The organism is Chelativorans intermedius, from assembly GCF_025398255.1.
In the GTDB taxonomy this organism is placed as follows: Bacteria; Pseudomonadota; Alphaproteobacteria; order Rhizobiales; family Rhizobiaceae; genus Chelativorans; species Chelativorans intermedius.
Window position 1 is genome coordinate 1 of record NZ_JAODNW010000002.1, and the last position, 115,343, is coordinate 115,343.

General features: G+C 65.7%; 86 protein-coding genes and 2 pseudogenes (1 of these 88 running past the window's edge). 50 read left to right on the forward strand and 38 right to left on the reverse strand.

The window, feature by feature from the left end:
* Positions 1-60: 60 nt before the first annotated feature.
* From cas9 to NYR58_RS02335, 4 genes are all read right to left on the reverse strand, one after another.
* Positions 61-1,437 (reverse strand): type II CRISPR RNA-guided endonuclease Cas9, encoded by a 1,377-nt coding sequence (cas9, locus tag NYR58_RS02320; protein WP_261518852.1) that lies wholly within the window; start codon positions 1,435-1,437, stop codon positions 61-63.
* Between the two features lie 590 nt (positions 1,438-2,027).
* Positions 2,028-2,237, reverse strand: coding sequence for a hypothetical protein (locus NYR58_RS02325; protein WP_261518854.1), 210 nt, complete (start codon positions 2,235-2,237; stop codon positions 2,028-2,030).
* Positions 2,234-11,599 carry a Tc toxin subunit A-related protein gene (locus tag NYR58_RS02330; RefSeq protein ID WP_261518859.1) on the reverse strand — a complete coding sequence of 3,122 codons (9,366 nt, stop codon included), beginning with the start codon at positions 11,597-11,599 and terminating at the stop codon, positions 2,234-2,236. Before NYR58_RS02330 ends, NYR58_RS02325 begins: the two co-directional genes overlap by 4 nt.
* A gap of 69 nt (positions 11,600-11,668) precedes the next feature.
* Positions 11,669-19,525 carry a SpvB/TcaC N-terminal domain-containing protein gene (locus NYR58_RS02335; protein WP_261518860.1) on the reverse strand — a complete coding sequence of 2,619 codons (7,857 nt, stop codon included), beginning with the start codon at positions 19,523-19,525 and terminating at the stop codon, positions 11,669-11,671.
* A gap of 337 nt (positions 19,526-19,862) precedes the next feature.
* Here NYR58_RS02335 and trxC point away from each other — a divergent pair, with 337 nt between their 5' ends.
* Both trxC and NYR58_RS02345 read left to right on the forward strand, forming a co-directional pair.
* Positions 19,863-20,306, forward strand: coding sequence for a thioredoxin TrxC (gene trxC, locus NYR58_RS02340; protein WP_261518861.1), 444 nt, complete (start codon positions 19,863-19,865; stop codon positions 20,304-20,306).
* A 7-nt stretch (positions 20,307-20,313) separates the two neighbouring features.
* A complete protein-coding gene (locus tag NYR58_RS02345; protein ID WP_261518862.1) occupies positions 20,314-21,573 on the forward strand; it encodes an MgtC/SapB family protein in 1,260 nt (419 codons plus the stop codon).
* 4 nt (positions 21,574-21,577) lie between these two features.
* On the opposite strand, the pseudogene NYR58_RS02350 reads toward NYR58_RS02345, so the two are convergent.
* From NYR58_RS02350 to NYR58_RS02365, 4 genes and pseudogenes are all read right to left on the reverse strand, one after another.
* Positions 21,578-21,889, reverse strand: a pseudogene (locus NYR58_RS02350) (IS481 family transposase); the annotation flags it as partial.
* 162 nt (positions 21,890-22,051) lie between these two features.
* A complete protein-coding gene (locus tag NYR58_RS02355; protein ID WP_261518864.1) occupies positions 22,052-23,137 on the reverse strand; it encodes a siderophore-interacting protein in 1,086 nt (361 codons plus the stop codon).
* Complete coding sequence (locus tag NYR58_RS02360; protein WP_261518866.1) at positions 23,134-24,414, reverse strand: MFS transporter; 1,281 nt, start codon at positions 24,412-24,414, stop codon at positions 23,134-23,136. Before NYR58_RS02360 ends, NYR58_RS02355 begins: the two co-directional genes overlap by 4 nt.
* 2 nt (positions 24,415-24,416) lie before the next feature.
* Positions 24,417-26,519 (reverse strand): TonB-dependent siderophore receptor, encoded by a 2,103-nt coding sequence (locus NYR58_RS02365; protein ID WP_261518867.1) that lies wholly within the window; start codon positions 26,517-26,519, stop codon positions 24,417-24,419.
* A gap of 328 nt (positions 26,520-26,847) precedes the next feature.
* Here NYR58_RS02365 and chrA point away from each other — a divergent pair, with 328 nt between their 5' ends.
* Positions 26,848-28,071: a chromate efflux transporter gene (chrA, locus tag NYR58_RS02370; RefSeq protein ID WP_261518870.1), complete on the forward strand. Its 1,224-nt coding sequence runs from the start codon at positions 26,848-26,850 to the stop codon at positions 28,069-28,071.
* 17 nt (positions 28,072-28,088) lie between these two features.
* On the opposite strand, the gene NYR58_RS02375 is transcribed toward chrA, so the two are convergent.
* Entirely contained in the window at positions 28,089-28,643 is a 555-nt protein-coding gene (locus NYR58_RS02375) for a Spy/CpxP family protein refolding chaperone (protein ID WP_261518871.1), read from the reverse strand.
* 238 nt (positions 28,644-28,881) lie between these two features.
* On the opposite strand from NYR58_RS02375, the gene bcp reads away from it, so the two are divergent.
* Both bcp and NYR58_RS02385 read left to right on the forward strand, forming a co-directional pair.
* Entirely contained in the window at positions 28,882-29,355 is a 474-nt protein-coding gene (gene bcp / locus NYR58_RS02380; protein ID WP_261518872.1) for a thioredoxin-dependent thiol peroxidase, read from the forward strand.
* 120 nt (positions 29,356-29,475) lie between these two features.
* On the forward strand, positions 29,476-29,892 hold the full coding sequence (locus tag NYR58_RS02385; RefSeq protein ID WP_261518873.1) for a DUF2177 family protein: 417 nt from the start codon (positions 29,476-29,478) through the stop codon (positions 29,890-29,892).
* A gap of 23 nt (positions 29,893-29,915) precedes the next feature.
* Here NYR58_RS02385 and NYR58_RS02390 read toward each other — a convergent pair whose 3' ends face one another.
* From NYR58_RS02390 to NYR58_RS02405, 4 genes are all read right to left on the reverse strand, one after another.
* On the reverse strand, positions 29,916-30,959 hold the full coding sequence (locus NYR58_RS02390) for an SAM-dependent methyltransferase (protein WP_261518874.1): 1,044 nt from the start codon (positions 30,957-30,959) through the stop codon (positions 29,916-29,918).
* Positions 30,956-31,777 carry a DUF1295 domain-containing protein gene (locus tag NYR58_RS02395; protein WP_261518875.1) on the reverse strand — a complete coding sequence of 274 codons (822 nt, stop codon included), beginning with the start codon at positions 31,775-31,777 and terminating at the stop codon, positions 30,956-30,958. Before NYR58_RS02395 ends, NYR58_RS02390 begins: the two co-directional genes overlap by 4 nt.
* A 73-nt stretch (positions 31,778-31,850) precedes the next feature.
* On the reverse strand, positions 31,851-32,516 hold the full coding sequence (locus NYR58_RS02400; RefSeq protein WP_261518876.1) for a ChrR family anti-sigma-E factor: 666 nt from the start codon (positions 32,514-32,516) through the stop codon (positions 31,851-31,853).
* On the reverse strand, positions 32,513-33,079 hold the full coding sequence (locus NYR58_RS02405) for a sigma-70 family RNA polymerase sigma factor (RefSeq protein WP_261518877.1): 567 nt from the start codon (positions 33,077-33,079) through the stop codon (positions 32,513-32,515). The genes NYR58_RS02400 and NYR58_RS02405 overlap by 4 nt, the downstream gene beginning before the upstream one ends.
* Positions 33,080-33,300: 221 nt before the next feature.
* Between NYR58_RS02405 and NYR58_RS02410 the strand changes: the two genes are divergently transcribed.
* The 8 genes from NYR58_RS02410 (at position 33,301) to NYR58_RS02445 (ending at position 41,792) form a co-directional block, all read left to right on the forward strand.
* Positions 33,301-34,638, forward strand: a complete 1,338-nt coding sequence (locus tag NYR58_RS02410; protein ID WP_261518878.1) for an NAD(P)/FAD-dependent oxidoreductase — start codon at positions 33,301-33,303, stop codon at positions 34,636-34,638.
* Positions 34,638-35,426 carry a DUF1365 domain-containing protein gene (locus NYR58_RS02415; protein WP_261518879.1) on the forward strand — a complete coding sequence of 263 codons (789 nt, stop codon included), beginning with the start codon at positions 34,638-34,640 and terminating at the stop codon, positions 35,424-35,426. The genes NYR58_RS02410 and NYR58_RS02415 overlap by 1 nt, the downstream gene beginning before the upstream one ends.
* A 74-nt stretch (positions 35,427-35,500) precedes the next feature.
* A complete protein-coding gene (locus NYR58_RS02420; RefSeq protein WP_261518880.1) occupies positions 35,501-36,646 on the forward strand; it encodes an SAM-dependent methyltransferase in 1,146 nt (381 codons plus the stop codon).
* Positions 36,647-36,768: 122 nt separating this feature from the next.
* Positions 36,769-37,350 (forward strand): fasciclin domain-containing protein, encoded by a 582-nt coding sequence (locus NYR58_RS02425; RefSeq protein WP_261518881.1) that lies wholly within the window; start codon positions 36,769-36,771, stop codon positions 37,348-37,350.
* A gap of 138 nt (positions 37,351-37,488) precedes the next feature.
* On the forward strand, positions 37,489-37,950 hold the full coding sequence (locus NYR58_RS02430; protein ID WP_261518882.1) for a TspO/MBR family protein: 462 nt from the start codon (positions 37,489-37,491) through the stop codon (positions 37,948-37,950).
* 47 nt (positions 37,951-37,997) lie between these two features.
* The gene (locus NYR58_RS02435; RefSeq protein WP_261518883.1) at positions 37,998-39,455 is read left to right on the forward strand and encodes a cryptochrome/photolyase family protein; all 1,458 of its coding nucleotides are present in this window, start codon (positions 37,998-38,000) and stop codon (positions 39,453-39,455) included.
* A gap of 152 nt (positions 39,456-39,607) precedes the next feature.
* The gene (locus tag NYR58_RS02440) at positions 39,608-40,645 is read left to right on the forward strand and encodes a LacI family DNA-binding transcriptional regulator (RefSeq protein WP_261518884.1); all 1,038 of its coding nucleotides are present in this window, start codon (positions 39,608-39,610) and stop codon (positions 40,643-40,645) included.
* 34 nt (positions 40,646-40,679) lie between these two features.
* The gene (locus tag NYR58_RS02445; RefSeq protein ID WP_261518885.1) at positions 40,680-41,792 is read left to right on the forward strand and encodes a Gfo/Idh/MocA family protein; all 1,113 of its coding nucleotides are present in this window, start codon (positions 40,680-40,682) and stop codon (positions 41,790-41,792) included.
* On the opposite strand, the gene NYR58_RS02450 is transcribed toward NYR58_RS02445, so the two are convergent.
* Both NYR58_RS02450 and NYR58_RS02455 read right to left on the reverse strand, forming a co-directional pair.
* Complete coding sequence (locus tag NYR58_RS02450; protein ID WP_261518886.1) at positions 41,789-42,145, reverse strand: thiamine pyrophosphate-binding protein; 357 nt, start codon at positions 42,143-42,145, stop codon at positions 41,789-41,791. The genes NYR58_RS02445 and NYR58_RS02450 overlap by 4 nt on opposite strands.
* Positions 42,146-42,215: 70 nt before the next feature.
* Positions 42,216-42,710, reverse strand: a complete 495-nt coding sequence (locus NYR58_RS02455; RefSeq protein ID WP_261518887.1) for a MarR family winged helix-turn-helix transcriptional regulator — start codon at positions 42,708-42,710, stop codon at positions 42,216-42,218.
* A 161-nt stretch (positions 42,711-42,871) separates the two neighbouring features.
* On the opposite strand from NYR58_RS02455, the gene NYR58_RS02460 reads away from it, so the two are divergent.
* The 8 genes from NYR58_RS02460 to NYR58_RS02495 all read left to right on the forward strand — a co-directional run bounded on the left by NYR58_RS02460 (position 42,872) and on the right by NYR58_RS02495 (position 50,598).
* Positions 42,872-42,997: a hypothetical protein gene (locus NYR58_RS02460; RefSeq protein WP_261518888.1), complete on the forward strand. Its 126-nt coding sequence runs from the start codon at positions 42,872-42,874 to the stop codon at positions 42,995-42,997.
* Positions 42,998-43,163: 166 nt separating this feature from the next.
* The gene (locus NYR58_RS02465) at positions 43,164-43,499 is read left to right on the forward strand and encodes a hypothetical protein (RefSeq protein ID WP_261518889.1); all 336 of its coding nucleotides are present in this window, start codon (positions 43,164-43,166) and stop codon (positions 43,497-43,499) included.
* Positions 43,500-43,660: 161 nt separating this feature from the next.
* Entirely contained in the window at positions 43,661-43,882 is a 222-nt protein-coding gene (locus NYR58_RS02470) for a hypothetical protein (RefSeq protein WP_261518890.1), read from the forward strand.
* A 276-nt stretch (positions 43,883-44,158) separates the two neighbouring features.
* Positions 44,159-44,578 carry a hypothetical protein gene (locus NYR58_RS02475; RefSeq protein WP_261518891.1) on the forward strand — a complete coding sequence of 140 codons (420 nt, stop codon included), beginning with the start codon at positions 44,159-44,161 and terminating at the stop codon, positions 44,576-44,578.
* 743 nt (positions 44,579-45,321) lie between these two features.
* On the forward strand, positions 45,322-46,581 hold the full coding sequence (gene repA / locus NYR58_RS02480; protein ID WP_261518892.1) for a plasmid partitioning protein RepA: 1,260 nt from the start codon (positions 45,322-45,324) through the stop codon (positions 46,579-46,581).
* On the forward strand, positions 46,578-47,639 hold the full coding sequence (gene repB / locus NYR58_RS02485) for a plasmid partitioning protein RepB (RefSeq protein ID WP_261518893.1): 1,062 nt from the start codon (positions 46,578-46,580) through the stop codon (positions 47,637-47,639). Before repA ends, repB begins: the two co-directional genes overlap by 4 nt.
* A 337-nt stretch (positions 47,640-47,976) precedes the next feature.
* Positions 47,977-49,305 (forward strand): plasmid replication protein RepC, encoded by a 1,329-nt coding sequence (gene repC / locus NYR58_RS02490; RefSeq protein ID WP_261518894.1) that lies wholly within the window; start codon positions 47,977-47,979, stop codon positions 49,303-49,305.
* Between the two features lie 117 nt (positions 49,306-49,422).
* Positions 49,423-50,598: an RHE_PE00001 family protein gene (locus NYR58_RS02495; RefSeq protein WP_261518895.1), complete on the forward strand. Its 1,176-nt coding sequence runs from the start codon at positions 49,423-49,425 to the stop codon at positions 50,596-50,598.
* A 12-nt stretch (positions 50,599-50,610) separates the two neighbouring features.
* On the opposite strand, the gene NYR58_RS02500 is transcribed toward NYR58_RS02495, so the two are convergent.
* Positions 50,611-52,407: a gamma-glutamyltransferase family protein gene (locus tag NYR58_RS02500; RefSeq protein ID WP_261518896.1), complete on the reverse strand. Its 1,797-nt coding sequence runs from the start codon at positions 52,405-52,407 to the stop codon at positions 50,611-50,613.
* Between the two features lie 424 nt (positions 52,408-52,831).
* Between NYR58_RS02500 and NYR58_RS02505 the strand changes: the two genes are divergently transcribed.
* Together NYR58_RS02505 and NYR58_RS02510 are read left to right on the forward strand one after the other, a co-directional pair.
* The gene (locus tag NYR58_RS02505) at positions 52,832-53,950 is read left to right on the forward strand and encodes an anhydro-N-acetylmuramic acid kinase (protein ID WP_261518897.1); all 1,119 of its coding nucleotides are present in this window, start codon (positions 52,832-52,834) and stop codon (positions 53,948-53,950) included.
* Between the two features lie 93 nt (positions 53,951-54,043).
* Positions 54,044-54,406, forward strand: a pseudogene (locus NYR58_RS02510) (IS1 family transposase); the annotation flags it as partial.
* 279 nt (positions 54,407-54,685) lie between these two features.
* On the opposite strand, the gene NYR58_RS02515 reads toward NYR58_RS02510, so the two are convergent.
* The 6 genes from NYR58_RS02515 to NYR58_RS02540 are packed head-to-tail and all read right to left on the reverse strand — an operon-like array spanning position 54,686 to position 61,292.
* On the reverse strand, positions 54,686-55,633 hold the full coding sequence (locus tag NYR58_RS02515; RefSeq protein ID WP_261518898.1) for a carbohydrate kinase family protein: 948 nt from the start codon (positions 55,631-55,633) through the stop codon (positions 54,686-54,688).
* Positions 55,630-56,700 (reverse strand): ABC transporter ATP-binding protein, encoded by a 1,071-nt coding sequence (locus NYR58_RS02520; RefSeq protein ID WP_261518899.1) that lies wholly within the window; start codon positions 56,698-56,700, stop codon positions 55,630-55,632. Before NYR58_RS02520 ends, NYR58_RS02515 begins: the two co-directional genes overlap by 4 nt.
* A complete protein-coding gene (gene argH, locus NYR58_RS02525; protein ID WP_261518900.1) occupies positions 56,700-58,226 on the reverse strand; it encodes an argininosuccinate lyase in 1,527 nt (508 codons plus the stop codon). Before argH ends, NYR58_RS02520 begins: the two co-directional genes overlap by 1 nt.
* 2 nt (positions 58,227-58,228) lie before the next feature.
* On the reverse strand, positions 58,229-59,089 hold the full coding sequence (locus tag NYR58_RS02530) for a carbohydrate ABC transporter permease (RefSeq protein ID WP_261518901.1): 861 nt from the start codon (positions 59,087-59,089) through the stop codon (positions 58,229-58,231).
* Positions 59,086-60,021: a carbohydrate ABC transporter permease gene (locus NYR58_RS02535; RefSeq protein ID WP_261518902.1), complete on the reverse strand. Its 936-nt coding sequence runs from the start codon at positions 60,019-60,021 to the stop codon at positions 59,086-59,088. Before NYR58_RS02535 ends, NYR58_RS02530 begins: the two co-directional genes overlap by 4 nt.
* Positions 60,022-60,038: 17 nt before the next feature.
* Positions 60,039-61,292, reverse strand: coding sequence for an extracellular solute-binding protein (locus NYR58_RS02540; RefSeq protein ID WP_378074532.1), 1,254 nt, complete (start codon positions 61,290-61,292; stop codon positions 60,039-60,041).
* 212 nt (positions 61,293-61,504) lie between these two features.
* Between NYR58_RS02540 and NYR58_RS02545 the strand changes: the two genes are divergently transcribed.
* From NYR58_RS02545 to NYR58_RS02560, 4 genes are all read left to right on the forward strand, one after another.
* Complete coding sequence (locus tag NYR58_RS02545) at positions 61,505-62,791, forward strand: ROK family protein (protein ID WP_261518903.1); 1,287 nt, start codon at positions 61,505-61,507, stop codon at positions 62,789-62,791.
* Positions 62,775-65,168 carry a PIG-L family deacetylase gene (locus NYR58_RS02550; RefSeq protein WP_261518904.1) on the forward strand — a complete coding sequence of 798 codons (2,394 nt, stop codon included), beginning with the start codon at positions 62,775-62,777 and terminating at the stop codon, positions 65,166-65,168. The genes NYR58_RS02545 and NYR58_RS02550 overlap by 17 nt, the downstream gene beginning before the upstream one ends.
* A 4-nt stretch (positions 65,169-65,172) precedes the next feature.
* Positions 65,173-66,039, forward strand: coding sequence for a DMT family transporter (locus tag NYR58_RS02555; RefSeq protein WP_261518905.1), 867 nt, complete (start codon positions 65,173-65,175; stop codon positions 66,037-66,039).
* A gap of 184 nt (positions 66,040-66,223) precedes the next feature.
* A complete protein-coding gene (locus NYR58_RS02560) occupies positions 66,224-68,569 on the forward strand; it encodes a mechanosensitive ion channel domain-containing protein (protein WP_261518906.1) in 2,346 nt (781 codons plus the stop codon).
* 404 nt (positions 68,570-68,973) lie between these two features.
* Here the strand turns inward: NYR58_RS02560 and NYR58_RS02565 are convergent, their stop codons facing one another.
* On the reverse strand, positions 68,974-69,993 hold the full coding sequence (locus NYR58_RS02565; RefSeq protein WP_261518907.1) for a substrate-binding domain-containing protein: 1,020 nt from the start codon (positions 69,991-69,993) through the stop codon (positions 68,974-68,976).
* 388 nt (positions 69,994-70,381) lie between these two features.
* On the opposite strand from NYR58_RS02565, the gene NYR58_RS02570 reads away from it, so the two are divergent.
* From NYR58_RS02570 to NYR58_RS02595, 6 genes are all read left to right on the forward strand, one after another.
* Positions 70,382-71,647, forward strand: a complete 1,266-nt coding sequence (locus NYR58_RS02570) for an ABC transporter substrate-binding protein (protein WP_261518908.1) — start codon at positions 70,382-70,384, stop codon at positions 71,645-71,647.
* A gap of 97 nt (positions 71,648-71,744) precedes the next feature.
* Complete coding sequence (locus tag NYR58_RS02575) at positions 71,745-72,719, forward strand: carbohydrate ABC transporter permease (RefSeq protein WP_261518909.1); 975 nt, start codon at positions 71,745-71,747, stop codon at positions 72,717-72,719.
* Positions 72,716-73,540: a carbohydrate ABC transporter permease gene (locus NYR58_RS02580; protein ID WP_261518910.1), complete on the forward strand. Its 825-nt coding sequence runs from the start codon at positions 72,716-72,718 to the stop codon at positions 73,538-73,540. The genes NYR58_RS02575 and NYR58_RS02580 overlap by 4 nt, the downstream gene beginning before the upstream one ends.
* A gap of 4 nt (positions 73,541-73,544) precedes the next feature.
* Positions 73,545-74,552 (forward strand): ABC transporter ATP-binding protein, encoded by a 1,008-nt coding sequence (locus NYR58_RS02585; protein ID WP_261518911.1) that lies wholly within the window; start codon positions 73,545-73,547, stop codon positions 74,550-74,552.
* A 62-nt stretch (positions 74,553-74,614) separates the two neighbouring features.
* Positions 74,615-75,397, forward strand: a complete 783-nt coding sequence (locus NYR58_RS02590; RefSeq protein ID WP_261518912.1) for a ThuA domain-containing protein — start codon at positions 74,615-74,617, stop codon at positions 75,395-75,397.
* Positions 75,398-75,408: 11 nt separating this feature from the next.
* Positions 75,409-76,482, forward strand: coding sequence for a Gfo/Idh/MocA family protein (locus NYR58_RS02595; RefSeq protein WP_261519161.1), 1,074 nt, complete (start codon positions 75,409-75,411; stop codon positions 76,480-76,482).
* A 213-nt stretch (positions 76,483-76,695) separates the two neighbouring features.
* Here the strand turns inward: NYR58_RS02595 and NYR58_RS02600 are convergent, their stop codons facing one another.
* The gene (locus NYR58_RS02600; RefSeq protein ID WP_261518913.1) at positions 76,696-78,252 is read right to left on the reverse strand and encodes a VOC family protein; all 1,557 of its coding nucleotides are present in this window, start codon (positions 78,250-78,252) and stop codon (positions 76,696-76,698) included.
* Between the two features lie 132 nt (positions 78,253-78,384).
* Between NYR58_RS02600 and NYR58_RS02605 the strand changes: the two genes are divergently transcribed.
* Positions 78,385-79,320, forward strand: coding sequence for a pirin family protein (locus tag NYR58_RS02605; protein WP_261518914.1), 936 nt, complete (start codon positions 78,385-78,387; stop codon positions 79,318-79,320).
* Between the two features lie 80 nt (positions 79,321-79,400).
* Here NYR58_RS02605 and NYR58_RS02610 read toward each other — a convergent pair whose 3' ends face one another.
* Positions 79,401-80,423, reverse strand: a complete 1,023-nt coding sequence (locus NYR58_RS02610) for a LacI family DNA-binding transcriptional regulator (protein ID WP_261518915.1) — start codon at positions 80,421-80,423, stop codon at positions 79,401-79,403.
* A 291-nt stretch (positions 80,424-80,714) separates the two neighbouring features.
* Here NYR58_RS02610 and NYR58_RS02615 point away from each other — a divergent pair, with 291 nt between their 5' ends.
* The 8 genes from NYR58_RS02615 to NYR58_RS02650 all read left to right on the forward strand — a co-directional run bounded on the left by NYR58_RS02615 (position 80,715) and on the right by NYR58_RS02650 (position 90,841).
* Positions 80,715-82,046, forward strand: coding sequence for an ABC transporter substrate-binding protein (locus tag NYR58_RS02615; protein ID WP_261518916.1), 1,332 nt, complete (start codon positions 80,715-80,717; stop codon positions 82,044-82,046).
* Between the two features lie 87 nt (positions 82,047-82,133).
* Positions 82,134-83,081: a carbohydrate ABC transporter permease gene (locus tag NYR58_RS02620; protein WP_261518917.1), complete on the forward strand. Its 948-nt coding sequence runs from the start codon at positions 82,134-82,136 to the stop codon at positions 83,079-83,081.
* A complete protein-coding gene (locus tag NYR58_RS02625; RefSeq protein ID WP_261518918.1) occupies positions 83,078-84,016 on the forward strand; it encodes a carbohydrate ABC transporter permease in 939 nt (312 codons plus the stop codon). Before NYR58_RS02620 ends, NYR58_RS02625 begins: the two co-directional genes overlap by 4 nt.
* Entirely contained in the window at positions 84,013-84,243 is a 231-nt protein-coding gene (locus tag NYR58_RS02630; RefSeq protein ID WP_261518919.1) for a hypothetical protein, read from the forward strand. The genes NYR58_RS02625 and NYR58_RS02630 overlap by 4 nt, the downstream gene beginning before the upstream one ends.
* Before the next feature lie 3 nt (positions 84,244-84,246).
* Positions 84,247-85,344 (forward strand): ABC transporter ATP-binding protein, encoded by a 1,098-nt coding sequence (locus NYR58_RS02635; protein ID WP_261518920.1) that lies wholly within the window; start codon positions 84,247-84,249, stop codon positions 85,342-85,344.
* A complete protein-coding gene (locus NYR58_RS02640) occupies positions 85,337-86,347 on the forward strand; it encodes an ABC transporter ATP-binding protein (RefSeq protein ID WP_261518921.1) in 1,011 nt (336 codons plus the stop codon). Before NYR58_RS02635 ends, NYR58_RS02640 begins: the two co-directional genes overlap by 8 nt.
* Positions 86,344-87,975 carry a dihydroxyacetone kinase subunit DhaK gene (locus NYR58_RS02645; RefSeq protein ID WP_261518922.1) on the forward strand — a complete coding sequence of 544 codons (1,632 nt, stop codon included), beginning with the start codon at positions 86,344-86,346 and terminating at the stop codon, positions 87,973-87,975. Before NYR58_RS02640 ends, NYR58_RS02645 begins: the two co-directional genes overlap by 4 nt.
* Positions 87,976-88,297: 322 nt before the next feature.
* Positions 88,298-90,841, forward strand: coding sequence for an EAL domain-containing protein (locus NYR58_RS02650; RefSeq protein ID WP_261518923.1), 2,544 nt, complete (start codon positions 88,298-88,300; stop codon positions 90,839-90,841).
* Positions 90,842-90,916: 75 nt separating this feature from the next.
* Here NYR58_RS02650 and NYR58_RS02660 read toward each other — a convergent pair whose 3' ends face one another.
* The 5 genes from NYR58_RS02660 to NYR58_RS02680 form a co-directional block, all read right to left on the reverse strand.
* Positions 90,917-92,386: a pyridoxal-phosphate dependent enzyme gene (locus NYR58_RS02660; RefSeq protein ID WP_315903316.1), complete on the reverse strand. Its 1,470-nt coding sequence runs from the start codon at positions 92,384-92,386 to the stop codon at positions 90,917-90,919.
* Positions 92,387-92,489: 103 nt separating this feature from the next.
* The gene (locus tag NYR58_RS02665; RefSeq protein WP_261518924.1) at positions 92,490-93,239 is read right to left on the reverse strand and encodes a response regulator; all 750 of its coding nucleotides are present in this window, start codon (positions 93,237-93,239) and stop codon (positions 92,490-92,492) included.
* Positions 93,226-95,148 (reverse strand): hybrid sensor histidine kinase/response regulator, encoded by a 1,923-nt coding sequence (locus NYR58_RS02670; RefSeq protein ID WP_261518925.1) that lies wholly within the window; start codon positions 95,146-95,148, stop codon positions 93,226-93,228. The genes NYR58_RS02665 and NYR58_RS02670 overlap by 14 nt, the downstream gene beginning before the upstream one ends.
* Positions 95,145-96,200 (reverse strand): adenylate/guanylate cyclase domain-containing protein, encoded by a 1,056-nt coding sequence (locus NYR58_RS02675; protein WP_261518926.1) that lies wholly within the window; start codon positions 96,198-96,200, stop codon positions 95,145-95,147. The genes NYR58_RS02670 and NYR58_RS02675 overlap by 4 nt, the downstream gene beginning before the upstream one ends.
* Positions 96,197-96,562, reverse strand: coding sequence for a group I truncated hemoglobin (locus NYR58_RS02680; protein ID WP_261518927.1), 366 nt, complete (start codon positions 96,560-96,562; stop codon positions 96,197-96,199). The genes NYR58_RS02675 and NYR58_RS02680 overlap by 4 nt, the downstream gene beginning before the upstream one ends.
* Positions 96,563-96,800: 238 nt before the next feature.
* Between NYR58_RS02680 and NYR58_RS02685 the strand changes: the two genes are divergently transcribed.
* Positions 96,801-96,977, forward strand: a complete 177-nt coding sequence (locus tag NYR58_RS02685) for a DUF1127 domain-containing protein (protein ID WP_261518928.1) — start codon at positions 96,801-96,803, stop codon at positions 96,975-96,977.
* Positions 96,978-97,115: 138 nt separating this feature from the next.
* Here the strand turns inward: NYR58_RS02685 and NYR58_RS02690 are convergent, their stop codons facing one another.
* Both NYR58_RS02690 and NYR58_RS02695 read right to left on the reverse strand, forming a co-directional pair.
* Entirely contained in the window at positions 97,116-98,357 is a 1,242-nt protein-coding gene (locus tag NYR58_RS02690) for a flavin-containing monooxygenase (protein WP_261518929.1), read from the reverse strand.
* 329 nt (positions 98,358-98,686) lie between these two features.
* The gene (locus NYR58_RS02695; protein WP_261518930.1) at positions 98,687-99,268 is read right to left on the reverse strand and encodes an OsmC family protein; all 582 of its coding nucleotides are present in this window, start codon (positions 99,266-99,268) and stop codon (positions 98,687-98,689) included.
* Between the two features lie 464 nt (positions 99,269-99,732).
* Here NYR58_RS02695 and NYR58_RS02700 point away from each other — a divergent pair, with 464 nt between their 5' ends.
* Entirely contained in the window at positions 99,733-101,013 is a 1,281-nt protein-coding gene (locus NYR58_RS02700; protein ID WP_261518931.1) for an MFS transporter, read from the forward strand.
* A 144-nt stretch (positions 101,014-101,157) separates the two neighbouring features.
* Here the strand turns inward: NYR58_RS02700 and NYR58_RS02705 are convergent, their stop codons facing one another.
* The 3 genes from NYR58_RS02705 to NYR58_RS02715 form a co-directional block, all read right to left on the reverse strand.
* Complete coding sequence (locus NYR58_RS02705) at positions 101,158-101,637, reverse strand: hypothetical protein (RefSeq protein ID WP_261518932.1); 480 nt, start codon at positions 101,635-101,637, stop codon at positions 101,158-101,160.
* A gap of 169 nt (positions 101,638-101,806) precedes the next feature.
* Positions 101,807-104,224 carry a YbcC family protein gene (locus NYR58_RS02710; protein WP_261518933.1) on the reverse strand — a complete coding sequence of 806 codons (2,418 nt, stop codon included), beginning with the start codon at positions 104,222-104,224 and terminating at the stop codon, positions 101,807-101,809.
* A 22-nt stretch (positions 104,225-104,246) separates the two neighbouring features.
* Positions 104,247-105,803: a proton-conducting transporter transmembrane domain-containing protein gene (locus NYR58_RS02715; protein ID WP_261518934.1), complete on the reverse strand. Its 1,557-nt coding sequence runs from the start codon at positions 105,801-105,803 to the stop codon at positions 104,247-104,249.
* A gap of 106 nt (positions 105,804-105,909) precedes the next feature.
* Here NYR58_RS02715 and NYR58_RS02720 point away from each other — a divergent pair, with 106 nt between their 5' ends.
* The 4 genes from NYR58_RS02720 to NYR58_RS02735 all read left to right on the forward strand — a co-directional run bounded on the left by NYR58_RS02720 (position 105,910) and on the right by NYR58_RS02735 (position 110,421).
* Positions 105,910-106,815: a LysR family transcriptional regulator gene (locus tag NYR58_RS02720; RefSeq protein WP_261518935.1), complete on the forward strand. Its 906-nt coding sequence runs from the start codon at positions 105,910-105,912 to the stop codon at positions 106,813-106,815.
* A 583-nt stretch (positions 106,816-107,398) separates the two neighbouring features.
* Positions 107,399-108,775, forward strand: coding sequence for an MATE family efflux transporter (locus NYR58_RS02725; protein ID WP_261518936.1), 1,377 nt, complete (start codon positions 107,399-107,401; stop codon positions 108,773-108,775).
* A 12-nt stretch (positions 108,776-108,787) separates the two neighbouring features.
* Positions 108,788-109,543, forward strand: a complete 756-nt coding sequence (locus NYR58_RS02730) for a methyltransferase family protein (RefSeq protein ID WP_261518937.1) — start codon at positions 108,788-108,790, stop codon at positions 109,541-109,543.
* Positions 109,543-110,421 carry an alpha/beta fold hydrolase gene (locus NYR58_RS02735; RefSeq protein ID WP_261518938.1) on the forward strand — a complete coding sequence of 293 codons (879 nt, stop codon included), beginning with the start codon at positions 109,543-109,545 and terminating at the stop codon, positions 110,419-110,421. The genes NYR58_RS02730 and NYR58_RS02735 overlap by 1 nt, the downstream gene beginning before the upstream one ends.
* A 340-nt stretch (positions 110,422-110,761) precedes the next feature.
* Here the strand turns inward: NYR58_RS02735 and NYR58_RS02740 are convergent, their stop codons facing one another.
* From NYR58_RS02740 to NYR58_RS02750, 3 genes are all read right to left on the reverse strand, one after another.
* Positions 110,762-111,748: a DUF3137 domain-containing protein gene (locus NYR58_RS02740; protein ID WP_261518939.1), complete on the reverse strand. Its 987-nt coding sequence runs from the start codon at positions 111,746-111,748 to the stop codon at positions 110,762-110,764.
* A 1-nt stretch (position 111,749) separates the two neighbouring features.
* Positions 111,750-112,370 (reverse strand): LemA family protein, encoded by a 621-nt coding sequence (locus NYR58_RS02745; protein WP_261518940.1) that lies wholly within the window; start codon positions 112,368-112,370, stop codon positions 111,750-111,752.
* A gap of 205 nt (positions 112,371-112,575) precedes the next feature.
* Positions 112,576-113,628 (reverse strand): MurR/RpiR family transcriptional regulator, encoded by a 1,053-nt coding sequence (locus tag NYR58_RS02750; RefSeq protein WP_261518941.1) that lies wholly within the window; start codon positions 113,626-113,628, stop codon positions 112,576-112,578.
* On the opposite strand from NYR58_RS02750, the gene NYR58_RS02755 reads away from it, so the two are divergent.
* Both NYR58_RS02755 and NYR58_RS02760 read left to right on the forward strand, forming a co-directional pair.
* Positions 113,627-114,631 carry a polyamine ABC transporter substrate-binding protein gene (locus NYR58_RS02755; protein ID WP_261518942.1) on the forward strand — a complete coding sequence of 335 codons (1,005 nt, stop codon included), beginning with the start codon at positions 113,627-113,629 and terminating at the stop codon, positions 114,629-114,631. The genes NYR58_RS02750 and NYR58_RS02755 overlap by 2 nt on opposite strands.
* 10 nt (positions 114,632-114,641) lie before the next feature.
* Positions 114,642-115,343 carry the 5' portion of an ABC transporter ATP-binding protein gene (locus NYR58_RS02760; protein ID WP_378074529.1) on the forward strand. It continues 477 nt past the right edge of the window, so the window shows 702 of its 1,179 coding nt (coding positions 1-702); the start codon lies at positions 114,642-114,644; its stop codon lies off the right edge, out of view.

Genomic DNA, 115,343 nt, shown 5'->3' on the forward strand with positions numbered 1-115,343 from the left:
GCCTATCCGCCTCTCCCAACACCTTAACCGCATCAGGATCATTGGCCGCTCACAGCCCATTCATGCCATCTCCTTGTGCTCGTTCTCCATCACGTCGAGCAAATCGGCAAGCATCGAGCGACCGATATGGCCGTGCCCCTGCGGCAGATGGGCGCTGCTGGCGGCCATAGCGGCTTCCTCCGGGAGACCACATTCCTCGACCAGCCATTCGACCAGCGCCTCCTCATCGGGCTCGGTGAGCAGCTTTTCGACAATCTCGTTCTGGCGTTCGCGCGAGAGGCCGCGCCACGCCTTGCCGAAGCTTTCGCCCTTTCCTGTCTTGGCCAGAACAGCCGCCGTCCTGTCGGGGTCCAGTCCCTTGCGCCCGCCACGCTCCAGATTGAAATGCGCGTCGTCGGTAAGCTTCAGCGCCCTGTGCACCTTCTCGAACGTGACGGTCGACGTCTGTTGAGACAGAAGGTTTGCCAGCGCGTCGCGTTCCTGCAGGCTGAGCTTGCGTGACGGCCGACCCGGGCGCTCCACCTCCAGCGCCGCGATCTCGGAGAGGATGCGAAACCGCTGAAAGAGCGGCAGCGCACGTGGCGCGCGATCTTCCTCGGGGCGGAAGGTGCAGCGCCCAACCAGCGGTTTCTTCAGCGGCCGTTGCGCGATGATGATGCGCTTCAGCCGCTTGAGCAGATCATCCGTCAGTTCCGGGTGGTGCTGCTTCTGCTGTTTCCAGATTTCCTCCAGCTCCTGTTCGATCATGCCCCGCGTCGGATAGAAATCGTAGAGAATCCTGTTGCCCTGCGCGTGCGGGCGGAAGCGGACGCCCTCCGGCCGCGAAGCCGGCGAGCCGTTGCCGTTCTTCCTGCCCAGCCGGCGCCCGAGTCCATCCAAGCGGTGGCCGGCTCGGTCGCAACCATGCCGGCGGGCCAGAAACTCGCCCAGCGTGCGTGCCTTCGCCTCATTGAGTGCAACCTCAAGGGCGCGCATGCCTGCCTTCATGGCGCTCTTCTCACTCTCATCGGCATCGGCGATACGGTTTGAAAAAAAGCCACGGCGCTGGTTGAGATGAAAGATCGCCCGGCCGATCTCGTAGAGGTCAAGGCGTTCGTCGAGGGCGGCGGCCCGTAACCAGTAAGGATCGAGCTTTTCCAGCGCCTTGCGCTCGGATTCATCGGCCGGCATCAGCCCGGCCCCGATCAGTGTTTCCATCAGCCGCTTCTGACGACGCAGGAAGCGATCGCGCCGCCTGCGCATGGCCCGCGCGGCACGCCGGTCGGCAGAAAGCGACTGCTTCGATTGCGGGTCCCTGCCGGCTGCCTCGTTCGGCGTCAGAATGCGCACGCCTCCGTCGAGAACGCCGCAGGGCGCGCCGTCCCCGTCCAACAGAACAGCACACCAGCCGATCGAATTGGTGCCGAGATCAAGACCGAGGCGATATCCCTGAGACATGGCTCCCCCAAGCTTTAATCCGCCTAAGGGAACAATAACACAACAATCACTTGCAATGACAAGATGAATGCGTATTATTTGAGGTAGGGTGACCAAAGCTTAGCCGCTTAGAGATCGAGCGCCACCCGTTAACAAGCACTTCAAGTGCACAAAATTCTCGTAGTCGAGAAGCACGGCGGGCTGCAGCCCGCCGTTCGCTTTTGATCTGTGCTGTTCACCGTCGGCAGGGAGACTTTCCTCACGGCCGTGGATGGCCTCACTGTTGTTGAGACGGCAGGATGCGATCTCGGCCGGACTTGGCAATATAACCCCACAATAACCCGAAGAACCGTTGCCAGGACCCCGCCCGCCTCACCCCAGCCATTCCAATTGAAAACGACGTGATGAAAACTGGAACCCGTTAATTCGGCACAACGTCGCGCATGACGCCAGCCCGCCACTCAACCCTTGCGACGCCTAAAGTATTTTGCAGCCAGATGGAATCATCTGGCGTCGCACAAATGCGGCAAAAACAAAGATTTGGACCGGATCAGCGTTTCAATGAAACGATGAACCGGTCCAGGGCCGGAGCGTGTTCTCCGTCGCCCCCCTCATTCGCCGCGGCGCTGTCCGTGCGTCTCCTCATCCTCCGTTTCGATCACGTGGACGCCGCCGGCCAGGTCGTAGCCCAGTCTTGCGCCGCAGCGCTGGCAGCGCTCGCCATAGCGGCGGACGAGCCCCAGCCATCGCTTCGTCGCGGGCAGCGGCGCGCCGCACCTGGGGCATGTCGGACCGGGGGTCTGGCTGCCTCGCCGGATCATGGGAAATCGACCTTCAGGACAAAGCTCAACTCCTCAAGGCTGGAGACCTGCGCCGGCGGTACGGTGAGGGCCACCGGCGTATCGAGCGCAAGCCCCGCGTGATCGGCAAGGTTGAGGCCCCATTCGGAGGAGAGATTGAGGTTCACGTTGCTGCCGTCGAGACCCACGGTGAAGCTGGCCGGCTTGCCCGCCACGCCCGCCAGCAGGGTGACAGTGCCCAGAACCGGGCCCAACGGCTGGGTGAAGTACGGCAGCCTGTCGCCGGAGATGGTCAGATTGGTCGCGCCGGTGGACTTCAGCTCATGCCAGGCATTGAAGTGGTCGCGCTTGAGATCGACGACGACATGCAGCCCCGTCTTGCCGAGGCCCTGACGCATTTCCTGCAGCTTCTCCTTGAGCGTGGTGCTGGCCAGTTGCCTGAGGGTGCTGCCGCCCTCCCGTGCCGTATAGCGCACATGGATGATGACGTCTGAAATCGTCGAATAGTCGAACTGGCGAATGACGTCGGGCAACTCCAGCCGCCAGGCGCTGATGGCGCCCGTTCCCTCGAAGGGCAGATAGCGATCGTCCCGGAAATCGAGCTGGAAGAGGCCGGCATCGTTCTGGCCCGAGGAGGTGGCCACCGACTGGCTGGTGCCGACATTGTAGACAAAGCGCGCGTCGTTGCCGACCGCCTCCTCATACTCCTCCTTCGGCGTGCCGGCGCCGGCCGCGCGCGCCGTCGAGGCGCGGTAGCGATTGGCGACCTGCGTCAGCCGCGCGCTGACCGAGGAATAGGGCCCGGCCACGCACGGAATCGACACCGCGACCGTGCGGATACGCCGGAAATAATGCCCCGGATGATCCATGTCGTAGAGCGCCTCGGGAATCTCGAAGTCGCACACGCCCGTCGACTTGAAACGGGCGAGCGCCAGCGGGTCGAGCTGGCGCAGCGACACGTGCTTGGTAACCTCGTACTCGCGGCGGTTGATCTCCAGATAGCGCCCTTCCATGCGCCTTATGTCGTGCAGCAGCTTGTTGGCGGTCTGCAGCCCCTTCTTGCGGCTGTCCCAATAGCCAAAGGCCAGGAATGTCTCCGAGGTGCCGAGCTCATGCTGGAAGCAGCGCTCGGCCTTCTTGGCCGTGTCGTAGGCAAGCTGATAGGCACGGTAGTAGACCGACGTCGTCTCGTTGATCATCCACTGGTAGAGTTCCGCGTTCGTATAGCGCTCGCTCAAGGTCTTGGAGATCTTCTCGGCGTTTTCAATCTGCACGTCGTGGACGGCAAGGTCCTTTTCGGCGATGTCGCGGCGCAGCTCGGCAACGACGATCTGCTGGTCGATCTGCCCCATCTCGAGGGCGCTGGTCCTTGCCTGCAGGCCGGCATCGTCGGCGCGCCGGTCGAACCCGCCGAGCGTGGCGGCGCGTGTTGCCTCGTAGGAGGCAATGCCGCTCAATATGTTGAGAACGGTCGCCGCAGCCTCGGCCACCGTGGCGAGCGTCGAGCCGCCGAAGGTGGCATGGATTGCCGGCGAGCCGCCCGCGCCATGTCCGCCGAAGGAGAAGTCGGGAATGATGCCCAGCACGGCCCCCGTGGCGCGCACGACGCCGGCCCCGACCTGATAGGCCTGCGCCTCCCCGAGCTTGTCGAGATTGAGCTGCTCCTTGGCATTGATCCGCTCGAAGGCGGAATAGAAGTCGTGCCGTTCCTTCGTGACCTCACGGCTGCGCCTGATCGCCTCGATCTGCTCCTGTGCCGCGTCGATCTCCATGCGCTTGAGGTCGCGCTGCGCCTTCAGGAGCTTGACCTCGAGGTCGTTGCGCAGAAGGGCAAGCGCCTCGGCATCCTTCTTCTCGAGCGCGCCCAGCAGCGCATTGCCAAGCTGGCGCACCTCCTCGGCAAGCTCGGTGGCCTTGCGGGCCAGAACATGAAACCGATAGGCCGGCAGGGGCGCGTTCATGCCTGCAAGGATGGCGGACAGGTCAAGACCGGCCGCCGCCGCGCGCACCAGCATGCCAGGGTCGATGGGCGGCGCAAAAAGCGTCAGAACCCGCTCCACGCCGTCGATGTTCTGGCTGTTGCGGATCTTGAACAGGCGGTCCTCCACCGTGTCCCAATAGGAAAGCATCTTCTCGTTGGGCGGTACGCAGAAATAGAGGCTGGACAGCGTCACCGGCGGCGGCGGCAGCTCCGCCCCTTCCTCGGGAAGCACGCCGAGATCCGGCAGGTAATTTTCGAGTTCGACGAGCGCATTGCCGAAGGCATCGAGGTCGGCAACCAGCTGGGCATAGGTCTGGGCGCCCGTCTCGACGGGCGAAGCGACCGTTCGGGGCCTTTCGCCCAGGAGTTTCTCCGCCAGAACGTACATCTGTGTCGCCTGTGTGATCGACTCCATCGTGTCCTGGCGGAAAAGATAGTCGCCCCAGTCGATCAGCGTGCCGATATAGCCCATCACCACGGCGCGCTGATAGGCAACGGTGCGGAAGCGCGCCACCACATGCGGGCGGAAGGGCCGTGTCCGCCATTCCTCGATCGCAAATTCGAGATCGGCCCGCTCGGGGCTTGCCGGATCGGCGACATTGGTCAGCAGATTGTCGATGCGCTGCGCGACATACTGGGCGTCCGTCGTCTGGTAGAACGGTTTGGTAACCCAGTATTTCTGGGGAGGCGCCCCCTCCAGCGTTCCCGTCGGGTTGAAGATGCGATGATACCACACCATCGCCTCCTCGAACCGCTGCTCGGAGGCAAGCCGCTTGGCGATCATCAGCGGGGCATGGAAGAACAGTTCCCAATTGTAGAGGCTGTAGCTGCCGTCGGAGGTGAAATCCACATCCTCCACCGGATAGGATTCGACGATGACCGCCGTATTGGGCGCAAAGGTCGTCTCGAACTTGAAGTCCGTCTGCTGAAGCTGGTTGCCGCGCTTCATCATCTCGCCCACGCCATGTTTGTAGAGCGTGGCACGCAGCGGGCAGATCAGCGGGTGATAGAGATTCTTCACCTGCTCGCCGAAATCGAGCTCGCGATAGAGCGCGATTTCGTCGCGAATGTGCAGGAATGCGGGATCGGCCGCCAGTTCGTCCATCACATCGGCAGGATCGGGCGCCGGGCTTGCGCTGAGCTTCGCCACATACTTCGCGACGAGCGCGATGATGTCCTGGATGAGCTGCAGAAAATCCGAGAAGGTTCGCCGCGCCTGGGGCTGGCCACGCCGCGCGTAGAGCCCTGGGACGATCACATAGGCACGCGCCGAATCCTCGAAGAAATAGGGAAGCCAGGTGCCGAGTGGCAGCTTCAGCGAACGCTCGTAGACCGCCACGGATGTCTTGTAGGCATTGGCAAACCAGATCTGGATCAGCACGTAGATGAGGTCGATCAGCGTGAACTGATGGGGGTGCGTGACACGGAACCAGCCAGGCGTCTTGTCGAAGCGCACCACATGCCCCCAGAAGGTGATCATGTTGCGGATGGCGAGCGTGTCGGCCTGATCCTGGCCGACCTCGAAATAGCGCTGCCTCTGCAGGAGGCTGTCCTTGTAGTCGGGATAGAAGTCCGGCAGATAGGTCTTGCCCGTGGATCGAACCTCGGGATAGCCCTTGCAGCCCGTGACATCGAAGATGCCGTCGAGCGTGTGATGCTCCCAGTCGTTGTCGAGAGCGGTGTGGAACAGCCAGATCTGGTCCGAGAACTGGTTGTAGAGCAGATTGAACCGCTTGCGGTCCAGCGCATCGGGATCGGTGGTAAAGCTCTCCGGGGAGACGATGGCATCCTGCGAGATCTTTCGCGGCTTCCACAGCCCGTTGGCATATTCGCTGACGGCAAGCTGGATCCGCAGCCGCGCCTCGGGATTCTGCATCGGCCCGCTGCTGGGTGATTCCGAGACGCCCGGTGTCGTGACATCCTGGTCGGGATTGGTCTCCTCGCTGACAACAGGCCAGGCCAGGTGCAGCCTGTTGTTTCGCACGAAGGCAAGCAGGCTGTCGCTCGTGATGTCGAGCTCGACCGGCATCCACGGCGTCCAGTAGCGCTCCTTCACAAGGCGGCGGTGATAATATTGCGCCGGGTCGCCACCCTTGGTGCGCGCAAAAACATGCATGGTGTGGATATCAGCCTGATGATAGACCGTCACCACCTCTAGGAAGCTGATCCCGTCGAGCCCTTCGAGATAGCGGATAAAGGCATCTTCGGTGGACTGTTCGGTGACCTCGTTCTGCAGCAGCTCTTCCTCGAGCGCCCGGAAAAGCGTCGACTTGTCGTCAAGCAGCTCCGGTTCGATCCAGTTCTCCGGGTGGACGAAGACCTTGCGATTGGCCTCCCAGACCCGGTAGTTGCGCATCCATTTCCACTGTTCCCACCCCGTGTCGGCGGTGTCGGCGGCCGCCTGCGGCTCCAGTCCCATGCGGCTTCGCTCGATGAAAAGCTGCAGCGCCCCGTGCGCCTGGACGATGCGCGAGGACGGCATCTTGGCTTCCATCTCCACATCGATCAGGAAATGATCGAACAGATCGGTGGGCGTCGTCCATTGCGGCCGCTCCGCAAGAAGAAATGCCACCAGCGCATCGCGCTTCTTCGGGCGGATCGCATTGGTGATTTCCGCCAGCGTCGTAAGCCAGACGGACTCGGCATAGCGTGCCTTGAGCGCAACGCGCAGCGACGCCGTCTCGGCCGCGCCCAGGACGGGCTGAACGCAGGCCTGAACCATGGCCACCGTGCCGCCCAGAAGCCGCAGATGCCCCATGCAGCGGCGCAACGCCTCCCATGTTTGCGGCAGCCGCCATGCGTCGAGATTGACCGCCGACCAGCCGAAATGACTGTCGAGGTCGTCGAGTGTCTGGCGGTCATGGCCGGTCAGCCGCACCACCGCGTCGAGCCAGGCGGCCCGCGTGGTCGCACTGCCGGGCAGAAGCAGCTGAAGCGTGGCAGCAAAGGTGACCGGCAGGGCCGGATCGGCGGGGTTCGGCGTCGGCGGAAACGCCTTGAACAGGGTAATGATGCGGGCAAGCTGATCCCATTCGGCATGGCTGACGGCAACCTGCCCGGCCTCGTAGGGGATCGCATCGAGCCGCACCCACCCCATCGCGGTTGCATTGTCGATCAGCCATCCCAGCTCATCGAGGGCGAGGCCGGTGGCACGCGCCAGCGGCAGGAGCTTGTGCAACAGGCGCACGGCGCGGAACTGGTCTGGAAAGGCGGCCTGATTGATTGCCGGCGGCACCGGCGGATCGCCGGCCGTGTCGATCAGAGCGTCATCGCTCAGAACATCGGCAATGCGGGGCGTGGCCGGCCCCGGCTGGCCAAGCACGGCGCGTTCGAGAATGGTCGTGACAAGCTCGGCGTCCTGCCGCGAGAAGGCCGCGAGCGCCTCGGCCAGCGCCTGTCCCTTGGCCAGCGCGTGGAGATGGCGCGCGACGGCTGCCAGCAGCGTGTCGGCCATGGCAAGGCGGGCGGCCTCGAGTGCTGCTCCGGGCGCAGCCGCAGCCACCGCCGCCTGCGCGGCCGCCACACCGGCCGTATCGAAATAGCCCCCCAGCAACTGGCCAAGTGTTGCAGCCGCCGCGGGCTCCGGCGGCGAGCTCCAGTCCGCATCATACATCCGCAGAACCGTGTTCGCCGCATCCTCGGAGAAACCCGGCAGGCGCAACAGCGCGTCCTTGATCGGCGCGCGCAGCTCGTCGGCCGTCCGGTCGGGGTCGAAGGCCGAGCGCGTGTCCGCGAAGGCAGCCTGATAGGCAGCCTGCAGGCCGGCCAACAGCTCCGCAATCTTCGCGTCGGTGGTTTCGCGAACGGCAAGCAGCTCGCCCGCATGCTCCAGCATGAACGGCATCTCCGCGATCTTGAGCGGGCCCGCACGCGCCCGGTCGAGCTCATCGAGAAGATCGAGCATGTTCTGCGGAGCCGCGAAGGGATCGATCCCCGTTCGGGCCATGAGGGTGAGCAGGTCGGCGGCGGAAAGCTTCAGCCGGTCGCACAGCCGCGCGGCCGCATAAAGCCGGCTTAGATTGGCGAAGGTGAGCTGGTCATCGGTCAAGGCACTGCGCAGGCGCTCGAAATTCTCCGCCGTCAGCTTCAGGATCGCCGCCAGCGCCGGGGCCAGAGGCGCAATGGTGCCCCCTGCTCCGACCGCCTCGGGTTTCAGTCCGTCCTCGACATGTCCCAGCGTCGCCTTGTTCAGAAAGATGCGATGGTAGATCGGCAAGGCATCGGAGCCGGTCAGAAGCGCATGTCTGATTTCCCCGAAGCAGGCGGTGAGCTCCTCCGGTTTCATGCCCGTGCGTCCGGCAAGGCGCTGCAGCGCCTCGATGCGCACCAGCGCCGCATTGTCGAGCGTGCCATTGCCCAGATTGGGCTGCACCAACGCTTCGTCGAGCACGACGTCGGCCCAGCCCGTCGCCCGCTGCAGGCGCAGAAAACGGTGAATGCGGTCGAGCGCCGCCGCATCGAGGCCCGCGACCTCCTTCTTCGCCAGATCGCAGCTCAGATCGAGGTGGCGAATGAACAGCGTGCCGGCAGGATCGACGAAGCGCATCTGCAACAGCCGGTCGAGCGCCTCGTAGGAAAGTCCGGTCTTGTCGAGCATGGTCTTGACCACGCTCATGTCGGCCACGACACTGGCCGGCGGCAGCGCCCAGATGCTGCCCTGTCCCGCCGGATTCGGCGCAACGATCAGCGCCCGTATCGCATCGGCAAGCCCCAGGCCCTCCGCGGCGATCTCGTGCGGCGCCGGCGCTCCGCCGGTCGCGAAATCGCGCATGAGCGCGGTACGCTGAAGCCCGAAACGCTCGAAATAGGCGCTCGCCTCGGCATGATTGAGATCGAAGGGCAGCGTGAAGGCGTAGTTGGCGCCAGCCAGGATGGCATAGGCCGCCGCGTTGACATATTCCGGCGCAGCACTCAGATCGGCCGCCAGCCCATGGGTCTGACGCAGGCGGAAGACACGCCAGGCATTGCCCCCCTGGTTGACGAGCTTGGCGGTAAGGCCGGCATCCCTGAGGATCAGATTGCCGTGGATATCCGGGGGTTGGAGGATGGCCGTGTCGCCGATCTCCCAGCCCGCGGCGCGCAGGGTGGCAAGCAATGCCGCCGGCGCCACCCCGGCGGTCAGCGCCCCGTTGTGAGGCACCCCCGGATCAGGCGCGACCTCCGCTTCGAGAAGCTCGCAGACAATGTCGATATAGGGCAGAGGCGTTTCGGCATTTTCGCAGTTCAGGTCGAGATCGGCAATCTCGCCACGCCGCGACAGGAAGACATCCTTGGCCATGTTCACGTGGACCGGCGGCGACTGGGTCAGATCCACCATGTCGCGCTTGTCGAGAAATTCGAGCAGCTCGACGAGATAGGCCGCCGGCGAGAAAACCGACCGGCAATGCGCGCACTTGCAATGGTCGGCCTGGCCGAACAGCGAAGCGAGATTGGGAAAATCGACGCTTGCCGAGGCGGTGAGCGCGGCCAGGTCCCCCGCCGCCGCGGCCGCCGGCGCGGGTGCGGTCGCGCTTTGTATCTCGCCGGCGATCATCAGGGTCGCCGCATGCACGGTCTGGGCGCGTTCGAAGACCGTCCGCGCCTCGCTGCGCGACAGGCCCACCCTCGGCGCGATCACCCCCATGAAGCGCGATCGGCCGCTTGCCACGATGTCAGAGGCAGCGCCGATGCGCTGGGCGAGAAGCTTTTCCGTCCGCTCAAGATCGGGCGCGAGCTTCATGACCCGCTGCACCTTCTTGAGATCGCCAAGAACCTTGCGTTCCCGGCTGCCGGTCAGCCGGTGTTCGGCAAAGAACTTGTCGAGATTGGCGCTCCTGAGGTCAATGTCCGCGTGCCGCTTCAGGATCTCGATTGTGGGGGCCGTGGCGCGCAGCGTCATCGTGCCGCGCTGCAACCGGGAGAGAACCGCCGCCGTCGGCTGCCGGGCCTCCGCCTCGCGTTGGAGCCGCCTTGCCTGCAGGTCGGCCTCGCGGTCGGATACGCCGGCCTTGCGCATGGCCTCCCGCCACTGGGCCGGGCTCAGCGCGGCAAGCCGGGCCTCGCTCATCCGGTTGGCGGCGGCAACGGCTTCGAGGGTAAGGCGCTTGGGCCCGACACTGGCGGCCAGTCTCGCACTTCTGCGCCGCGCCGCAGGTGCGGCTGCATGTCCGCGCGCCCCCTGCTCCTCATCCATAAACGCGCTGGTCGCGGCTTCGAGAAAATCCGAGAAGTTCCCCTTCGCGCCGGCAAGCGCGACAAGCCTCTTGACCGTCTCCGGCCGTGCCGCAAGACGCTCGGCAATCGCGAGCAGCCGATCCGGCAGCACCTCCGTCTGCGCCTTCTCGGCCTCCGGTCGCAGCCTTGCCAGAGCGTCGAGAACCGGCCGCACCTTGCGCCCGGTGCCGGCGGGCACGATGCCGCTCTTGGTGGCCGCCGCCACGTCGCGCCGGATCGCCTTTGCATCGACGAGTGCCGCCTCCAGAAGCAGGCTGTGGGTGTCGTCGTTGATTGCAATGGCAAGGCGCATCGGCCGGTCGGGCACCGGCCGGGCCGGCAACAGCGTGTCCATCCTGAGCAGCGCATAGAACACCTCCGCCGCCGCTCCGGTCTGTCTTGCCATGCGGTGGGCGAGGACGAGATGTTCGAGCCTGGCAGGCGGGGTGCCCGTCTCCCTGGCCAGGAAGGTGATGTCGCGGGTCTGGCGCGTTTCTTTCAGATCGTGAAGATCGACCTTCGCAAGAAGCGGTTTCAGCAGGGCCAGCAGACGCTCGAACTCGCTTTCGGCTTGCGGTACTTCCCGCCTGAGCTCGATGTCGACCCGCTCCTCGGCGCGCGCATTGTAGACGAGCTCCTCGACCCGTGGCTCGTGGAGAAGGGTCTTGCCACGGCCGTCATAGACACGCAGCAGAAGATCGGCGCGATCCTTTTCGGCATGCGCGAAGGCATCGCGGCGGTATCCGATGGCGTAGCGGCCGTCCCTGCCCGTCTTCGCCTCGCCCAGAAGCTGCTCCTCGCGCAGGCCCCGGTCGAAGGCGCGCACAATCACGCCTGAGGCGGGCCGCTTCCTCGGCCCCACCGTCACCCGCCCGAACACACAGCGCCCCCCGTCCACCTGCCTGCCTTCACGGTCGAGCGCGGCATGCAGCGCCAGCCCGTCCGGCTTGTCCCCCGGCTGCCAGCGCACCGGCGGCTCGACCCGTACGAAGCTGCCCTGATGGACGACCCGAAGCTCCAGCGGCTGCCTTCTTTCCTTCAGCATCGCGACGGTGCTCTCGGGCAGGACGATGGAGAAAACCCCGCCGCGCCTGACCAGGCCCGCCCCCACCCGGACCGGTCCTGCCGGGTTCCACGCCTCGACGCGCGCATTCGTCAGACCCGTCGCGCCACCGATGGCCACAAGGCGGCCGGAAAGGATCGTGTCCATAGCTCATTCCCCAACTGTTTGCTCCGGCCGTTGCGGAGCGGTTTCGATCGAGAGCGGGGCAGACAGACGTCAATGGGCGTAACAGACCTGCTCCTCGGTATCGTAGTAACCCTCTGCGACGCAGACGCCGTATTCCGACTCGTCCGTGGCGTATGTCTGCTCCGGCTGACTGCTGTAGGAGGCCGCCGGCTCCTCGCTGAACAGAATGGGCGCTTCGCTGACCGGCGGCTCGATGCTGATTGAGACCTCGGGCTCGCTTGTCACCTGCGAACCGACTGCCGTGACGGCCGCAAGTCCCGCGCTTGCCTGGGCGATCGGTGTCACCACCTGCGGGGACTGCAGCGCAGTGACGGCAAAAGCCGTGCTTGGCGTGCTGAGCGAAGGTGCCACCACACCCGCCTCCCGCAGCACCGATGTTGCGTAGGTCGTGCAGTTGTTGCCCAGATAGCTGTAGAGACCGGCATTGCCGCCACCTGCCTCGGCCGCCACCGTGAAAGCGCGCGCCGCCTGCGCCTGGGCCTGGGTGACGGGCACCGTCACCGTCAGGTAGCCGCTGGCCGGCCCCCCGCGCGAGGCGACGACGGTTGCATTCGTGCCGGGAGAGGCGACACGCGACATGCCGCCCGACACCTCGTCGAGGCTGCCCACCACCAGATGCGACCAGGTGGTGGTGCCTTCCGTGGTCACACCCACCATGTTGTGACCGGTCGGCAGGCCAGGCTTGAAGGCCAGGGTCACGCTGCTGGCCGCTTCGTCCGCACCGCCCGTGACGGCGCGTGCCACCGTGGGGGCTGCGGTCGCCGCTTCATCCGCGCTGCCCGCCACCGAGGCTGCAACCGTCGGCGCGCGGGTGATCGCCGAGGCGCCCAGCGAGCCGACGATGCTGATCCCCGCATCGGTCAGGTTGGCCGCCGAGCGGCTCATGCCGGCATGTTGCAGGCCCTGCGAGGTCAGTGTATCGACCTGCTCTCCGTTCCACATGGTGCGCGCGCCGGAAACCGTCACGTCAGCGCCATGGGCGGTGACCACCCCGCCGGCGGCAATCAGCGCCACGCCGACCCCGAATTCGGAGGTTGCGACACCCGCCACGACGAGCGCGCCACCGGCCACCGTCTCCAATGCGCCGCCCACCATCTTGACGCCGCCAAGAAAACGATCCCATCCATCACGCCCGCTCGGATCGGCAAGCCGGATCGGATTGCCCGAAACATACTGATAGTCGTTGATCCCGTCCCTGAGCGCGGCGGGGTCCGGCTTTGTCCATCGTGCCAGCCATGGGCAGTAGTAGCGGGCATTGTGATGGGAAAGGCCGCTTTCCTCGTCGCGCTCCATGCCGCTGTAGCGATAGCGCCGCACGGCGACCACGAGGACGGCACCCATCGCCTGATAGGCAGTCGTGCCATAGGGGTGATATTCCTCGTGGCTCAGCGTTTGCCCAAGCGCATCGAGCTCCATCACCGAGGAGCCGAGGTGATTGGAAAGCTGGTACCGCGTCACCTCGGCCGGCGTTCCGTCGTTCACGCCATTGCGGCTTTCGATCAACGCCACGCGCTCGCGCTCGTCCGTCACCGAGACCGTTCGCCGCTCAAGGCCCGCCGTGGCCCCTGCATGGCTGCGGTAGATTTCCACCCCCGGGAGATAGAGCCGCTCCTCCTTGCGGGCCGGCTGGGCGCCTGCCCCCGCGGCGCTGTCGGTCACCTTGCGGATGCGCAGGCCGTCATGATCATAGACGTAATAGGTCGTCTCCGGCGTTCCCGCTGCCACCGATTGTCGCGCCGTTGCCACCAGTTCGTCCCGGAAGCCGAACGCCATCACCGCCAGATGCGGCATCTGGCGGATGAAGCCGTGCGCCGGGTGATGGTCGTAGACATAGGTTCGCGCGCCGATGCTGGTGGACACAAGCCTGTTGGTCGCGCCCTCATAGGCATAGGTGCGCGTGTAGCCGCCGCCCGGCGCGGTATGGACAAGGCGCCTGATGTTGCCCACGGGGTCGTAGAGGAAACTCTGGCTGTAGGCGCGCCAGGCCATGGCGTCGCCCGGCTGATGCTGCACGCGGTAGGGCCCGTCGTTCCAGTTGTCGGAACCGCCGAAATCGCCATTGGCCTGCTGGCCGGCATGCTCCCGCCCCTGCGCCGAGACAAGCCTGTAGAGCGGATCGTAGCCATAGCGGTTGAGCGCGGCAATCTTGGCATTGGCGAAGAAGACCGCCGGGATCGCCCGGTCCTCCTGATGGGTAAGATTGCCGGCGCAATCATGCGTATAGGAAAGATCCTGTGCCAGGGCACCGTTGCCCTTGACCGTGGAAAGGCCGGTGAGACGGAAGTTCAGCGGGTCATAGCGATAGCTTGTACGCGCGCCATTGCCGTAGCCGATCGCCTGCCGCTGGCCGCGTGCGTCATAGGCGATGTCGGTGACGATCTGCTGCATGGCCCCGCCGGCCGGAGTGGCCTCGACGGTCTCAAGCAGGTTGCCGGGATTGTAGCGGCGCACGATGCGGCTGCCGTCAGGCCCCGTCGTCTCCGTAACGCGGTTCAGCGCGTCGTAGCTGTGGCGGGTGACATGCGTCTCGGCCTCCAGCGGCGCGAAAGGATCGCCCGACCAGTCGACGACGTTGCGATAGTCGATGGCAAAGCGGCGCGCCGTCTCAAGCGGATTGTCCTTGCCGTCATAGGCCGTCCATTCGGCCATGCCGCCGGTATCCCAGCGGCGGAAAAGCTTGCCGCGCAGCCCGCGCTGCCGATCGTTGGCCACGCCCTCGCCATAGGCGGCACGCATCACGATCACATCGAGCGCAAGAGGCCCGTCGCCGCCACGCAGCCTCTCCTGCAGCGGGCGCTGCATGGCATCATAGGCAAAGAGAAGCGTATGGCCGCGTTGATCCCATTTGATGAGCGGCTTGCCGGTGACGGTCGGCAGCATCCACCGGCTGCCGCCATCCATGGCTGTCTGCACCAGCCGGCGGCCTGCAAGGTCATAACGGTAGGCGATCGGGCTGTTGCCGCGCGCGTCGATCACCTCGCGTACATTGCCCTCGACATCCAGCACAACGGTGGTGGCAAAAAGCAGCGCCTTTCCGCCGGCATCAAAGCCTGCATGTTCGAGCGACAGGATCGGACGGGCAAGGGAATCGAACAGCAATGTCGTCGGCGTGTTCGCATAGATCTCCGCCTGCCGTGCGGCATCTTCCTCCGTTGCCGGATCGCGGCCCTGCGCCAGAAGCTCGGCGTCGATCAGGCGGCCCACGCGCTCGCCATGCCAGCGCGAGTCGAGCACCGTATCGCCGGGGTCGTAGGCGGTGGTCTGCCAGGCATCGAACTCGGTCCTCATGAAGGTTCCGTCGGGCAGATCGGTGCGGATCAGGCGGCCCGGCGCATCATAGGTCATGACGGCGCTGACGCCGGTCGCCACCAGTTCCGGCAGCGTTTCATAAGCCGGCGTCACTGAGAAATAGGGCTCGTAGCGCCTGACGGGAGTGCCCTTGTTGTTGAGCACCAGCCGCCCGGTGCCCACCCAGCGCAGCCGCGGGGGAGCCATGGCCGCGGTATCGGTGTCGACGATGCTCACCGCACCCGCGGCGCCGGCGACGACCTGGCGCGCCATGCCTGGCTCCGCCTGGGTCTTGGTCATGGCAAGCGCGCCGGAACCGTCGGTGTACTGATAGGTCAGGTGGATCGGCGAATTGGGGTCGGCGGCGTGGTGCCGCTCGCGCACGATGGTCACCGCCACGGCGGGCTCGCCGCGCGTCCGCCACGCATCGAGGTCGTAGGCAAATCGCATGGTGGCGTGTGCCAGAAGCTGGCGGGCCGCGCCCTCGATTGCCAGCGAGTCCGAACCCGTCGCAACGGCCTGCACCAGCGCGGCTTCCGCCGCGCTCTCGGCAGGGATGCCGGAAAGGTCGTCACTGACCTCGCGCTCGGCAACGCCATCGCCATCGAGATCCTTGCCGAGGAAAGCCTGCGCCTTCACCAGGGCCAGTTCGTCGGAGACAATCGCGGAGAGATTGTCGTTGGCATCGCGGATGACGAGGGGCGAAAGCAGGCGGAAATCGTGTGCCTCCACACGCACGCGATTGCCCGCCGCGTCGGTCGTCTCCTCGATGAACAGGAAGTAGTCCTTGTGATAGCGGACCTGGGTTTCCGAGCCGAAGGGGTCGATATAGGCCACGGGCCGGTAGAAACGCTGGCGCACATGGGCAAGGGTTTCGCCCGGCCGGCGGTAGCGCGCGGTCCCCGTCGGTATCCACCACATGGCGTCGGCAAACACGTAGCCGCCGGGCGGCAGGTCCGCCGCGGGGTCTGCAACACGCGCGCCGTAGAGCGCGGCAAGAAGGCTCGGCGTGAAGGCGCCCACCTGTCCCTGATAGATCAGCCCGTGGGAGGATTGCTGATGCAAAGGCAGCGGCCCCGACACCGCCTCGTCGTAATAAAGGGTGCGCTGGTGCTCGATCAGCCGGCGCGAAACCCCGCCACCGGAGAGCCCCTCGAAGGGCACCTCCAGGGTTGCCGGATCGTCGAGCACATGGGCCAGCTCGCCGACGGTGAAAAGCCGGTCCGCCGGGAACAGCCCGCTGATCTCGAAGGTCTCGACGCTCGAAGGAACGCGCGTGCGCCAGGCATCGGGCAGATCGACATCGTTTGTGTAGCGGTTGCGCGAGATGAGAATACGGGTGCGGGTCTGCACGGCCTCGGCGCGGCTCAGCGCATCGGCAAACGCGCCCTGCAGCTGCGCTGCCTCCTCGAGACCGGAAAAATCCGTCGCCTCAGCGGCAAAGACATCCGCCGCAGCAGCGGCTCGGGCCGGAGCGCGCCCGTAGGCGATGTTGGCCTTGCGCAACACATTGCCGAGCTCGTCGATCTCCAGATTGAGCGCGTGCTCGATGCGCGGATCGTCGAGACGCCGCTCATAGGTCATCCGCAGCGCCTCGTCCTCGGCAACCGCAAAGACCGCATGGGGGTTTGGGCCGCGCGGCTGCAACACCTGCACATGGCAGGTGTGGGTGTCGACCACATAGGGGATCATCTGCCGCTGAAGCGCAGCCGCGCTGGCGCCCATCCGGGGCGCGTCCAATCCGAAGACCTCCTGCCGCAGGACCAGGCTCTTGCACGCCCTCAGAACCTCGCGCCGCTCCTCGGCGGAGAGCCTGTCGAGGAACTGCGCATCGGCAATGGTCGGCGCGGCGACAATCCGGCCGTCGGGCAGCGCCGGCTCCGTGGTGGCGGGCGGGGCGGCAGGGAAGGCGCGCCGATAGGCGCTTTGCCAATACTCATCCTCAAACTGGGTGAGGATGCGTTCCTGCCGGTCCCAGGCACCGACATGATACCAAGTGCGGGTAAGCGTGGGCGCCTGGAACAGCTCGCGGGACTGCTCAAGATTCGTTCCGGCTGCGTTCAGCCGCCAGGTCTCGTAGTCCTCGCTGTCGCGGCGGTCAACACGTCCGAAGCCCCTGAATTCCCGCTCCTCGGGGTCCCAGTAGCCGTGGTGATAGGTGTAGGTCGAGCTGCGCCGCGCGCCTGTGACATGCTCGGTGATCGTCTCCCGGGCCACCACATGGACCGGGAAGGGCATGCGGGTGACCCATGGCGTGCCCGCCTCCTTGTCGGCCAGATAGAAATGGGTGGAAGCACGGTATTCGAGCGCCGTTTCCTTGCCCATGTTGTTGATGTAGCGCGTCAGGAGGTGCGGCTTGCGCCCGCCCATCAGATCGACATAGCGCAAAGGCGCCTGCCCCGGCAGGCTCGACGACCATGCAAGGCAGGCCGTGCCACGCCCGAACAGGTCCGCCACCTGCAGGTTCTCGGCAGGCCCCAGTGGCGGAATGCCGTCGAGCACGACAGGCGCACTCCAGCCATTGCCGGCCTGGTTGAGCCAGGCACGCACCGCATCGCCCCCCAGATAGACGAGATCCGCCTCCCCCGTGCCGCTGATGTCGGCAAGGCGCAGCTTCGTGGGATCGAAACGATCCGGCGTGTCGAAAACCGGTGCGCCAGACATGGCGACCTTGGCGCCGAACCGCCCGAAGCCCATGTTGGGCCAATAGCAGATCTCGCCACTGCGGATGCGGACGATGTCGGCAAGCCCGTCCCCGTTCATGTCGGCGAGAAAGACGCTCTGGCGGCTTTCCGAGAAGACGACCGTCGGGCCCTGTTCCTCGTTCAGCGCCTTGAGCACCCTTTCGGCCGCCTTGAAGCCCCGCCGGCCCTGCGAGGCCCGCCAAAGAAACGCCTCATCCTCGGCGATCAGAATGCCGAGCTTGCCATCGCCGGCGAGATCGATGCGGCGGATCGACGGATCGCGCAGGTCGAGATTGGTCTCCTGCTCGAACGGCCGGAATCCTTCCCAGGCTTCGTCAGGCCCAAGGGCGAAATATCCGCCCCCCTGAGGCCCGTGGACAACAAGCTGCTTCTCGCCGCTGGCGTCGAGGTCCTCGATCGTCACTTCGCTCGCGTTGAGGCCGGACAGGTTGGGACGCGCCGACAGGATGTGCCCGCGCTCGAAGGAGAGCTGGCCCGTGCCGGCGCGGTCCCCGCGATTGTGCTTGTAGATCCAGGCGTTGCCGCTTTCGGTCAGGATGCCGGCAATCCCTTCGCCATACAGATCGACGAACTGGTAGGGCGGAAAGAGCCCGATCGGCGCATCGACAAGATCCTCGCGGCCCGCCACGCGCACTGTCATGTCCCACTCGGCCTGCTGATAGTCGAAGCCCAGCGGCGGGACGGCCTTGCGCGCATAGCTGCCATTGGCGCGCCGGATATAGCCGGCCTGTTCCAGCGCGGTCAGGTGGGTGGCCGATGCCTGTCCGAAGCCGTTTACCGTTGCCGGCGTGTAGGTGATATCGAGCGAGCGCACCAGCACGCCCGAGCCAAGCGCCTCGTCGGGGAAATGATGAAACATCAGGACCCGCCGGCACAGACGGGCCGTGCGGATCTCGAACCCGGCCCGGAAGCTCGAGAAGGCATCCGCCCGGTAGTCCCAGCTCAGCCCCGGCGTCTCGGCCGGCCCGGGGATGGCGGGATCGTGCTCCCCATAGTCGAACACGACCTCGAAATGAAACGCCGGATCGGCCGGCGGCGGGGGATCGAAAGGGCGCGCCGGATCGGGATGATAGGGCGCATGGTTGCCGTAGGCGATGCGCTTCGGATAGGCGTTGGTGAAGGGGGCGGTCCCGTTGAGCCGGTTGGCCTCGGCGGCGGTGGCCGGCATGTTGTCGGCGTTCTCCGCCTTGTAGGAATAGGCAATCCAGTTGCCCTTGTTGTCATAGCTGAACTCGGGCAGCCAACGGAAAATCCTGCCGGGATCCTGCGGATCGGCGATGCGCGCGGCGGGGCTGCGGCCATAGATGGTCACCGTGTTGGTGCGGTCGGTCACCTTCCAGTATTCCCCATGCGCCGCATGGGCGATCCGCTCGATACGCGCGAAATCGCCGGCAACCCGCGGCCGGTAGCGCCGCACGCGATAGCCGTCGGACACGCCCTCGACAGGGCGCCAGTCCCCCGGCGCGTGCTCTTCGAGCTCCGGCACGAGATCCTCCGCGCCGACGATCACGAAGACGTCTTCATCCGGCGCGGCGAGGTAGCGCGGCAGCCCCCTGTCGGTCTTGCGCTGGATGGAGGAAAGCCCGAGGCTCCAGCCCATGCCGAACGGGCCGTTGCCGCCCCCAGAGGAGTAGGAAAGGTCGATCTTCGGCGTATAGGCTTCGCGGTTTGGCGTGAACGGCAGCCTTACCGTCAGAAAGGCTGTCCCGTTCGAGGCGTTGACCGCAAACTTCTCGTCGATGCCGCGCAGCGCCCCGCCGCCCTTCGGCAACTGCAACTGCGGGATCTCGATCTGCTCCAGATCGGTCTGACGCTCGGGAATGATGCCTGCCAGGCCCTTTGGGGGGTCGACGCCCGACTGGTCGCGAGACTCGGGCCCGTCATCGCTGCGCATGGCTTCCCCTTTATATGGGATATACAAATCTATCACATATGTTTTCAGCTCACTACGCAAATTGAGAGATTTATTATCAACCTTTGTTTCAGATATATATTTTACAAATAAAACATAGATTTGTATTCGATTTCTACTTAAATGGAAACCTGTGTATCCCGCCAGTCACAAGGGCGTATACGGCAACGCGGTTGCGGAACTCCCGCAGGTCCGGCCGGTCTGCGCCCCGATGAGGCGATTGGAAGCGCCGTTCAGCACGGGAAGTTCTTGATCCTTGTCCCGAGATCTCGACAAGTGAGAGGGTATTCTGGAATGATCGGTTACTGGAGGACAGGCCATGAGCGAGATTCATGTCGTTTGCCTGCACTGCGGCTCGGTCAACCGCTTGCCGGCAGATCGCCCGGCGCTCGAAGCCAAATGTGGACGATGTGCAAGAAGCCTCTTCAGCGGCCACGCCCGGGAGGTCGATGCTGCGATGCTCGAGCGCCAGGTGGCGCGCAGCACCGTTCCCCTGCTGGTCGATTTCTGGGCGCCATGGTGCGGCCCCTGCCGTGCGATGGCGCCGGCCTACGAAGCGGCAGCGCGCGAGCTCGAACCGCATGTGCACGCCTTGAAACTCAATTGCGATGCCGAGCAGGCCGCGGCAGCGCGCCACGGCATCCGCGCCATTCCCTCCATGCTTCTTTTCCACGGAGGCCGTGAAATCGCCCGCACTTCGGGCGCCCTGTCCACCGGGCGCATCGTGCGATGGGTGCGCCAGCACCTTCCTCCCGCAGGCTGACGGCGCGATGGACAACCTCATCGCAAGGCTTGGGCTTGCACTCGCCATCGGCCTGCTCGTCGGTCTGGAACGGGGCTGGCGGGAGCGCGATGCGCCCGAGCACAGCCGCACCGCCGGCATCCGCACCTTCGGCATTACCGGCCTGCTCGGAGGGCTTTGCGCGGCCCTGTCCGACGCCATGGGAAGCAGCGTGGTGCTGGGCGTGGCCTTCCTCGCCTTTGCGGCCATCTTCGCGTGGTACAAATCCCGGGAAGCCATCCACGACGAGGACTTCAGCGTCACCGGCGTGGTCGCCGGGCTCGGTGTCTTTGCGCTCGGTGCACTGGCCGTGAAGGGAGACTATCGCGCCGCGGCAGCCGGTGGCGCGGCCCTTGCCGCCGTCCTTGCCAGCCGCGAGATCCTGCACCGGCTTCTCAAGCGCCTCACATGGATCGAGCTGCGTTCCGCCCTCGTTCTGGCAGTCATGACGGCGGTCGTCCTTCCGCTGCTGCCGGACAGGGCGATCGACCCCTGGGGCGGGCTGAACCCCTGGGAGATATGGTTCTTCACCGTGCTCATCGCTGCCATCTCCTTTCTCGGCTATGTCGCGGTGCGCACCCTGGGCGAAACCCGCGGCCTGCTCGTAAGCGCCATTGCCGGGGCGGTCGTCTCGTCCACGGCGGTGACGGTCGCGCTGGCGCGATCGGCCCGCAAGGCGGAGCGAAGGGCGCCCTTTGCGGGGGCTGCCGCGCTGGCGGCAATGGTCTCCATCCTGCGCGTGCTGTTCGTCACGCTCATCGTTGCCCCACCCGTACTGGCAAGCTTTGCGATACCGGCCATGGCGGCCGCCGTAAGCTTCGGTGTCTGCGGCACCATGCTCCTGCTGCGCAACGGCGAAGAAATGTCTGGAGCGCTGACACGCAATCCCTTCGAGTTGCTGGCGTTGTTGCTGTTTGCAATCCTCTTTGCCGCCGTGTCGATGGCCAGCGCGGCGCTTGCCGCCTTTGCCGGCCCCACGGGGCTTCTGGCCACCTCGTCTCTCTCCGGCGCGCTCGACGTGGATGTGGCGGTGCTGAGCGCACTTCGCCTGGCCGGCGACACAGTGACTTCCTCCGCCGCCGGACAGGCGGTTCTCGCGGCACTGGCGGCCAATGCCCTGGCGCGGCTCGGCCTGGCCGCGCTCGCCGCTCCGCCCGGCTTCTCCCTCCTCCTGGGCGGCATCACCTTCCTGTCTCTCGCTGCCGCCGCTGCCGCCCTCTTCCTGCCGGGACTTGCGATGCTCAACTAGGCGTTCAGTCGCGGCTTTGATGGCCTGGATCGAGCCTGAAGCGTTCGGGCTCCATTGTGCACCATTTGCAGATGTGTTCGTAGGGAGTTGGCCCCTTCAGCGTCTTGAGCCGGCGCCCGAAAATGTAGGCGTCGATGAAGTCCCGGAGGTGCTGACGGAGCTGGCCGTGGTCGTCGCAGCGGAAACACTTGACGGCGGCCTCCATGATGGTGCGGTTCATCCGCTCGACCTGCCCATTCATCCAGTGATGCTTCACCTTGGTCAGCCGGTGCTCGATGCCGTTGTCGGTGAGCACGGCGTGGATTGTGTAGGGGACCGGCCTGCGATTCTGACCCCCCCGCATCGCTCACCTGAAGGAAAGTGAGGGCGGTTCCGGCACGGCAACAACGGAATCCGTCAACAGATTCGGAAACAGCCGCTCCCGGAAATCGAGAGGGAAGGCAATGCGGACCGGCGCGGGCCGCCTGGGCGGCCGCCTTCACCCCGTTGGCCCGGCTTCCCCGGCACGCCCCAGCCGCCAATAGGCAGCCACCAGGCTCTTGCTGCGCGCCAGGCCGCGCTCATCATGCAGATGGGCGCGGATCTGCCTGGCCGCGGCATGCTCGCACCCCGCCCAGACGAACACGGAACCGTCGACGGCGAGGTCAATGGCCCTGATCGCATCGGCAAGCAGCGTGGTCGTGCCGGCGGGCCGGCCCTCGCGCGAAAGCCAGCTCAGTTCCACCGCTGCCTGGCTGCGCAGATTCTGGCGCTCACCATGGTCGGCAATCTCGACGAGGGCCACGACCTTCCTGTCGGCCGGCATCTCCTCCAGAATGCGCGCAATGGCCGGAAGCGCCGTCTCATCGCCTGCAAGCAGGTACCAAGCGGCCGCGCGCGGCTCGCCCCCGCCAGGGCCGGTCATGCCGACAACGTCGCCCGGTACCGCCTGGCGGGCAAAATCGGCGCCGGGCGTCTGGTCGCCCTCATGAAGAACGAAATCAATATCGACCTCGCCTCTTTCGGGGTCGATTCGACGGATCGTATACACACGGCTGAGAGGGCGCGGCCCCGCCGGCCATGCCTGACGGCCGTCGGCCCCCATCACCGGCCAGACCGGCTTTATGCCCCTTTCAGGCGGCAGCAGAAGGCGGACATGCAGTCCGCCGTGACCGAAGCGCTCAAGATCGTTGCCGAAAAGCGTGACGCGGCGCATGCGTGGCGTGATCTGCCTTGCCCGCAGCACACGCATCTGCCTGAAATAGGGCAGCGGCGCGCCGGGCCTTGTGCCACCCTCCCAGACGATCTCGGGGGTCGTGCCGGAAACAAAGCCTGAGACACGCTCAGCCACGCCCCACTGCAGATAGGCCAGCGATGTCGGATCGGCGGCCGCGACGCGAAAACGGATGTCGCCCTTGCCGGCAACCACCTCGACGACGCCGAAGTCCAGCACTGCCGACCACCTCTCCTGCGCGCCGGAAACCGCGCCATGGGCGGCGAAATGATCGCGCAACCTCGCCATGACGTCGCCAGGGCTCGCCAGCGCGATGACGGTTTCGGCGCGCAGGGGAAGACCCGTGTTCATCGGCTTTCTCCAGACGGCAAGAACGCGGCTGAACGGTCCTGATACAAAGCTTCGACACCACCCCCGGCACCCGGTCTGCAAATCAGGGCAATCGCCGGAATCGCGGCAGCAGCGAGAAGCCCTGCGCCCGCAAAGAAGACCCCGTAGCCGAGATGCTGCGCGGCGTAGCCCGAGACAACGCCGCCCACCATGCTCACCAATGCGTCGGTGGACTGAAAGAGGGTAAAGTCGATGCCGCCTTGCCGCGGGTCGGACCAGTGCATGAACTGGGCATAGAGGGCGACGAAACCGAGTGCCATGATGCCGGAAGAACCGGCGACCGCAACGGCAATCAGCGCCGAGGCGGGAATGGCAGGGTAAAGATGACGGGCGGCAAAGAAGAAAAAGGCCGCTGCCTGCAGTCCCAGGGCAGACACGAGCACGGCGCGCGCACCGCACACCCGGACCAATGCTCCGCCGGCGAGCGCCGCTGCCAGCCCGACAAACAGAGTGCCCGCACCGTTGACGAGGCCCACGGTTGCAAGATCGAACCCCGCATCGATGAGGAAGGGGCCGACCATCATCATGGCCGTCTTGTGAGCCAGCACGTAAAGGGCGCAGGCAAGCACGCCGCGGCGAATGTCCGGGCGGCGCAGAGCGGCTGCCAGAGAAGGCGTATGGGGCCGGTGCGTGGCGATGGCCGTGGCACGCCAGCGAAGGAGGAAGGGCACACCGAGGAGCACCAGAAGTACGGCCAGCGCCCAGACGGCCGGCGCCCAGCCGAGGCCTGCCACGAGAACCAGAAACAACCCGCCGCCGATCGCCGAACCCAGATAGGCCCCACCCACCTGGGCAGCGTTGGCCCAACCATGCTGCGCGCGCGGCAGGCTTTCCACGGCATATCCGTCGCAGGCGATGTCGACCGTGGCCGTCGCCAGGGCAACGACCGTCAGGCAGGCAAGAACCGGGCCGAGCGACACCGGGCCCCAAAACCCCACGACGGCCAGTCCAAGAACGGAAAGGCCGCCGCCCCACATGACGATCTCGCCTGACCGGTCACGACCGACGGGTGGAAGCCTGAAACGCTCGATCACCGGCGCCCAGAGAAACTTCAAGCCCCAGGGCAGCGCGATCAGGGAGAGCAGCCCCACATTGCCGAGGGCCAGTCCGCGCTCGCGCAGGACGGCGGGAAGACCCGCCCAGGTGACACCGCCAATGACACTCTGGGCCACATACAGACCGCCAACTGCCAGCACGATGACGGCCGGCGAAGGCGAGACGCTTGCGGGCGCGGCCATGGTCAGAAACGGTAGCGCAAGCTGGCGAAGACCGAGCGGCCCTCATCCCAGTAGCAGTTGCCGGCCGTGCAGATCGGCTTGCGCTCGTCGAGAAGGTTCTTGGCATTGACCTGCAGCATCAACCCGTCGAGCCCGGGATTCTTCATCCCGAAATCGTAGGACAGCGCAGCATCGACGAAGATACGGTCGTCATTGGTGATCGTATTGAGGTCGTCGCCATAGCTTTCGCCCACATAGCGCACGCCGCCGCCGAGCCCGAGCCCGGCAAGCGCTCCGGCCTGGAAACGATAGTGCCCCCAAAGGGAGAAGATGTGATTGGGGGTCGAGGACAGCTCGTTGCCTTCCGTTCCCGGCACGCCCTTTTCGATCTTCATGCGCATGTAGGTGTAGGAGGCGATGAGGCCAAAACCGTTGTCGAAGGTCGCGGCCGCTTCCAGCTCCAGGCCGCGCGCGTTCAGGTCGAGCTGGCGTTGCCGCTGATTGCCGGCCTCGTCGAAGGTGCCGTCATAGACGACGCCATCCGTCTGGTCGATGTTGAACACCGCCGCGTTGAGAACCACGTCATGGCCGGGGATTTCGTACTTGATGCCGGCCTCGATCTGCTCGCCCTTCGTTGGCCTGGCCACCCGCCTCTCGTCAGTCACGCTGTCATAGACGAAGCCGAGATTGGGCGAGAAGGAGGTCGAGTAATTGATGTAGGGAACAATGCCCCACTGCGTGCGGTAGGAAAGGCCGAGACGGCCGGAAAACGCCTTGTCGGTCTTCTCCGTTTCCACCCTTCGATGGTCGACACTGTGGGTGTCCACCCAGTCGTGGCGCCCGCTGGCAAAGAGGGTGAAGCCGTTCCACTGCATCTGGTCGTGGAGATAGATGCCGAGCTGATGCATGGTCTGGCTGCCCGAGAAGGACAGCGGCATCGTGGCGATATCCGCCACCGAAGCATAGGAAATGGCGTTGTACGCCTCGTAGTCGGACCAGCCATAGTCGATGCCGGCGACCGCCAAATGGCTCACATCGCCCGTATCGAATGTGAGCTGCGCCATGTTGTCGACGACGAAGTTCCTCATGTCCTCCTTGTAGTGGCCCCAGTAGCGCGCCAGCACGTCGGGCGTGGCCGGATCGGCGACATAGTGACCGCTGTACTGCAGATCGGCGTCCACGCCGTTGAAACGCAAATTCTGCCGCACGGTGAGCGTGTCGTTGAAGCGGTGCTCGAACTCGTAGCCGATGCGGCCCTGTCGCGTGGTAAAGTCGTTCCAGGCGGGATCGCCGTTGTAGATGTTCGATACCTCGCCATAGGCGGGGTTGAAGAAGAAGGCGGTCCCGCCGGTAACCGATCGGGAAATCTCGCCCAGCACCGTGAGCCTGGTGTCCTCGTCCGGCCGCCATGTCATGGCCGGCGCCAGATAGAACTTGTCGTCCGAATAGCCGGCAAGCTCCGTGTCCGACAGCCTTGCAAGGCCGGTCAGGCGATAGAGGACGCTGCCTTCCTCGTCGAGCGGACCGGAAAAGTCGAACGCCATTTGCCCGCGCTCATGCGTACCGCCGAGCAGCTCGATTTCACGGAACCGCTCCTCCTTCGGGCGCTTGGTCACGATGTTGACGATGCCACCCGGCCCGCTGATGCCGTAAAGGGAGGAAGCGGGGCCCTTGAGCACGGCAAGCCCCTCGATGCCGTAGGGCTCGGTCTTGAACCATGCCGAAGGGCCATTGTACTGGCGCAGCCCATCGCGGAAAATTCCATTGTAATAGGCCGGGAAGCCGCGCAGATAAAACGCGTCGTAACGGCTGTCGAAACCGAAACTGTTGGGATTGGCGCTCGCCGTGTAACCCAGGGTCTCGTTGAGGGTGCGCGGTTTCTGGTCCTCGATCTGGTCCTGTGTCACCACCGAGATTGCCTGCGGTATCTCGGCAATCGGGGTATCGACCTTGGTGCCGATCCGGTCCTGCCTGGCGATATAGCCATCCTGCACGAGAATGTCGTCGCTTTCCGCTTCCACCACCAGCCTGTCAAGCAGGGTGGCCTCCTGCGCGGCCGCATGATGGAACGAGCACAGGAACAGCCCGGCCGCAAGCGCGGTTCGATCGAAAGGACAAGGAAACATGAAGGCCCCCACCTGCAACGAAGTCTCAGTCTTTAATGGGTTGCTTCGCCGGGTGGGGCGTGGCTGCCTGCGAGGGCACCGCTATAAAATAGGATAAATATTGTCAACTTAATCCGGTTGTCCCGGCAGGCAGCGGGGACGAAGCGGGGCGACCGGCGCCCTGGAAGCGGGCAGCCCCCTCTTCCGGCCGAGGATGGCAGGCCCCGCGTGATCGCCACGATGTTGCATGATGGCAAGAGAATTGTGCAATTCTCGCAGCCGGCCCCCGCGTTGCCGCCATCCCGGCCATGGCGCGGGCGGCCTGCGCCCACCGAGGAGGCCGTGAACGATGGACGAGGCAGCGATGGAAAGACAGGCCCGGGCCGCAGGGCGGGCGGGGCGCGCGGGGGAGGTCTTCCTCGCCTTCCTGAAGCTCGGGCTGACCTCCTTCGGGGGCCCGATCGCCCATCTCGGCTATTTCCGCGAAGAGCTCGTCCTTCGCCGGCAATGGATCGACGAGAAGGGTTATGCGGATCTGGTGGCGCTCTGCCAGTTCCTGCCGGGGCCGGCCTCCAGCCAGGTGGGCTTCGCGCTCGGGCTTCTGCGCGCCGGGCCGCTCGGCGCCGCAGCGGCGTGGACAGCCTTCACCCTGCCTTCCGCGCTTCTTCTCGTGCTGTTTGCGCTCGGTGCGGGCGTCTTCGGCGGGACGGCGGGCTTTGGCGTCATCCACGGTCTGAAGGTGGTTGCCGTGGCCATCGTCGCCCAGGCGGTCTGGGGTATGGCGAGAACCCTTTGCCCCGACCGGACGCGCGCCAGCATCGCGCTTGCCGCCGTGCTCATCGTCGTTTTCGTCTCCGGCTCCATCGGCCAGATCGCCGCAATTGCCGCCGGCGGTCTGGCCGGGCTGTGGCTGTGCCGGGGTGCCGATGCGGCGGTTTCCGGGCACATCACCTTCCCCGTCTCCCACGCGGCGGGGGCCACGGCCCTTGTCGTCTTCCTTGCCCTGCTTGCCGGCCTGCCTGCCCTTTCCGCGGCCGTGCAGGTGCCGGAGCTTGCCGTCTTCGATTCCTTCTACAGGGCTGGAGCCTTGGTGTTCGGCGGCGGACACGTCGTCCTGCCGCTGCTTGAATCGGAAGTCGTGCGCACCGGGTGGGTCTCCGCGGATCAGTTTCTGTCAGGCTATGGCGCAGCCCAGGCGGTGCCGGGTCCGCTCTTCACCTTCGCCGCCTATCTCGGGGCGCTTCTTGGCCCCCAGGGCGGGCTTGCGGGGGCGGCAATCGCCCTCGTCGCCATCTTCCTACCGGGCTTCCTGCTCCTCGTCGGCATCATCCCCTATTGGGATACCTTCCGCACCCGCCCCGCCGCCCAGGCGCTGATGCGCGGCGCCAACGCCGCCGTCGTCGGAATCCTCGGCGCGGCCCTCTATCAGCCGGTGTGGACCACCGCGATCACCGGGCCCTACGAGTTCGCCCTGGCGTTGACCTGCTTTGTCCTCCTGACAGCATGGAAGGCGCCGGCCTGGATGGTGGTCGTGGCCGCCGCCCTCGGCGGTGTCGCCATCGCCGTTTCCTGAGCGCGGCAAGAGATGCCTTACCAGCGCATCATATGCCCGCCCTGGCGCCTGCCAGGGCCCATCCCCATCATCGGCAGGACGACATCATCTGCCTCTGCCTTCTGTTCCTCGCTGAGCACGGCATAAAGAGCGTCCGCCGCCGCCTTGAGCGACCGCATCTGCTCCAGCTGCGTCTCCATCTGCGCGATCTGCCAGGAGAGCCGGCCAGGCAACGCCAGCTCGGGTGTGTTCCCATCGGCGAACTGCTCGGCCATTGCGCGCATCATATCGTTGTGCGCTGCCGCAGACGTCTTCACGACAGCCGCGAAGGCATCCCACGCGGCGGTCTGCTCCGGCGTGATCCCGATCTCGGTCTTCATATAGGCAAGGCGGCCGTCCACCCTGTCCAGCATCCCGTCGCCGCGCCACCAACCCATCATGCCGGGGCCCCAATCGCCGCCCATCATGCGCTCCATGCCCCAACCCCAGCGGGGCCACCCATCGCGCTCTTCGTCTGCCGCCGCGACCGAAGCGTTCATGGATGTTGCAAGTGCAAGGGTTGCCAGGGTGGTGCCAGTCCACAGTCTCGACATCGCTGCCTCCCGAAGTGAGGCGCGGTCCAAACCATGCCCGCGCCTTTGCCAAACCTGCGCGAGCACACCACGCCGCGCTCGGCAAATCATTGATCGGCGTCAAGGGCGGCGGCGTTCACGCCGGAAAGGAGCCGCGCCGGCAGGTCGGGACAGGCCCCGCCCTGCACAACGTGATCCAGATGGCCGTTCGATGCGTAGAGGAAGGAGAAAGGCAGCATGGAAAGGATGAGGAGCCCACATGAGCGCCATTCAACCCGGCAACCCGGCACCGGATTTCACGCTGGAAACGGATGCAGGCCAGACGTTCCGCCTCGCGGATCATCGCGGCAGCTTTGTCGTGGTCTATTTCTACCCGAAGGACGACACCCCTGCCTGCACCACCGAGGCTGCGTCCTTTTCAGCCCTTGAAGGCAAGTTCGAGGCGGCCGGCTGCAAGGTTGTCGGCATCTCGCCCGACACGCCCGAAAGCCACAAGAAGTTCCGCAAGAAGCACGATCTCACCGTGGCCCTTGCGTCCGATCCCGATCACGCGGTCGCGCAAGCCTATGGCGTGTGGGTCGAGAAATCCATGTACGGCCGGAAGTATATGGGGATCGAGCGAACCACCTTCCTCATCGCCCCGGACGGCAGGGTCCTGCGCGTGTGGGAAAAGGTCAAGGTCGCAGGCCACGCCGAGGAGGTGCTTGCCGCCATCGAGTCCGAAGGCCGCTGAAGCGGCGTTGCGGGCGGGAACCCCGGTTCTCGGCTTGAACGCCGCGCCGGGGCCCTGCGCCACGGGGCCCGACAGCTTGCGGGCTCAGGCATTGTTCACACGAACGGGAAAGACAGCCCCATGAAGCTCTACGCCACAGCCTATCTCGCAACCGGGCTGATCTTCCTTGCGGTCGATGCAATCTGGCTGTGGGTGATGAACCGGGTTCTTTATCAGCCGACGATCGGGCCGCTCCTGCTCGACGGCTTCAAGCCGGTGCCTGCCGCGCTGTTCTACATGATCTACATTTTCGGCATCGTGTTCTTCGCGGTCGCCCCCGCCCTGGCGCTCGAGCGTTGGACCACCGCCCTCATCCATGGCGCCATCTTCGGCTTCGTGGCCTATGCCACCTATGACCTGACCAACCACGCGACCCTGAAGGGCTGGTCCGCTGTGGTGACCATGGCGGATCTGGCCTGGGGAACGGTTCTCACCTCGACCGCCGCCCTCTCCGGCTATCTCGTCACCCAGGCGTTAAGCAAGGGCGCTGGCGGCTGAGCCTTCAGCGGGAGCCGCTCGGATCAATCCGCCGTCAAGCCTGCGGCGGGACGCAGGAGATAATGGCTCACGCCCCACTCGAGGCCGTCGCCATGGCCGAACAACCCGGCCGTGGCGAGAAAGAAGAGCCTCCATCGGCGATGCCAGAGGCGCGCCTCCCGGCCGTAGACCCGCTCGAGGATCGGATCGACCACGGCGCGATTTTCGTCAAAGGCGGAAAGCCACTGACGGGCGGTGCGCGCGTAGTGAAGCCCGTTCCAGCGCCAGTCCCGCTCGACCTCGAACAGGTCGGGAAAATGCCCGATCAGACTGTGGCTGGGCATGATGCCGCCGGTGAAGAAATGCTGCGCGATCCAGTCCGCACGGTTGCGGTGATCGAACCGATAGGGCACCTGCCTGTGGGAAAACACATGGATGAACACGCGCCCGTCGTCCCGCACCCAGCCGCGGACGCGCTCAAGCAATGCCCGCCAGTTCGCCATGTGCTCGAACATTTCCACCGACACCACGCGATCGAAGGTCTGGCGCGGCTGAAAGGCGTTCATGTCGGCGGTCAGCACCGTCACGTTGTTGAGGCCCAGGCGCCGGGCCTCGGCCCTGATGTGCTCGCCCTGCGAGGCGGCATTCGACACCGCAACGATCTGCGCGGAGGGAAAGCGCTCGGCCATGAACAGCGTCAGCGAGCCCCAGCCGCAACCAAGCTCGAGGATCCGCTGGCCGTCGTGCAGGTCGGCGTGCAGCACCGTCTCCTCGAGCGCGCAAACCTCCGCTTCGGCCAGGCTTTCCCCGCCGCCCGGATAGAGACAGCAGGAATATTTCATTCGCGGTCCGAGAAACGCCCGGAAGAATGCCGGCGGCAGCGCATAATGCTGGGCGTTGGCCGCTTCGGGATGTTCGGCGATCGGGTGGTCGTCCATCGCCCGGGCGAAGGTGAGCGTCGCATCGTCCGGCGCTTCGGCAAGCCGCCGTCTCGTGCGCGAAACAAGCCCGGCGATGCCTGCTTCGATCCATGCATCGGGAACGGGCCATTGCTCCGCAAAGCCCGTGGCGGCCCTGGAAAGGTTCATCGGTGTGCCTCGCCTGGTGGAGGGGTGCCTGCCGCGCCCGGCCAGAAGGCATTGACGCGCGCCTGATAGGCACGGAACGCATCGCCCCGGGTTCTCAGCATATGCGCCTCGAGCGGCGGAATGCCGGACACATGCACAAGCAGCCAATACATCAGGACCGGCGCCGAAAGCGCCAGCCAGCCCCAGCCATAGCCGCCGCCCGGATCGAAGGCGATCAACGGATAGGCCACCCAGACCAGCCACTCGAAGAAATAGTTCGGGTGACGGGAAAACCGCCAGAGGCCGACCTCGCACACCGCCCCGGAACTTCTGGACCTCGTGCGAAAGCGTTGAAGCTGGCGGTCGGCCACTGCCTCGCCGACAATCGCTGCCGCGATGACGGCAAGGCCGAGCCAGTCGAGAAGGCGCAGGCCGGGAGCCGGGTTGCGAGCGGCAAGTGCGATGCTGAGCGCCAGAACCGCAGCAACGACAGCCTGGATCTGAAAGAACCAGAAGAGCCGCCAGCGCGCCTCCCCGCCCCATTCGCGCCGCAGCTCGGCGTAGCGCGGGTCTTCTGCGCGGCCATGTGTGCGAAGAGCGATATGGACGGCCAGGCGTGCGGACCAGGCCGCAGCCATGGCGGCCACCAGCCATTGGCGGGGGGATGGCGCCGGCTCGTCGGCAAGCGGCAGCAGGGCCGCCGCGACGCCAAGCATGCCCACACAGAGCGACCATATCGCATCTGCCCAGCCCGATTGGCCGGTGCGCTCGCCGATGAGCCAGGCCAGCGCCATGACAAGGGAGGCGCCGACAAAAACTCCCGCCACGCCCGCAAGCATCAGCCGGCCTCCCGCATCGTCTGCGCGGCAGCTTCCTTCGGCATCTTGCCGCGGATGATGGCGGGCACGGCCCTCACAGCCCCACCAGGGGTTGAAGCAGCCGGCCGATCGGGCCGCGGAAGCGGATATGTCCCTCGATCGCCGCAAGCGAAATGCACTCGGACTCCTCCCCCACAACCGGCGCGTGGTCGCACTCGCTGTCGCCCTCGGCAACATCGCCCACGCCATAGCGCTTGCCCCCGTCGCGGAAGGATCCCCGCAGAACCTGGGTAATCTCGAAATCCGTGTGCCCGTGGGCGGGCATGTGACGGCCCGCCCGGACCTTGAGCAGGATCACATTGGCCTGCCGTGCATGGGGAACCACGACGCGGCTGACGCGGATACCCGGCCCCACCCAGCGCCACGCCCCGATGGCGCAGCCATGGAGGGCGCGGGGGAGCACGATCCCATCCAGCTTCTTGGGGGCTTCTCGCTCAAGGAAGATGCCTTCCGGCGTGTCCTTTTCCGCCTGGCCCGCCTGCGCGCGCGCGAGAACGCGGGCAAAGGCATCCGCCTTGAGCGGCGTCGGCGGAAGATCGGCCAGCATCGCGCCACCGACGGCCTCGAACTGGGCGACGCGATTGCGGCACACCGCGCAGCCCTCCAGATGCGAGGCCACGACGAGCGCCGGCCCGGCCGGCAGGGAACCGGCGGCAAATCGCAGAAGCGTTTCGTCACTCGGATGATGCAGGATGCTCATGGCGCCTCGTCCAGTATACGGCGCAGCCTCGCCAGGGCCAGCCGAACGCGCGACTTGACGGTACCGAGCGGCAGGCCCAGCTCGCGGGCAATCTCGCCATGCGGCTTCTCGGCAAAGAAGGACAGGCGCACGATGGTGGCCTGTTCCTCCGACAATTCTCCAAGTGCCGCACGAACGCGCGCTTCGCGGAAGGAGGCCAGAACCGATTCCTCGGGCGTTGGCGAAAGATCCGCCTCCTCTTCTGCCCCAGGCGACATCGGCTCGCTTCTCTGGTTTCGCCGCTGCCAGTCGATCCTCAGATTGCGCGCAATGGTGAAGATCCAGGTGGCGGCGCCCGCGCGTGCGGCATCGAAATAGGATGCCTTGCGCCAGACGACCAGCATGGTCTCCTGGGCGATCTCTTCCGCGACTTCCGGCGCAGTGCCCGAACGCATCAGATAGGTTTTCACGCGCGGTCCCATTTGCTCGAAAAGAGCGGCGAAAGCCGCCCTGTCCTGGCTGGCGGCAATGGCTTCGACCAGACGGCTGAGTTGATCCGGGTCCACCGATTCCCGCTTGAGCATCGGTCTTACGAAAACCTTTCCAACCGGCCTCGCGCAGTCGCGCCGCCTCGTGAGATGATCCAATGCCGCAGCCGCTTCATTCATGCCCTCATTTACGTTGGCTTGTCGGATTTGGATCAGTGTGCGGTGATCCAAAGTGCGCCATGCTTCGTACAAGCCATCGACCTTAGCAAGGAAATGGCGCAAATCCGCCAGGCAAACCAGCAATTTTACGATCACGAATGATGCCACCGACAAAGAAGCTTCAGATTGCCGTCGTGGGAAGTGGAATCTCCGGCCTTTCGGCGGCGTGGCTTCTGTCAAAGCATCATGCGGTAACCCTCTTCGAGGCGGACGCCCGGCTTGGCGGTCACGCCAACACGGTCGAGGCCGGGGGCGTGCCGGTGGACACCGGCTTCATCGTGTTCAACGAACAGAACTACCCCAATCTTACCGCGCTGTTCCGGCATCTGGGCGTGCAGAGCGAACCGACCGAGATGTCGTTCTCCGTCTCCCTCGATGGGGGCCGCTTCGAATATTCGGGCTCCGGCCTCGCCGGTCTGCTGGCGCAGCCCTCCAACCTGGCACGCGGGCGTTTCTGGTCGATGCTGCGCGACCTGCGGCGCTTCTACAGGGACGCACCGGACGATATCGGCAGCCTCGGCAATCTGTCGCTTGCCGACTATCTGGCGCTGCGCGGCTATGGCGCGGCCTTTCGCGACGATCACCTGTATCCGATGGCTGCCGCGATCTGGTCGACGCCGGTCGGGGACATCGGCGCCTATCCCGCGCGCGCCTTCATCCGCTTCTTTCACAACCACGGCCTTCTGAAGCTCTCGGGACGGCCCCTCTGGAGGACGGTGCGCGGGGGCAGCCGCGCCTATGTCCAACGCCTCGTGGAGGACTACCAGGGCCGCATCGCGCTGTCGCGCCCGATTGCCCGCGTCATTCGTTCGAACCTCCATGTCGAGCTGGTCGATGCCGAAGGACGCGCCGAGCGCTTCGATCATGTGGTCATCGCAACCCACGCCAACCAGGCGCTTTCCATGCTGGGCGAGCCCACAAGCGAGGAACGGAAGCTTCTCGGCGCCTTCGGCTACACGCAGAACGACGCCGTCCTCCACAGCGATGAAAGCCTCATGCCCCGCCGCCGCGTATGGTCGAGCTGGAACTATCTGGCGAGCAGGGAGGCCGGTGGCGCGAGACGCCTGTCGGTCACCTACTGGATGAACCGCCTGCAGGGGCTGGCGACCGAGAGGCCGCTCTTCGTGACGCTCAACCCGCTGCGCGAACCGAACCCGGCAAGCCTGATATGCCGCGAGCGATACGCCCATCCCCGCTTCGATGCAGGCGCGATGCAGGCGCAAGAGCAACTGTGGAGCCTTCAGGGCGCGCGCCGAACGTGGTTCTGCGGCGCCTATTTCGGTGCCGGCTTTCACGAGGACGGGCTCCAGGCAGGGCTGGCCGTTGCCGAGGCGCTGGGTGGCGTCAGGCGGCCCTGGCGCGTTCGCGACGAGTCCGGCCGCATCGTGATTTCCGGTGCGCCTTGCGCAGCCGCCGCGCTGGAGGGCGCACCCTGATGGGCGCGCCTTCGGCAATCTTCGTCGGCGACGTCGTCCATCACCGGCTCACGCCGCGCCGGCATCGCCTGCGCTATCGCTGCTATTGGCTCTATCTCGATCTCGACGAGATCGAGGCGATCGGCCGAAGGCTGCGCCTGTTCTCCCACAACCGCTTCAACCTGTTCGCCTTCCATGATCGCGACCATCTTCATCGGCCGGGCCAAAGCCTGCGCGAGGAGATCGTCGCTGCCCTTCGCGAGGCCGGCATCGATCCGTCGGACGCCCGAATAGGCGTCCTGACGATGCCCCGCGTCCTCGGCTACGTGTTCAACCCCTTGAGCACCTATTTCTGCTACGGCCCGGACGGGGATCTGAGGGCGATGGTCTACGAGGTGCACAACACCTTCCGCGAACGCCACCGCTATGTGCTGGCCGCCGCAAACACGCAGGGCCGCGCCGCCCAGCAGTGCGGCAAGCGCTTCTACGTGTCTCCCTTCATGGACATGGACATGACCTATACCTTCCGGGTCAGGCCGCCCGGAGAGCAGATCGGCATTGCCATCGGCACCCATGGCGAGACCGGGCCTGTTCTCTTCGCCGCCCTTTCGGGGAAACGCAGGGAGCTTACCGATTCCGGGCTGCTGCGGGTGTTCTTCGCAATCCCGCTGCTCACCATGAAGGTCGTCGCCGCAATCCACTGGGAAGCATTGCGCATCTGGCTGAAGGGCGTTCGCGTTCGCCCCCACACACCGGCCGGCGCAGGGCTGGTCTCCAATGGCCGCGGCGCGCACAGGATCGAGGGGTAATACGCTTGAATTCCGCTTCGCATATTTCCACCGAAGCCCGGACGGGCAGGCGACGCGGCCTGGTCGAGCGGGCCATGCTGCGGGTCCTCGACGGGCTGCAGTTCGGCCGCATCTCGCTGATCCTCCCCTCCGGGCAGGTGGTGGAGCGATGTGGCGGCGCGCCAGGCCCGGATGCCACGCTGGAACTGCGCAATCTGCGGCCGTTGCGCCGCCTGCTCGTGGGCGGCGATGTGGGGATGGCCGAATCCTATATCGAGGGCGACTGGGACAGCCCGGACCTTTCCGCCCTCATCGAACTTGCAGCCCTCAACGCGACCTGGATGGACGGCAGGCTGACCGGCCTCCTGCCAGCCAGGGCGATGCGGCGGCTTTCCCATCTTTGGCACGGCAACAGCCGGCGCGGCAGCCGCAGAAACATCGCCTTTCACTACGATCTCGGCAACGCCTTCTATCGCCACTGGCTCGATCGCCAGATGATCTATTCCTCCGCCCTCTTTGCGGCGGGCGAGACGGACCTGGAACGGGCGCAGGAGCGAAAGATCGAGCGGATCGTCGAGCTTCTGCACCTCGGTGGCCACGAACATGTGCTCGAGATCGGCTGCGGCTGGGGCGCGCTTGCCGCCCGCATCGCCGAGGCGGGCGCCCGCGTGACCGGCATCACGCTGTCGCAGGAACAGCTTTCCCATGCCCAGGCATTGCGCAAGGCCCGGCAGCTCGAAGGCAGGGCGGCGTTCCACCTGCAGGACTATCGCGATGTGAAGGGCGCGTTCGACCGCATCGTCTCGATCGAAATGATCGAGGCCGTGGGCGAATCCTACTGGCCGGAATATTTCGCAACGCTGCGCCGGTGTCTGCGGCCGGGCGGGAGAATCGTGCTGCAGGCCATCACGATCCGCAAGGACCGGTTCGCATCCTACCGGCGGCGTGCCGACTTCATCCAGACCCATGTCTTTCCCGGCGGCATGCTGCCCACCGAAGATGCCATCGTCGAACAGGCGCGCACGGCCGGTCTTGTGCCGGTTGCCGCGGAACGGTTCGGCGAAAGCTACGCGCGGACACTGGTGGAATGGCGCAGGCGTTTCAACCAGGCCTGGCCGGAGATCGGCGCCCTGGGCTTCAGCGACAGGTTCCGCCGCCTCTGGAACTACTATCTCTGCTACTGCGAGGGCGGCTTCAGGGCCGGCACGATCGACGTCGGCCTCTACGTCTTCGAGGGATGAAGCCCGCGCACGGCGCGTGCGGCACCGATCTTCACGACGTCGTGAAGTCCTGATCCGAAGATGCGCTCCGCCCGTAGAAGGATATGCGCACTCAACGCGTTTACCCAAACCCGGAGGAACTCATGAAAACGATCTCGAACATGGCTGGCGCCCTCGCCATTGCGCTGACGGCCTCGTTGCCGTTCGGCCAGGCCGCGCTTGCCGCGGACCCCATGCAGGACACCGTGATGGTCGGCGGCGCGCCGATGTATCCGAACAAGAACATCGTCGAAAATGCTATCAACTCCCAGGACCACACGACACTGGTTGCCGCGGTGAAGGCCGCCGGGCTGGTCGACACCTTGTCGGGCCCCGGGCCGTTTACCGTCTTCGCCCCCACCAATGCGGCGTTCGAGAAACTGCCGGCAGGCACCGTCGATACGCTTCTGAAGCCTGAAAACAAGGGCAAGCTGACCGAGATCCTGACCTATCACGTGGTCCCGGCGGCGGTCATGTCCGATGCACTCGCCTCCATGATCGCCGAGGCGGGCGGCAGCTACACCATCGAGACGGTCTCCGGCGGCACGCTCGTCGCCATGGCCGAAGACGGCAAGATCATGATCGAGGATGAGAACGGCGGGCGGGCAACCGTGACCATCGCCGATGTGAAGCAATCCAACGGCGTGATCCACGTCATCGACACCGTGCTCCTGCCCAAGGAGTAAGGTGCAAGAAAAGCAGCGACCGCAAAAAGGGCGCCGAAGCGGTTCTCGACCGACGAGACACGGCTTCGGCGCCTGGCTTATGGTGACGTTTCCTGAAACCGACGGACGTGCGAGGCGAGCGTGAGCCGGCGAAGTTTTATGAACATCCTGTTGGCGGTGGTGCCCATCCTGGGCGCATCCGTGCTTGGCCAACTGGCCACCTATCCCAGCATTGCGGGCTGGTATGCCGAACTCGCCAAGCCGCCGTTCAATCCGCCGAACTGGGTGTTCGCGCCCGTATGGACGGCGCTCTACGTCCTGATGGCCTATGCGGCATGGCGGCTTCTGCAGGCGCACCGCGATACGCCGGGCCGTAGCCTGGCGCTTGCATTGTTCTTTGCCCAGCTTGCCCTGAATGCCCTGTGGTCGTGGCTCTTCTTTGCCCTGCACAGTCCGCTTGCGGCTCTCCTCAACATCGTCCCGCAATGGCTCCTCATCCTTGCGACCATCGAACGGGCTCGTCTGGTGGACAAGGTGGCGGCCGCATGTCTTGTCCCGCTTGCCCTTTGGGTCGGTTTCGCCGCCGTGCTCAACTTCTCGATCTGGTACCTCAACGGTTAGAAATTGCCCCGGGCGGGCCTGCCGCACACAAGCAGATGGAACGAGGCATGACGCAACGAGATAAGCCGATCATCGTCTGGTTTCGCGACGACCTGCGCCTGGGCGATCATCCCGCGCTGTGGGAGGCGGCCGGGAGCGGGCGGCCCTTGCTGTGCGTCTTCAACTTCGACGCGGCGAGCGAGGGCTTGCGCGCCCTGGGCGGTGCGGCGCGCTGGTGGCTTCACGGCGCGCTCGAAGCGCTGGACGAGGCGTTGGCGGCCCGCGGCGGCGGCCTCGCGCTCTTCCGGGGCGCGGCCGTCGACATGATCCCGCGGATTGCAGCAGCGAACAGCGCCTCGGCCGTGTTCTGGAACAGGCGCTACGGTCTGGCCGAGCGCCGCATCGACGAGGCGGTCAAATCGGCGCTCGCCCGTCTGGGCATTGCCGGCCGGAGCTTCAACGGGCATCTCATCCACGAGCCATGGACGATAAGCAACAGCGAGGGCAAACCGTTTCGCGTCTTCTCCGCCTTCTGGCGCGCGGCGGCAAGGCTTGGTCCGCCCGCCGCACCCCTGCCCTCGCCCGAGACGCTGCGCTTTGCCCGCTTGCCGGACGAGCTGTCGCGCCTTTGCCTTCCCCTTTCCGCCCTGGCGCTGGAGCCCGCCGCGCCCGACTGGGCAGCGGGCCTGCGGCAGACCTGGCAGCGCGGCGAGGCCGGCGCGCGGCGCGGTCTGAAACGGTTTCTGGAGGACGGGTTCGCAGCCTATGCGGCAAACCGCGACCTGCCCGCCGCGCCCGCGACCTCGCGCCTGTCGCCCTATCTGCGGTTCGGCAACATCTCGGTGCGGCAGGTCTGGCATGCGGCGACGGCGGCGGCCATGGACGGCGGGCCGCACGGCGAGCGCAATCTCGAGAAATTCCTGTCCGAGCTCGGCTGGCGCGAGTTCTCCTACCACCTTCTCTATCACCACCCGGATCTGGCGCAGCGCAACTTTCAAAGCCGTTTCGACAGGATGCCATGGCGCGACGATGCCGCGGCCCTGTCGGCATGGCAGAAGGGGCGCACTGGCTACCCGCTGGTCGATGCCGGCATGCGCGAGCTCTGGGCGACGGGGTGGATGCACAACCGCGTGCGCATGGTCGCAGCCTCCTTCCTGACCAAGCATCTGCTCATCGACTGGCGCGCCGGGGAAGCCTGGTTCTGGGACACGCTGGTCGATGCCGATCCGGCCAACAATCCGGCAAGCTGGCAATGGGTGGCCGGCTGCGGCGCCGATGCCGCCCCCTATTTCCGCATCTTCAATCCGGTCCTTCAGGGGGAGAAGTTCGACCCCGACGGCTCCTATGTCAGGCGCTGGGTGCCGGAGCTTCAGGGGCTTTCCCGGCCCCACATCCACAGACCCTGGACGGCGGCGCCGACCCTGCTGGCGAGGACCGGAATCCCCGCCGGGGCCTATCCGCAGCCGATCGTCGACCACGACAGGGCCAGAAACCGCGCCCTCGATGCCTACCGCGAGCTCGGCTAGGGGCGAGTCCTGCAATCATTTGCACGGAATAAACTTTCGCCGCCGGCTCTCGTCCCCGCGGGCAGGCATGTTTTCTGCTTGATCGGCGATGCGCACGAGGCTAGAACGAACCCTGATTGCAAGCGTTTGCAAAAAATGGGCGCAGGAACGGCATGCGCGAGAGGGATGAGGGTGCGCCGGCCGGCCGGCGCGTGACAGCGATGGATGTGGCGCGGGCGGCGGGCGTTTCCGTCTCCGCCGTCTCGCGCGCCTTCACGCCCGGCGCAAGCGTTTCGGCGCGCACGCGCGCCAGGGTGATGGCAGCCGCCGCCAAGCTCGACTATATGCCCAACGCGCTGGCACGCGGGCTGATGACGCAGCGCAGCAACCTGATCGGCATCATCCTGACGAACTTCAAGAATCCGCTCTATCTGAGCGTGCTCGATCATTTCACCCACGCCATCCAGCAGCGGGGCCTGCGCGCGCTGGTCTTCAACATCTCGCGCGGCGGCGACCTTACCGAGGCGGCCCGCCAGATCCTTCAATACAGCGTCGATGGGCTGATCGTCTCTGCCGGCGCCATTTCCCCGCTTCTGGCCGGGCAATGCGCGCGCCGGCAGATTCCCGTCGTGGCCTTTGCGCGCAATCCGCGCAGCAAGGACATCGACGTGGTGTGCGCCGACAATGTCGCCGGCGGGCGAATGGCGGCGCGCCTGCTGATCGAACGCGGCTACCGGCGGATCGGCTATCTCGGCGGGTCCGCACAGGCATCCACCTCGCAGGACCGCGGGAAAGGGCTCGTGGGCGAGCTGGAAGACGCCGGCCTGTCGCTGCATTGCAGCGTGCACGCCTCCGAATACAGCTACGAGGCGGGCCGCGTTGCCGCCCGCGCGCTGCTTTCCATGGACGAGCCGCCCGACGCGCTCTTCTGCGCCAACGACGTGTTGGCCTTCGGCGCGCTGGATGTGGCGCGCCATCGCTTCGGCCTGTCGGTGCCCGGCCAGCTCGGCATCGTCGGGTTCGACGACATCGGCCTTGCCGAGGCCGACTCCTTTTCGCTGACCACGGTGCGCCAGCCGATCGAGGAGATGGTTCGCGAAACCATCGCGCTCATGATGCGGCGCATGGAAGACCCCCGGCTGGAGCCCGAAACGCGCCTGCTTTCCTGCTCGCTCGTCGAGCGCGGCACGGTGCGCGGGCCCCGCCTCTGAAACCATCGAAACGCATTTGGAATGGAGGGCTGCCATGAAAACGATCGGCGTGGGACTGATCGGCACGGGATATATGGGCAAGTGCCACGCGCTTGCCTGGAACGGGGTGAAGGCCGTGTTCGGGGACACGCCCCGCCCCCGCCTCGTCCACCTGGCGGACGTGCCGGGCGAACGCGCCGCACGGCAGGCCGCCGCCTTCGGCTTCGAGAAGGCCACGGAGGACTGGCGCGCGCTCGTCGCCGACCCCGATGTCGACGTCGTGTCCATCACCACGCCCAACGCGCTGCACGCCGAGATGGCGATTGCCGCGCTCGATGCCGGAAAGCATGTGTGGTGCGAGAAGCCCATGGCCACCACCCTTGCCGATGCCGCGCGCATGCAGGAAGCGGCCGCCCGCGCAGGCACCGTTGCCGCCCTCGGCTACAACTATATCCAGAACCCCATGATCCGGCATGTCGAGGCGCTGCTTGCCAGGGGGGCGATCGGAAGGGTCAATCACGTGCGCTTCGAGATGGATGAGGACTTCATGGCCGATCCCGACGGCGCCTTCTTCTGGAAGAATGAGGCAAGCTCGGGCTATGGCGCGCTCGACGATTTCGCCGTGCATCCGCTGTCGCTCATCCACACGCTCTTCGGTCCCCTGGCGAAGGTGTTCTGCCACATGGACCGGCCCTATGAGGACCGGCCGGTGCCCGGCGGCGGGCGGCGGGCGGTGGAAACCTTCGACATTGCAAGCGTGCTCTTCACCCTGGCCTGCGGCGCTTCCGGCACGCTCTGCGTCAACCGCGCGGCCTGGGGCCGCAAGGGCCGCATCGCCATGCAGATCTTCGGAACGCGCGGCTCCATCCTGTTCGACCAGGAGCGCATGAACGAGCTTCAGCTCTTCACCACCGATGGCCGGGCTGACGAGCAGGGCTACCGCACGATCCTCGCCGCTCCCGAGCACGCACCCTATGGAAATTTCCTGCCCGCGCCGGGCCACGGGCTCGGCTTCAACGACCTCAAGACCATCGAATGCCGCGAGCTTCTGAACGCCATCGAAGGAAGACCGGCCCGCATCGTCGACTTCGCAAGAGGGCTTGAGATCGAACGCGCCGTCCACGCCATGGCCCGGGCCCACGAGACCGGCGGCTGGGTGGAGCTTTAAGGCCCGCCCCGCAGCTCGCCTTGCTGGGTGAAGGGCGAGGCGCCGGCAAAGACCAGCATCGGCACGCGGCCGCGGGCGGCATTGTGCACCGCGCCGGCCAGTGCCTGGGTGCCGCATTCCACATACACCACCACCGCCTGCGCCCGGCCGGACACCAGCGCATGTCCGTGGGCGGCGCTCATGGCCACCATCTCGTTGGGACAGGTAAGGACGGCGGGCACCGCCCGGCCCGTGGCACGCGCCTCGGCAAGAGCCTCGATGAGGGCCGGATGATCGCTGCCGAAATTGGCGAAGATGCAGGACACACCTGCTTCGTTCAAGGCTTCGAGAAAGGCGGCGCTTGCGGTGTACATCCTCTTCCTGCCCGAGCGCGCCTGCCGGCCATGCGCGCTTCTTCTCCTGTTGGCGTCCGGTGCCGCCGCTTCAGTCGATGACCGCGGCGATGCGGCGCAAAAGCCGCAGAAGCTCCGGCTTGGCCTCGCCGACAATGGCATCGAGCGCGCGGTCATGCGCGGCCGCACAGGCCTGCAGATGCGCAAGCCGCCGCTCGCCCGCCTCGGTGAGGAACAGGGCATAGCTGCGCCTGTCGCGCGGGTTCGGCTGGCGCCGGATCATTCCCTCGCCCAGCAGGGCACGCAGCACCGGGGTGATGGTCGACTTGTCGCGCCCGCTCGCCAGGCTGAGCGCCATCGGGTTGATGCCCGGATTGTTCTTGATGATGGCAAGCACCGCAAACCAGCCGGGCCTCAGATCGTTCTCGCCCGTCAGGCGCTTGAACGCCTTGAAGGAGGCGTTCTGGGCAAGCCGCAGATGAAAGGCGATATAGGTGTCGAGCGTGCCGAGCCGCACCTTGCCGGCCGCCGCGGTGCTGTCTGCCGCCCCCTGCCCGGCGCGCCCGGAGGTTGCCGCCTTGCCCATGGAGAACCCTCTCCTGCCTGCTTTCAGCCCGCGGCTACCATGCCGCCGACCATAGGGCGGCGACCGGAGGGCGGCAGGTTCGTTTTGCATCAAACGATCTGATCCGGTGCAGCCGCCGATTGACGCTGCCGCCTCGCCGGGCAGGGCCTGCATGGTGCCTTGTGAGAGAGGCGACAACGCTGGCAGAAGCGCTCGCCATCGACGTCAGCATCGCCATCGGGTGGATTGTCGAGGAAGGGGGCGAGAATGGCAAGCCTTCCGCTGGAGCGCGGCAGTCGAGTTCGTGATCACGCAAGGGCTGCGGCGCCCGTGCCGACGGCCGGGGATCACGCATTGTTACACTACGTCGTCAAATTGTGATGCCATGCATGCCTAGAAATTTAGATTTAGATGTCCAAATAAGTGGAGCAACGAGGAAACTCCCTCCTCGCAACAATACGATCGGAGATCAACATGCGTAAGGTTGTCATTCTCGCATCGGCCCTGGCCCTTCTCGGTGCCGGCAGCGCCATGGCACAGAACTTCAAGCCGAGCGAACCCAACTCCGCCCCCACCTCCTTCCGCGACCGGCAGGTCACGGCCCCGGTGGACCGCTCGGTGGTCACCTCCAGCGTCGGCAAGGCCGGCTTCTCCGCCGCCAACGGCTTCGGCCCGAGCGACGACAGCAACAGCCCGGTGCCCCGCTTCCAGCTTGACGAGGCCGAGCGTGGGTTTGCGCCCGCAGCCGCCACCCCCCTCAAGCGGACCTACACGGGCTACAACGCATCGGACGCCTTCGGCCCGAGCTGATCTCCCCATCCCGCGGGCTACCCCCCTTGCCCGCGGGTTAAGGAGCAGCCCCGGCCGCGCGCTGGGGCTGCTTCCTTCTGCCCCGGCGTTGCCGCGATCGCTGCAATTCGCATCAAATCCGACGGTTTTTCTTTGCGAATCGGCAAGCCAGCCGCACCACAATGGCCACCCAGGGCGGGCGCGATTGTGGTGGAAACATGCAAAGCGATTTCACAACCGCCCGGCGGCTTCTTGAACGTGCACAGGACGAATTGCGCGGCAGCGATGAGATCAGCCGCAAGGTCTGCGAGTGCCTGGACCTGCTGATCGAGGCCGTGGCAACGGCCGAGCACCGGAGGCCACCGGCAAAGATCGTCCCCTTTCCGCGCTGGGCGCGCCGCTAGTCAGGCGCATCCGGCGCTGCCGAAACACCCGGCCGGGATGTCTCCCGGCCGGGCCCCGCCCTCTTCCCCGGCTGGCCGGTCGGCCCCGCGAAGGGCTTGCAGCACGATGAACGGGCGCTCACGCCGGCGTGAAAATACTCACAGAAGAGTCTTCGTCTTCGTGAAGTAAAGGTTCCTTTTTATACATGGATGTGAACCATGTATGATTAGCAAAACGCGCCCGTTTGACTTATCTTCTCAATGCAATCGACAAACAACCAAGCAACGGAGTTCATCATGAACAGGATAGCTATTCTCACCTCCGCCATCGCGCTTCTGGGCGCGGGTAACGCTTTTGCATTCGACGCGGCATCGGGTTTTGGCCCGAGTGATGCGGGCGACCAGCCCGTGCCGCGTTTCCAGACCGAGGCCCTGATCGACCGCTCCGCCGTCACCGCGAGCATCGGACAGGCCCAGGGTACCGTGGTTCGCGGGCCGGTGGGCTTCTCCGCGGCCATGGGGTTCGGCCCGAGCGATGCCGACGACCAGACCGCTCCCCGCTTCCAGTCGCGCGGCGCGGTCGACCACTCCCTCGTGACCGCAAGCATCGGACAGCCGGCGCCGCGTGCCGCAGCCATCGGCTATTCGGCGGCCACGGGCTTCGGCATCAGCGATGCCGACGACCAGCCCGTGCCGCGCTTTCAGACCGCGCGCTAGGTGATCCGGCGAAAGGCCCCCCACCCTTCGCTGAGCAGAAAACGGCCCCGCAGACCCTGCCGGGGCCGTTTTTCGTCATGGGGGCCCCGCCGCCTTTTACGGAATCGATGAGGCGGTTTTCTTCCGTCACTCGGGATTGTGTCGGCGGCATCCGCGTCAGCGTTCTTTTGTCTCCCCTCCTCTCTTTCTCCCCTCCCCTTCCCCCTCCGGTCATCGCTCGTGCGCCGCGCCCGAAAGCGCCTGAGTCGCAGCCCATCCTGCGCGGGGCCGCCCATCGCTGCCGCGCCATCGCGGAAGGGCGGACCCGGCACCGGGCCTGCCCTGCCCGGTTTTCCCCTTGGAATCATGGGTTTTTCTTGCCGGCTAAGGCGTTAACCTTTTGGTAACCAAAAACTTCTTGACGAAATCCCCACGCATCATTCCAATAATTACGGAAGTAGCCGCCTTTCGGCGTCGAAAGCGTAACCGGATGCCGGGCGCGCAGGCGGCGGGCAGTTTGCGTTAGTGGCGTGTGGGCGGCGTTACGGCCGGGAAACGGAGCATGTGCGCCCGCCGGCGTAGGCGGCTCGCCCGCCAGGGGCGAATCGCGATACGGTGGGACAAGGTGCATTCGGGGTGCCGGCCGCAGCCGGAGGCGAGGAATTTTATCCCCGCCCCCTCGCATGCGCATAGAATGGATCGGACCGGTGCGCATGGGGCCGCCGGCGGTGAGAGGGATCGGGCGGGTGCCCGGAGGGAGCTTGATGTTGGACAACACGGCAGAGCGGGGGACGGCAACACAGGCAGCAGCCGACGAGCGGATCGCCGCCGATGCCGCGCTGCTTTCCGAACAGCTTCGCGTCCTGCGCGACCGGGTCTTCCCCCCGGCCTCGCAGAAGACGCTGCGCACCTTTTCTAGCGGCGAGGCGGCACGGCTCATCGGCGTCTCGGACGGCTATCTGCGCCAGCTTTCCATTGCCGGAGACGGGCCGCAGCCGGAGACGGGGCCGGGCGGCAGGCGCTACTATTCGCTGGCCGACATCAACGCCCTGCGCCATCACCTGGCCGAGCAGGCGCGCGCCAAGGGCCATCTGGCGAAAGCCCGCAGCTATGTGAAGTGGCGCGACCCGGCGCGCGAGCATCTGCAGGTCATCGCCGTGACCAATTTCAAGGGCGGCTCGGGCAAGACCACCACCAGCGCCCATCTGGCCCAGTATCTGGCGCTGGCCGGCTACCGGGTGCTGGCGGTCGATCTCGACCCCCAGGCTTCGCTGTCGGCGCTTTTCGGCTACCAGCCGGAACTCGACCTTTCCGGCAACGACACCCTTTACGGCGCCATCCGCTACGATGCGGAGCGGCGGCCGCTCTCCCAGATCATCCGCAAGACCTATTTCGACGGGCTCGACCTGGTGCCCGGCAATCTGGAGCTGCACGAGTTCGAGCACACGACGCCGCGCATGCTGGCCGAGCGCCAGGCCGGCACGGGGGCGGACGAGTTTTTCTTCGCCCGCATCCAGGCCGCCCTGGCCACGGTGGCCGGCGACTACGATGTGGTGGTCATCGACTGTCCGCCGCAGCTTGGCTTTCTCACGCTCTCGGCGCTGTGCGCGGCCACCTCCGTCATCGTGACCGTGCATCCGCAGATGCTGGATGTGGCCTCGATGAGCCAGTTCCTGTTCATGACCGCGGATCTCCTGTCGGTGGTGCGGGCGGCGGGCGGCACGCTCAATTTCGACTTCCTGCGCTATCTCGTCACCCGCTACGAGCCCAATGACGGGCCGCAGACGCAGATTGTCGGCTTCCTGCGCTCGCAGTTCGGCGAGCGGGTGCTGACCGCACCGATGGTGAAGTCCACCGCCATCTCCGATGCGGGGCTGACCAAACAGACGCTCTACGAGGTGGGCCGCGACAGCTTCACCCGCTCCACCTACGACCGGGCGATGGAGGCGTTGACAGCTGTCAACGCGGAGATCGAGGGCCTCATTCTCGAAGCCTGGGGCCGCGGTGAGGGAGGCAACGCATGAACAAACGCAGGGACCACCTCAAGGCGCTGTTCGGCGGCGGCCCCCTGCCGGGCGAGGCACAGCCCTCCCCGCCCCGCGCCCCGGAGACCAAATCGCTTGCCCCTGCGCCCAGGACCGGCCCGACGCGCAGCGCCTCCGGCGCCGTGAAGGCCATGGGCCTGACGCTCGATTCCATGACACGCGAGATCGACGAGGCGCGCGCCATCCGCGAGAGCCTGGCCAAGGGCGAGCATGTGGTGGAGATCGACCCCGCCCTCATCGACCCCGCGCCGGTGCGCGACCGGCTGTCGAGCGAGGAGGCGGGGGACGAGGATTTCGAAACGCTGGTGGAGAGCATCCGCGACAGCGGCCAGCAGGTGCCCGTGCTGCTGCGCCCGCACCCCGAGGTGCGGGGGCGCTATCAGGTGGCCTACGGGCACCGCCGTGTGCGCGCCGCAGCCCGGCTGGGCCTTGCCGTGCGCGCCGTCATCCGCGATCTCGCCGATGACGAGCTGATCCTCGCCCAGGGCAAGGAGAACAGCGAGCGGCGCAATCTCTCCTTCATCGAGCGCGCCTATTTCGCCCATTCCCTCATCCATCGCGGCTTCGACCGGGCGCTGGTGCAGCGGGCCCTGTCCGTCCACAAGGCCGACGTCACCCGCCTGCTGGCGGTCGCCCAGAGCGTGCCGTCGGTCGTGGTGCAGGGCATCGGCCCGGCGCCCAAGGCCGGCCGCGAGCGCTGGATGGCGCTTGCCGAATACCTCAAGCGGGAGGGGGCGGCCATGGTCGCCATCGACATCGCGACCTCCGAGAGCTTCCGCCAGCTGCCGAGCGATGAACGCTTCCGCACGCTCTTCGAGCGCGTGGCGCGGCTGTCGCGCAAGAGCCCGGCGCGCAAGATGCAAAAGCGCGAGATCGCCGACGAGCGGGGCCGCGTGCTTGCCCGCCTCAGCGAGGGCAGGCGGCCGAAGCTGGAGTTCGACGAGAAGACCGAGCCGGGCCTTGCCCGCTATATCGCCGAGCGCCTGCCGGAGCTTGCCGCCCGCTTTGCCGAGGAGCGCGCGACAGACGGGGATTGAGAATTGCCGCGCCGCCGTGGAGGCCGGCGCGGCAGGTTCAGGAGTGGAAAGAGGATCAACGAAGAGAGGTAAACCGCGCAAGAAAAAGGCCCCCAGAACGTCGCCATTCCGGAAGCCCCTTTCGATGTAGCAATCTGAAAGAATCACTTCCGACCTGCATTGTCAAGCATCGGCGCGCTCCGGTGACGTCTTTTTCTTGCCTTTTTGAAGGGCAGAAGACATGTCGGAGAGATTTGCAGTCTCGCCATTCGGCGGGAGTGGGTTGGTGCGTGCCCAATTTGCCGTCAACGAGCGGATTCTGCGTGCCAGGCGCGATCGGAAGTCGCCGGAGGGCGCGTTGACAGCTGTCAACGGCACAGCCCGGCCGAAGGACGAGGAAGGGCCGGACAAGTGGACGCTGATGCGGGATATCACGCAGGCGCGCGCAGCGCTTGCGCTGTCCAACCGCACCATCATCGTGCTCGAAGCGCTGGTCAGCTTCCTTCCCCAACGCACGCTGTCGCTTGGCCGGTCGCTCATCGTCTTCCCCTCCAATGCCGAGCTTTCGCTGCGCACGCGCGGCATGGCGCCCGCCACGCTGCGCCGCCATCTGGCGGCGCTCGTCGAGGCGGAGCTCATCCTGCGCCGCGACAGCGCCAATGGAAAGCGCTTTGCCTGCCGCGATGCGGAAGGGCGCATAGCAACCGCCTTCGGCTTCGACCTCTCGCCGCTGGCCGCGCGGGCAAGCGAGATCGCGCGGCTTGCCGCCGAAACCCGCCGCAACGCCGAGGAAACACGGGCGCTCAGGAGCGAGATCACCATTCACCTGCGCGACATGGCGGCCATGCTGGCCACGGCGGAGGAGGAGGGCAGGGGAGAAGCCTTCGCCCCCTTCCGCGCGGCACTCGATGCGCTGTCGGGCCGTCTCGGCCGCAACACGGATCTTCAGACCTTGCGGGCCCGCCGCGACCGGCTGGCGGCCCTGCGCGGACGTCTGGAAACCGCCTGGCTTGGCCGCGGAAAAGACGAACCGGAGCCGGCGTTGACAGCTGTCAACGCATCATCCGATCAACCGGATTTGCTGCCGGAATCCGAGAAAATGAGCGCCAATGACGCGCAAAATGAGCGCCAGATAGAGGATTCAGACTCCGAAGACTCTTTCAGAATAAAGAAAAACGAGATTGAACCCGCCGACACGACGCCATGCACCTTCCCGGCAAGCGTTGACAGCTGTCAACAGCCCGACACGCCCGCACATCCCGCCGCCGACCGCACGCCCGCACATCCCGCCGCCGACCGACCGCAGACGCCCTGCGGCCTGCCGCTTGCTTCGGTGCTTGCCGCCTGTCCACGCATGGCCGACTATGCTTCCGGCGCCATCCGAAGCTGGCACGACCTTGCCCGAACGGCCGATCTGGTGCGCACCATGCTGGGGATTTCCGGGCCGCTGTGGCGCCAAGCAAGGCGCACCATGGGCGAGGCCAATGCCGCGGTGGTGATCGCGGCCATGCTTGAGCGGGCCGAGGCGCTGCGCTCCCCGGCTGCCTATCTGTGCGACCTCGCCCAACGTGCTGAGAAAGGCGCCTTCTCGCCACGGCCGATGCTCAACGCGCTGATCGAAGCGCGCCTGCGCAAGGCCCGCAGCGAGCGGCTCGCAGGGGCGGCTGTCGCCCCGTGTGGAGGGTGAGGCGATGAGCCCGCGCCAGGGAGCGGAAAGACGGGGGAGGGGCCTGCCTTCCAAAATCCCGACGAGCGGAAAGAAACCGCGAGATTGCTTCCGTATGGAATGTGCTAAAAGACGGACATGGAGCGCGATTCGCTTGATCTTCCAGGCCGGGATCTTCTGGCGCCGCTGGCCCGCGCCGAAGACCGGCTTGCCCGTCTCGACGAGCGCGTGGCGCGCAGCCCGCGCGGCCAGGGCTTTGTGGAACGCCAGCATTTCAGCGAAGCCGCCGCTGCGCTGTGGCTGGCCGGCGAGCTCGTCCACCTGGAGGATCTGGTGCTTCACGACGGGCGCATGGATGTCCGCCCGCCTACCCATGAGCTGACGCGCGCCCATGACGTGCTGCGCGCCCGCCGCCGCATCGCGGCCCAAAGGCCCGACTGGGCGCTGAGCCCCGCCGGTCTCGGCGCGCTGGTGGCGCGGGAGGGGGACGATGCGGCCCGGCCCATCCTGCCGGTCGAAACGCCTGGCCCTGCTTCCGCCGCCGACGATCCGCAGCAGGCGGGAGAGGAAGAGGCGCTTGCCGAGGAGTTTGCGGAGATCGACGCCGTTCTGGCACGTGCCGGCCGCACCCTGGCGAAGAAGGGCCGGGTGGCGCACGGCGATCTCGATGCCCCCTGGCCCCTGCCGGCGCAGGAACCGGCGAGCCGCCTCCCGGAGACCGGGGAGGCGGCGCTCGGCGCGCTCATCCACGACGAGGACCGCGACGAGACCGCCCTCCTCGGAGAGTGGCTCGCCCGGTTGCGGCACATCGAGGGCGAGGCGCTGCCCCCCCTTCTGGCCGCCTTTCTGGCCTGGGAGGCATGGGAGCGCATCGCGCCGCTTGAGCGCCAGCATTGGCTGGGCCTGCTGCTTGTCGCCGCCTTCCTGCGCAGCCAGGGCAAGACCAGCGCGCATCTGGCGGGGCTTGCCTGTGGCCTGCGCGAGGTCGCCCGTGCGCGCCGGCAATCGCGCGAGCGCGCCACGCGCTGCCTCGCCTTCTTGGAAGCGGTGGACATGGGGGCGCGGGCAGGGCTGGCCGAGATCGACCGGCTGGAGCTTGCCGGCCACCGCATGGAGCGGCGCCTGCGGGCCAAGCGCCGCCATTCGCGTCTGCCGCGGCTTGCCGAGATGGTCCTGTCGCGCCCCGTCGTCTCCGCCGCCCTCGTGGCGGGCGAGCTCGGCATCACCCAGCGCGCCGCCCTCAACCTGATCGGCGAACTCGGCCTGCGCGAACTGACCGGCCGCGGCCGCTACAGGGCTTGGGGCATCGTGTAGGGCGACGCTGCCTCAGCGGCCCACCGCATAGGCCTGCATGAGGCGTGGCGTGGCGGCGGCGCGCAGGATGCCGTCCGGCCCGCGCGCGGCGGCGACCATGCGCCCGATGCTCCATTCCGGCATGCGCTCCAGGCTGTGGCCGCGCGCCCGCAGAGCCTCGATGGTCGCGGGCGCGAAGCTTTCCTCCAGTGCCAGATGGCCGGGCCGGCGCTGGCGCGGATAGAAGGAGGAGGGGAAATGGGCAGTGTGCGCCATGGGCATGTCGATGGCCTCCTGCAGGTTGAGGCCGTGATGGACATGCCGCAGGAAGAACAGAAGCTGCCATTGCTCCTGCTGGTCGCCGCCCGGCGTGCCGAACACCATATAGGGCTTGCCCTCCCTGTGGGCGAGGCTCGGCGTCAGCGTCGTGCGCGGCCGTTTGCCCGGCGCCAGGCTGGCCGGCAGGTTCGGCTCCAGCCAGAACATCTGCGCCCGGCTGTTCAGCATGAAGCCGAGCGCCGGGATAATGGGCGAGGATTGCAGCCAGCCGCCGGACGGCATGGCCGCCACCATGTTGCCGGCGGCGTCGATGGCGTCCACATGCACCGTGTCGCCGCGGCGCGCCGAGCGCATGTCGGCCAGGGTGGGCTCGTTCGAGGCGGCGTCGGGGTCGGCCGTCCCCGACAGCCGCTCCAGCGCCGCCATCACCCGCCGCGCCTGCGCCTCGTAGCCTGGAATGCAGCCGGGAATGAGCGCAAGGCAGGCGCGCTCGCCGATCAGGCGGCGCCTGTCCTCGTTGTAGGTGTCGCTCAGAAGATGGGCCGTCGGCACGTCGACGAAGGCAGGATCGCCGTAGTAGACCTCGCGGTCGGCGAAGGCGAGCTTCATCGCCTCCACGAGCGTGTGCACGAGATCGGGCCCGGCGGGGTCCATCGCCGCCAGGTCGAAGCCCTTGAGGAGCGCCAGCGTCTGCAGAAAGACCGGGCCCTGGCCCCACGGGCCCGTCTTGTGAAGCCTGTGGCCGCAATAGTCATAGGAAAGCGGCTCCTCATAGGCCGCCTGCCAGCCCGCCAGGTCGTCGGCGGTGATGACGCCCCGGTGCCTCCCGCCGCTTTCGTCCATCACCGCATTGGCGCGCGCAAAGCGCTCGATCTCCTCGGCCACGAAGCCGCGATAGAAGGCATGACGCGCCTTCTCGATCTGCGCCTCGCGGTCGGGGCCTGCCGATTCCGCCTCGCGCAGGATGCGCCGCCAGGTGGCCGCCAGCGCTTCGTTGCGAAAGAGCGCGCCAGGCTGCGGCAGCCGCCCGCCGGGGGTGAAGAAGGCGGCCGATGTCGGCCACTCGCGGGCGAAGAAATCCGCAAGCCCGGCGATGGTGGCGGCCGCCCGCGGCAGGAGGGGATGGCCCCTTTCGGCATAATGGATTGCCGGCGCCAAAACCTTCGCAAGCGGAAGCGTTCCATAATCTCTCAGAAGCTGCATCCACGCGTCGAAGGCGCCGGGCACCACGGTTGCAAGCAATCCGTTGCCCGGCACCAGGGTCAGCCCCTCGCGCCTGTAGTGTTCGATGGTCGCGCCGGCGGGCGCCGGCCCCTGTCCGCACAGAACCCGGGTCTCGCCGCTTCGCGCGCTGTGGAAGATGATGGGCACCTCGCCCCCCGGCCCCACCAGATGCGGCTCCACCACCTGCAGCACGAAGCCCGCGGCCACCGCCGCGTCGAAGGCGTTGCCGCCGGCCTCCAGCATCGCCATGCCGGAAGAGGAGGCAAGCCAATGGGTGGACGTGACGACCCCAAAGGTGCCGAGGATCTCCGGCCGGGTGGTGAACATGGGCTTTTGCCTCTTTTCCCTGTTGGCGAACGATCCGCCCGTCTCCCCTCTCCGGCGCGGCGGCAGCGGTGAAAACCGCGCCCGGGGCGTGTCTCTTGCCTATCCTGGTTCTCATACGTGAGAATCGAACCCCATGGCAGGGTCCGCGTGAAGATGCATCATGAAGGGGAGGGGGCTCTTGCGTCCGCCCGCCGGGGTTTGAGCCGAAGCCTGGCCTGTGGAAGAAATATGGGGCCGATCACCGGATTCGGGTGGATGCCTGAGGGAATGCGCGGATGAGCAGCGGCCGTGAACACAAGTCTCCTTCACCAGCCCTCGGGCGGCTTTTCGCGCGCGCGTCTGAGCCGCTCAGGGAGGCGGTCGCGGGAGGCGGCGGGCGGGCCGTCCGGGCGGTGGGCGATCTCATCAACGCGGGACCATGAACATGAAACCAATCTGGGCCGTGGGCCTGATGACCGGCACGGTGCTCGACGGCAATATCGACGTGGCGCTGATAAGGACCGATGGCGAGGGCATCGAGGATTACGGGACCTACAAGCTGGCGCCCTATCCACCCGCCATCCGCGCCATTCTTGAAGAGACGCTGCGCCAGGCGCGGGCCTGGAACTTCGAGGGCCCCGAGCCTGCGATCTTCCGCGAGGCGGAGGAACAGTTGACGCGCGCCCAGGCGGAGGCGGTCCGGCGTCTGGTCGAGGAGCAGGGCATGTCGATGAAGGATGTCGGCGTCGTCGGCTTTCACGGCCAGACGGTGCTCCACCGTGCCCCGCAGAAGGGCAGGCGCGGCCGCACCCGGCAGCTCGGCGACGGCACGCTCATGCATGCGTTGCTCGGCACCAGGGTGGTCTACGACTTCCGCAGCGCCGATATGGAAGCCGGCGGGCAGGGGGCTCCGCTTTCGGCCTCCTACCATGTCGCCATGCTGCGCAGCGCGGGTGCCGGCGGCGGCGGCACGGCGATCCTCAATCTGGGCGGCGTGGCCAACATCACCTGGTGGGGAGGCGGAGACGACTTCGTGGCATTCGACACGGGCCCCGCCAATGCGCCGCTCAATGACTTCATCCGCTCAAGAGGCCGTGGCGAGATGGACCGCAACGGCACAATCTCCGCCGCCGGAACGGTGGACGAAGCGCGGCTCGAGAAGCTTCTGGCGCATCCCTATCTCGCCGCGCCGTACCCGAAATCGCTCGACCGTTTCGACTTCGGGGCGGAGATGGCAGAGGGGCTGAGCCTGGAGGACGGGGCAGCGACGCTCGCCGCCTTTACCGCGGCTGCCGTGGGCCGGGGGCTCGACCTGCTGCCGCGCCGGCCCGGGCGGCTGGTGGTCTGCGGCGGCGGGCGGCACAATCCCACCATCATGGCGATGCTGGAAAGCCGCGCCGGCGTCGAGGCCGTGCCGGCCGAGGCACTGGGCTTCAGCGGCGATGCGGTGGAGGCGCAGTGCTTTGCCTTTCTGGCGGTGCGGACGCTGCGCGGCCTGCCCATCAGCTTTCCCGGCACCACCGGCGTGCCGCAGCCGATGGGCGGCGGCCGGATCGCGGGATAGGCCGGGTAGTGGGTTAGTTTGAAAATGGACTTTATGCTTGAGGGACTATGCATAGACGCTCAAGCATGCATATTTTGCACACGGCCTAAGGGCCGTTATAGCCCCGCCAAATTCACAGCCGTTCGCAAGACGCGGATCGAAGGCAGCCCCGTTCCCAAGCACGTCAGCACATCCTTTGCTGAGCGTCAGAACCTCACGATGCGGATGCACATGCGCCGCTTCACCCGCCTGACCCACGGCTTCTCAAAGAAGGTCGAGCAGCACGCCAATGCGGTTGCTCTGCATTTCATGTACTACAACTTCGTGCGCATCCATAAGACGCTGCGCGTGACCCCGGCGATGGTCGCTGGCGTAATTGACAAACTCTGGGAAGTCAGCGACATCGTTGCGCTGATCGAAGCGAAGGAAGCCGAGAAGCCAATGGTTCGCGGCCCCAACAAAAAGCGAAGCGGCTAGAGATGCGCATTTCTCGCGGAATTTGGCGGCTTTGGTTGGTTGGTTCCATCATCTGGATAGCGTATTCTGCGTGGAGCAGCGATTTGGCTTGTCCCCTTCAGCTAATCGGTATCGAGACGAACGCAGGGCCGTGGTGCGCATTTCAGAATGCGGAACCATTCACCTATTACGGAAACCTGGCGCTGCGCATGATCGGGATTCCGGCTATCGTCGCGGTCTGCATCTTCGCGGGCGCGTGGGTAGTTGATGGATTCCGCTCACGAAATTCAAACTGACCCACTACCCGGCGGCGGTTTCGGGGGAAGGCTGGGCTTGCTCCGCCCCATTCTCGCTCGTGCGGGCGAGTGCGGAGGCGCCGCCTGCCGCCTGGACCGAACGCGCGCCCGCCGCCACGGCCGCCGCCAGACATGCCCGCGGCGATGCCCCATCGAGCCAGCCATCCAGAAACCCGGCATTGAAGGCGTCTCCGGCGCCCGTCGTGTCCACCACGCGAACCTTCGGCGCGGCGACGGCGTGGCTTGCGCCTCCCATGCTGACCATTCCGCCTGCCGCGCCAAGCTTCAGCGCCACCGCCGGAAAGCGCTCGGCAAGCGCCTGAAGGGCCGAGCGCGGCTCGGCACGCCCGGTCAGCGCATGCGCCTCCTCCCAGTTGGGGAGGAACAGGTCGATGCCGGCGCAGCGATCGAGAAATTCCGGGTCGCGTATCAGAGTCTCGTCCCAGCTCGGATCGAGCGAGACCGTAAGGCCGCGCGCCTTCGCCAGGCGCACCAGATCCGGCATCTCGGCGAGCGTTGCATATTCGGCGATGTGCAGGTGGCAGGCCGCGGGAAAGGCAAGGGCCTGCGCCAATGTCTCCGGGCAGGCGCGATCCACCCGCCGCGACAGGAAAGCACGCTCGTCACCTTCTACCATCACCACCGTGACCTGCGGCCCGGCGGAGGGGTGGCGGTCAAGAAATGCGAGCTCCACCCCGGCTGCCGCGATCTGCGGTTCGAGGGCACGCGACAGCGCGTCGGTTCCCAGCCGCGCCACCAGGGCGGCCCTGCGCCCCAACGCCACCGCATGCGCGGCGGTGATGAAGGCCCCACCGCCCGCCGCCAGCTCCAGATCCTGCGCAAACAGCTCGCGGCCAAGCTGCGGCATGCGCTCAAGGCCCGTGAAAATGAAGTCGCAGTAGATGCGGCCGAGGCAAAGGACCACGCCGCCTTCGGCTTTTCCGTTCTTCATAACCGGCCCAGCGCCCGTTCGCTGCCGGCATCGAAGAGATAGAGCGCCCCGCGGGCGGCAGACGCGGTGACGGTGCTGTCGACGGCGGGGACGAGACGGCCCGGCGCGGTGGCCACGACCTCGACGCCGCCGGCGGCAAGGTGGACCAGGGTTTCGGCCCCAAGCGGCTCCACGGCGGTGACAACGCCGGAAATTGACAGGCCGCCATCAGATTCGGCGCCGACGACCAGATCGTGCGGGCGCACGCCCACCAGGACACCGCCATCCCCGAAGGATGCGGCATTGGTCTCCGGCAGCCGCGCCCCGGCAACGGCAAGCACCCCTTCCTCCACCGCGCCCGGCATCAGGTTCATGGCCGGGCTGCCGATGAAGCGGGCGGTGAACACATCGACCGGGTTCTCGTAAAGCTCCACAGGGGTGCCGACCTGGAGAATGCGCCCGTCGCGCATCACCACGATCCGGTCCGCCATGGTCATGGCTTCCACCTGGTCGTGCGTGACATAGACAACGGTCGTGCCGAGGCGCTGGTGAAGCCGCTTGATCTCGATCCGCATGGCGGAGCGAAGCTGCGCGTCGAGATTGGACAGCGGCTCGTCGAACAGGAAGGCCACGGGATTGCGCACCATCGCGCGGCCGATGGCAACGCGCTGGCGCTGGCCGCCGGACAGGGCCGCCGGGCGCCGGTCGAGCAGATCCTCAAGCCCCAGGATGCGCGCCGCCTCCTCGATGCGCTTCTGCTTTTCCTGCCGCGACAACCGTGCGGTGTAGAGGCCGAAGCCGATGTTCTGGGCCACGGTCATGTGCGGGTAGATCGCATAGTTCTGGAAGACCATGGCGATGTTGCGCTGCTTCGGCTCGCGCTGGTTGACCACCTCGCCACCGATTCTCAGCGTTCCATCGGAAATGTCCTCAAGCCCGGCGATCATGCGCAGCGTGGTGGACTTGCCGCAGCCGGAAGGGCCGACAAACACCACGAATTCGCCGTCGTCGATGGCAAGATCGATGGCCTGGACGGCGGTCAGCCGCCCATATCGCTTCGTAAGTCCCTGAAGTTCGATGCGGGCCATCAGCTTCGCTCCCGTCCGGTCTTTTTCATGAGCGCGGCAAATCTCTCCTGTCGTTGTCTTCCTGCCTCGGCCAGCCGCGCGGCATCGGCGCTGGCTGCTGCGGCAAAGGCGGCTGCCTTTTCCCGGTAGCCGGCGAGCGCGGCCGCCATGGGCTCCGGTGCGGGTCCGCCATAGCGGCCGCGCACCGCCACGAAATGCGCCGGCGAAACGAGCCTCGCAAAGGTGGCCTGGTCCACCATCGTCTGGCGGCCGGTCGAGCGGGCGAAAGCCTCCAGAAACGCCGGATAGCCGTCGGTGGAAAGATCGCCGTCCACGCCCACCACCGCGCGCGCGACGGCGGCGGCGATCTCGTGCCCCTCGCGGAAGGACAGTCCTTCGAGACGCACCAGGCTGTCGGCAAGCTCCGTGACGGTGATGCAGGAGCGGCGGATGTTGGCGGCCACGCGCCGCGGGTCGATCCTGACCTGCTCCACGAGGGCGGAGAGGAGATCGAGCACGCGCCATGCGCAGTCGAACGCCTGATACCCCATGGCCTGGGTTTCGCCTTCGCTGTCGTTCATGTCCGTAAAGGGGGTGTTGTGCACGATCTCCAGGAGGCCCCGGGCCCGCGCCAAGGTCTGGCTTGCCAGATGCCGGAGATGCTCGATGGGCACCGGATTGCGCTTTTGCGGCATGATGGAGGAAATCTGCACCAGCGCGTTGGGCACGTAGAGCTGGCCGACCTCGAAGCTCGACCAGAACTGGAGGTCCTGAATGGGGCGGCCGAGATGCAGGAACATCAGCTCGATCGCGCCATAGGTGGCCGTGACATAGTCGACGGCGGCAATGCATCCATAGGAATTCTGCAGGGGGGCGGAGAAGCCGAGCAGCTCCGCCACGCGCGCGCGGTCGATGGGAAAACCGGAGGTGGTGATGGCGGCTGCCCCCATGGGGCACAGATCAACGATCTCGCGGGCCTCGCGCAGACGCGCGATGTCGCGGATCAACACCTCGATCACCGCCGCAAGGTAGTGGCCGAAGGTCGTGGGTTGCGCCGGCTGGCCGTGGGTGTAGGCGACGATCAGCGTTTCCTTCTCGCGCTCCGCCGCCATGATCAGCGTCTCCAGCAGCCTCTGCGCTCGCGCCAGCAACAGGTCGATGCGCTCCCTGAGGGCGATCTTGAAAAGGGTGTGATCGATGTCGTTGCGCGAACGCGCGGTGTGAAGCCGCCCGGCGAGATCCGGTCCCAGCCGGCGCTTCAGCTCCTTCTCGACGAGAAAGAAGAAATCTTCCACCTCGCCCGTATAGGCGAGGGAGGAGACATCGATCTCCCGGTCGATCGCCTCCAGCGCCCCGGCGATTGCGGCCGCCTGTGCGGTCCCCACAATTCCCGTCTCCGCCAGCATGACGAGATGGGCGCGGTCGATGGCGCGAAAGCCTTCGAGGTGATGGACCTTTGCCCCCTCGAAGAGGGGCTTGAGAACCGTTTCCTTGTAGACGGGGTCCGGGAAGACACTCCTGTCCGTCCGGCGCGGATCCTTGGTCATGGTCAGCCCTTCAGTCCCGCCAGCATGACGCCACGCACGATGTAGCGCTGCAAGGCCAGGAAAACGATGAGGGTGGGAATGGTGGCCAGCGCTGCGCCGGTCATGATCATCTCCCATTGGATCGATTGTTCGACGGCAAAGCTCGAAAGCCCCACCGGCAAGGTGTAGAGTTCCCGGCTCGTCGTCACGATCAGGGGCCAGAAGAAGGCGGTCCAGTTTCCGAGAAAGGTAAAGATGGCAAGTGCCGAGATGGCGGGCGTCACCATGGGCATGGCGATCTTCCACCAGATCGTGAACTCGTTGAGCCCGTCCACGCGCGCCGCCTCCAGGAAGTCGTCGGGCACCGTCTCGAAGAACTGCTTCATCAGAAACGTGCCGAAGGCGGTCATCATGCCGGGAAACATGATGCCCCAATAGGTATCCAGCCATCCGAGCTGGCTGGACATCAGATACCACGGGATGACCAGCATCTCGGTGGGGATCATGAGCGTCGAGAGGATGGCCAGGAAGACCAGATAGCGGCCGCGGAACTCGAACTTTGCCAGCGTGTAGCCGACAAGACTGTCGAAGAAGACGTTGGAAAGCGTGACGGCCGTGGCAACCAGGGTGGAGTTCAGGAACCAGCGCACAAAACGGCCATCGGCGAGCACGCGGATATAGTTGTCGAGCGTCGGATCGGCCGGAATGAGACGCAGGTCATAGACCTGGCCGGCGGATTTGAGCGAGGTCGAGAACATGTAGATGAGCGGCGTCACCATCACGATGCCGCCGATCATCAGAAGCGTCCAGGCGACGATGCGGCCGGGACGGATGTCGCGCCGGTTGGCGGCAAGCTCGCTCGTGGAGGCGGCGATGCTCGTCATGTGCGGTTCCTCAGGAGCCAGAGCTGAATGAGCGAGACGATCAGAAGGATGGTGAAAAGAACCACCGTCTGCGCCGCCGCATAGCCCATGTCGTAGGAGGAAAACGCCGTCTGGTAGATCATCAGCACCAGTGGCTTGGTGGAATTGAGCGGCCCTCCGGGGTCGTTGGTCGTCATGTTGTAGACCTGATCGAAAATGCGCAGGAAGCCGATCGAGGAGAAGACGACGAGGAAGACGGTGGTGGGCTTCAGCAGGGGCAGTGTGATCTTGCGCAGGATCGCCCATTCCCCGAGACCGTCGATGCGCGCGGCCTCGTAATAGGTCAGCGGAATGGCGCGCAGGCCCGCCATGAAAATGATGATCTGAAAGCCGAGCCCCGCCCAGATGGCCGTGACCATGATGGCGGGCAGGGCCTGATCGACGGAACGCAGGAAGGGCTGCTGCGCAATGCCGACTGCGGAAAGAAGGCCGTTGATCACGCCGATGGGCACCGGCTGATAGAACCAGCGCCACACCCAGGCCATGGCGGCGGCGGTGGTCAGAAAAGGCAGGAAGTAGAGCGCCCGGATCAAGCCGTGCATGAAACGCACGCGGTCGAGATAGAAGGCGATCACGAATGCCAGAACAAGGCTGATCGGCGTGCCCAGAATGAGATAGGCGAAGGTGTTGCGGAACACCTGCCAGAAAACCGGATCGGCAAACAGCCGGCGGTAGTTCTCAAGGCCGATGAAGGCGGCCGGCCGCAGGAGGTCCCAGTCCGTCAGCGAGAGCCAGAACGCCTGAAAGGTGGGATAGAAACGGATGCCGGCATAAAAGACGATCGGCACGGCCAGAAACGCCCATGCCCAGACCACGCGCTTGGTGCGGATGGAAAGGCGGTCCCAGAGTCCGGCGATGCCCGCCGGACCCGAAGGTGTTGCGACCGATGCCATGATCTGCCTCCGTGGCTCTACTTGCCGTAGAACCTGTCGAGGATGGCCTGTTCCTCGCGGGCCGCCTGGGCGAGAGACTCGGCCGGATCCTGCCCTTCGAGAAGAATGCGGTTCTCCATGTCGATGACCACCTGGCGCTGGGCAGCCTCGTCCACGAAGCGCGTCGTATGCGCATATTCCAGACCCTTGAGGAACGGTCCGTAGATGGGATTGGCGAGATTGTCCTCGGTCAGCGCCACCTCCTTGCGCGCCGGCAGCTCTCCCACCACGTCAAGCCAGATCTGCATGGCCTCGGGCGATGAGATATAGGCCAGGAACTTCTGCGCCGCCTCGAGCTCCTCGCCTTCCGCAGTCGCGCCGATGGCGTTGGCAAAGTAGCTGGAATAGTTGGAGCGCACACCATCCGCATTGGCCGGCAGCTCCGCCACGCCCCACTCGAAGGGATTGCTCGAAAAGGCGCCAAGGCGGAAGGTGCCGTCGATGGTCATGGCCGCAAGGCCGGCGCGGAAGGCCGCCTGGCCCTCGTCCATGAAGCCCGCCTGGCCCACCTTGTGCTCCGTCTGCAAGCCGCTGTGGAAGCTGATCGCAGCAAGCCCCGCCGCATCATTGTAAGCCACCTGCCTGCCATCTTCGGAATAGGGCTTTCCGCCGAACTGCCGGATGAGAACCTCACGCCACCAATGATGGTCCTGCCCGCCCATCTCCACGGTGATCCCTTCCGAGGTGATGTTGCCGCTGGCATCATACTTGGTCGTCGCCTTGGCTGCTTCGACGAGCTCGTCCAAGGTCTGCGGCGGGCTGTCGGGATCGAGGCCGGCTTCCTGGAAAAGCTGCTTGTTGTAGAACAGCGCCAGCGAGCGCACGGCCGTGGGCAGGCCGTAATAGTGGCCGTCGCGCTTCATCGCGGAGACGATGGGGAAGAAATCCCGCTCGATCTCCTCGGGGGGGAAGACCGACGGATCGAGCGGCTGGATCAGCCCGCCGGCAACGAAATTGTCGAGCCAGCCATAAAAGAGCTGGACGACATCCGGACCCTGTCCTGCCACCTTCGCCGCGACAACCCGCGTCTGATAGTCGGCATAGGGAAAGGTGACGTGCTTGACGGTAATGTCCGGGTTCGCCACCTCGAATTTCTCGATGAGCTGGTCCATCGCCTTTACGCGGGTGTCGAACACATATTGCCAGTATTCGATCTCCACCGCCTGGGCCTGGCCGAGGGCCAGGATGCTGATGCCGACGGCGAGGCCGGCGCACTTGATCTTGGTCAACATCTACTCCTCCTTCTGTTCGCAACAGGCCCCATTTCCGGTTGCGAGCGACGATCTTGCCGGGGATGACGGGTCCGCCACGCCGGAAGCCAAGGTCAGCGCAGCCCGGCTCGGTTGTCAATAAAATAATTTACTTGAGTTATTTTTCTGTCGACATACGCTGCCGCCACGGGCAGAGTCTTCCTGCCCGCGGCAGGGTTCTCAGCGAGCGTGGGATGATCGGTCAGGACAAACGGGCAGGGCGCCGGCGCGTGGCCATCGGCAGCAACCCGGAGCGCAACCGGGCGCACAACCGCCGTGTCGTGCTTGAGGTGATCCGCCTGCACGGCCATCTCGGACGGACCGCCATCGCCCGCCATGCCCGCCTGACGCCGCAGGCGGTTGCCAATATTGTCGACGAGCTGCTTGCCGAGGGCCTGCTCATCGAAGTGGGCCGGCTGCGCAGCGGGCGCGGCCAGCCGCCGATCCAGTTTGCCGTCAATCCCGACGGGCCGCTGACGGCCGGCGTGGAGGTTGCCGCCGACCATATGGTGACGGTGCTGGTAGACCTTGCCGGCGGTCTGCGCGGCCAGGCGATCAGCCCGCTGGAGCGCGCCGATCCCGGGCACATTCCAGACCGCATCGACAAGGAGATCCGGGCGCTGCGCGCCTCGCTCGGCGCCGAGGCGTCGCGCCTGCTCGGCATAGGCGTGGTGATGCCCGGTCCCTTCGAGATCGAAGGCATGAGCTCCGTCGGGCCTGCAACGCTGCCCGGCTGGACAGGCGTCGATCCGATGCCGCTCATCGCCCGCGCCACCGGCCAGCCCGTCTCCCTCGACAACGATGCGACGGCAGCCGCGGTGGGCGAACGGCTCTATGGCGCAGGGCGCCAGATCATGAGCTTCTGCTATCTCTATTTCGGTGTCGGACTGGGCCTTGGCGTCATCCAGGAGGGCCGGCCGCTGCGTGGCGCCTTCGGCAATGCCGGCGAGATCGGCCACATCAATCTCGCCCCGCGCAACCGCCGGGGAGCCTACGGCCCCGAGGGCGCGCTGGAGCGGTTCGCCTCCGTCTTCGCGCTGCGTGAGCGGCTGGCCGCCGCCGGCCGCCAGGCAGCGACCATCGAGGCGCTCGCCGCGCTTCATGCAGCAGGCGACGCGGTGATGCGGGACTGGATCGCAGAAGCAGCCGACTATCTGGCACCCACCGTCGCCATGCTGGAAAACGTTTTCGATCCCGAGACCATCATCTTCGGCGGCGGGCTGCCCGATGCGGTGCTCGACGCGGTGATCGAGGCACTGGAGCCGCTGCCGGTTTCCGTCGCCACCCGGCGCAGCCGCGCCCTGCCGCGCGTCATCCGCGGCCAGACCGGCCAGCTCACCGCTGCCCTGGGTGCTGCAGCGCTGCCGCTGCTCGAAACGGTTTCGCCCCATCTCAGCCTCGCACCGGCACCGCAACAGCCGCCGGTCGAAGAAGCGCAGACACCCAACGAAGGAGAGGCAGGCCATGCTGAGCCATCGTGAACGCCTGCATCGCCGCAGGGCGCGGCCGGCACTTGTCGAACTGCACCGGGCGCTGAGCCGCCTGAAATCGACGCTCACCGTCATGAACACGGGCGCCCATCCCGACGATGAGCACAGCGGCATGCTGGCGGTCTTGCGCCTTGCTTATGGCATGCGCGTCGTCATCGCCTGTTCGACCCGCGGCGAGGGCGGCCAGAATGCGCTCGGGCCGGAGCGCGGCGGAGCGCTGGGCGTGGTGCGGACGCGCGAGATGGAAGAGGCCGCCCGCACGCTTGACGCCGACGTGGTGTGGCTCGGCCATGGGCCGGATGACCCGGTGCATGATTTCGGCTTCTCCAAGGATGGCCGCGACACCCTGGCCCGCTGGGGGCGCGAGCGCATCGTCGAGCGGCTTGTGCGCGCCTACCGCGCCGAGCGGCCCGACATCGTCATCCCCGCCTTCCTCGACGTGCCCGGCCAGCACGGCCACCACCGCGCCATGACGCAGGCGGCCGAAGAGGCGGTGCGGCTTGCCGCCGACCCGCATGCCTTTCCCCAGCACCTGAAGGAAGGACTCACCCCCTGGGAGGTTGCCAAGTTCTATCTGCCGGCGTGGTCCGGCGGCGGCGGCACCTATGACGACGAACTGCCGCCGCCCGATGTCACGGTGCGGGTGCGCGCGCCTGGCCGCGATCCGGCCACCGGCGCAGCCCACGCCGAGATCGGCGAGTGGTCTCGCAGCTTTCATGCCACCCAGGGCATGGGTGTCTGGCGTCCCGAGCCGCAGACGGACTGGCCCCTGCATCTGAAGCTCGCAGGGCAGGGGACGGAAAGCGACATTTCAGAGGGCCTGCCGGCCAGGCTCGCCGACCTTGCCCGCGGCCTCGGCCATGCCACGGCCGAACAACTCGAAGCCGCACAAGCGCACGTGGATCGCGCCCTCGACGCCTTTCCGCATCGTGAGCGCATCATCGAAGCCCTCGCCGCGGCAGCGCGCCATATCGAAATCGCACAAGCCCGCCTGTCACGCGAGGAGCAGCAGCGTTTCGGCCATCGACTGGCGCGCAAGCGCGTCGAGATCGACGCAGCACTGGGGGTGGCTGCCGGCATCGTGGCGACGGTCTGGGCCGAGCCGGCCGCCCTTGCCCCGGGCAGCCGGGGCAAGCTTCATGTGCATCTGGGGCCACGCGATGCCGCCTCACCCGTCGAGATCGACCTGCTCCTGCCGGAAGGCATTTCCGGCGGAACGGCCATCCACGACGCTTCGGTCACCACCTTCCCGATCGCGGTTGCGCGCGCCGCGCCCATCGGCAATGCCTATCCGCCCTCCTTTTCCAGCCTTCTGGGGCGGCCGGGCCTGCGTGTGGCGCTCCGGACCGAGATCGGTGGCCGCACGGTGACCCTTTTTGCCGAACCGGAAGAGCCGGTTGAGATCGTGCCGGCCCATTCCGTCACTCTTGCGCCCGATGCCCTCATCGTCTCCACCCGCGCCCGGCCCGGCTCCCGTTCCGTCCGTGCGCGCGTCGATGGCCCCGCCGCCTCGCTTGCGCTCGAAAGCACGAACGGCGCTGCTGCACGGCGCGAGGGCGAAGGTTTCCGTGTGGACATCGCGCCCGACATCGCGCCGGGCCGATACAGCCTCGACGCAACGGTGGATGGCGCGCCGGCCTATCGGCAGACGCCGATCACCTACCCGCATATCGGGCGGGCGCGGTTCGTCTCCCGTCAGAACCTGGACATGCTGGTGGTCGACCTGCTTCTGCCCCAGAATGCGCGGGTGGGGTATGTCGGTGGCGGGGCGGACCGCGTCGGCCTGTGGCTGCGGCGCATGGGCCTCGACGTCACGGAGCTCGATGAGACCGACCTGCGGGGCGATCTGAAGCGCTTTACCACCATCGTCGTGGGCATCCTTGCCTTCGGCCTGCGGGCTGACCTTGCGGAGGCCGTGGGCCGCCTCAACCGCTGGGTCGAGGAGGGGGGGCATCTTCTGACCCTTTACCACCGGCCCGGCGACGGCTGGCTGCCGGAGAGGACACCGCCGCGGCGGTTGGTCATCGGTTCTCCCTCCCTGCGCTGGCGCGTGACGAACCCGGCAGCACCGGTCGAGTTTCTCAGGCCCCGCCATCCGCTTCTGAGCCGGCCGAACGCCATCACGGCGCAGGATTTCACCGGCTGGGACAAGGAGCGCGGTCTTTATTTCGCCAGCCAGTGGGACGGGGCCTACGAGCCCTTGCTTGCCATGAGCGATGCCGGCGAGGCGCCCCTTGAAGGCGCTCTCCTGTCTGCCTCGATCGGCCGTGGACGGCACACCCACACAAGCCTCGTGCTGCACCATCAGCTCGACCGGCTGGTGCCGGGGGCCTTCCGCCTCATGGCCAATCTCGTCCAGCCGGCCTGAGGCAATGCAGCCATCGCCGGAGCGGCGGGCAGAGCGGATCGGTGTGATCTGGCTGCTTGCGGACATGACGCTGATCTCCGCCATGGCCGCCCTCGTCAAGATGGAGGGCGCGCAATACCCGGCGATCCAGCTCGTTTTCCTGCGTTCGGTGGTGGGTGTGGTGATCATCCTGCCGCTCGTCTGGCGCCATCGGCGCGAGATCCGGCACACGCGCCACACCGGCCGGCACATCTTCCGCATCACCTGCAACGCCCTGGCGCTGACGGGCAACTTCGCGGCCCTGGCCGCCTTGCCGCTGGCCCTTGTCAGCGCCATCGGCTTCACCCGCCCTCTTGTCGTGATGCTGCTTGCCGTGCTGCTTCTGGGGGAGCGCATCTCCACCATCCGCTGGCTCGGTGCCGCGCTGGGTCTTGCCGGCGTGTTGGTCATGGTGGCGCCGGGTCACGTGCCGCTCGATCCCGGCCTTGCCGCGGCATTCGCCTCGGTGCTGTTCGGCTCGCTTGCCGTGGTTCAGACGCGTGCTCTCAAGGATGAGAACACCACGGTTCTGATGGTCTTCTATACCGTGGGGCTCAGCCTTATTTCCGCTGTTCCAGCCGCCATGACGTGGCAGCCGGTCCAGCCGGCGGACTGGGCGCCGCTGCTTGCCATCGGGATCCTGGCCCAGCTTGGCCAATATTGTTTCCTGCGCGCCTATCAGACGGCGCAGGCCAACGTGCTTGCGCCCTTCGGCTACCTTTCCATCATCTTCGCCACGGCGACCGGCTATCTCCTTTTTGGCGAGGTGCCGCGCCTCACCACCATGGCCGGGGTTCTCGTCATCCTGCTTTCCCTCCACATCACTCGCCTTCTGGACAACCGTCGCGGATAGCAAAGCGGCAGGATCGTCGCCGATTCAAAGCCGGCAAAATATATATGCGGACCAGGTGATCGCGCAACATTCGCCAGCGCAAGATTCGCGAAGAAGTGTGCCGGTTGAAATAAGAATATCAGCCTCTATCCTCGGCGGTTACATCGTCAAAGCGACACCCAGCAACTGGAAGCGAGGCCGGCGGATGCCATTTTTTCTTCGTCATGTTGTTCTTGCGCTGCTCGTCCTGCCCCTTCTGGCGGGAGCGGCCGGTGCACAGGCCGAGGGCCCGGACCCGCAGGCGGCGGCGGACGGCGCCTCGCAGCCGGGCTATGCCGCCATGGCCGACATTCTGGAAGACGAGGCGGCGCGCAACGCGCTGATCGCGCAGCTGCGTCGCCTTGCCGCCGGACAGGGCGCCGAGGCCGCATCGCCGGCCGAACAGGTGCCGCTGGCGCGCCGGATCGCCAGCGCCACGAACGGCCTCATCGAGGAGATCGCCGCGGAGGCCGCGGAAGCCTATCGGCGCATCCTCAGCCTCCAGATGGATTCGGTCTCCTCGCAAGGGGTGGCCGGTCTCGCGCAGGCGACCTTCGATCTTGGCGTGCTGGTTGCCGTCGTGGCCGTCGTCATGTGGCTGTCGCGCCTGGCGGCAGGCGGCCTCTACCGCCGTATCGCCGGCTGGGCCGCGCGTGCGCACGGTTCGGCCCACTGGATGCGGCGCGGCCTGGCCACCCTCGGCGCTGCCCTGATCGATCTCGCCGCCATCGCCATCGGCTGGTTGGCCGGCCATGGCGTCGCCCTGCTTGCGCTTGGCGAGCAGGCGGGGCGCATGGATGCAAGCCAGTCGTTCTTTCTCAACGCCTTTCTGGTGGTCGAGACCGCAAAGGTGGCGATCCGCCTCTTCTTCTCCACGCGGCATGAGGACCTGCGCCTCTTGCCGGTCACAGCGGAGGATGCGGCCTACTGGGAAAGCCGGGCCTCGCGTCTTGCGAGCCTGCTGGGCTACGGGATTCTGGTTGTCGAGCCGATCGTCGAACTCAATCTCGGAACGGCGCTCGGGTTCGTCACAGGGGCCGTCGTCTACGGGCTGGCGCTTGCCCTGATCATCGTCGTGGTGCGCCAGAACCGGGAGCCGGTGAGGCAGGGGCTTCGCGCCATGGCCGAGCGCAGCCGCACCCGTCTTGCGAATGTGCTTCTGGGAACCCTGTCCCACATCTGGCACATCGTTGCGATCGCCTATGCGGCGGTGCTTGCACTGCTTCTGCTCCTGCGCCCGGAATCGGCCCTCTCCTTCATCATCGGCGCGACGCTTCAGACCATCCTGGCAGTGGCGGCGGGCGTGCTCCTTTCGATCCTGATCGACAGGGCGATGGCCCTCGGCATCCGGCTGAAACCGCAGACGCGCGTGCGGTTTCCCATGCTGGAAGAACGGTTGAACGCCTTCGTGCCCGCCGCATTGCGGGGCGTGCGCGTCTTCATCGCTCTCCTCGTCGCCGCCGTGGTGCTGGACGCCTGGCGGATCGTCGACTTCTTCGCCTGGATCCGTTCGGAATCGGGCCTCAACGTCATCGGCACCATCGTCACCATTGCCTTTGTGCTGGCCGCCGCCTTCGCAATCTGGCTGTTTGTCTCCTCCTGGATCGAGCATCGCCTCAACCAGCAGGCCGAGGCCGACAGCATGCTGGCCGCTTCCAGGGCGCGCCAGCGCACGCTGCTGACGATCTTCCGCAACGCCTTCACCATCGCGCTCGTCGTCATGGCGCTGATGGTCACCCTGTCCGAACTGGGCCTCGATATCGGGCCGTTGCTGGCAGGCGCGGGCGTGTTGGGCCTGGCCATCGGCTTCGGGGCGCAGAAGCTGGTGCAGGACGTGATCACCGGCGTGTTCATCCAGCTCGAAAACGCCATCTATACCGGCGACGTCGTCACCGCCTCCGGCATTACCGGCGTGGTGGAGAAGCTGACCATCCGCTCCGTGGGCATTCGCGATCTTTCGGGCACCTATCACATCATCCCGTTCTCCTCCGTCGATACGGTCTCGAACTTCATGCGCGGCTTTTCCTACCATGTCGGGGAGTACGGGGTGGCCTATCGGGAGAATGTGGATGAGGTGATCGAGGTGATGAGGCAGGCTTTCGAGGAACTGCGCGAAAACCCCGAACACGCCGCCAGCATCATCGACGATCTGGAGGTGCACGGCGTGACCGCCTTTGCCGATTCTAGCGTCAATGTGCGCATACGCATCAAGACGCTGCCCGGCCAGCAATGGGCCGTCGGACGCGCCTACAACGCCATCATCAAGAAGCGCTTCGACGCGGCGGGCATCGAGATCCCCTTCCCGCACGTCACGCTCTATTTCGGCGAGGACAAGAAGGGCTCCGCGCCGCCTGCGCCGATCAGGATCGTCGAGCCCCAGAGCGTCGATGGCGGGGACATGCAGTCGAAGGCAGAGCCGAGGAAACCGCAGCGCAGGAAGACGGCAAGGCGAAAGCCGCCGCAGCCCGCCGAAGGCGGGCAACCGGACCTGCCCTCCGAGGAGGAGCTTTAGCCCGGTTCACCGTTTCAATGAAACGCCGATCCGGTCCATCTCTTTGTTTTTGCCGCATTTGTGCGACGCCAGATGATTCCATCCGGCTGCAAGATGCCGTAGCCGGCGTATTCTGGATGCACGTTGCCCGGCCGGATCAACCGCTTCGCTGCTGCCTCTTCGGGGTGACTCCCGGCTGTCTCGCGAAGCTTTCGGAGCGTGTCGTGGCGAGGCGCGCCGCCAATCGCCCCATGGTGACAAAGCCTGGAAGAATCTTAAGGACTTTCATGTTCAGCCACGCCATCTCATCGACCGGAGGCGGTCCGGCCGTTCAAGCCGATTGAAGGCTGCCGCCCCCATGAGCGGTCAGCTTCATGGAGAAGGCGCAGCGGACCTCGGCTTATGGGTACCAAGCGCTCCTCCCGCTATTGCGGCGCCGGCCCCGTGGAATCTCCAAGAATGAGGGGGACCGGCCATAGCTCTCCGATCGAGCCGGGGTCGCGGCCTTCCAGCATTTCGAGCAGGAGCTCGCCGATCCGGGAACCGGCGGCACGCAGCGAGGACTGCGTGGTCGTCAGGCTCGGGATCATGGTCTGCGGGTTGAGATAGGGAAACACATCGTCATGGGCGACCATCGAGACGTCGCGGCCCAGAGTGAGGCCGCGGGAGCGGATGGCCCGGGAGATCCCCATCGCCATCGTCACCGCGCTGGTGAGAATGGCGGTCGGGGGCGCCTTCAGGGAAAGCCAGCCATCGGCGATGGCATAGCCGGTCATGTCGGTGAGGTCGCTGTTGCTGATCAGGGCGGGATCGGGCGCAATGCCATATTCGGCAAGCGCGTCGCGGTATCCCTTTTCGCGATGATGGGTGTAGGTGTAGCCCGCCGGTCCGTTGGCGAGTGCGATGCGCTCGTGCCCGAGCTGCAGAAGATGGCGCGTGGCGCGCCGGAAGGCGCCCTCATTGTCCACGTCCAGCCAGGCATGAGGGACGTTGGAGCGCGTGCGGCCATGCAGGATGAACGGCATGCCGCGTCTGGTCAGAAGCGGAATCCGTTCATCGGCCAGGGTCGGCATGCTCAGAACCAGCGCATCCACCTGTCTGCTCGATATGATGCGCTCATAGGCGCGCATCTCGTCCTGCAGTTCGACCGGAATGAGCACGATGTCGAACTCCTTGCGGATGAGATGCGTGCCAAGACCTGCGATGAATTCCAGGAAATGGGGGTTCATGAGCCGGTCGCTGTTGGCGGGGAGGATAAGGCCGATCGCGCCCGCCCGCCCCGTCGCCAGACGCTGTGCGCTGGCATTCGGCCTGTAGCCGAGCTTTACGGCCGCCTCCTCGACGCGCCGGCGCGTCGCCTCGGCCACGTCGGAATGCCCGTTCAAGGCCCTGCTGACCGTGGTCTGTGACAATCCCAGCATCTCTGCCAGGGTCTTCATGTTCATCGCGTTTCCCCGCCGCTGCCGATGAAAGCCGATCCGAAGCGCTTTCGATTTTCTGTTGTCCGGGGAGAGCGAAAAGACCGCTTCCCCAAGGCCTCAGGCACCATTTTACACCAAGCGGGTGGACGGACAATGCCGCCACTTCCATCAAAAAAAGAAACGACCGCAATTATTTAGGATGAATGTCGGTAACATCAAGCTGCCCGGCCACTCAAGGCACGGCATCGGCGGGATTGACAAGGGATGGGAGTGGTTCTAGCTTCCACATCCGAAGCGCTTCGGATACCTGCGAATTCGCTTCAGGGAGCAGCGGGGTTTTGCGCTCCGCGGACGGTCAGGAAGGCGCCGGCAAGGGAGGAGCCCGGCGGGCGCCAAATGCGGGAGGACGAGAATGCACGGAAAATTCTTGACGGCGGGCGTGGCCGCTTGCGCTCTGCTGGCGGTGGCCGGGGCGCGCGCGGCCGAGGTGAACTACGCCGCCGGCATCACCGGCAACGCGGTGCAGGTCTTCGAGGAGCTTGTCGCCCCGTGGGAGGAAGCAACCGGGCATGATGCCAGGCTGGTGCCGATGCCGGCGTCGACCACCGACCAGTTCGGCCAGTATCGCCTGTGGCTTGCGGCACAGAACAAGGACATCGACCTCTACCAGACCGACGTGATCTGGGCCCCGCAGCTGGCGGAGCACTTCGTCGATCTCAAGGAGGCCGCAGGCGATCTGGTGGAGAAGCACTTCCCGTCCATCATCGAGTCCCAGACCGTGGATGGAAGGCTGGTGGCGCTGCCGCTCTTCACGGATGCTCCGGCGCTCTACTACCGCAAGGACCTTCTTGAAAAGCATGGTGCGGCGGTGCCGACCACCTGGGAGGAGCTCACCGAAACGGCCCGCAAAATCCAGGACGCCGAGCGCGCCGAAGGCAATGGCGACATCTGGGGCTTCGTGTGGCAGGGCAATGCCTATGAGGGCCTGACCTGCAACGCGCTCGAATGGATCAAGTCCTTCGGCGGCGGCCAGATCGTGGAGCCCGACGGCACCATCTCCGTCAACAACGAGGCGGCCATTGCGGCCCTCGATCTCGCGGCCAGCTGGCCCGGCACCATCTCGCCGCAGGGCGTCCTGGCCTACAAGGAGGAGGAAGCCCGGGGTGTCTGGCAGACCGGCAATGCCGTCTTCATGCGCAACTGGCCCTACGCCTACGGGCTTGGAAACGGCGACGACAGCGCCGTGAAGGGCAAGTTCGACGTCACCGTGCTGCCGAGGGGCGGCGACAGCGATACCTCCGCTGCCACGCTCGGCGGCTGGAACGTCGCCGTTTCCAGATATTCCGATGAGCAGGAGGCCGCGATCTCGCTTGCCGTCTATCTGGCAAGCCCCGAGGCACAGAAGCGGCGGGCCCTGATCGCCTCCAATCTTCCGACCATCATCGACCTTTACGACGACCCCGAAATCGCGAAGGAGCAGCCCATCATCCCGCGCTGGAAGGATGTGTTCCTGCAGGCGGTGCCGCGCCCCTCTGCGCCGACGAAGACGGCCTACAACGAGGTCTCCTCGCTGTTCTGGAGCGCGGTTCACGACACGCTGTCCGGCAACGGTACGGCCGCCGAGAATCTCGAGATTCTGGAGGCGGATCTGGAAGCGCTGAAGGGCGACGGCTGGTAGTCCCGATCCTGGTCAGGCCCGGGCGCCCGGCAGGCGCCCCGGCCCGTCCGCCGCCGCTTGAAGGCCGCCCCGGCCACAGTCTTCGGGAGGAAACGCGATGGCCACCGTCGCCGCACCCGCGCAGCCGATATCCCCCAAGGGCCGCTCCGAGCTCAAGGCACAGCGTGTCCGGGCCGCCATGTGGTTCCTGCTGCCGATGGTCACGGCCCTGTTCCTGGTTGCTGCCTGGCCGCTTCTGCGGACCATCTATTTCAGCTTTACCGATACCACGCTCAACGATCTGGGCGGCGGCGAATGGATCGGGCTGCAGAACTATCTGAGCTGGCGCACTCTCTCCTCCGGGCGGACGATCTTCCGCGGCGTCCTGGCCGATCCGAACTGGTGGAACGCGGTGTGGAATACGGTCTACTTCGCGGTCGTCTCCGTCAGTCTCGAAACGGTCTTCGGCGTCATCGTTGCGCTCGTGCTGAATGCCGAGTTCAGGGGGCGCGGGCTTGTCCGCGCCGCCGTTCTCATCCCCTGGGCGATCCCCACCATCGTCTCGGCGAAAATGTGGGGCTGGATGCTGAACGACCAGTTCGGCATCATCAACGACCTGCTCCTGAAGCTGGGGCTGATCTCCGAAAAGATCGCCTGGACGGCCAGCCCGGACACCGCGATGCTGGCCATCATCATCGTGGATGTCTGGAAGACCACGCCCTTCGTGGCCCTCCTGGTGCTTGCCGCGCTTCAGATGGTGCCGCGCGAAATCTACGAAGCGGCACGGCTCGACGGGGTCAATCCCGTCAAGGTCTTCTTCCGGGTGACGCTGCCGCTCATCCGGCCGGCGCTCCTGGTCGCCGTCATCTTCCGCACGCTCGACGCATTGAGAATGTTCGACCTGGTCTACGTGCTCACGCCCAACTCTTCGGCCACCAAGACCATGTCGGTCATCGCTCGGGAGAATCTCATCGATTTCAATAAGTTCGGATACGGTTCGGCGCAGTCTACCCTGCTGTTCCTGCTGATTGCCGGCTTCGTTCTTCTCTACATCCGGCTCGGCCGGCTGAACCTTGGCGGGAGGGGCCTATGAAGCTTGTCGGCGCCATCTCCTTCTATGCGCTGGTAGTGGTGATCGTCGTGGTAGCGGTGTTCCCCTTCTACTATGCCGTGCTCACCAGCTTCGAGACCGGCACGGCCATTTTCCAGGTGAACTACCTGCCGGTGTCCTTCGATCTGGGAAACTATGTGGCGGTTCTGACCAGTCGCAACTTTCCCATATCCATCCTCAACTCCGTCTTCATCGCCACCATGACGGTGCTGTTTTCGCTGTTCCTGGCGGTCACGGCCTCCTATGCGCTTGCGCGGGTGCCGTTTCGCGGGCGCAGCACCCTGCTGCTCGCCATTCTGGCCGTCTCGATGTTTCCGCAGATCGCCGTCCTTGCGGGGCTGTTCGAGCTCATACGCTTTCTGGGGCTGTTCAACACGCCATGGGCGATGATCGTCAGCTACACGATCTTCACGCTTCCCTTCACGGTCTGGGTGCTGACCACCTTCATGCGTGGCCTGCCGGTGGAGCTGGAGGAGGCGGCGATCGTCGACGGGGCCTCGCCCTGGATCATCATCACCCGGGTTTTCATGCCGCTTCTGTGGCCGGCCCTGGCGACCACCGGGCTGCTTGCCTTCATCGGCGCATGGAACGAGTTTCTCTTCGCGCTCACCTTCACGGCATCGGAGACGACGAGAACGGTGCCCGTCGCCATCGCTCTTCTTTCGGGCGCAAGCGAGTTCGAGATTCCGTGGGGCGCGATCATGGCGGCATCGGTGATCGTGACCGTGCCGCTCGTTCTGCTCGTGCTCGTCTTCCAGCGAAAGATCGTGTCGGGCCTTACGGCCGGCAGCGTCAAGGGATAGGGTCATGGCCAACATAGAGCTCAGGAGCGTTCGCAAGTCGTTCGGCGCGTTCGAGGTCATTAAGGGTGTGGACATGGACATCCGCTCCGGCGAGTTCATGGTGTTCGTGGGCCCCTCGGGCTGCGGCAAGTCCACCCTTCTGCGCCTGATCGCCGGGCTTGAAGACATCACCTCGGGCCAGTTGCTGTTCGACGGCGAACGCGTCAACGATTGCGCGCCTTCCAGGCGCGGCATCGCGATGGTCTTTCAGTCCTATGCGCTCTACCCGCATATGGATGTGTTCCAGAACATGGCCTTCGGCATGAAGCTTTCCGGGGCCGGCCGGGAAGACATCGAGAAGCGCGTGAAGAAGGCGGCCGCCATGCTGCAGATCGAAAAGCTGCTCGACCGTCTTCCGCGGCAATTGTCGGGTGGCCAGCGCCAGCGCGTCGCCATCGGCCGGGCGATCGTTCGCGATCCGCGGGTGTTCCTGTTCGATGAGCCGCTGTCGAATCTGGATGCGGCGCTGCGCGTCTCCACGCGCATCGAGATCGCCCGTCTGCACAAGGAGATCGGCAATGCGACGATGGTCTATGTGACGCACGATCAGGTCGAGGCGATGACCCTGGCCGACAGGATTTGCGTCCTGCGCGACGGGGTGGTCGAGCAGATCGGAACGCCGCTGGAGCTCTACAACCATCCGCAGTCGCTGTTCGTCGCCGGCTTCATCGGCTCGCCGAAGATGAACTTCCTGACCGGCAGGCATTCGCAGCCCTTCGGCTGCGCAACGGTCGGCGTGCGCGCGGAGCATATCGAGATCACCAGCGAAGGCGTGTGGAGCGGCCGTGTCATCCACTCCGAAAATCTCGGCTCCGACACCTATGTCTATCTCGACATCGAGGCGCAAGAGCCGGTGATCGTCAGGCAGCCGGGCACGGTGGCCTTCAAGCCGGGCGAAGCCCTCCGCTTCTCGCCCATGCCGCGGGAGTTTCACCGCTTCGATGCGAAAGGCAAACCCCTGCCGCGTCACTGAGAGGGCGCGGCCGTCCATCTCCAACCCACCCCCAGCGGGGTGATCCAGCCAGGGAAGGCACGATGATCAGAGCGCTCGTATGGGGCGAAAACGTCCATGAGCAGACCAATGAGACCGTCGCCCAGCTCTACCCCAAGGGCATGCATGAGGCGATTGCCGACGCGCTGCGGGCAGACGGAACCATCGCGGTGAGCATCGCAACGCTTCAGGAGCCCGAGCACGGGTTGACGAGCCGCGTGCTGGAAGAGACCGATGTGCTGCTGTGGTGGGGGCATGCCGCCCATGGTGCGGTGGCCGACGACATCGTTGCGCGCGTTGCCGGGCGCGTGTGGCAGGGAATGGGCCTCATCGCCCTCCACTCGGCGCATTTCTCCAAGATCTTCAAGACCCTGATGGGGACCCACTGCGCGCTCCACTGGCGTGAGGCGGGCGAACGCGAACGCCTTTGGGTGGTCAATCCGGGCCATCCGATCGCCGCCGGCCTGCCCGCCCATTTCACGCTCGAGAACGAGGAGATGTATGGCGAGCCCTTCGGCATTCCAGAGCCGATGGAGACGGTGTTCCTGTCGTGGTTCCAGGGGGGCGAGGTCTTCCGTTCGGGCGTGACCTACCAGCGCGGCAGGGGCAGGATCTTCTATTTCCGGCCCGGCCACGAAACCTATCCCACCTATTACGACGAGAATGTTCGCAAGGTGCTGCGAAACGCCGTTCGCTGGGCCTACAACCCGGCGCAGACCACACAGGACGTGACCGCAGCCCCCAACGTGCCTGTCGAGCAGGCATTGGAACCGATTTCGGAGCGTGGGCCGAAGCTGCACGCCCATGGCGACAGGGGATTCAGATGAACGCAAAGCCAATTCGCTTGATCATTGTCGGCACCGGCTCCATGGCGGCACAGCACGCCCGGCGGTTCGGCGCCATGGAAGGCGTGGAGGTCGTTGCCGGGGTCGATCTCGATCCCGAGCGCGTGCAGGCCTTTTGCCGCGAGCACGGGATCGGACGCTGGTTCACGGATCTCGGCGCTGCGCTCGAATGGGGCGCGTTCGATGCGGTGGCGAATGTGACGCCCGACAGCGCCCACCATGCCACGACGATGCCGGTTCTGGCGCACCGAAAGCACGTCTTCTGCGAGAAACCGCTGGCGACCAGCCATGCCGACGCCAGCGCGATGACGCAGGCAGCCCAGGAGGCGCAGGTCGTTGCGATGGTGAACCTGTCCTATCGCAGCGTGCCGGCGCTGCAGAAGGCGCGCCAACTGGTAACGGCCGGTGAGCTCGGCGAGGTCAGGCATGTCGAAGCGTCCTACCTTCAGAGCTGGCTGGCCAGCCGCTACTGGGGGGATTGGCGCACGGAAAGCCGGTGGCTGTGGCGCCTGTCCAGGCAGCACGGCTCCAACGGCGTTCTCGGCGATGTCGGCATCCACATCCTGGATTTCGCATCCTACGGAACGGCCTCGGAAATCGAGAAGGTGTCCTGCCGGCTCAAGGCCTTCCATAAGGCCGAGAACGACCGCATCGGCGAATATGTGCTCGATGCCAATGACAGCTTCGTCATGGCTGTCGAATTCGCCAATGGCGCGTTGGGTACGATCCATGCAACCCGCTGGGCAACCGGCTATGCCGACGATCTGCGGCTTCGCATCTTCGGTTCACGGGGCAGCCTGGAAGTCAGCTATGGCGGCCGGGGGGAAGATGGCCAGCGCATATCGCATCTCAGGGCCTGTCTGGGGCGCGATATCGAAACGCACAGCTGGCGGGACATTCCCCTCGACCCCGTCGAAAGCAATTACGAGCGCTTCATTCGCGCGATTCGACAGGGCGAGACCCTGGAACCATCTTTCGGCCATGCCGCCAATCTGCAACGAATCTTCGATCTTGCCCTCGAAACGGAGGCAACCTTGCCGAAGGATACGATGGCGGCAAGCGCCTGATGCGGCATGCCGAAGGCGGAGACGGTTCTTCGCCGCGAAGGCCCTGCCCATGACGGCAAGGGGGCATCGCTGCTCGGAGGCGTTCGCCTGCCGGACGTGCGATGCGCCCCGCGCCTGGACCGGTTCGTCGTTTCATTGAAACGCTGATCCGGTCCATTTGTCTGTCTTGCCGCATTTGTGCGACGCCAGATGATTCCGTCTGGCTGCAAAATGCTAGTCCTGCGGAGGCGGCTGGCCCGGCCCGTCGGCCTGACGGGCCAGCCACGCCTGCGCGGCCGCCAGATCATGTGCGACCAGTTCATGGCCGGCGTCGATCTGGCGGGCGTCGAGGGCGGCTCCGCTTTTTCTCAGCCATTCGTTGAGGCGGGGCGCGAAGGCGCCGTAGGGGTCGCGGCTGCCGGCAAGCGTGAGAACGCTGAGATGTGACAGATCGACATCCGGCAGCGTTTCCAGCACCGCCATTGGCCGCAGGAGAATGGCCCGCCGCATGAGCGAGGGGTGCAGCGCGGCCACCGCGGCCGCGAAATTTGCGCCGTTGGAATAGCCCAGAACCGTGATGCGTTGCGGATCGAGGCCATAGGAGCGGATCGCGCCCTGCCAGAACGCGGCGAAGGCTTCGGCTTCCGAGCGGATGTCCTCCTGATCGAAATGCGTCATGTCGAGCCGGCGGAAGAACCGCGACACGCCCTCTTCCGTCGAGCGCCCCCGCACCCCCAGCAGGGTGGCCCGCGGATCGAGACGATGGGCCAGCGGAAAGAGATCGGCCTCGCTGCCGCCGGTCCCGTGAAGGGTGAGAATGAGCGCTCCGTTGGGGCTCTCGGGCCTGTGAAAGCGATGGACGAAGGGCAAGTCGCGCATGGCAATCCTTTCCTCGCCCGGACGGGCGAACTGGGGCAAGATCACGCGCAGGTCCTGGGCGCGGTGCATGTCCGCATCCGGTACGAAGAGGGTTTCGCCCAGATGAGCGGGGTCCTCGTCCACCGTCAGTCCTGGCGCATCGGTGGCGTATTCGATCAATGTTCCGGCCGGCTCGCGGACATAGAGCGAAACGAAATATTTCCGGTCATGGACGGAGGTGACGCCATCCTGTGCCTTGAGGGCGGCACGCATCCTGACGAGCGCCTGCCGATCCGCGGCGCGGAAGGCGACATGATCGACGATGCCGGTTCCGGGAATGCCGGGGACATATCCGCTGGCGTCCCTTATGTCCACCGCGTCGCGCTCGCCATGCCAGCGCTGGAGGTTGCCTTCCCGCCGCCCCGGCCGGTAGCCGAAGCGCTCGATGAAGCCGGCGGTCTCGTCGGGCCGCTGCGAGAGGATGGTGACGGAGCGCAGCCGCGTGGGCGCGGACGGATCGGCCAGGGCGGCGCTTGCCGGAAGATCGCTGCCGACAAGCTTGATGATGATCCTGTCGGGGTCCTTGAGGCGCAGAACGGGCTCGCCGAACTCGCGCACGGGACCATCGACCTTGACGCCGGCCGCAAGCGACCGGGTAAGCCAGGCGCCGATCGAAGCCTGCGGAACGGCGAAGGCGATCTCGGCGACCTGTCCGTGGCCGACCCGTCCGGGCGCGCCGTCTTCCCAAACCAGAAAGGTGATGAGCGAGCCCGGGCTGCCGAGCGCATCGCCATAGAAGAGATGAAGCTGCGCGCCATCCTCGAATCCCCCGGTCTGCTTGACCAGGCGCAGGCCGAGAAAGCCGGCATAAAAGTCCACATTGGCCTGCACCTTGCGCGTGATCGCCGTGACGTGGTGGATGCCGCAGGTCATGTCCTTCCTTCCCGGGACTGCTTTGCCCCTCAGTAATAGCGGGATATGGTGCGATCAGATACGCCCGATGAGCGCCTGCATCCACGCCCTTGCGCAGGCCGTGTTTGCGGGCGGGAGCCGAAAGGAGCCGACATGAGCTGGAATCCCGCCCTGACCCCCGGCTGCCCCGATGAGATCGGCGTCGATGCCATCGAGACGCTGATCGTCCCGCGTGCCCGCGATCTGGGCGGTTTTGAGGTGCGTCGCGCCCTGCCGGCGCCCAGACGTCAGATGGTGGGTCCGTTCATCTTTTTCGATCAGGCCGGCCCGGCGGAGTTCCTGACCGGCCAGGGCATCGACGTGCGGCCGCACCCCCATATCGGGCTTGGCACCGTGACCTATCTCTATCGCGGGGATTTCCATCACCGCGACAGCCTCGGGACGGATCAGATCATCCGCCCCGGGGCGGTGAACTGGATGGTGGCGGGGCGGGGCGTTACGCATTCCGAAAGGACGAGCGATCAAGCACGCAGCGGGCCGCACAGCCTGTTCGGCATCCAGACATGGATCGCCCTGCCGGAAGATCGCGAGGACATTGCCCCCTCCTTCGAGCATCATGGGAAGGATCGCCTGCCGGAATTCGAGGACGGGGGCGTCCGGTCGCGCCTCATCCTGGGCTCTGCCTATGACCGCTCGGCACCGGCAACGCTTCATTCGCAGACCTTCTATCTCGACGTCGTGCTTGACCCCGGCGCGCGTTTTCCGCTTCCCGACGATCACGAAGATCGCGGGCTCTATATCACCGAGGGCAGCGTTGCGATTGCCGGACAGTCCTTCGAGGCCGGGCGTATGATGGTGTTCCGTCCCGGCGACCGCATCACCGTTGCCGCCGGGCCGAGGGGCGCCCGTCTGATGGCGCTCGGCGGCGCCACGCTGAACGGCCCGCGATATATCTGGTGGAACTTCGTCTCCTCGAGCCGCGAGAAGATCGAGCACGCCAAGCGGGAATGGCAGGCGGCGGATTGGGGGCGCGGCCAGTTCGATCTTCCGACGGGAGACCGTGACGAATTCATTCCGCTGCCGGGCTGAGCGCTCCTTGGCCCCATGGCGGTGGTTTCGGAAACACCGCCGTGCCGTCGCGGTCCGACGCCGGCTTTCGACCGCGACGGCTACAGATTCTCGGCCAGCAGGATCTCGATGCGGATGCGCTCCTGGGCGGCAACAGGCTCCAGATGGTCGGCTCTTGCGCGCAGGATGCGGATCGCGCTGCGGACGGCATGGCCCGGATTTTGCGCAATGATGGCATCCACCCTTTCCTCGCGAAGCGCCTGCTCGCTGAAGGGCGTGCGCTCGTGCGCCACCACGACGAACTTCTTCAGATCCGCAAAGCGGGCAATCGCCTCCAGCGGCACGCGCGCCTCGGGGCTGACCACATAGACGCCCACGATGTCGGGGTTGTGGTCGAAGGCGGTCTTCACGATGCGGGCGGCGCGCTCCAGGTCCGAATGGGTCTCCAGGGTCGGCAGGCTGCGCAGGCCCGGAAAGCAACGGTTTATCACCCGGTCGAACCCGAGGCGCCGCTTGATGCTGTCCTGTGACAATATGGTCTCGGCAACGATCAGTATCTTGCCCGCCCTGCCGGCGCTGAACCGGCCCATGATGCGGCCGGCCGTGGCCCCGGCGGCGACGTTGTCAACGCCCACAAAGTCCAGTTTCTCCAGATTTTCCTGGCCGGAGAGAAACTGCACGACCTTGATGCCGCGCTCGCAAAGCCGGCTCATCGCATCGCGCGCCTGCGGAGATTCGGGCGCCATGACCGCCACGCCGTCGACCGCACCCGCCTCCAGCGAGGAGAGATAGTTCGCCACCGCGTGCGGGTCCTCGATGGCCACCTGGGCGACGTCGACGGAGACGAGGTCGGGCTTGAGCGCGGCATTGGCGGCGGCAACTTCGCGCAGCAACTCCTTCAGATACTGGTCGCCCTTCTCGGGAAGCACGAACCGGAAGCGATAGGTCCTGTTGCGCGCCAGGTTCACCGCCGCGATGTTGCGCACGAAGCCTATGCGCTCGATCGCATCCTGAACCTTCTTGACCGTCCGGGCGCTGACATTGGGCCTTTCATTGAGCACGCGGTCCACCGTCGCCAGGCTGACACCCGCCGCTTTGGCAAGATCCTTGGTGGTGGGGCGCATCCTTCCTCCACTTCAGACGGCCGTTCCTGCCGCTTTATTCAACAGCGCCGGCGGCAAGGCAAGGCAAATTGAGGTACGCACCTCAAAAAATGCTTGCCTTGAGGTACGTACCTCATCTATGGATAGGGCGCGCACAGGATCGCCGTGTCGGCGCCATCCGAACGCATCCGGCGCACGAAGGCGCGCGGGGAGGAGGGGCCACAGGCTTCACATTGCTCGCGTATGGAGTTCGCGCCCTGGCGCGAAGCGCCGCTTCGGCATGCGCCGAAGCGAGGTGGGAGGTTTTTTGAGATGAAATCGACGGTATGGAATTGCGCTCTCGGCGTCGGCCTGCTGGTCGGAACGAGCGCGCTTGCAGTCCCCTCGGCCAAGGCCGAGAACCTGACGCTGTGCTGGGCCGCCTGGGACCCGGCCAATGCGCTGGTGGAGCTTTCCAAGGATTTCGAGGAAGCGTCCGGCCACACGATGAGCTTTGAATTCGTTCCCTGGCCGAACTTCGCCGACCGCATGCTCAACGAGCTCAATTCCGGCGGCCAGCTTTGCGATCTGATGATCGGCGACAGCCAGTGGATCGGCGGGGCGGCCGAAAGCGGCCATTACGTCAAGCTGAATGACTTCTTCGAGCAGGAAGGCATTTCGATGGACGACTTCATCCCCGCCACCGTGACCGGCTACGCCGAGTGGCCCAAGGGGACGCCGAACTACTGGGCCTTGCCTGCCTTTGGCGACGTGGTGGGATGGACCTACCGCAAGGACTGGTTCGAGCGGCCGCAGCTGCAGGCCGAGTTCAGGGAGAAATACGGGCGCGACCTGGACGTGCCGGCGAGCCTGGCCGAGCTCAAGGACATTGCGGAGTTCTTCCAGGGGCGCGAAATCGACGGAACCCGCGTCTATGGCGCTGCCATCTACACCGAGCGCGGCTCCGAAGGCATCACCATGGGGGTGACGAACATCCTCTACAATTACGGGTTCGACTACGACAATCCCGAAAAGCCCTATGAGCTGGAAGGCTTCGTCAATTCGCCCGGCGCCGTCGAAGGGCTCGAGTTCTACAAGCAGCTCTACGACTGCTGCACCCCGCCCGGTTCCTCGGACTGGTACATGTCGGAAAACATCGACGCCTATAAGTCGGGGCAGGTCGCCCTGCAGATGAACTTCGCCTTCATCTGGCCGGGCGTGGAGGCGGACCCGAATGTCGGCGGCGGCAAATCCGGTTATTTCGCCAATCCGCCCGGGCCCGGCGGCCACTATGCGCAATTGGGCGGGCAGGGCATTTCCGTGGTCGCCTATTCGAGCAAGCAGGATGCGGCGCTCGAATACATCAAGTGGTTCGCCCAACCCGAGATCCAGGCCAAATGGTGGGAGATGGGCGGCTATTCGGCCCTGCGTGCCGTTGTCGAGGATCCAGGCTTCGCATCGAGCCAGCCTTACGCCCAGACCTTCCTCGATTCCATGGCCATCGTGAAGGACTTCTGGGCCGAGCCGGCCTATGCCGATCTGCTGCTGGCCATGCAGGCACGCGTTCACAACTATGTGGTGGCCGGCAACGGAACGGCGCAGGAAGCCCTCGACGGCCTCGTGGAGGACTGGACCGAAATCTTCGAGGACGAAGGCAAGTACTAGCCTGCCCGATCGACAGGCGCTTGCAGCGAGCGATGCCGGCGCGGCCGCCGGCATCGCATCGGCAGCATCGACAGTGAAGGTCGCAAGATGTCCATTTCTCCGATAGAGCGGGCCGCAGCCACGACCCCTCCCGGCGTCGCCCGGCGCGTCAAGGGACTGTCCGACAGGGCTCTGGCCTGGATCTTCGTGGCCCCGACCATCCTTCTGCTTCTGGCGATCAACATCTTCCCGTTGATCTGGACCATTCGGCTGAGCTTCACCGACTACCGGGTCAACCGGCCGAACCGGGAGGCCGAATTCATCGGCCTGCGCAATTACGAACGCATCCTGACCGATGGCGACATCTGGATCAGCATGCAGGCCACGGCCCATTTCCTGTTCTGGACCATCTTCTTCCAGGTCGTCATCGGCTTTGCCCTTGCCTATCTGATCAACAAGAAGTTCCGGGGAAACGATCTGTGGACGACCATCATCGTCCTGCCGATGATGCTCTCTCCGGCCGTCGTGGGCAATTTCTGGACCTTCCTCTACCAGCCGCAGATCGGCCTGTTCAATTATGTCGTTGGCTTTCTGACCGGTGCCGACCCATCCAGCTTTTCGATGATCGGCGAGGTGGCACTCGCCCCCTGGGCCATCGTCATCGTCGACACATGGATGTGGACGCCCTTCGTGATGCTCATCTGCCTTGCCGGGCTGCGCTCCATCCCCGACAGCATCTATGAGGCGGCAGAATGCGACCGCGCCAGCAAATGGCGCCAGTTCTGGACGATCACCATTCCGCTGGTCCTGCCGTTCCTGATGCTGGCGGTGCTCTTCCGCGGCATCGAGAACTTCAAGATGTTCGACCTCGTGGTGCAGCTCACCGGCGGCGGGCCGGGTGCGACAACGGAGCTGACCTCCATCAACCTCAAGCGCGAAGCCTTCGAGAAATGGCGCACCGGCTATGCCTCGGCCTATGCGGTCATCCTGTTCGTCACGGTCTTCGGCCTTGCATCGATCTATGTGAAAGCCCTCAACAAGGTGAAAGAGAGATGAGTTTTTCCGTCACGGAGCCATCCGGCCGGCAAAAGCTGTTCGCGGGCTTTCTGGTCGCCTTCTATGCCCTCGTCACCATCATGCCGCTGGCCTGGATCATCGCGACCGGCTTCAAGTCGCCTGCCGATGCCATTGCCTATCCGCCGAAGGTCGTCTTCGAGCCGACGCTGGAAGGCTATGTGAATCTCTTCACCACGCGCACGCGTGCCAGCGACGAGGCACTTCAGGAACGCGGCGCGCCGGAGACCTGGTACCAGCGCATCGTGCGCGACAAGGGCATGATGATCGTCGGACCCTCCCGCTACGGCGAGCGGTTCATGAACTCGGTCATCATCGGCTTCGGCTCGACCTTCCTGACGGTGTTTCTGGGCACCATCGCCGCCTATGCCTTCTCGCGCTTCAAGGTTCCGCTGAAGGACGATCTGCTCTTCTTCATCCTCTCGACACGGATGATGCCGCCGATCGCCGTCGCCATCCCGATCTTCCTCATGTACCGCCAGCTCGGGCTCAACGACACGCATCTGGGCATGATACTGCTCTATACGGCAGTCAACCTCTCCCTGTCGGTGTGGCTGTTGAAGGGCTTCATCGATGAGATTCCGGTCGAATACGAGGAAGCGGCGCTGATTGACGGCTACACCCGCTTCCAGGCCTTCTGCAAGGTGGTGCTGCCGCAGGCGGCCACCGGCATCGCCTCGACGGCCATCTTCTGCCTGATCTTCGCCTGGAACGAATATGCCTTCGCGGTGCTTCTGACCTCCGGCACGGCGCAGACGGCACCTCCCTTCATCCCCACCATCATCGGCGTCGGCGGCCAGGACTGGCCCGCCGTCGCCGCCGGCGCAACCCTGTTCCTCGTGCCGGTGATGGTGTTCACCATTCTGCTGCGCAAGCACCTCCTGCGTGGCATAACCTTCGGAGCGGTGCGCAAATGAGCGAGGCTCGTCACGGCCATCGGCATGAAGAGGCAGACCCTGCCCGCCAGAAGGCATCGCGGCGCATCCTCGTGCGCGGCCCGTGGGAGATGGCGGCCAGCATTCTCATCGGGCTCGGAGTGCTCATGCTGATGCAGCCCTTTTTCATGTGGGCCTTCACCTACAGCTTCATCGTCCTCCTGATCGGGACGATCGGCTTCATCATCGTCTCGCATTTCCCGGAGTAGGTGATGGCGAGGATAGAAATCAGAAAGCTGCGCAAGGATTTCGGAGACTTCACCGCCGTGCGGTCTTCCACCTTCACCGTCGAGGACGGGGAGTTCTTCATGCTGCTCGGGCCCTCGGGCTGCGGCAAGACCACGACGCTCAGGATGATGGCGGGGCTGGAACTGCCCACCTCCGGCGAGATCTATATCGACGGGGAGGAGGTGAGCGGCAGGCCAGCAAGCCAGCGCGACATCGCCTTCGTCTTCCAGATGTTCGCCCTGTACCCGCACATGAACGTGCGCCGCAACATCGCCTACCCATTGGTCAGCCAGGGCATGGCGAGGGCCGATGTCAGGCGCAAGGTGCAGGAGGTGGCGCGAATCCTCGACATCGAGGACATTCTCGACCGCCCTGTGGGCGGCTTGTCCGGCGGCGACCGCCAGCGCGTGGCGCTTGGCCGGGCGATCGTTCGCGAGCCCAAGGCCTTCTTCATGGACGAGCCGCTCGGCGCGCTCGATGCGGAGTTTCGCGAGCGGATGGCGGGCGAGCTGCGCGCGCTTCACGACCGCATGGGCGCAACCACGGTCTATGTGACGCACGACCAGCTGGAGGCCATGCAGATGGGCGACAGGATCGTGGTGATGAACCACGGCGTGGTCGAGCAGTTTGGCGCGCCGCAGGACATCTACGATTGGCCGGCGACCATGTTCGTCGCCGATTTCATCGGCTCGCCGGCCATGAACTTCCTGCATTTCGACGGAGCTGTGGCCCGGGGCGCCTGCCGGATCGGCCTTGCCGGGATCCATGTCGAAGTCCCGGCGCTGCTCGAAGGCGGCAAGGGCCGCCTTGCGCTGGGTGTCCGCCCCGAGCATGTGCATCTCGACGACAGCGCGCCCTATCGTGGCGAGGTCCTCGCCGTCGAATATCTCGGCACGACGCAGATCGTAACCATCGAGACCGCCAATGGCGCGCTCAAGGCGAGGCTTTCCTCCGCCCAGCCGGTGCGCACCGGCGAGACCGTGGGTCTTGCCTTCGATGCGCGCACGCTCACCGTTTTCGATGCGGCAAGCGGCCGGGCGCTTCTATCGCAGGCGAACAGGGAGGTGCTCGCCGGTGGCTGAAGTCATACTGGAAAACATCACCAAGATCTTCGCAGACACGAGGGCGCTCGACAACGTGTCGCTCGCCGTTCCGGATGGCTCCTTCGTGGTGCTTCTCGGACCGACGGGGGCAGGAAAGACCACGACGTTGCGGGTCGTGGCGGGCCTTGAAAGGCCGGATGCGGGGACGGTGTCCATCGGCGGCAGGCTGGTGACCGGGTTCACGCCGGCCCAGCGCAACGTCGCGATGGTCTTCCAGCAATATTCGCTCTACCCGCATCTGACGGTACGCCAGAACCTCGAATTCCCCCTCAAGTCCCCGATCCTGAAGACACCACGGCCCGAGATCGACCGCCGGGTGAAGGCCGTTGCCGAGATGCTGCGCATTGCGCACAAGCTGGACAACAGGGCAACCGCCCTGTCGGGCGGCGAGATGCAGCGGGTGTCGATCGGGCGCGCGCTGGTGCGCAATCCCTCCATCTATCTGATGGACGAGCCGCTCAGCTCCCTCGATGCCAAGCTGCGGGCCGATCTGCGCATCGAGCTGAAAAGGATCCAGGCCCATTCGGGCGCGACGCTGCTCTATGTCACGCACGACCAGGTGGAGGCCATGACCATGGCCACCCATGTGGGCGTCCTCGACCGCGGCCGGATCGTGCAGTTCGGCTCGCCGCGCGAGGTCTACGAAAATCCGGCAAGCGTCTATGCCGCCAGCCGGCTCGGACAGCCGCGCATCAACCTGCTTCCCGCCGGGCTCTTCCCCCACCCGCCGGCGGGTGCCCGCACGATCGGCCTGCGCCCGGAACACATCCGCCAGGGAGACGGGCAGGAAAGCTCCGTCATTCGCGTCGAGCGGCTGGGCGACCAGACGCGCCTTCACCTGCGCTTCAAGGACTGCGAACTGGTGACCGTAACGGATGCCCATACGCCCTTGAGGCCGGGCGACATCGTGAAGATCAGCCCCGCCAACCCCTACTACTTCGATGCCGACGGGATGCGCATCGCCCATGGAGAGACCACATGACCCAGTTCATGAACCGGAAAGAGGACATCGTTACCGAGGCCGTGGACGGCGTCGTGGCCGCCTCCGGGGGCAGGCTTGCCCGGCTCGACGGCTACCCGCACATCCGTGTGATCGTGCGCAACGACTGGCAGAAGGATCGGGTGGCGCTCGTGTCGGGCGGCGGTTCGGGCCACGAGCCGGCCCATGCGGGCTTCGTGGGCGAAGGCATGCTGACAGCGGCGGTGTGCGGCGATGTCTTTGCCTCCCCCTCCGTCGATGCCGTGCTTGCCGGCATCCTGGCGGTGACCGGGCCGGCGGGCTGTCTCGTCATCGTCAAGAATTATACGGGCGACCGGCTGAATTTCGGTCTGGCCGTAGAGCGGGCGCGCGCATTCGGCCTCAAGGTTGCGATGGTCATCGTGGACGACGACATCGCCCTTCCCGACCTGCCACATGCGCGCGGTCTTGCCGGCACGCTGTTCGTCCACAAGATTGCAGGCACCCTTGCGGAACGCGGCGCCGACCTGGAAACCGTGACGCGGGCCGCCGAGCGTGTCATTGCCGGCGCCCGCAGCATCGGCATGTCGCTCGACACCTGCACGGTGCCCGGATCGCCGAAGGAGAAGCGCATTCCCGACGGCATGGCCGAGCTTGGCCTTGGCATTCACGGCGAGGCCGGTGTCGAGCAGGTGGCCTTTGAAGGTGCGCGCGCGGCGATGCATGCAATGTGCAGCAAGCTTGCAAGCGTCATGGCCGACAGGCCCCATGTGGCGCTGCTCAACAATCTGGGTGGCACCTCGATGCTGGAAATGGGTGTGCTGGCATATGAGCTGGCGAACTCGACCATCGCGCCGCGGCTCAAGGCCATCGTCGGTCCGGCCGCCTTGATGACCTCGCTCGACATGAGGGGTTTTTCCATTTCGGTGCTTCCGGTGGGCGAGGAGGAGATGGAGCTTCTTGCCGCGCCTACGCCCCTTGCCGCCTGGCCGGGCGTGTCGCAGATCTCCCCGGTCAGGGTCTTGGGCCTTCCCGACGGGTTGCGGCCGGTCAAGCCGATCCCCTCCGACCACGCGCCCACGCGCGCCTTCCTGCTGGAATGCTGCGAGGCGCTGCTGGCCGCCGAGGCGGACCTTAACGCGCTCGATGCCAAGTCCGGCGACGCCGATACCGGCTCCACGCTGGCAGGCGCTGCGCGGGCGCTGATTTCGGCCATGGATCAGCTTCCGCTCTCCGATCACACCCAGCTTCTGCGTGCACTGGGCCAGGAGCTGAGCCAGACCATGGGCGGATCCTCGGGCGTGCTCCTTGCCATCTTCTTCACCGCGGCGGGGGACGCCGCCTCCAGCGGACAGCCCATGCGCGAGGCGCTGCGCGCCGGGCTTGCGCGCATGCAGGAAATCGGCGGCGCCCGCCTCGGCGACCGCACCATGGTGGATGCGCTCAGCCCCGCGCTCGACGCGCTGGCCGACGGGCCGGAGGCCGCAGCCGCGGCTGCCCGGGCGGGGGCAGAGCGCACGGCCGGCATTTCGCAGGCAAGGGTGGGGCGCGCCTCCTACATCAACGCCAAGCAGCTGGAAGGCAATGTCGATCCGGGTGCGGAGGCCGTCGCCAGGCTGTTCGAGCATCTGGCCGCGCGCGCGGCGGCCTGAAAAGCCCAGGCCGCCGGAGAATTTTGCAGCCAGATGGAATCATCTGGCGTCGCACAAATGCGGCAAAACAAATAGATGGACCGGATCAGCGTTTCAATGAAACGATGAACCTGTCTGGAAGACGGAAACTGCGGCGTCTCCCGTCGCCTGCGCGCCGGGCATGCAGCCGGCTGCTTCGCCATGCGAGCATGGGCGCTTGCCGCTTCACGCGTACGGATCTTGCGGGCGAATCAACAACGGATTCAAGATTCGTTGCGTATTGAAACGAATATTAACCGGTCTGTATTTGAAATTGCTGCTCCAGCAGCCTGGCAGACCGACCATGGACGACAGTCAACTCTTCAAAACACTGACCCAGACAGTCCCTGGCATCGTTTGGGTGTCGGATTCCGAAGGGAAGGTCATCTTCAACAACGCGCATTGGAGCGAGTTTACGGGCCTGCCCCAGGAGCAGGGACTGGGGCACGGCTGGCTGGACGCCATACATCCGGCGGATGCTTCGATCTTTCGCGCACAGTTGCCTTTCAAGGCCCAGGTCCAGGAAACCAAACAGGTGGAACTGCGCGTGCGCCGTCATGACGGCGTCTATCACCGTCACCTCATAAGCGTTCGCCATGTGGGAGACGGAATGTGGGTGGGCTGCGCGATCGATGCGCAGGAATGGATAACGGCCGAAATTCGCGATCTGACGCAGACGAAAATCCTCGACATGCTCTCCATGGGTGCCGAACTCAACGAGGTGCTGTCCGAGCTCTGCCGCTCTGCCGAAAAGCATATACCCGGCTCCATATGCAGCATCCTTCTGGTGGACGAAGACGGCGAATATTTTTCGTCGGGCATCGGGCCTCAATTGCCCGATGAATTGCTGCGCAACGTGCCATCCATAAAGATCGCGCCGGGCATGGGCTCCTGCGGCACGGCCGCCTATGAGAAGCGGGATGTCATCAGCAAGGATATCGCGACCGATCCCCTGTGGGAGGGTTGGCGCGACCTGATCCTTCCCTTCGGCTTCCGGGCCTGCTGGTCAAAGCCGCTGTTTGGTTCTCATGGCAAGGTCATCGCGTCCTTCGGCTTCTACTTCAGGGAGCCACGCGCGCCGAGCCCCGTCGAACATGCGGAGATGGATCGCCTGCGCCGTCTGGCTTCCCTCGCCATCGAGCGGGCCCGCATGCTGGAGGCGCTGCGCGAAAGCGAGGAGCACTATCGCCACACGGTGGAGCAGAACCCGCAGATCGCCTGGACGGCAAGCCCCCAGGGGGATGTGCTGAGCGCCTCCACCAGATGGGAGGAGTTCACGGGCCTCAGCCTGGAACAGTCCCTCGGCAATGGCTGGCTCCGCGCGCTTCATCCCGATGATGTCGCTCCGACCATCGAAAGCTGGGAGGAGGCGCTGTCGACGGGCAGGGCCCTCGACATCAACTACCGCCTTCGCATGAAGGATGGGCACTATCGATGGACGCGTGCGCGCGCCTCGGCACGTCGTGACAGGAAGGGCAAGATCCTGCGCTGGTACGGGACGGTGGAGGACATTCACGAGCGTCATCTTGCCGAGGTCCGTCTCAAGAGGCAGGCCTACCAGGACGATCTGACCGGCCTGCCAAACCGCCGGCGCTTTGTCGACGAGCTGCGCCGGCGTCTCAACGGCGCCTCCGGGCCGATCGGCCTCATGGTCCTCGACATGGACGACTTCAAGCTGGTCAACGACCGGTTCGGGCATCTTACGGGCGATGCCGTGCTCCGCCTGTTCGGCCGTCACCTGCAGAAGCTCGTCGAGCCCTTCGAGTTTGTCGCCCGCCTTGGCGGCGACGAGTTCGCGATCATCGGCAAGCACTGCTCCGACGAAGCCTGCCTGCTTGCACGGGCGAAACATCTTGAAGAGCAGCTCGACGCTCGTCTGAGGACCAACAGGAAGTCCAGATTGTGCAGGCCCAGCATCGGCTGCACCCTCGGGCACCCCAACGAGCATCCCGACGAGGTCTTCAAGCGGGCAGACCTGGCGCTCTACGCCGCAAAGTCGTCAGGCAAGGGCAGCGTCAAGCTCTTCGATCCCGCAATCCGAAACGCCGCCGAGAGGCGCTCGGCAGAACTGGAGCTGGCGAGGCTCGCGCTGAAGGAAAACTGGATCGAAGCCTACTATCAGCCTGTGATCTCGCTCGGAACGGGCAGGGCGTGCGGCTTCGAGGCGCTGCTGCGCATCCGCCACCCCGAACGGGGTGTTCTTGCGCCCTTTGCCATCAAATCCGCCCTGGACGACCCCAGGCTCGCCGACGCCATCGCCATCAGGATGGCGCATACCGTGGTCGACAACATCTCGGCGTGGTCTGACGCGGGTGTCGATTTCGGCGCGGTGTCCATCAACCTTGCAACGGAAAATCTGATCAATCGGGAGTTTGTCACCACGCTGCTCGATCTTCTGGACAGCAGGGGACTGCGACACGGATCGGTGAAGCTGGAGATCACGGAACGCGTGCTCATGGATGAGCTGGGAGACAACATAAGGGCGAATCTGGGCTGGCTGCGGGCCCAGGGCATCGGCATCTCCCTCGATGATTTCGGGACCGGCTATGCTTCGCTCATTCACCTGAAAACCCTGCAGGTGGACGAGATCAAGATCGACAGATCGTTCGTCTCGGGATTGGGCACCCCGGCCAATGGCGGCGAGATCGTGCGCGCGATGATCGGACTGGCAAAGACCCTCGGGCTGAAGACCGTGGCCGAGGGCATCGAAACCCAAGGCGAGGCGCTTCTGCTTTCTGCCTGGGGGTGCGAGAACGGCCAGGGCTATCTGTTCAGCCGCCCCATGCCTTTCGATCAGGTGTGCGACTATCTCTCCGGCTCATTGATGCCCAAGAGGCTTGCGACGTGACGGCCGCAGGCTGAGGCGGGACGAGGCCCCACCCGCGCGGCCGCCGCCCGGCATCGGCACGCGGGCCGGCCCTCCTCATGCCGCCGTGCGGGGGTGAAGCCAGGAAGGCAGGTAGCCATAGGGATCGCGGGGAACCGCCATGGCGGTCTTTCCAAGACGCTGCGCAAAACGCCCGTCGCGCAGCTCGTCGAACAGGTCGGTGGCGCCGCCGATCGGTTTGCCCCTCACAAAGATCTGCGGGATCGTCGGTGCGCCGGTGATCGCATGCAGGGCGCGCCGCACGCCGGCGGCCCATTCCGGGTCGCGATAGTCCGGCCCATCCAGATCGACAGCGCTAAATCCGATGTCGAGATCAGCGAACAGCCGTCTTACGGACCAGCAGAACTCACACCACTCAAGTGCGAACATGACGATCTCGTTGCCGGGATCGCCGACAATCGCTCTGACATGATCGAGCGCTTCGGCCGATGCTTCGGGGACGTCCACCGCGACGCGCGGCCCCGGCGATGCGGCTTGATCGAAGCGGCAGGAGGGGGTGGAGCGCGACAGCGCCGCTTCTTCCTGCGTCATCGTTTCTGTGATCTCGGAAAACAGCGGCGTCGAGAGATAGCGCTCGCCCGTGTCGGGCACCATGGCGAGAATGCGTGCGCCGGGCTGCGCCTCGCGCGCCACCGCCAGGGCGACGGCGACGGTGGCCCCCGCGCTGATTCCGCACAGGATGCCCTCCGCCCGGGCGAGGTCCCGCGCCGTGTCGAGCGCTGCCCGCCCGCTTACCGGATGCAAGGCGTCGATGAGCCCCTCATCCCGCGCCTTCGCCGTCAGCGGCGAGACGAAATCGGGCGACCAGCCCTGCATCAGATGCGGCCGGAAGGCCGGATGGCTGTCTTCGCTCGGCTGGGCAAGGCCGGAGCCCAGGAGGGCGGAGTTGTCAGGCTCGCAGGCAACGATCCTGGTGCGGGGGCTCTCGCGGCGCAGAACCCGGCCGACGCCCAGCAGCGTGCCGCCGCTGCCAAAGCCGCTGACCCAATGGGTTAGCCCATCTGGTCCGAAGGCGGCAAGAATCTCGCGTGCCGTGGTGCGGGAATGGGCGTCGGGATTGGCCTCGGACTCGAACTGACGGGCCAGGAACCAGCCATGGCGTTCGGCCAGCTCGCGGGCCTTCGCCACCATGCCCGAGCCCTTCGCCGAGGCGGGTGTCAGGACGACGCGCGCTCCGAAATGCCGCATCAGCCGGCGCCGCTCGACGCTGAAGTTTTCGGCCATCACGGCAACGAAGGGATAGCCCTTCGCAGCGCATACCATGGCCATGCTGATGCCCGTATTGCCGCTCGTTGCCTCGACAACGGTCTGTCCGGGCCGCAGCCGGCCCTCTCGCTCGGCCGCCTCGATGATGCCGAGTGCCAGCCGGTCCTTGACCGAACCCCCGGGGTTGGAGGATTCCAGCATCACGAAGACATCCGCCTGCCGAGGCGCCAGACGCTGCAGACGCACGATGGGCGTCCTGCCGATCGTGTCCAGGATGCTTGAGAATATCGGTGAAGTCATCGCCATTGTCTCCCGAGGTCGATCGCGCGTGCGCGCCGTTGTCTCGGTCATTTCTGCCGATGCGTTGTTTCAGCCCGATGGCGATGCGGGGGCTGTGCGTGTTTCAATCGTTTCCGTGCGGCAAGTGCCCGCGGCCCGGCGGCGGATCGTAAATGTAGCCGAGACCGCGCACCGTGCGGATCACCTCCGGCTTCTTGGGGTTGTGCTCGATCTTCCTGCGGATCCGCGAAATGCGGATGTCGATCGAGCGGTCGAAGGGATCCCACGAACGGTCGTGCGCTCCTTCGAGGATCTGATCGCGATTGAGCACGCGCCCGCGGTTCAGGGCAAAGAGCTTCAGAAGGCTGAATTCCATCGCCGTCAGCGGAATCTCGCGCCCATCCTCGACGCTGGTCAGCGTCGCCGCTTCCAGGTCGAGGGTCGCCCGCCCGAACGGATACCGCGTCCGGGGGATCGCCGGCAGCTCCTCCATCGGGGCTGGCCGCGCGGAGCGGCGCATCACCGCCTTGATCCGCGCCACCAGTTCCCGAAGGTCCACCGGCTTGGCAAGATAGTCGTCCGCCCCCATCTCCAGCCCGATGATGCGATCCACCACGTCGCCCATCGCCGTCAGCATGATGACGGCCGGCCGCTCCTGCCTGTCGAGACTCCTCAGAACGCTCAGGCCATCCTCGCCGGGCATGGTGATGTCGAGGAGGATGACATCCGGCACGGCCTCGGCCATCGCCTGGCGCAGTTCCGCGGCATTTGCAGCACATCGCACGAGAAAACCCCGCCTTTCGAGATACTCGGCCAGCATCTCGCGCAGCGCGGCCTCGTCGTCACAGATCACTATGCTTTCAGGCGCGCTCATTCGCCTTCCGCCTTTCCTGTTGACCCTCCAGGACCGCACGGACGAGCTTGCGCAGATCGTCCGGTATCACGGGTTTTTCGAGCCAGGGACGCCCGCACTCGGCCAGGAAGTTGCGGGTCTCGCGCGCCATCGTGTCGCCGGTGACGAACGCCATTCGCGATACCGCATCGGGGAAGTCGCGCTGCAGGACCTCGTAAAGACCCCGCCCATCGAGCCCGGGCATCTTGAGGTCGCTCAGGATGACGTCGTAGCGCTGGTGGCCGAGCATGGTCAGGGCGGTCTCGCCCGAGGTCACGCTGTCCACCAGATGCGCATCGCGCCGCAGCAGATCGCGGATCAGGTCGGCCACCTCCGGCTCGTCGTCGATCACCAGAATGCGCAGCTCCTGCGATTGCTCGGGCAGGGGATCGACGACCTCCGCACCGCTCCGTCTCGTTTCGTGGACCGGCAGCGAAATCCGGAAGCAGGCGCCCCTGCCATCCCCGGAGCAATCGAGAAGGCGGATGGTTCCGCCATGCGCCGAGATGACGCGATGCGCAAAGGCCAGTCCGATCCCCGTTCCCTGACCGGGTGCCTTCGTGGTGAACAGCGGGTCGAAGATCCGCGACCTGATCTCGGGCGGTATCCCCGGACCATCGTCGAGAATGTCGATCAGGACGGTCCCTTGAGCCCCATCGCTGCGCACGTCGATGCGGATCCGGCTGCCCACGCCCGACATGCGCATGGCCTGATCGGCGTTTGCCAGGAGATTGATGAAAACCTGCGACATCTGGTGCGAATCGCAAAGAACCTCCGGCAGATCCGGGGCGATGGAGCACTCCACCTCGGCATGGAACTCGGAGGCGCCGTTCACCATTGCCTCGACGGCCATCTCGATGGCTTCCGCAAGATTGGTGGGTTCAAGCTCGGCCGGCTGCTGGCGCGCCATGGCAAGGAAGGCCTTGACGATGCGCGAACAGCGCTCCGCAGCATCGCTGATCTTTCCGATCCGGGCGAGGATGGCGGGGTCGTCGATTTCATCGCGAAGCATCAGCGCATGGCCCACCACGACGGAGAGCGGATTGTTGAGCTCGTGTGCAACGCCGGCCAGCAGCTCGCCCAAGGCGGAAAGCTTCTCTGCCTGGAAGATCTGTTCGCGCTGATCCGCAAGCGCCTGACGAAGCGCAAGCTCGCGGCTGCGGTCGGTTACGGTCGAGACGATGACAGCCTCGCCCCTGTGCTCGATCTGCCGCGCCGACACCAGGGCCGGGAATTCCGATCCATCCGAGCGCCGCGCCGTCACCTGCATGTCGTCGACCCGCCCGCTGGGCAGAAGCGCGGTGAGGAAATCCGCGCGTTCCTCGGGCCGCGCGAACCAGCGGTAGGATTTCCTCTCAAGGCCAAGCAGCTCGATGGCGGCAGGCGAGCGATAGATCACCTCGCCGCCCTCCAGCCGAGTCATCATCACGGCCGCCGGGCAGGCGTCGAGCACCCGGCGCAGCATCTGCTCGACCTCCCGTTCCGCCTCGGCAAGTCTCCTGCGCTCGGTAATGTCGCGCTCCGTCAGCACAAAGCCGCCCGTCGCGGTGGGATGCATCGCCACTTCGAACAACGTGCCGTTCGGCCCCTCAACCTCGACAGGCTCGGTCGTGGACAGGCCGGCTGCGATCTGCCGTTCGAGCGCGTTCATCCGTGCCCGCGCGACCTCGGAGATCGCCCCGCGGCCATGCGCCTCGCGCAGCAGGACATCCCAACGGGCCCCGGGGCGGATGAGGTCGGCAATCGGCGGATTGAGCGCGACGAAATGGCGATTGTAACGCAGCAGACAGCCGCTTTCGTCAAACACGGCCAATCCCTCATGGAGGGCTTCCACAACCTCCACGAACAGCGCCTCACCGGCACTGTCTGCAATGCGATCGCCGGTGTTCACAGGTCTGCCTCGGCTGCAACCGCCTCGGGTTCCGATACCTCGAAGACGGCCATCGACCGGCCACCGCCGACATCCATCACCCCGATGCGGCGCAGGCCCTGCCGTTCGCCGAAGGCTTCGGCAAACGGCTCATTGGCGACGATGGTCTCAGGGCGGGCAAAGCTCATCAGGCGCTCGGCTTCATCGACGGCCGGGCCAAAGACATCGTAGATGTATTTGCGCACCCCCACCACCGAGCCGACGACCATCCCGGTGCTGAGCGCCACCCTGCATTTCCAGCGGATCGGATGCGTTTCGTTGCGGCGTCTGAGATAACGCAGAAACCTTACCGCGGCGCTTGCGGCTGCGGAGGCGTGATTGGCGCTCGTGTCGCCCATGCCGGACACCGCAATATAGGCGTTGCCCAGGGTCTTGATCCGCTCGCATCCGAATTGCTCGCCGATCCGGTCGAAGGCGCTGTAAATGTCGTTCAGCTCGCTGACGACAACGCTTGCGTCATTCTCCAGGACGGTGCGGGAAAAATCGGAGAAGTCGAGGCTGAGAACGGTAACCGGATCATACCGCCGGGGCGACACGATGCCGAGGCTCTTGAACTCGTCATAGGCGCTGCGGGGCATGATGTTGAGAAGCAGTTGCTCGACCCGCTCCTTCTCCCGCCGGATCTCCCGGGTGTTGCGTTCAACCATCAGGGAATAGGAGTCGATCATCGCCTCCAGTTCCTTGATCCTCGTGATGTTCTGACAAACGGCGACGACGATCTGCCGATCGGTCTCCGTGGCAAGGCTGAAGGTGACGGCCACCGTCATGGAACGCCGGCGCACGCGAAAGGTGGCCTCGATGTCGTGCCGCTTTCCCGACTGAAGATCCTTCAGCATCGCTGCCGGATCGAGGTCGGGAAACGCGTCGGCCAGCGGCCTGCCGCCCTCGGAGGCTCCGAACCATTCCGCAAAGGTGTCGTTCTCGAAGAAGGTCCGCCGGCTCTCGATGTCGATGAGCACGACGCCAACACCAATGGCCCGAAGCAGCTGCGCGTTGATGGCTTCGATCGTCATGGCGCCATTCCAACCATCAGGCCGCGGCGCGCTTCGAACTGTGCGATCACCTCGTTCAGATCGGGCTCGGCGAAGTTGTGGTCCCTCAGCGTTTCGGCCAGCAGCGCCGTCATGCGATCATAGTGTTCGCCACGGATATCGAGATGGCGGTGAAGGCGGCTGATCTGTTCGTCCGTGTAATGTGCCGGGCCGCCGAGCAGCATGGCGAGGAACTTGGTCTGGTGATCCACGATGCGCGGAAGATCGACGTCCTCGAAGAAGGGACCCAGAAGATCGTCGTCGAGCAGCCGATTGTAGAAATCGAGGACGATCCGGCTCACCACCGCGAACCCGCCATATTGCTCGAACTTCGATTGCGTCATCTTGATCGTTCCCCCTGTCGAGACGGAGCCATGGTTTCTGGCCGCTCACGTCTCTGACGGCCGCCGGGTTAGACTGCGACCGTTTCAGTCGCGCGTCGCCTGACGACCGGATTTGTTTCGATTGTTTCAATATACGAGGCTTCGCGGAAAGAACGAAACGCTTTTCCGCTTCCTGCGAAATCGGCCCGAAAACCGGGGTTGCGAAGCTCTCCGCATCGCAAATGAGGAGAGAATGCCAATGATGAACGCAACGATGGCCTGGTTCGGAAGGGCCGCTTTGAAAACCCGGGACACCATGAGGCGGCGCAGGACGCGGATCGTGCTCGAAGACCTGAGCGACGAAATCCTGCGCGACATCGGGATCGAGCCCGCAAACGTCCGACGGTGGAAGGGGATGCCCCTCATCCGCCCCTGAGGGATGGCCGAGGAAGAAAAAGGCCCGCAACCGACATTCGGCTGCGGGCCTTTTGCCGCTCGTCGCCCCTGCTCCGCGGCGGGCGGGTGAGGATTCCCAGGCCATGCTTGCCGGCTGCCGGACCACCCGTCTTCCGGTTCACGCCGCCCGGCGCGCGGTCTGCGCGAGATGGGCCTTGAGGATTGGCAGGAGAGCGGCGGCATCGCGGCCCACACCGTCGATGAAGTTCGATGCCCTGTGCCGCTGGTAGCGCAGACCCAGCGTGTAGACGCCGGGACAGGCGGTGACACCGTCGATCTGCGCAATCTCGCCATCCGGGGCGAAAACCGGCAGCTTCAACCAGGGATAGGAACGGCGGTAGCCTGTCGCCCAGACGACCGTGCCGATTCCCAGCATGCCGAGATCGAGCCGGCACGGTCCCGGCCCGAAGGCCGGGGCGGCGGATTTCGCGGCGGCAGGCGCGTCGATCCCCGTCCTGGCGATGAAACCGTCGATGTGGTCAAGCATGGTGGCGCGTCGCCGCTCGGATGCGTCGATCTCTCGCGGCAGGTCCGGGTCGAGAGCGATGACGGCGCCCTCGGCGCCCAGAACACGGCCCACGATGCGCACACCCCTGGTGTGCAGGACACCGAGATCAAGGTCGCTGCCGCCGGGATCTCCAATGAGCTGCATGGATGGCTGGCTTGCAAGCCGCGACAGGTTGCCGTCTTCAGGGCGGCGTTCGGCGAGAAACCCGCTCCGGTCCAGCCAGTACATCACGTCCCTGCCACGATAGCGCCGGGGCACCCGGACATGGCGGCCGACGGCAATCGTGACGGCATGTCCCGCGCGGTGGATCTCGGCCGCCAGCTGAACCCCTGTCGCGGAAGCGCCGACCACGAGCACGCCGCCCCCTGGAAGACGGTCGGGCCCTCGATAGATGTTGGGGGTGAGCTGCAGAATGTCACGCGGCAGGCGAGCCGCAGCCTCCGGGACATGCGGATCCTGAAACGCACCCGTGGCAATGACAACCGCGCGCGCAAACCAGGTCCCGGCGGTGCTGCGAACGAGGTAACCGGCACCTTCGCTCTCCACCGACGTCACGGAGGCTCCTTCGCGGACGTTCAGACCGCAGTCCGCGGCATAGCGCTCGAGCAGCCCCACGAACTCGCAGGCGCGCATGAACCCGTCGGGATCGGCCCCCGCGTAGCGATGGCCGGGAAGGCGGGTCATCCAGTTGGGTGTGAGAAGTCTGAGCGTCGGCCAGCGTTCGCTCCGCCAGCGCTCGCCCAGGCGGCCGCGTTCGAGAACGACATGGGGAATGCCTTCGGCATTGAGCAGCCAGCTCATGGCCAGTCCGGCCTGGCCGGCTCCGATGATGACAGTGTCTGTCCGATGCATCACAGGTCCCATCCGCTGGGCTATGCAGGTGCAGGCAAGGTGGGTCCGCGTGGCGGCAAGGCGATGCAGGTCCGCCGCCGCCACGCGTTCGCGGCTTCAAGAGTCCGCAGGTGCGCCAGGTTCGGACGGGCGCGCTGCCGCGGGCGGTGCGTCCTCCTGCCGGGTCTTCATGCGGGGCCCGCCGCGGCGGGCAACGTGCCTTTCGAACTCGGGTCCGAAATGACGGTGACTGACAGCCGGATGGCCGGGTGCGGGAGTGTTCATCGCTTCTTCCTGGAAATTTGCGTGAGGTTTCGAGGGCGCGCCCCGTTGCCGGGGCGCATTCCGCATCACTGGGCAACCGCTTCCACCGAGACGGGGACGCCGTTGCGCAGCACGTCGAAGACGGCCGAGCGCGCCACCGACTGGCGGACGATCTTTTCGAGCACCTCGGCCGGCGCATCGCCGGCGATGCGGAACCTCGCGCGGATGCCGGAGAAGCCGTTGCGCACGGTGTCATCCATCCCGAAGATTCCCTGCAGGTCGATGTCGCCTTCGATCGTCGTCTCGACCGAATGAAGCTTCACCTGACGGATCGAGGCGATGTTGCCGATGCCGGCCGTAATGCAGGCGGAAAGCGCGGCAAGCAGCAGCTCCACAGGCGTGGCGCCATTGTCGGCTCCGCAAAGAACGGCCGGATGATCGCCGTGGATGACGTGGGCGCGGGGGCGTTCATGGTCGCCGCCGGCACCGCGGTAGCCGGCCATGGTGGCCTGGCTGTGGGTGCCCGACAGCCACTTGCCGTCGGCGCGGAAGGTGAACTTCGCAAGATCGCGGTTGCCCTCGACGACGCCAAGCGTCGCCGTCAGGTTGGGCACGTCAACGCCGTTCATGGCGACTTTCGTGGGGGTCTCGATGGTCTGGGTGGACATGGGTCCGATCCTTTCTGTTGCGGTGCTGGTGTTGGTCTCGTCCTGACCGGAACGAGCCTGTCCCGGTCGACCCGGCGGATTTGCCAGTCCCACGTTTCAGCCTGACACCGCACGGCCGCTCATCGCGTTTCAAATGTACGCCTGGAGTCTCGGCTGTGTTTCAGCCGGCAAGACCTTTGCGGAAGCCGCAAGCCGTTCGGATCTTCCATTCTTGGCCCTGAAAGGCGGGATCATCGGCCGGCGGCGCGCCCTGAAGAGCCTGCCGCCATCTCCCGGCGCTCCCCTCCCCATTTTGCGGCAGGCAGGATGCCGATGCGCCCGGCGGCGAAACAATCGAAACATCTGCGAGGCGTCCGCGACAATCGCGTGAAACCTGCCTGCCTGAAACTGATCCCGTCACAACACGAGACCAGAGGTCCGTCTTGAAGGCATTCGGCACCGGCCTGCGGCGACGGAGAACAGACATGCATCAGCCCCGGATGAAGGAAGGAAGACCAGCCCATGCGTGGGTGACCGTGGCTTCGGCAGCGGCCATGCTGGCCGTGGCCATGGGACAGTTGGTCAATGGTCTTTCGGCGTTTCTCGAACCACTCGAGAGGGAGTTCGGCTGGGCGCGCGGCGAAATCGCGCTGATCAACAGCGCCGGGCTGCTGGGGCTTGCGCTTGGCGGCATCCTGATGGGAGCCGTTGCCGACAGGGTCAGCATTCGGATCGTCTGCCTTGTGGGCGCGAGCGCCACGGGCATGAGCGCCATCGCCGCGGCCTGGGCGGACAGTCTGGCCGAATTCTACATGATCTTCTTTGTTGCCGGAGTTCTGGGCGGCGGATCGCTTTTTGCACCATTGTTCGGGCTCGTCGGACAATGGTTTCGAACGGGCGCCGGCCTTGCCATCGGCATCGTTTCGGCCGGTCAGGCGGTCGGGCAGGGCAGCATCCCGATGGTCAACACGCTTCTCATTTCCCGGCTCGGCTGGCGCGATGCGTTCGCCGTGTCCGGGATTGCCACCCTGGTGATCCTCGGCCTCCTTGCGCTTCTCGTCAAAGCGCCCGAAACGTCGCCCGGCGCATCCCCTGCCGGCCCGGCCGGCGAGGCGCCCCGCCCGATCGGCTGGCATCTGGCAATGCCGATGATCGGAATTGCCGTCTTCCTGTGCTGCACGGTGATGGCGGTTCCCCTCATGCACCTGATGCCCCTTATCCAGACCTGCGGAATTCCGGTCACCGAGGCTGGAGGAGCGCTCATGGCGATGATGGCCTCCGCCATCGCGGGCCGTGTGGCCTTCGGCAGGTTTGCCGACCGCATAGGCGCTCTGCCGGCCTATTTCGTCGCCTCTGCCTGGCAGACGGGGCTCGTCTTCGGCTTCACCCAGCTCGGCGATATCGGGCAGTTTTACGTCTTCGCCCTGCTTTACGGCTTCGGATATGGCGGCGTGATGACCTGCGTGCTCACGACCATCCGCGTGCTTGCGCCGGCAGATCGCAGGTCGGGCGCAACCGGCATGATCATGGCCTTCGCCTGGGCAGGGCATGGGGTGGGCGGATTTCTCGGCGGCTTCTTCTTCGATCTGTCTGGCGGCTACGAACTCGGATTTCTCGCCGCCGTGCTCGCCGGGCTGGTCAATCTGTCGATCGTCGGGACACTGTGGTGGATTTTTGCCGCCGTACGCGCCGACGCGCCGAAAAGCGGCAATCCGAGGCGAGCCGTCTGGCGAAGCTGGGGTCGGCTGGGCGCCGTGGACGGCTGAAGGACTGGGGGGAGGCGGCACCGACCGCTCTTTTCCCGTCCCGGCACGCAAGCTCGCTTCGGGACCGCACGGCCCCTTCAGCCCGTGGGGGCGAGCCGGGCGACCATACCGCCGGCGCAGCGCTTTGGGCGCCATGACGCCCGGCTATGATGCATAGTCTGCGGGAAGCACGATGCGGCCGGTGTCCCGGTCCTGATAGACGGGCGAGGCCACCAGATCGGGTGCCCGCTGATGCAGCTGGCGCATTTCCAGATCGATCTGCGCAGACGAAAGATCACTGCGGAAGACGGGTACGAACCTTGCGGCTGCGAGGTTCGAGGAGGAGACTTCTATAAGCCCGTCGATCAGGGAAACACGGCACGCTGGCGCGCCCATCTGGCAGCAGAGGGTCCAGATTGCGCCGAGGCTGATCGATTGCGTCATCACGCCCAGCCGGCCGAAGGCGGGGGGCGCTTCTTCATGAAGTCGCGCCGTGGCCTGCGGGGTGGTATCCGGATCGATCCACACACCCATCAGCGGCTCGCAGAAAGGATCCCCCGATCTGCGGTGGCGCAGCGCCAGGAAGTCGGAAATCTCCCTGCAGGCGCGCCAGAGGCTCCCAGGATCGTGCACCACCGCAAACATGCTGCCGGCGCGCCCATGCTCCGTCTTCTCGACGGCATGAAGGGAATGCTTCAACGACGAAGACCTCATTGCGGATCGACGTTCAGGACGTCCCCTCGCGCGTTCGCATCTCCGCCTGGCCAGGCCCGAAGATGCGGAGGACCGAGGCTTCGAGAGCACGGGCAGGGGGTCATGGTGCAAACTCCTCGCGTTCCGCCCGCACCCGTGCGCCAACCGCGGTCCATTCGAGATCCCCCGCATAGCGCCAGGCCACGCGGCCCGCCTCATCGAGCGCAAAGAGATGCAGCCAGCGATTGTCGAAAAGGGCTCGCACGTCGGCATGCCGCTTCAGAATGCGCGTCATCGCCTCGCGCGGCGCCTCGATGCATACGGACAGACGCAACGGGTCGTGGACGAGCTTCTCTCCGTCGTGCACCGATTGCCACGGCAGGCCCGGCCGCAGCAGCCCGCCATTGCCCTCCACCACGCCGATGCCGCCGGTCACGTTGTGCAGGAGCTTGTTGCCGGCACCGAACACCTGCGGGGCGACGGTGGAGCCGTAATATTGCAGGCTGATCCAGCTTGCGACCACGACGGGCGCGGTCATGATCAGCTCCAGCACGCCAAAGCCGCTGTCCTGCCTCCAGTCGTAGTCGTGCAGGAAGGCTCGGCCTTCGAGGCTCTTGCCTGCGGTGCGGGCGCGCGGCGCGGCGATGAAGGCGCGGCAACCGGCCAACGCCCATTCCGGCCGGATCTCGGCCCAGTTGCGGCTGCGTCGCGCAACATTGGCCTCGTCCCGCGCCCGCGGCAGGCGCAGCGCCCGTTCGGCCCGCGCAAGCCGGCCGGCTGCGGCGAGCCAGGCGCGCACCTGTTCGAGATCCCGCCGGTGTGCGGCCGATGGATGATCGTGCTCGTAGACGACGACGGCGTCGGTGGTCGTGTCGTGCAGCGCGCCCAGGAACAGCGTGTCGTCGGGAATCTCGATGCCCCGCTGGGAAAGCCCGCGCCTGACCTCCGCGTCGTTCAGCAGCGCTGCCAGCAGGCGGGCATTGACCTCGCCGGAATAGCCCCCGCAGGCCCCGCAATGCAGCGCGCTGGCATGCGGGTTGTTGACCACATTGGCGCCATGGCCCGACAGGAGGACGATGCGCGCAAAGGTCCCGGTCAGGGACATTGCCCGCAGCACCCTTTCCGCGAGGTCGATGCGGGTTTGCGTGTCAAGCGGGGGATCGAACCGTGGTGCCGGATCGTTCGGCAGGGCGGCGCGCGCCAGGCCGAGCGCATCGCGCAGCAGCTTGACGACATAGATCGGCCCGGTCGCCTCCACAAAGGCGAAGGAGGAGACGGCGGCGAGCTTGAAGCGGCCCCAGGCCCGCTTGGCGCGCTTGCTGAAACGGGTTGCCTGGTCGGCCTGCGCGTGCTGCGCACCGCCCGCGCAGCTCGTGACCGCGGCGTTCAGCAAGACCGGCAGCCGGTGCTCGTGCATGTCGGAGGCAAACCGCCGGTGCTCCGTCGCAATGCCGAAGAAACCGGCGAAGCCGGAGGTCCGAATGCCCGGATCGACCGATTCGAGCGCCCGGCGGAACCGTTCCGAACGCACATCGATGCAGAAGACCGCCTGCAGCGACGGGCGCGCGCTGCCTTCGGCCCGTCCCGGCGTGTCCAACATGGCGCAAAGCGAACGCTGTTGCGCACGCTCGGCCGCCTCCTGCAGGATGGCGTCCACAACCTGCTCCGGCGTCGGCCTGTCCGGTTCGGCATAGGCAGTCCGCGCGCGCCCCCAGTCGGCCGCGATCCGGGCGCTGTGGCGGTCGAACAGCGCTTCTTCCCAGATCAGGCGAATGGCAAGAAGATCCCGGATGGTGGTGTCGCAAGCGCCGTGCAACTCCGCCTGCCAGAGCTGATAGCGCGCATATTGCGACCATCCGCCGAGGGTCATGAACAGCCGGTGGAAATAGGTCTCGAGTGCCTCGCTTGCGATGCCGAGGCGCTCGACGGCGCGGATGATCACCTCCTCGGCCCGCTCTGGCGCGTTGGCGACATGGCTTGCAAAGCCCTGAAGCCCGATGATCTCCGGTGTCAGGTCGCGGGTCGCGACCGCGCGCCAGGCCCGATAGGCGCCCTTGCCGCGCGGCGCGGCCCAGAGCGCCTGACCCTCGTCGAAATATCCTGCCGCCCATGCTCCGAAGCGCTCCGCGATCAGGCCCGGCCAATCGGTTCCCGAGGTGCGGGCTGCCAGATCCGCCACCGTGGGAAGCGCCCGCGGCGCCGGCGCGGGAAGCTGTGCCGCAGCCTTCAGCGCCGCCAGATCCGCCGGGCGCAGCTCCGCCGGGGCCATGGCGAGGGCGGCTGCGAGATCCTCGTCGGTGATCGCGCCCGTCTCGATGCGCTCCCGATACCAGGCACGTGGCATGGCGACGGGCACACCGGCCGTGCGGGCAAGCCGGGCGGCGGTCTCGGCAAGGCTCAGACGGGCCTGTCCAAGGAAGGGATTGACCGCCACGCTTGCGCTCAGCGGCCAGACCGGCGGCACAGCCCGTATGGCAGCATCGACGGCCGCAAACACTGCGTCATGGCAGAAAGAAGCCGGGTGAAAATTCATCGTCATCGCAGATTTTTCCATAAGACCTTCAGCCGGCACGTCCGAGGGACCAGCCGCCCAGAATGCGATCGAACACGGCATTCGCATAAAGCCCGTTCGAGAGATGCACGCGCACGCCCGCCGACGCCGGGTGATAGGCCCATAGCGGGAACATGGCCTGCGCGACTGCCACAAAGCCGAAACTGATGACGGCAAGCACGATCAGCGCCCATTCGAGCGGCCCGGGTGCGGGCGTCGGCGGAAGGGTGCCCGACATCAGCCATTGCGCCCCGGTCTGAAGACCGAAATACCCGGCCGCTGCTGCCGTCGAATAGAGCGCGGTGCGCAAGGTCAGAACCTTCGGCGCGGTGTCGGCCAGCCCCTGCGCAAGCAGATAGGCCACGCCGAAGATCAGAATGGCGCCCAGCGCAATGGCCTGCGGCGACTTGTCCGAAAAGCCGAACACCGTGCCGACCAGCCCATAGATCGCCAGCGCCAGGATGAAGGCACGGGCGACGGCCCTGGCGTTCGGAATCGCCACCGGGCCGGGCCGGCGGATGGCTGCCACGCGTTCGACCGCCCCGCCGGAATCGAGGAAGGCGTGCGCCTTGTAGAGCGAGTGCGCGACGATGTGCAGAAGCGCCAGCGGGAAGAGCGCCAGGCCGCATTGCAGGATCATGAAGCCCATCTGCGCCACCGTCGACCAGGCAAGCGAGGTCTTGACCGCCGGCTGGGTCAGCATCACCAGCCCGCCGATGAGGGCGGTAAAGCCGCCGATCATCACCATCGCCGCCAGAACGCCCGGCACGAACAGCATCACGTCGGCCAGGCGGATCAGCAGAAATCCACCGGCGTTGACAACCCCGGCATGCAGAAGCGCGGAAACCGGCGTCGGCGTCTCCATCACCTCCGTCAGCCAGCCGTGGGTGGGGAATTGGGCCGACATCAGCAGTGCGGCAAGGGCAATCAGCCCGCCCGCCCACAGCGCGCTTGCCGGGGCCTGCCCGGCCCGGGCCGCCTCAAGGATCGCGGCGATCTGCGTGGTCTCGTATCCGACGGCAAGAAGGATCGCCGCCAGGATCAGCGCTGCATCGCCCGCCAGCGCGATCACGAAACGCTTGCGCACCGCCCGCCGCGCCTGGACGCGCTCGGGATAGAACAGCAGCAGCTTCTGCAGGAACAGGCTTGCCGCAATCCAGGCCACGACGAGCTGTGCCAGGACACCCGCCTGCACAAACAGCAGGACCGCGGCCAGCGTGGCGCACAGCCAGCCTGTGAAGGCACCCTGTCGCGCCTCGCCATCCATGTAGCTTGCAGCATAGCGCAGCACGACCCAGCCGATGAAGGAGACAAGCAGCAACATTACCGCGCTCACCGCATCGAGGCGCACGGAAATGCCGACGCCGCCCATGCCGATTGACGCATCTCCCGGCCCCTCGGCGATCAGCAGCGCCGCCGATAGCAGCGCAACGACAAAGGCGGCGAGCGCCGAGACCTCGGCAAGCCGCGGGGCAAGACGCGGCCGCCGCCCGGGCTGCAAGGCGGCGGTGGCCGCGGCCATCAGCATGAGGAGCGGGGCAAGAAGCGGCAAAAGGTAGACAGACAAGCCTGGCCTCCTGTTCAGGGGACAATATCGCGGCGCAAGATAGTGCGCCTCCAGATGCGATAAAAATTCATTGTTTTTGAGAAATCGTTCTATTAAACAGAACGATATGGCCAATCTGAACTACAATCATCTCCGATATTTCTGGGCCGTTGCGCATGACGGGAACCTCACCCGCACGGCCGAGCGGCTGAACCTCTCGCAGTCGGCGCTCTCCGTGCAGATCCGCAAGCTTGAGGAACGTCTCGGCCATGCCCTGTTCGAGCGGCGCGGCCGTCAGCTCCAGCTCACCGAGGCCGGGCGCATTGCCCTCGACCATGCCGATGCGATCTTTGCGACCGGAGAGGAACTTCTGGGCACGCTGCGGCAGACGGGTGCCACCCGCAAGGCCCTGCGGATCGGCGCGCTGGCAACGCTGTCGAGAAACTTCCAGATCGATTTTCTGCGCCCGGTCCTCGGGCGCGCCGACGTGGAGGTGATCCTGCGGTCCGGCAGCCCGGCGGAGCTGCTTGCGGCGCTCGAAGCGCTCAATGTCGATGCGGTTCTGATCAATCGCCCTGCCGCGCGTGACGCCGTGACGCCGTTCATCTCGTATCGGCTGGCAGAACAGCGGGTGAGCCTGGTGGGCACTCCGGCGCGCGCCGCGCAGGGCAGCACGCTCGCACAGCTGCTCGCCTCGCAGCCCGTCATCCTGCCAACGCCGGAGAGCGGCGTGAGGGCTGGCTTCGATGCTCTTGCCGACCGGATGGGCGTGCGCCCGCAGATTGCGGCGGAAGCCGACGACATGGCGATGATGCGCCTTCTGGCGCGCGAGGGCATCGGCCTGGCCGTTCTGCCCCGGATTGTCGTCAAGGACGAGCTCGAAAGCGGAATGCTGGTGGAAATCGACCGCCTGCCGGGAATCTCCGAAACCTTCTACGCCGTGACGATCGAACGGCGCTTTCCCAATCCGCTCCTGCGTGAGCTCATCAGGCTGCAGGAAGGCCGTGCCGGCACGCTTGAACCCTCCGAATGAGGGCGCGGCCACCGGATGGGCAGGCGATGTGCCCGTCCTGCCGGCCACGGCCGATTTGACCGGGCAGCAGGCGCCTCGGAAATGCTGGCCCCGGCGGCGAAGAGTTCGAGCTCGGCAAGCGCATCCGCGCAGAAAGGCCGACGATCTCCGTGCTGGTCCTGTGTCCGCAGCGCGATTGCGCCTGCGTTTGGCCGATTACGCCTCTTTTTGTCGATTCCCGCACTTACCGGATCTGCGGAGGGGGCCTAGTCCGTCGCCGTCAGACCAGGAGATGAGCGATGGAAGTTCTGCCCACGGACGTCATGCCGGCATGCATGGCCAAATCCTGCTGTGCGACGATGCCGCCGGTGCCGCCATTGGGGCGCCGTCCCTCGCTGGCATGGCAATCCGCCCGCCATGCTGCGCTGCCGGCGCCGATGCGGGATGGACGAGGGCTGCGGCGGTGCCGAGGAAGGTCGGTTTCGCATCACTGGAACGGCCCGCCCCTCCGCGCAATGCCTTGAGCCTCCGGTTTCTCCCGACCGTCTGACAATTGTTTCCCGCATTCCTTGCCCCGGCAGGGGTGCGCGCTCGGAAAACACCCATGACACACGCATCATCTCCCGGCTTCAGGGCAGGGGGCAACCGGCCCTTCGGCTTTCGCCGCGCGCCATCGCAGAACGCCGCCCGGATACTCGCGACTGCGGCACCGGTGGCGGCCATGGCGCTCGTCAACATGTGCATGAGCGTCACCGATACGCTCATGGCCGGGGCACTGGGCGCCGAGGCACTCGCCGCTGCGGGGGTCGGAAGTGATCTCTATTCCATAGCGTTCTACCTTGCCATCGGCGTGGTCGGAGGGCTCGCGCCGCTTTATGCCGCAGCCCATGCCGATGCAAACAGGTCCCGGCTGAACCGCCTTCGCGCCTCTGGCTGGGGCGTCGCCGCCCTTGTCGGGTTGCCCATGGCCTGCGTCGTCTGGACGGCGCCCGCCTGGCTTGAGCCTCTCGGCATCGAGGCATCCCTGCTCGACCACGGCCAGGGCTACACCCGCGCGATGGGACTGACCATGCTTCCCATGCTTGCCGCAGGCGTCCTGCGCACCCGTCTTGTTGCGCTCGAGCAGGCCGGAGCGCTCTTCCGGGTGACGCTCGCCGCGGTGCCGCTCAACGCGGTGTTGAATGCGCTGCTGATGTTCGGTGTGGCCGGCTGGCCGGGGCTGGGCCTGACTGGAGCGGGTATCTCCTCCTTCCTCGTGGCGTCGTTCACCTTCGTGGTCTTCGCGCGGCTTGCCGTGCGGTGCGGGGATGCCGGCGCCGCCGTCCCGCCGGACCGCCTTGCCATGGCGGAGATCCTGCGGCTCGGCCTGCCCATCGGCGTTGCAACCCTGTCGGAGGTCGGGGTGTTTCTGGGGGCTACGCTCTTCGTTGCGACCCTCTCGGTCGCCGATGCCGCGGCGCATGTCCTGGCAATCAGGGTCTCTGGCGTCACGTTCGCCGTGTCGATCGGGCTGCTGCAGGCGGCGACCATCCGCATGGCCCGTGCAGAGCCTGACAGGGGTCATCAGCGCGCGATTGCGCAGACCGCGCTTGGCCTGTCCGCCGCCGCCGGCCTGGCGCTGGCGTGCGGCATCGCGCTCGCCGCCTGGCCGCTCTCGCACACGCTGGCGCAGGGCGGCGCCGGAACGGAGGCGGCGGGCATCGCCGCGATCCTCCTTCTTCTCGTCGCCGGAGCAGAGCTTCTTGGCCCTGCGGGAGCCGCTGCCACCGGGATCCTGCGCGGCGTGCGCATGACGCGGGCGCCGATGGCCTTCTCGCTGCTCGGAAACTGGGCGGTCGCCGCCCCCATGGGAGTCTTCCTCGCCACCTCCGCCGAGCTCGGCGCGGTGGGGGTGTGGATTGGCCTTGCCGTCGGATCCGCGACCGCCTCCTGCCTCACCGTCATCCATCTCGTGCGGGTTCTCCGCGCCCACCAGCCCTGAAAGGAACCATCCATGTTTTCCAAGGCCCTCATTCTGCTCTATGCCGGCCTCGCCTATGTGCTGGCCATGGCAAACATCGCCTATATCGTGGGTTTCCTTGCCGATTTCGGCGTGCCCAAAGGCATCAACGATGGCACCCAGGGCGCGCTGTGGCCCTCGGTCGCGATCAATCTTGGACTTATCTGGCTGTTCGGCCTGCATCACTCGACGACGGCGCGGCGCTGGTTCAAGGCATACTGGACGCGGATCGTGCCGCCGTCGCTCGAACGGGCAACCTATCTCTACATGACGGCCATCGCCTCGGCTCTGCTCATCGCCTTCTGGCAGCCCATCCCGATAACCGTCTGGCGGGTGGAAAACACCATGGGATACTGGGCGATCTGGGGGGCCTATCTCTCCGTCTGGATGATGATGTTTTCAGCCACCTTCCATTTCGGCCACCTCGGCTTCTTCGGCCTCGCCCAGGCGTGGGAGAAGGTTGTCGCGGCGAGGCCGGCCGAGACCTCCTTCTGCGCGCGCTGGCTCTATGGCATCGTGCGCCATCCGATCAGCCTCGGCTGGATGCTCACGCCTTGGCTCACGCCGCATATGACCCTGGGCCAGATCGTCTTTGCCATCGGCGCGACGGCCTATGTGCTTGTCGCCACCGTGTTCGAGGAACGCGACCTGGTGGCCGAACTCGGTGATCGCTACCGTGTCTATCGCAGGCAGGTTCCGGCTTTTCTGCCGAGATTCCGCGCCTGCAAATCCACCCAGCCCGCTGAATGATGTCCGGCAGAAAGGGCCGTCCTGCGGTGAACCGGCGCGAGCTTTCCTCCACGTTGAATCCAAGGCGCATCGGATCCGGCCGAGGCCGGCCTGTCATTGCCGTTCATGGCGCGCTGTCCGACCAACGCATCTATCTTCCTCTCGCAACGGCCCTCGGGCGGCACCGTCCGGTGATCACCTATGATCAACGCTATTTCGGTGCCAGGCCGTGGGTCGATGGCGGGCAGGGCTTTTCCCGCCGGGTTCATGAGGACGATTTGATCGGGCTTGTCGAAGCGCTTGAGTGCGGCCCTGTCGATCTGCTGGCCTGGTCCTATGGGGGCGATGTGGCGATGCATGCGATTCTACGACGGCCGGAGCTGTTTCGCGCGGTTGTCCTGTTCGATCCCTCGATCGGCGCGATCCTGCGCCATGTGAGCGGAGCGGATGCAGCGACTGCGCAGTTCCTGGCTGCATTGCGGCCAGCAATGGATCTGTTGGCCGCGGGCCAGACGCAGGCTGCCGCAAAGGCGTTCATCTGCGGTGTGACAGGACGGTCTGAGACCGAAATCGAAGCTTTCGGGCCCCTTGTCTCATCCATCATAGCGGACAATGCGCGCACCCTGGCGCCGTTTCTGAAGGCCCTTGCAGGCGACCACGGCGCGCCGCTCGACCCGGAGGCCGTTGGCCGCCTGCCGATCCGGAGCCTGATCCTGACGGGGGAACGCTCGCTCCTGCGCTACAGGATGATCGCCCAATGGCTCGGCCGGCGCCTCCCGGCCGCCCGGCTGATCACCGTCGCAGGCGCCACGCATTTCGGCCCCTGGGAGCAGGCGAAAGCCATCGCCGAGCTCGCGGAACGGTTCCTTCGACGCTTCGAGGGGGCGATCCCGGACTGACACTTGATCGGCAAATGCGGCTTTCAGCGCGGCGATGTCGATCTTCTGCCCCGCCATCATCCCCCGCCTGAAACTGCAACATCTGGATTTCGTGCTCAATTGTCGGCCCCTCCGCTTCGTCGGCGCTCATGCAGAAGGAGCGGAACGGGCTGTCGCCCCCACGGTCTTCCCGTCGCAAGGGGCCTCTTTGGCATGTCTGAGCAGGGCGATCGAGCGCCGCCAGCCCAGCTACACAGGGCAATAGCGTTTCGTCGCAGGCCGGGCGAGATCAGCAGGGTGCGCATCGACTTGAGCGATGTGCGCCCAAGGAGAAATTGCAAGGTGCTGACCGGCTGCGTGATCAGATCCGGCTGCGGTTGTCGAGATCGAGCGTGTCGATGATCTCGAAGATGATGCCGAGTTCCTCTACCAGCTTTTCCAACCGCTCCGGCTGGTCGAAAGGCTTGAAGATGTGGCCACCCTCGAAACGGTTTTCGCCGCAGCGCAGGGCGAGGAGCAGCCGGCTGCCGATGAAGGCGGCTGCCAGGCTGCGCGGACCCTCGCCGGTGTTCTCCGCCAGCCGCTGCAGCCGCTCCATGAAGGTGGGCGTGAGCAGGTAGCGCGCTTCCACCTGATCATTGGAATAGACCTCGAACATGCGTTCGAAACGCGGATCCTCCAGCCTGACGCGTTCGCCCTCGCGCCCGAGCCCCACGATCATGTTGCCGAGCCAGGTGGCATCGGGCACCACCACCGTGCGGCCCTGAAACCGCTTGGGGAACTCGTAGATCATCAGCAACCCGCGGAAGACGGTGCGGTATTCGACCTTGGTGTTGCCGTCGCTGTCCTGCCGTTCGGTGCGGCGTTCGAGCAGCGCCTCGCAGAGCTCGAAGCGAACTCCGTTGTGCTCACCGGCGATCCTGTCCTCCAGGTTGCGCCTGTCATGACCCGGCACCAGCCCGGTTTCTCTGAAGGGCGCGAAGGCAAACCGGAACCGGCCAGGCGAGAACTTCAGGCCCATCGCCTCGCAGATGCCGCCCACCAGCACCTGCTTGAATTTGGCGTGTATCTGCTTGTAGATCATGGCAGCGCCGGCGAGCGCCGCGAAGATGACGAGAATGGCGCCGGCTATGATGAAGAAGTCGTCCAGGCCGGTCATGACCGCGATCAGGTCGCCGGCCAGCATCGCGCCAAGCGCGGTGACGGCCAGCACGCCAAGGACGATGATGCGCTTCACCGCCTGCCGGCGCTGGCGTTCCATCCGGGCCAGGGCCGGGGCGATGTGCTGCCGGTAATGTGCCGAGAGATCGTGCGGAGCCTGTGGCGAAAGCTCAGGCTGAGCGCTCATGTCAGGATCCCTGCTTCGGTGACGCTCCCTCCTGAGGCACGCCGGTGGACTGGCCCAGAACATCCGAGACATCGACCGGCTGGCGTGCCGCCTCGTCCTCGATCTCGAAGAACGGCATGGTCTGTACGCGGGCGAACCCGGCAATCAGTGAGCCGGGAAAGATCTGCACAGCATTGTTGAGTTCGGTGACAGCCGCGTTATAGAAGCGCCGGGCGGCGGCGATGTGACCTTCCACCTCGTTGAAGGTGAGCTGGGCATTCGACATGGTCTCGCTGGAGCGCAGCTCGGGATAGTTCTCCGCCACGGCGAAAAGCTGACGCAGGCCGGCCTGAAGTGAGCCCTCGGCATCGAGATGCTGGCGCACCTGCTCGCCGATGCGCGGATCGTAGGGCGCCTGCGCCTGGTTGCGCAGCTCCGTGAGCCGGGCCAGAAGCTCGCGCTCGTGTGCCATGAAGCGCTCGGCCATCTTCAGCACGTTGGGCAGAAGGTCGTGCCGTTTGCGCAGTTGCACGTCGATGGAGGATAAGGCCTCCTGCACCCGGTTGCGCCTGCGGATCAGCGCCACATACCACAGATAGGCGAGAACCAGCATAAAGCCGGCCACAATGGCGATCCAGATCACATCAACCTCCCGACCCTGTCTGGAAGGGCAGGCTAGCCCGCCTGGCACATCGGCACAAGCTGCAGCCTGCGCGGCCAAGCATGTGTGAGGCAAACCCCCGATAGGGCCGATTCTGCTCGCTCGCGATTGGCCGGTTTCGCGCCTGGCTGGAGGACGTCAAAGCATTGCCGGGTACCGGACGGATTTTGCCCGTGCGGGCAGAGGGTCAGAAGATCCGCAGCCGCTTGGCGTGGGCTTTCCACTGCAACAGGCGTTCCCGCGATTCTTCCGGGTGGGCAGCGGCCACGGCATCGACGAGCAGGCTCAGCGCCAGCGATATGCCGACCGTCGATTCCAGGAACAAGCCGGTTCGTGACGGTGCATAAATGACCGCGTCGGCGATGCCGCGGCTCCAATGGCAATATTCGTCGGAAACCACAATGCAGGCCCGCTCCTCCTCCCGAGCAAGCCGCGCAACCTCGATTGCCTCGCGGGCATAAGGCACGACATCGACCAGCACGAGGCAATCGCTTCCGGGCGTTGTGCCTTCGATGCGTGCCCATTCGGCCAGCATGCCGTCGTGGGGCGAAAGATAACTCACGTTGCCGCGCGCAAGCGACAGACGGCGGGCGAAATCCTCTGCGATTCCGCGGACGGACTGGAAACCGGTGATGAATATCCGCTCGCTCTGCGACAAAAGGCTGCCCGCGCGCTCCCAGTCCGCGCCCGTCGTCTGCTGGAAGACTGCCGTGACGACGCCGATTTCCGCCTCCATCACCTGTTCCAGCGCCCTGTGCACGCCCTGCCGCGCTTCCGGTGCCGGGCTGGCCACTGTGTATTGCTGGCGCAGCAGTTCCTTCAGCTCCTTCATGCCGTTGCAGCCGAGTCTGCGCAGCAGCCGTCCGACCGTCACCTCGCTGACGCCGACCCTCGCCGCCAGCGACTTGCCGGTCTCCAGTCCCAAGGTGTTCAAGTTGAGCAGAACGAACTGTGCAAGCTTGGCCTCCTGCCGTGGCAGGCTCGGAACGGCCTGTTCGAGTGCCTCGACGAACTCGTCGAAACTGAGCTGCGGGTAGGAAGCAAATCCAGGCATCTCCGACCTCTTTTCGGGGCGCAAAATGAAAGAAAAATAACATTTGACAGAAATGTTATCACTGCAGCACCCTGATGGCCATGCCGGTGGAACGCTCTTCCGGCAAAAACCAGAATGAGGGGAAGCCACCATGCAAAAGTCCCGAAAAACCGCCCGGACCTCGGCGGCGACATCTGCGCTTGCCATGGCCCTTGCCGTTGTCGTCGCGCCCGCTGCCGCTGAAGGCCGTCTCAACCTCTACAATTGGGGTGATTACATCAATCCGGAAGTCTTGCAGCGCTTCAGCGAAGAGTTCGACGTCGAGGTCACGCTCGATACCTACGGCACGAACGAGGAGATGCTGGCCAAGATCCAGGCCGGCGCCACAGGCTACGACATCGTATTTCCGTCGGTCTGGATGCACGACGTCATGTTCAACCTCGGCCTGCTCGCCAAGACCGGTATCGGCAGCCATCCAGACTTCAAGAACATCGACCAGACCTTCATCCGCGCAAAGACGGATCCGCAAGCCGAATATTGTCTGCCCTACGCCTGGGGTAGCGTCGGCATCGTCTACAACAAGAAGGTGGTCGACACGCCCATCAAGGGCTGGGCGGACCTCTTCGCCGTTGCCGAGGCTGGCAAGAAGGTCATCCTTCTCGACGATCCGCGCGAAACGATCGGCATCGGCCACATCATGAACGGCACCTCGGTAAATTCGGTGGACGAAGAGGAAGTGGTGAAGGCGACGGACTACATCATAGAGCGCATCGGCGACGTGTCGGCCTTCACCTATGACAGCATCCCCCTGGTCCAGTCAGGGGATGTCGCTGCCGCCCACTGGTATGTCGGCGCCAACATCTTCGTCAGCCAGATGCCCGACATTCTGGAATATGTGATCCCGGAGGAGGGCGCCACGATCTATCAGGAGGACATGTGCGTGCTGGAAAGCGCTCCGAACCGGGAAAACGCCATCAAGTTCCTGGAGTTCTATCTGCGGCCCGAGATCGCTGCCCTGAACGTCGCCCAGCAGATGAACGGCACGCCCAACATACCGGCGCTGGAGCTCATTCCTGAGGAAATCGCCAACAACGAGACCATATACCCGCCGCAGGAGGTGATGGAACGACTGCAGATCTTTCATGATCTGGGCGAGGACATCCGCCTCTATGCCCGCGAGTGGAGGCGCCTCAAGACGGCAGCACAATGAGGCGCTGACAATGGAAGCAACGAGCGCGATGGTAGCCAGCCGGAAAACACAGGAAACCGAGGCAGATCCCGATCACCCGGTTCTGGAAATCCGGCACGCGAAGAAGCGCTTCGCCACCCCGGAGGGGCAGGAAGTGGTCGCGCTCGACGATGTGTCGATCACCGTCGCGCGGAACGAGTTCCTGACACTGCTCGGCCCCTCCGGCTGCGGCAAGACCACCCTGCTCAGGGTGGTCAGCGGCTTTGAGGATCTCGACGGCGGAGAGATCCTGATCGACCGGCAGGACATCGCCCGGCAGCCTGCCTATCGGCGTCCCGTCAACACGGTCTTCCAGACCTATGCGCTGTTCCCGCACCTGTCGGTGGCGCGCAACGTGGCCTACAGCCTCGAGGTCGCTCGGGTAGACCCGGCGGAGATCCGCCGGCGGGTGGGCGAAATGCTGGAACTCGTCGGCCTTGCAGGCTTCGGAGACAGACGCATCAACCAGCTGTCCGGTGGCCAGCAGCAGCGGGTTGCCCTTGCCCGCGCCCTCGTCGCGCGGCCCAAGATTCTGCTGCTCGACGAGCCGCTTTCCGCTCTGGACAAGGGTCTTCGGGACAAGATGCAGCAGGAGTTGAAAGCGCTCCAGCACGAGCTCGGCATCTCCTTCGTCTTCGTGACGCACGATCAGGAAGAAGCGCTCACCATGTCGGATCGGGTGGCGGTGTTGGGC

Coding starts and splice junctions, on each gene's coding strand:
- NYR58_RS02430 (WP_261518882.1), top strand. CDS start 37,489: ATGAACATCCTGTTGGCGGTGGTGCCCATCCTGGGCGCATCCGTGCTT.
- cas9 (WP_261518852.1), bottom strand. CDS start 1,437: ATGTCTCAGGGATATCGCCTCGGTCTTGATCTCGGCACCAATTCGATC.
- NYR58_RS02620 (WP_261518917.1), top strand. CDS start 82,134: ATGTCCATTTCTCCGATAGAGCGGGCCGCAGCCACGACCCCTCCCGGC.
- NYR58_RS02390 (WP_261518874.1), bottom strand. CDS start 30,959: ATGAACCTTTCCAGGGCCGCCACGGGCTTTGCGGAGCAATGGCCCGTT.
- NYR58_RS02355 (WP_261518864.1), bottom strand. CDS start 23,137: ATGAACACGGGTCTTCCCCTGCGCGCCGAAACCGTCATCGCGCTGGCG.
- NYR58_RS02650 (WP_261518923.1), top strand. CDS start 88,298: ATGGACGACAGTCAACTCTTCAAAACACTGACCCAGACAGTCCCTGGC.
- NYR58_RS02450 (WP_261518886.1), bottom strand. CDS start 42,145: ATGTACACCGCAAGCGCCGCCTTTCTCGAAGCCTTGAACGAAGCAGGT.
- NYR58_RS02575 (WP_261518909.1), top strand. CDS start 71,745: ATGGCCACCGTCGCCGCACCCGCGCAGCCGATATCCCCCAAGGGCCGC.
- NYR58_RS02445 (WP_261518885.1), top strand. CDS start 40,680: ATGAAAACGATCGGCGTGGGACTGATCGGCACGGGATATATGGGCAAG.
- NYR58_RS02420 (WP_261518880.1), top strand. CDS start 35,501: ATGCTGCGGGTCCTCGACGGGCTGCAGTTCGGCCGCATCTCGCTGATC.
- bcp (WP_261518872.1), top strand. CDS start 28,882: ATGAGCGCCATTCAACCCGGCAACCCGGCACCGGATTTCACGCTGGAA.
- NYR58_RS02360 (WP_261518866.1), bottom strand. CDS start 24,414: ATGGCCGCGCCCGCAAGCGTCTCGCCTTCGCCGGCCGTCATCGTGCTG.
- NYR58_RS02615 (WP_261518916.1), top strand. CDS start 80,715: ATGAAATCGACGGTATGGAATTGCGCTCTCGGCGTCGGCCTGCTGGTC.
- NYR58_RS02565 (WP_261518907.1), bottom strand. CDS start 69,993: ATGAACATGAAGACCCTGGCAGAGATGCTGGGATTGTCACAGACCACG.
- NYR58_RS02635 (WP_261518920.1), top strand. CDS start 84,247: ATGGCGAGGATAGAAATCAGAAAGCTGCGCAAGGATTTCGGAGACTTC.
- NYR58_RS02345 (WP_261518862.1), top strand. CDS start 20,314: ATGGACAACCTCATCGCAAGGCTTGGGCTTGCACTCGCCATCGGCCTG.
- NYR58_RS02585 (WP_261518911.1), top strand. CDS start 73,545: ATGGCCAACATAGAGCTCAGGAGCGTTCGCAAGTCGTTCGGCGCGTTC.
- NYR58_RS02590 (WP_261518912.1), top strand. CDS start 74,615: ATGATCAGAGCGCTCGTATGGGGCGAAAACGTCCATGAGCAGACCAAT.
- NYR58_RS02410 (WP_261518878.1), top strand. CDS start 33,301: ATGATGCCACCGACAAAGAAGCTTCAGATTGCCGTCGTGGGAAGTGGA.
- NYR58_RS02425 (WP_261518881.1), top strand. CDS start 36,769: ATGAAAACGATCTCGAACATGGCTGGCGCCCTCGCCATTGCGCTGACG.
- chrA (WP_261518870.1), top strand. CDS start 26,848: ATGGACGAGGCAGCGATGGAAAGACAGGCCCGGGCCGCAGGGCGGGCG.
- NYR58_RS02500 (WP_261518896.1), bottom strand. CDS start 52,407: ATGTTCACCACCCGGCCGGAGATCCTCGGCACCTTTGGGGTCGTCACG.
- NYR58_RS02625 (WP_261518918.1), top strand. CDS start 83,078: ATGAGTTTTTCCGTCACGGAGCCATCCGGCCGGCAAAAGCTGTTCGCG.
- NYR58_RS02375 (WP_261518871.1), bottom strand. CDS start 28,643: ATGTCGAGACTGTGGACTGGCACCACCCTGGCAACCCTTGCACTTGCA.
- NYR58_RS02505 (WP_261518897.1), top strand. CDS start 52,832: ATGAAACCAATCTGGGCCGTGGGCCTGATGACCGGCACGGTGCTCGAC.
- NYR58_RS02580 (WP_261518910.1), top strand. CDS start 72,716: ATGAAGCTTGTCGGCGCCATCTCCTTCTATGCGCTGGTAGTGGTGATC.
- NYR58_RS02735 (WP_261518938.1), top strand. CDS start 109,543: ATGTCCGGCAGAAAGGGCCGTCCTGCGGTGAACCGGCGCGAGCTTTCC.
- NYR58_RS02600 (WP_261518913.1), bottom strand. CDS start 78,252: ATGACCTGCGGCATCCACCACGTCACGGCGATCACGCGCAAGGTGCAG.
- NYR58_RS02700 (WP_261518931.1), top strand. CDS start 99,733: ATGCATCAGCCCCGGATGAAGGAAGGAAGACCAGCCCATGCGTGGGTG.
- NYR58_RS02470 (WP_261518890.1), top strand. CDS start 43,661: ATGGCCACCCAGGGCGGGCGCGATTGTGGTGGAAACATGCAAAGCGAT.
- NYR58_RS02680 (WP_261518927.1), bottom strand. CDS start 96,562: ATGACGCAATCGAAGTTCGAGCAATATGGCGGGTTCGCGGTGGTGAGC.
- argH (WP_261518900.1), bottom strand. CDS start 58,226: ATGACCAAGGATCCGCGCCGGACGGACAGGAGTGTCTTCCCGGACCCC.
- NYR58_RS02475 (WP_261518891.1), top strand. CDS start 44,159: ATGAACAGGATAGCTATTCTCACCTCCGCCATCGCGCTTCTGGGCGCG.
- NYR58_RS02365 (WP_261518867.1), bottom strand. CDS start 26,519: ATGTTTCCTTGTCCTTTCGATCGAACCGCGCTTGCGGCCGGGCTGTTC.
- NYR58_RS02335 (WP_261518860.1), bottom strand. CDS start 19,525: ATGCGCAGCGATGACGGGCCCGAGTCTCGCGACCAGTCGGGCGTCGAC.
- NYR58_RS02515 (WP_261518898.1), bottom strand. CDS start 55,633: ATGAAGAACGGAAAAGCCGAAGGCGGCGTGGTCCTTTGCCTCGGCCGC.
- repA (WP_261518892.1), top strand. CDS start 45,322: ATGTTGGACAACACGGCAGAGCGGGGGACGGCAACACAGGCAGCAGCC.
- NYR58_RS02740 (WP_261518939.1), bottom strand. CDS start 111,748: ATGAGCGCTCAGCCTGAGCTTTCGCCACAGGCTCCGCACGATCTCTCG.
- NYR58_RS02415 (WP_261518879.1), top strand. CDS start 34,638: ATGGGCGCGCCTTCGGCAATCTTCGTCGGCGACGTCGTCCATCACCGG.
- NYR58_RS02330 (WP_261518859.1), bottom strand. CDS start 11,599: ATGGACACGATCCTTTCCGGCCGCCTTGTGGCCATCGGTGGCGCGACG.
- NYR58_RS02750 (WP_261518941.1), bottom strand. CDS start 113,628: ATGGCAAGCGCAGATGTCGCCGCCGAGGTCCGGGCGGTTTTTCGGGAC.
- NYR58_RS02675 (WP_261518926.1), bottom strand. CDS start 96,200: ATGACGATCGAAGCCATCAACGCGCAGCTGCTTCGGGCCATTGGTGTT.
- NYR58_RS02730 (WP_261518937.1), top strand. CDS start 108,788: ATGTTTTCCAAGGCCCTCATTCTGCTCTATGCCGGCCTCGCCTATGTG.
- NYR58_RS02520 (WP_261518899.1), bottom strand. CDS start 56,700: ATGGCCCGCATCGAACTTCAGGGACTTACGAAGCGATATGGGCGGCTG.
- NYR58_RS02560 (WP_261518906.1), top strand. CDS start 66,224: ATGCCATTTTTTCTTCGTCATGTTGTTCTTGCGCTGCTCGTCCTGCCC.
- NYR58_RS02405 (WP_261518877.1), bottom strand. CDS start 33,079: ATGCTCAAGCGGGAATCGGTGGACCCGGATCAACTCAGCCGTCTGGTC.
- NYR58_RS02610 (WP_261518915.1), bottom strand. CDS start 80,423: ATGCGCCCCACCACCAAGGATCTTGCCAAAGCGGCGGGTGTCAGCCTG.
- NYR58_RS02645 (WP_261518922.1), top strand. CDS start 86,344: ATGACCCAGTTCATGAACCGGAAAGAGGACATCGTTACCGAGGCCGTG.
- NYR58_RS02660 (WP_315903316.1), bottom strand. CDS start 92,386: ATGACTTCACCGATATTCTCAAGCATCCTGGACACGATCGGCAGGACG.
- NYR58_RS02755 (WP_261518942.1), top strand. CDS start 113,627: ATGGCCCTTGCCGTTGTCGTCGCGCCCGCTGCCGCTGAAGGCCGTCTC.
- NYR58_RS02725 (WP_261518936.1), top strand. CDS start 107,399: ATGACACACGCATCATCTCCCGGCTTCAGGGCAGGGGGCAACCGGCCC.
- NYR58_RS02545 (WP_261518903.1), top strand. CDS start 61,505: ATGATCGGTCAGGACAAACGGGCAGGGCGCCGGCGCGTGGCCATCGGC.
- NYR58_RS02630 (WP_261518919.1), top strand. CDS start 84,013: ATGAGCGAGGCTCGTCACGGCCATCGGCATGAAGAGGCAGACCCTGCC.
- NYR58_RS02440 (WP_261518884.1), top strand. CDS start 39,608: ATGCGCGAGAGGGATGAGGGTGCGCCGGCCGGCCGGCGCGTGACAGCG.
- NYR58_RS02550 (WP_261518904.1), top strand. CDS start 62,775: ATGCTGAGCCATCGTGAACGCCTGCATCGCCGCAGGGCGCGGCCGGCA.
- NYR58_RS02395 (WP_261518875.1), bottom strand. CDS start 31,777: ATGCTTGCGGGCGTGGCGGGAGTTTTTGTCGGCGCCTCCCTTGTCATG.
- NYR58_RS02455 (WP_261518887.1), bottom strand. CDS start 42,710: ATGGGCAAGGCGGCAACCTCCGGGCGCGCCGGGCAGGGGGCGGCAGAC.
- NYR58_RS02555 (WP_261518905.1), top strand. CDS start 65,173: ATGCAGCCATCGCCGGAGCGGCGGGCAGAGCGGATCGGTGTGATCTGG.
- NYR58_RS02720 (WP_261518935.1), top strand. CDS start 105,910: ATGGCCAATCTGAACTACAATCATCTCCGATATTTCTGGGCCGTTGCG.
- NYR58_RS02325 (WP_261518854.1), bottom strand. CDS start 2,237: ATGATCCGGCGAGGCAGCCAGACCCCCGGTCCGACATGCCCCAGGTGC.
- NYR58_RS02400 (WP_261518876.1), bottom strand. CDS start 32,516: ATGAGCATCCTGCATCATCCGAGTGACGAAACGCTTCTGCGATTTGCC.
- NYR58_RS02685 (WP_261518928.1), top strand. CDS start 96,801: ATGATGAACGCAACGATGGCCTGGTTCGGAAGGGCCGCTTTGAAAACC.
- NYR58_RS02465 (WP_261518889.1), top strand. CDS start 43,164: ATGCGTAAGGTTGTCATTCTCGCATCGGCCCTGGCCCTTCTCGGTGCC.
- NYR58_RS02570 (WP_261518908.1), top strand. CDS start 70,382: ATGCACGGAAAATTCTTGACGGCGGGCGTGGCCGCTTGCGCTCTGCTG.
- NYR58_RS02665 (WP_261518924.1), bottom strand. CDS start 93,239: ATGAGCGCGCCTGAAAGCATAGTGATCTGTGACGACGAGGCCGCGCTG.
- NYR58_RS02705 (WP_261518932.1), bottom strand. CDS start 101,637: ATGTTTGCGGTGGTGCACGATCCTGGGAGCCTCTGGCGCGCCTGCAGG.
- repB (WP_261518893.1), top strand. CDS start 46,578: ATGAACAAACGCAGGGACCACCTCAAGGCGCTGTTCGGCGGCGGCCCC.
- NYR58_RS02710 (WP_261518933.1), bottom strand. CDS start 104,224: ATGACGATGAATTTTCACCCGGCTTCTTTCTGCCATGACGCAGTGTTT.
- NYR58_RS02495 (WP_261518895.1), top strand. CDS start 49,423: ATGGAGCGCGATTCGCTTGATCTTCCAGGCCGGGATCTTCTGGCGCCG.
- NYR58_RS02695 (WP_261518930.1), bottom strand. CDS start 99,268: ATGTCCACCCAGACCATCGAGACCCCCACGAAAGTCGCCATGAACGGC.
- NYR58_RS02605 (WP_261518914.1), top strand. CDS start 78,385: ATGAGCTGGAATCCCGCCCTGACCCCCGGCTGCCCCGATGAGATCGGC.
- NYR58_RS02690 (WP_261518929.1), bottom strand. CDS start 98,357: ATGCATCGGACAGACACTGTCATCATCGGAGCCGGCCAGGCCGGACTG.
- trxC (WP_261518861.1), top strand. CDS start 19,863: ATGAGCGAGATTCATGTCGTTTGCCTGCACTGCGGCTCGGTCAACCGC.
- NYR58_RS02435 (WP_261518883.1), top strand. CDS start 37,998: ATGACGCAACGAGATAAGCCGATCATCGTCTGGTTTCGCGACGACCTG.
- NYR58_RS02540 (WP_378074532.1), bottom strand. CDS start 61,292: ATGTTGACCAAGATCAAGTGCGCCGGCCTCGCCGTCGGCATCAGCATC.
- NYR58_RS02385 (WP_261518873.1), top strand. CDS start 29,476: ATGAAGCTCTACGCCACAGCCTATCTCGCAACCGGGCTGATCTTCCTT.
- NYR58_RS02530 (WP_261518901.1), bottom strand. CDS start 59,089: ATGACGAGCATCGCCGCCTCCACGAGCGAGCTTGCCGCCAACCGGCGC.
- NYR58_RS02535 (WP_261518902.1), bottom strand. CDS start 60,021: ATGGCATCGGTCGCAACACCTTCGGGTCCGGCGGGCATCGCCGGACTC.